General features: G+C 63.6%; 97 protein-coding genes, 1 tRNA gene and 5 pseudogenes (2 of these 103 only partly in view). 45 read left to right on the top strand and 58 right to left on the bottom strand.

Annotation, left to right across the window (positions count from 1 at the left end; all coding sequences use genetic code 11):
* The 4 genes from bglA to NLY44_RS24830 all read right to left on the bottom strand — a co-directional run.
* Window positions 1–838, bottom strand: the 5' portion of a protein-coding gene (bglA, locus tag NLY44_RS24845) for a beta-galactosidase BglA (protein WP_031198273.1). It extends 827 nt beyond the left edge of the window; only the first 838 of its 1665 coding nucleotides appear in the window; its start codon is at window positions 836–838; the stop codon falls past the left edge of the window.
* A gap of 5 nt (window positions 839–843) precedes the next feature.
* Window positions 844–1998: a carbohydrate ABC transporter permease gene (locus NLY44_RS24840; protein ID WP_023703632.1), complete on the bottom strand. Its 1155-nt coding sequence runs from the start codon at window positions 1996–1998 to the stop codon at window positions 844–846.
* A 1-nt stretch (window position 1999) separates the two neighbouring features.
* On the bottom strand, window positions 2000–3013 hold the full coding sequence (locus tag NLY44_RS24835) for a carbohydrate ABC transporter permease (RefSeq protein WP_023668891.1): 1014 nt from the start codon (window positions 3011–3013) through the stop codon (window positions 2000–2002).
* 235 nt (window positions 3014–3248) lie between these two features.
* Window positions 3249–4604, bottom strand: a complete 1356-nt coding sequence (locus NLY44_RS24830; RefSeq protein WP_023668892.1) for an ABC transporter substrate-binding protein — start codon at window positions 4602–4604, stop codon at window positions 3249–3251.
* 365 nt (window positions 4605–4969) lie between these two features.
* On the opposite strand from NLY44_RS24830, the gene NLY44_RS24825 reads away from it, so the two are divergent.
* Window positions 4970–5992, top strand: a complete 1023-nt coding sequence (locus NLY44_RS24825) for a substrate-binding domain-containing protein (RefSeq protein ID WP_023729697.1) — start codon at window positions 4970–4972, stop codon at window positions 5990–5992.
* A gap of 165 nt (window positions 5993–6157) precedes the next feature.
* Complete coding sequence (locus tag NLY44_RS24820) at window positions 6158–7504, top strand: NAD(P)/FAD-dependent oxidoreductase (protein ID WP_023806207.1); 1347 nt, start codon at window positions 6158–6160, stop codon at window positions 7502–7504.
* A gap of 25 nt (window positions 7505–7529) precedes the next feature.
* On the opposite strand, the gene NLY44_RS24815 is transcribed toward NLY44_RS24820, so the two are convergent.
* The 9 genes from NLY44_RS24815 to NLY44_RS24775 all read right to left on the bottom strand — a co-directional run bounded on the left by NLY44_RS24815 (window position 7530) and on the right by NLY44_RS24775 (window position 18564).
* Window positions 7530–8942 (bottom strand): S8 family serine peptidase, encoded by a 1413-nt coding sequence (locus NLY44_RS24815; protein ID WP_286455612.1) that lies wholly within the window; start codon window positions 8940–8942, stop codon window positions 7530–7532.
* Window positions 8932–9600, bottom strand: coding sequence for a hypothetical protein (locus tag NLY44_RS24810; RefSeq protein WP_023806208.1), 669 nt, complete (start codon window positions 9598–9600; stop codon window positions 8932–8934). Before NLY44_RS24810 ends, NLY44_RS24815 begins: the two co-directional genes overlap by 11 nt.
* Before the next feature lie 14 nt (window positions 9601–9614).
* A complete protein-coding gene (locus NLY44_RS24805; protein WP_023725917.1) occupies window positions 9615–10181 on the bottom strand; it encodes a sigma-70 family RNA polymerase sigma factor in 567 nt (188 codons plus the stop codon).
* 287 nt (window positions 10182–10468) lie between these two features.
* Window positions 10469–11308, bottom strand: coding sequence for an alkaline phosphatase family protein (locus tag NLY44_RS24800; protein WP_023806209.1), 840 nt, complete (start codon window positions 11306–11308; stop codon window positions 10469–10471).
* A gap of 64 nt (window positions 11309–11372) precedes the next feature.
* The gene (locus NLY44_RS24795; RefSeq protein WP_023806210.1) at window positions 11373–13028 is read right to left on the bottom strand and encodes an ABC transporter ATP-binding protein; all 1656 of its coding nucleotides are present in this window, start codon (window positions 13026–13028) and stop codon (window positions 11373–11375) included.
* On the bottom strand, window positions 13028–13852 hold the full coding sequence (locus NLY44_RS24790) for an ABC transporter permease (protein WP_023671389.1): 825 nt from the start codon (window positions 13850–13852) through the stop codon (window positions 13028–13030). The genes NLY44_RS24795 and NLY44_RS24790 overlap by 1 nt, the downstream gene beginning before the upstream one ends.
* A 9-nt stretch (window positions 13853–13861) precedes the next feature.
* Window positions 13862–14821: an ABC transporter permease gene (locus NLY44_RS24785; protein WP_023806211.1), complete on the bottom strand. Its 960-nt coding sequence runs from the start codon at window positions 14819–14821 to the stop codon at window positions 13862–13864.
* Window positions 14822–14837: 16 nt separating this feature from the next.
* The gene (locus NLY44_RS24780; RefSeq protein WP_023671387.1) at window positions 14838–16424 is read right to left on the bottom strand and encodes an ABC transporter substrate-binding protein; all 1587 of its coding nucleotides are present in this window, start codon (window positions 16422–16424) and stop codon (window positions 14838–14840) included.
* A 154-nt stretch (window positions 16425–16578) separates the two neighbouring features.
* A complete protein-coding gene (locus NLY44_RS24775; RefSeq protein ID WP_023806212.1) occupies window positions 16579–18564 on the bottom strand; it encodes a CocE/NonD family hydrolase in 1986 nt (661 codons plus the stop codon).
* Window positions 18565–18746: 182 nt separating this feature from the next.
* Between NLY44_RS24775 and NLY44_RS24770 the strand changes: the two are divergent.
* Both NLY44_RS24770 and NLY44_RS24765 read left to right on the top strand, forming a co-directional pair.
* Window positions 18747–18993 (top strand): annotated as a pseudogene (locus NLY44_RS24770) (BrnT family toxin).
* Window positions 18980–19291, top strand: coding sequence for a BrnA antitoxin family protein (locus NLY44_RS24765; RefSeq protein ID WP_023671384.1), 312 nt, complete (start codon window positions 18980–18982; stop codon window positions 19289–19291). The pseudogene NLY44_RS24770 and the gene NLY44_RS24765 overlap by 14 nt, the downstream one beginning before the upstream one ends.
* A gap of 10 nt (window positions 19292–19301) precedes the next feature.
* On the opposite strand, the gene NLY44_RS24760 is transcribed toward NLY44_RS24765, so the two are convergent.
* Genes NLY44_RS24760 through puuE form a run of 4 tightly spaced genes read right to left on the bottom strand, consistent with a single transcriptional unit; the run spans window position 19302 to window position 22704 of the window.
* Window positions 19302–19895, bottom strand: a complete 594-nt coding sequence (locus NLY44_RS24760) for a nucleoside deaminase (protein WP_023671383.1) — start codon at window positions 19893–19895, stop codon at window positions 19302–19304.
* A gap of 3 nt (window positions 19896–19898) precedes the next feature.
* Window positions 19899–20399 carry an ureidoglycolate lyase gene (locus tag NLY44_RS24755; protein WP_023755801.1) on the bottom strand — a complete coding sequence of 167 codons (501 nt, stop codon included), beginning with the start codon at window positions 20397–20399 and terminating at the stop codon, window positions 19899–19901.
* Window positions 20396–21253 carry a bifunctional allantoicase/(S)-ureidoglycine aminohydrolase gene (locus NLY44_RS24750; RefSeq protein WP_460221660.1) on the bottom strand — a complete coding sequence of 286 codons (858 nt, stop codon included), beginning with the start codon at window positions 21251–21253 and terminating at the stop codon, window positions 20396–20398. Before NLY44_RS24750 ends, NLY44_RS24755 begins: the two co-directional genes overlap by 4 nt.
* A 32-nt stretch (window positions 21254–21285) precedes the next feature.
* Window positions 21286–22704, bottom strand: coding sequence for an allantoinase PuuE (gene puuE, locus NLY44_RS24745; protein WP_023732615.1), 1419 nt, complete (start codon window positions 22702–22704; stop codon window positions 21286–21288).
* A 183-nt stretch (window positions 22705–22887) separates the two neighbouring features.
* Here puuE and uraH point away from each other — a divergent pair, with 183 nt between their 5' ends.
* From uraH to xdhC, 4 genes and pseudogenes are all read left to right on the top strand, one after another.
* Window positions 22888–23262 (top strand): hydroxyisourate hydrolase, encoded by a 375-nt coding sequence (gene uraH / locus NLY44_RS24740; RefSeq protein ID WP_023683492.1) that lies wholly within the window; start codon window positions 22888–22890, stop codon window positions 23260–23262.
* A gap of 3 nt (window positions 23263–23265) precedes the next feature.
* Entirely contained in the window at window positions 23266–24747 is a 1482-nt protein-coding gene (xdhA, locus tag NLY44_RS24735) for a xanthine dehydrogenase small subunit (protein WP_023732616.1), read from the top strand.
* Window positions 24747–27112 (top strand): annotated as a pseudogene (gene xdhB, locus NLY44_RS24730) (xanthine dehydrogenase molybdopterin binding subunit). Before xdhA ends, xdhB begins: the two are co-directional and overlap by 1 nt.
* 74 nt (window positions 27113–27186) lie before the next feature.
* Window positions 27187–28205: pseudogene (gene xdhC, locus NLY44_RS24725) on the top strand (xanthine dehydrogenase accessory protein XdhC).
* A gap of 12 nt (window positions 28206–28217) precedes the next feature.
* Here xdhC and NLY44_RS24720 read toward each other — a convergent pair.
* The 3 genes from NLY44_RS24720 to NLY44_RS24710 form a co-directional block, all read right to left on the bottom strand.
* Window positions 28218–29468, bottom strand: coding sequence for an LLM class flavin-dependent oxidoreductase (locus NLY44_RS24720; RefSeq protein WP_023711321.1), 1251 nt, complete (start codon window positions 29466–29468; stop codon window positions 28218–28220).
* On the bottom strand, window positions 29465–30406 hold the full coding sequence (locus NLY44_RS24715) for an LLM class flavin-dependent oxidoreductase (protein WP_023806214.1): 942 nt from the start codon (window positions 30404–30406) through the stop codon (window positions 29465–29467). The genes NLY44_RS24720 and NLY44_RS24715 overlap by 4 nt, the downstream gene beginning before the upstream one ends.
* 107 nt (window positions 30407–30513) lie before the next feature.
* The gene (locus tag NLY44_RS24710) at window positions 30514–31434 is read right to left on the bottom strand and encodes a LysR family transcriptional regulator (RefSeq protein ID WP_023711323.1); all 921 of its coding nucleotides are present in this window, start codon (window positions 31432–31434) and stop codon (window positions 30514–30516) included.
* 134 nt (window positions 31435–31568) lie between these two features.
* Between NLY44_RS24710 and NLY44_RS24705 the strand changes: the two genes are divergently transcribed.
* The 4 genes from NLY44_RS24705 (at window position 31569) to NLY44_RS24690 (ending at window position 36373) form a co-directional block, all read left to right on the top strand.
* Entirely contained in the window at window positions 31569–32786 is a 1218-nt protein-coding gene (locus NLY44_RS24705; RefSeq protein ID WP_023806215.1) for a urate hydroxylase PuuD, read from the top strand.
* 2 nt (window positions 32787–32788) lie between these two features.
* Window positions 32789–34105, top strand: coding sequence for a guanine deaminase (gene guaD, locus NLY44_RS24700; protein WP_023694726.1), 1317 nt, complete (start codon window positions 32789–32791; stop codon window positions 34103–34105).
* Window positions 34106–34417: 312 nt separating this feature from the next.
* The gene (locus tag NLY44_RS24695; protein ID WP_023671370.1) at window positions 34418–34924 is read left to right on the top strand and encodes a heme-degrading domain-containing protein; all 507 of its coding nucleotides are present in this window, start codon (window positions 34418–34420) and stop codon (window positions 34922–34924) included.
* Window positions 34925–35092: 168 nt separating this feature from the next.
* Window positions 35093–36373, top strand: a complete 1281-nt coding sequence (locus tag NLY44_RS24690; RefSeq protein WP_023671369.1) for a glycerate kinase type-2 family protein — start codon at window positions 35093–35095, stop codon at window positions 36371–36373.
* Between the two features lie 266 nt (window positions 36374–36639).
* Here the strand turns inward: NLY44_RS24690 and NLY44_RS24685 are convergent, their stop codons facing one another.
* The 4 genes from NLY44_RS24685 to NLY44_RS24670 all read right to left on the bottom strand — a co-directional run bounded on the left by NLY44_RS24685 (window position 36640) and on the right by NLY44_RS24670 (window position 42267).
* Window positions 36640–38106 (bottom strand): UdgX family uracil-DNA binding protein, encoded by a 1467-nt coding sequence (locus NLY44_RS24685; protein WP_023700412.1) that lies wholly within the window; start codon window positions 38104–38106, stop codon window positions 36640–36642.
* A 2-nt stretch (window positions 38107–38108) separates the two neighbouring features.
* Window positions 38109–39344, bottom strand: coding sequence for a putative DNA modification/repair radical SAM protein (locus NLY44_RS24680; protein WP_023700413.1), 1236 nt, complete (start codon window positions 39342–39344; stop codon window positions 38109–38111).
* A 119-nt stretch (window positions 39345–39463) separates the two neighbouring features.
* Window positions 39464–40849, bottom strand: coding sequence for a glutamine synthetase family protein (locus NLY44_RS24675; RefSeq protein ID WP_023806216.1), 1386 nt, complete (start codon window positions 40847–40849; stop codon window positions 39464–39466).
* A gap of 35 nt (window positions 40850–40884) precedes the next feature.
* The gene (locus NLY44_RS24670; protein ID WP_023806217.1) at window positions 40885–42267 is read right to left on the bottom strand and encodes an aspartate aminotransferase family protein; all 1383 of its coding nucleotides are present in this window, start codon (window positions 42265–42267) and stop codon (window positions 40885–40887) included.
* Window positions 42268–42422: 155 nt separating this feature from the next.
* On the opposite strand from NLY44_RS24670, the gene NLY44_RS24665 reads away from it, so the two are divergent.
* A complete protein-coding gene (locus tag NLY44_RS24665; protein WP_023806218.1) occupies window positions 42423–42875 on the top strand; it encodes a hypothetical protein in 453 nt (150 codons plus the stop codon).
* Between the two features lies 1 nt (window position 42876).
* Here NLY44_RS24665 and NLY44_RS24660 read toward each other — a convergent pair whose 3' ends face one another.
* The gene (locus tag NLY44_RS24660; protein WP_023711331.1) at window positions 42877–43851 is read right to left on the bottom strand and encodes a WD40 repeat domain-containing protein; all 975 of its coding nucleotides are present in this window, start codon (window positions 43849–43851) and stop codon (window positions 42877–42879) included.
* A 249-nt stretch (window positions 43852–44100) separates the two neighbouring features.
* Window positions 44101–45153, bottom strand: coding sequence for a CobW family GTP-binding protein (locus NLY44_RS24655; RefSeq protein ID WP_023703656.1), 1053 nt, complete (start codon window positions 45151–45153; stop codon window positions 44101–44103).
* Window positions 45154–45574: 421 nt separating this feature from the next.
* Between NLY44_RS24655 and NLY44_RS24650 the strand changes: the two genes are divergently transcribed.
* Window positions 45575–46045 carry a MarR family winged helix-turn-helix transcriptional regulator gene (locus NLY44_RS24650; RefSeq protein WP_023694717.1) on the top strand — a complete coding sequence of 157 codons (471 nt, stop codon included), beginning with the start codon at window positions 45575–45577 and terminating at the stop codon, window positions 46043–46045.
* Between the two features lie 26 nt (window positions 46046–46071).
* On the opposite strand, the gene NLY44_RS24645 is transcribed toward NLY44_RS24650, so the two are convergent.
* The gene (locus NLY44_RS24645) at window positions 46072–46935 is read right to left on the bottom strand and encodes an AraC family transcriptional regulator (protein ID WP_023703657.1); all 864 of its coding nucleotides are present in this window, start codon (window positions 46933–46935) and stop codon (window positions 46072–46074) included.
* A gap of 46 nt (window positions 46936–46981) precedes the next feature.
* Here NLY44_RS24645 and NLY44_RS24640 point away from each other — a divergent pair, with 46 nt between their 5' ends.
* Window positions 46982–47389, top strand: a complete 408-nt coding sequence (locus NLY44_RS24640) for a DUF2000 family protein (RefSeq protein ID WP_023806219.1) — start codon at window positions 46982–46984, stop codon at window positions 47387–47389.
* Here NLY44_RS24640 and NLY44_RS24635 read toward each other — a convergent pair.
* Window positions 47386–48174, bottom strand: coding sequence for an alpha/beta fold hydrolase (locus NLY44_RS24635; protein WP_023689240.1), 789 nt, complete (start codon window positions 48172–48174; stop codon window positions 47386–47388). The genes NLY44_RS24640 and NLY44_RS24635 overlap by 4 nt on opposite strands.
* Window positions 48175–48344: 170 nt before the next feature.
* Here NLY44_RS24635 and NLY44_RS33020 point away from each other — a divergent pair, with 170 nt between their 5' ends.
* The 6 genes from NLY44_RS33020 (at window position 48345) to NLY44_RS24610 (ending at window position 52832) form a co-directional block, all read left to right on the top strand.
* The gene (locus tag NLY44_RS33020; protein ID WP_353654445.1) at window positions 48345–48893 is read left to right on the top strand and encodes a LysR family transcriptional regulator; all 549 of its coding nucleotides are present in this window, start codon (window positions 48345–48347) and stop codon (window positions 48891–48893) included.
* Window positions 48806–49204 (top strand): LysR substrate-binding domain-containing protein, encoded by a 399-nt coding sequence (locus NLY44_RS33015; protein WP_353654444.1) that lies wholly within the window; start codon window positions 48806–48808, stop codon window positions 49202–49204. Before NLY44_RS33020 ends, NLY44_RS33015 begins: the two co-directional genes overlap by 88 nt.
* 181 nt (window positions 49205–49385) lie before the next feature.
* Window positions 49386–50270: a DMT family transporter gene (locus NLY44_RS24625; RefSeq protein ID WP_032886143.1), complete on the top strand. Its 885-nt coding sequence runs from the start codon at window positions 49386–49388 to the stop codon at window positions 50268–50270.
* Window positions 50271–50336: 66 nt separating this feature from the next.
* Window positions 50337–51359, top strand: a complete 1023-nt coding sequence (locus tag NLY44_RS24620; RefSeq protein WP_023671355.1) for a LacI family DNA-binding transcriptional regulator — start codon at window positions 50337–50339, stop codon at window positions 51357–51359.
* Window positions 51356–52339: a 2-hydroxyacid dehydrogenase gene (locus tag NLY44_RS24615; RefSeq protein WP_023806221.1), complete on the top strand. Its 984-nt coding sequence runs from the start codon at window positions 51356–51358 to the stop codon at window positions 52337–52339. The genes NLY44_RS24620 and NLY44_RS24615 overlap by 4 nt, the downstream gene beginning before the upstream one ends.
* Before the next feature lie 82 nt (window positions 52340–52421).
* On the top strand, window positions 52422–52832 hold the full coding sequence (locus NLY44_RS24610; protein ID WP_023703660.1) for a hypothetical protein: 411 nt from the start codon (window positions 52422–52424) through the stop codon (window positions 52830–52832).
* Window positions 52833–52842: 10 nt separating this feature from the next.
* Here the strand turns inward: NLY44_RS24610 and NLY44_RS24605 are convergent, their stop codons facing one another.
* Window positions 52843–53616 carry a gamma-glutamyl-gamma-aminobutyrate hydrolase family protein gene (locus NLY44_RS24605; RefSeq protein ID WP_023703661.1) on the bottom strand — a complete coding sequence of 258 codons (774 nt, stop codon included), beginning with the start codon at window positions 53614–53616 and terminating at the stop codon, window positions 52843–52845.
* A 294-nt stretch (window positions 53617–53910) separates the two neighbouring features.
* Here NLY44_RS24605 and NLY44_RS24600 point away from each other — a divergent pair, with 294 nt between their 5' ends.
* Window positions 53911–55020 (top strand): TRAP transporter substrate-binding protein, encoded by a 1110-nt coding sequence (locus tag NLY44_RS24600; RefSeq protein WP_023806222.1) that lies wholly within the window; start codon window positions 53911–53913, stop codon window positions 55018–55020.
* Between the two features lie 250 nt (window positions 55021–55270).
* Here the strand turns inward: NLY44_RS24600 and NLY44_RS24595 are convergent, their stop codons facing one another.
* From NLY44_RS24595 to NLY44_RS24580, 4 genes and pseudogenes are all read right to left on the bottom strand, one after another.
* Window positions 55271–56299, bottom strand: coding sequence for a zinc-dependent alcohol dehydrogenase family protein (locus tag NLY44_RS24595; protein WP_023683515.1), 1029 nt, complete (start codon window positions 56297–56299; stop codon window positions 55271–55273).
* Between the two features lie 33 nt (window positions 56300–56332).
* On the bottom strand, window positions 56333–58111 hold the full coding sequence (locus NLY44_RS24590) for a TRAP transporter large permease (protein ID WP_023683516.1): 1779 nt from the start codon (window positions 58109–58111) through the stop codon (window positions 56333–56335).
* A complete protein-coding gene (locus NLY44_RS24585; protein ID WP_023683517.1) occupies window positions 58108–58713 on the bottom strand; it encodes a TRAP transporter small permease subunit in 606 nt (201 codons plus the stop codon). The genes NLY44_RS24590 and NLY44_RS24585 overlap by 4 nt, the downstream gene beginning before the upstream one ends.
* A gap of 197 nt (window positions 58714–58910) precedes the next feature.
* Window positions 58911–59815, bottom strand: a pseudogene (locus tag NLY44_RS24580) (branched-chain amino acid ABC transporter permease).
* Window positions 59816–59904: 89 nt separating this feature from the next.
* On the opposite strand from NLY44_RS24580, the gene NLY44_RS24575 reads away from it, so the two are divergent.
* From NLY44_RS24575 to NLY44_RS24530, 10 genes are all read left to right on the top strand, one after another.
* Window positions 59905–60516, top strand: coding sequence for a CGNR zinc finger domain-containing protein (locus NLY44_RS24575; RefSeq protein ID WP_023683519.1), 612 nt, complete (start codon window positions 59905–59907; stop codon window positions 60514–60516).
* Complete coding sequence (locus NLY44_RS24570) at window positions 60509–61039, top strand: hypothetical protein (RefSeq protein WP_023671345.1); 531 nt, start codon at window positions 60509–60511, stop codon at window positions 61037–61039. Before NLY44_RS24575 ends, NLY44_RS24570 begins: the two co-directional genes overlap by 8 nt.
* A gap of 221 nt (window positions 61040–61260) precedes the next feature.
* Window positions 61261–64731, top strand: coding sequence for an indolepyruvate ferredoxin oxidoreductase family protein (locus tag NLY44_RS24565; protein WP_023806223.1), 3471 nt, complete (start codon window positions 61261–61263; stop codon window positions 64729–64731).
* 91 nt (window positions 64732–64822) lie between these two features.
* Window positions 64823–67138, top strand: a complete 2316-nt coding sequence (locus NLY44_RS24560) for a putative bifunctional diguanylate cyclase/phosphodiesterase (protein ID WP_023806224.1) — start codon at window positions 64823–64825, stop codon at window positions 67136–67138.
* A gap of 167 nt (window positions 67139–67305) precedes the next feature.
* Window positions 67306–68076 carry an N-acyl amino acid synthase FeeM domain-containing protein gene (locus NLY44_RS24555; RefSeq protein WP_023683521.1) on the top strand — a complete coding sequence of 257 codons (771 nt, stop codon included), beginning with the start codon at window positions 67306–67308 and terminating at the stop codon, window positions 68074–68076.
* A 99-nt stretch (window positions 68077–68175) separates the two neighbouring features.
* Entirely contained in the window at window positions 68176–68325 is a 150-nt protein-coding gene (locus tag NLY44_RS24550; RefSeq protein WP_023671341.1) for a DUF3096 domain-containing protein, read from the top strand.
* A gap of 164 nt (window positions 68326–68489) precedes the next feature.
* A complete protein-coding gene (locus NLY44_RS24545; protein ID WP_023671340.1) occupies window positions 68490–68714 on the top strand; it encodes an aa3-type cytochrome c oxidase subunit IV in 225 nt (74 codons plus the stop codon).
* Window positions 68715–68815: 101 nt separating this feature from the next.
* Window positions 68816–70093: a Re/Si-specific NAD(P)(+) transhydrogenase subunit alpha gene (locus NLY44_RS24540; protein ID WP_023806225.1), complete on the top strand. Its 1278-nt coding sequence runs from the start codon at window positions 68816–68818 to the stop codon at window positions 70091–70093.
* The gene (locus tag NLY44_RS24535) at window positions 70093–70518 is read left to right on the top strand and encodes a proton-translocating transhydrogenase family protein (RefSeq protein WP_032885960.1); all 426 of its coding nucleotides are present in this window, start codon (window positions 70093–70095) and stop codon (window positions 70516–70518) included. The genes NLY44_RS24540 and NLY44_RS24535 overlap by 1 nt, the downstream gene beginning before the upstream one ends.
* Before the next feature lie 6 nt (window positions 70519–70524).
* A complete protein-coding gene (locus tag NLY44_RS24530; protein WP_023671337.1) occupies window positions 70525–71922 on the top strand; it encodes an NAD(P)(+) transhydrogenase (Re/Si-specific) subunit beta in 1398 nt (465 codons plus the stop codon).
* Window positions 71923–72013: 91 nt separating this feature from the next.
* Here NLY44_RS24530 and NLY44_RS24525 read toward each other — a convergent pair whose 3' ends face one another.
* Window positions 72014–72931 (bottom strand): membrane protein, encoded by a 918-nt coding sequence (locus NLY44_RS24525; protein ID WP_023700421.1) that lies wholly within the window; start codon window positions 72929–72931, stop codon window positions 72014–72016.
* 331 nt (window positions 72932–73262) lie between these two features.
* On the opposite strand from NLY44_RS24525, the gene NLY44_RS24520 reads away from it, so the two are divergent.
* Window positions 73263–74708, top strand: a complete 1446-nt coding sequence (locus tag NLY44_RS24520; RefSeq protein WP_023703663.1) for a hypothetical protein — start codon at window positions 73263–73265, stop codon at window positions 74706–74708.
* Window positions 74709–74744: 36 nt separating this feature from the next.
* Here the strand turns inward: NLY44_RS24520 and gyrB are convergent, their stop codons facing one another.
* From gyrB to NLY44_RS24505, 3 genes are all read right to left on the bottom strand, one after another.
* On the bottom strand, window positions 74745–77216 hold the full coding sequence (gene gyrB, locus NLY44_RS24515; RefSeq protein ID WP_023671333.1) for a DNA topoisomerase (ATP-hydrolyzing) subunit B: 2472 nt from the start codon (window positions 77214–77216) through the stop codon (window positions 74745–74747).
* Between the two features lie 145 nt (window positions 77217–77361).
* Window positions 77362–79992: a caspase family protein gene (locus NLY44_RS24510; RefSeq protein ID WP_023683525.1), complete on the bottom strand. Its 2631-nt coding sequence runs from the start codon at window positions 79990–79992 to the stop codon at window positions 77362–77364.
* Window positions 79993–80068: 76 nt separating this feature from the next.
* Window positions 80069–80638: an NADPH-dependent FMN reductase gene (locus NLY44_RS24505; RefSeq protein ID WP_023683526.1), complete on the bottom strand. Its 570-nt coding sequence runs from the start codon at window positions 80636–80638 to the stop codon at window positions 80069–80071.
* Between the two features lie 217 nt (window positions 80639–80855).
* Here NLY44_RS24505 and NLY44_RS24500 point away from each other — a divergent pair, with 217 nt between their 5' ends.
* Complete coding sequence (locus NLY44_RS24500; protein ID WP_023806226.1) at window positions 80856–82226, top strand: cytochrome P450; 1371 nt, start codon at window positions 80856–80858, stop codon at window positions 82224–82226.
* 15 nt (window positions 82227–82241) lie between these two features.
* On the opposite strand, the gene NLY44_RS24495 is transcribed toward NLY44_RS24500, so the two are convergent.
* The 7 genes from NLY44_RS24495 to NLY44_RS24465 form a co-directional block, all read right to left on the bottom strand.
* Entirely contained in the window at window positions 82242–83222 is a 981-nt protein-coding gene (locus NLY44_RS24495; RefSeq protein WP_023671329.1) for a complex I NDUFA9 subunit family protein, read from the bottom strand.
* A 104-nt stretch (window positions 83223–83326) separates the two neighbouring features.
* On the bottom strand, window positions 83327–83779 hold the full coding sequence (locus NLY44_RS24490) for a DoxX family protein (protein WP_023689223.1): 453 nt from the start codon (window positions 83777–83779) through the stop codon (window positions 83327–83329).
* Window positions 83780–84107: 328 nt separating this feature from the next.
* Entirely contained in the window at window positions 84108–85109 is a 1002-nt protein-coding gene (locus tag NLY44_RS24485; RefSeq protein ID WP_023714560.1) for an Ldh family oxidoreductase, read from the bottom strand.
* Window positions 85110–85223: 114 nt separating this feature from the next.
* Complete coding sequence (locus NLY44_RS24480) at window positions 85224–86033, bottom strand: ABC transporter permease (protein ID WP_023732642.1); 810 nt, start codon at window positions 86031–86033, stop codon at window positions 85224–85226.
* A complete protein-coding gene (locus NLY44_RS24475; protein ID WP_196814080.1) occupies window positions 86033–86746 on the bottom strand; it encodes an ABC transporter permease in 714 nt (237 codons plus the stop codon). Before NLY44_RS24475 ends, NLY44_RS24480 begins: the two co-directional genes overlap by 1 nt.
* A gap of 156 nt (window positions 86747–86902) precedes the next feature.
* Window positions 86903–87703, bottom strand: a complete 801-nt coding sequence (locus NLY44_RS24470) for a transporter substrate-binding domain-containing protein (RefSeq protein WP_023671323.1) — start codon at window positions 87701–87703, stop codon at window positions 86903–86905.
* A gap of 54 nt (window positions 87704–87757) precedes the next feature.
* Complete coding sequence (locus NLY44_RS24465) at window positions 87758–88573, bottom strand: ABC transporter ATP-binding protein (RefSeq protein WP_023671322.1); 816 nt, start codon at window positions 88571–88573, stop codon at window positions 87758–87760.
* Window positions 88574–88799: 226 nt separating this feature from the next.
* Here NLY44_RS24465 and NLY44_RS24460 point away from each other — a divergent pair, with 226 nt between their 5' ends.
* The 4 genes from NLY44_RS24460 (at window position 88800) to NLY44_RS24445 (ending at window position 92885) form a co-directional block, all read left to right on the top strand.
* Entirely contained in the window at window positions 88800–89672 is an 873-nt protein-coding gene (locus NLY44_RS24460) for a dimethylarginine dimethylaminohydrolase family protein (RefSeq protein ID WP_023671321.1), read from the top strand.
* Window positions 89642–90313 carry a TetR family transcriptional regulator C-terminal domain-containing protein gene (locus NLY44_RS24455; RefSeq protein WP_023671320.1) on the top strand — a complete coding sequence of 224 codons (672 nt, stop codon included), beginning with the start codon at window positions 89642–89644 and terminating at the stop codon, window positions 90311–90313. The genes NLY44_RS24460 and NLY44_RS24455 overlap by 31 nt, the downstream gene beginning before the upstream one ends.
* A 96-nt stretch (window positions 90314–90409) precedes the next feature.
* Window positions 90410–91990 (top strand): 5-guanidino-2-oxopentanoate decarboxylase, encoded by a 1581-nt coding sequence (locus NLY44_RS24450; RefSeq protein WP_023689217.1) that lies wholly within the window; start codon window positions 90410–90412, stop codon window positions 91988–91990.
* Between the two features lie 187 nt (window positions 91991–92177).
* Window positions 92178–92885, top strand: coding sequence for an SDR family NAD(P)-dependent oxidoreductase (locus NLY44_RS24445; RefSeq protein WP_023671318.1), 708 nt, complete (start codon window positions 92178–92180; stop codon window positions 92883–92885).
* Between the two features lie 136 nt (window positions 92886–93021).
* On the opposite strand, the gene NLY44_RS24440 is transcribed toward NLY44_RS24445, so the two are convergent.
* From NLY44_RS24440 to aroA, 4 genes are all read right to left on the bottom strand, one after another.
* The gene (locus NLY44_RS24440; RefSeq protein WP_023689216.1) at window positions 93022–93843 is read right to left on the bottom strand and encodes an MOSC domain-containing protein; all 822 of its coding nucleotides are present in this window, start codon (window positions 93841–93843) and stop codon (window positions 93022–93024) included.
* A 247-nt stretch (window positions 93844–94090) separates the two neighbouring features.
* Window positions 94091–95788 carry a 30S ribosomal protein S1 gene (gene rpsA / locus NLY44_RS24435; RefSeq protein WP_023671316.1) on the bottom strand — a complete coding sequence of 566 codons (1698 nt, stop codon included), beginning with the start codon at window positions 95786–95788 and terminating at the stop codon, window positions 94091–94093.
* Window positions 95789–95992: 204 nt separating this feature from the next.
* Window positions 95993–96637, bottom strand: coding sequence for a (d)CMP kinase (gene cmk, locus NLY44_RS24430; RefSeq protein WP_023671315.1), 645 nt, complete (start codon window positions 96635–96637; stop codon window positions 95993–95995).
* Between the two features lie 240 nt (window positions 96638–96877).
* Window positions 96878–98236, bottom strand: coding sequence for a 3-phosphoshikimate 1-carboxyvinyltransferase (gene aroA / locus NLY44_RS24425; protein WP_023671314.1), 1359 nt, complete (start codon window positions 98234–98236; stop codon window positions 96878–96880).
* A gap of 206 nt (window positions 98237–98442) precedes the next feature.
* Here aroA and NLY44_RS24420 point away from each other — a divergent pair, with 206 nt between their 5' ends.
* The 3 genes from NLY44_RS24420 (at window position 98443) to NLY44_RS24410 (ending at window position 99567) form a co-directional block, all read left to right on the top strand.
* Entirely contained in the window at window positions 98443–98835 is a 393-nt protein-coding gene (locus tag NLY44_RS24420) for a TIGR02300 family protein (RefSeq protein ID WP_023671313.1), read from the top strand.
* Between the two features lie 173 nt (window positions 98836–99008).
* Window positions 99009–99084: transfer RNA gene (locus NLY44_RS24415), tRNA-Ala, on the top strand.
* Between the two features lie 93 nt (window positions 99085–99177).
* Window positions 99178–99567: a hypothetical protein gene (locus NLY44_RS24410; protein WP_023689215.1), complete on the top strand. Its 390-nt coding sequence runs from the start codon at window positions 99178–99180 to the stop codon at window positions 99565–99567.
* A 48-nt stretch (window positions 99568–99615) separates the two neighbouring features.
* Here the strand turns inward: NLY44_RS24410 and NLY44_RS24405 are convergent, their stop codons facing one another.
* The 5 genes from NLY44_RS24405 to msuE are packed head-to-tail and all read right to left on the bottom strand — an operon-like array spanning window position 99616 to window position 104312.
* Window positions 99616–100380 (bottom strand): ABC transporter ATP-binding protein, encoded by a 765-nt coding sequence (locus NLY44_RS24405; protein WP_023671311.1) that lies wholly within the window; start codon window positions 100378–100380, stop codon window positions 99616–99618.
* 24 nt (window positions 100381–100404) lie between these two features.
* The gene (locus NLY44_RS24400; RefSeq protein WP_023732650.1) at window positions 100405–101403 is read right to left on the bottom strand and encodes an ABC transporter substrate-binding protein; all 999 of its coding nucleotides are present in this window, start codon (window positions 101401–101403) and stop codon (window positions 100405–100407) included.
* A 42-nt stretch (window positions 101404–101445) separates the two neighbouring features.
* Window positions 101446–102294: an ABC transporter permease gene (locus NLY44_RS24395; RefSeq protein WP_023806227.1), complete on the bottom strand. Its 849-nt coding sequence runs from the start codon at window positions 102292–102294 to the stop codon at window positions 101446–101448.
* A 25-nt stretch (window positions 102295–102319) separates the two neighbouring features.
* The gene (locus tag NLY44_RS24390; protein WP_023806228.1) at window positions 102320–103696 is read right to left on the bottom strand and encodes an LLM class flavin-dependent oxidoreductase; all 1377 of its coding nucleotides are present in this window, start codon (window positions 103694–103696) and stop codon (window positions 102320–102322) included.
* Between the two features lie 58 nt (window positions 103697–103754).
* Window positions 103755–104312 (bottom strand): FMN reductase, encoded by a 558-nt coding sequence (gene msuE, locus NLY44_RS24385; RefSeq protein WP_023683545.1) that lies wholly within the window; start codon window positions 104310–104312, stop codon window positions 103755–103757.
* A 60-nt stretch (window positions 104313–104372) separates the two neighbouring features.
* On the opposite strand from msuE, the gene NLY44_RS24380 reads away from it, so the two are divergent.
* Together NLY44_RS24380 and NLY44_RS24375 are read left to right on the top strand one after the other, a co-directional pair.
* Window positions 104373–104570, top strand: a complete 198-nt coding sequence (locus tag NLY44_RS24380; RefSeq protein ID WP_155923605.1) for a hypothetical protein — start codon at window positions 104373–104375, stop codon at window positions 104568–104570.
* A gap of 82 nt (window positions 104571–104652) precedes the next feature.
* Window positions 104653–105672 (top strand): LLM class flavin-dependent oxidoreductase, encoded by a 1020-nt coding sequence (locus NLY44_RS24375; RefSeq protein ID WP_023806229.1) that lies wholly within the window; start codon window positions 104653–104655, stop codon window positions 105670–105672.
* A gap of 81 nt (window positions 105673–105753) precedes the next feature.
* Here the strand turns inward: NLY44_RS24375 and NLY44_RS24370 are convergent, their stop codons facing one another.
* The 5 genes and pseudogenes from NLY44_RS24370 to NLY44_RS24350 form a co-directional block, all read right to left on the bottom strand.
* Window positions 105754–106599: a fumarylacetoacetate hydrolase family protein gene (locus NLY44_RS24370; RefSeq protein ID WP_023693126.1), complete on the bottom strand. Its 846-nt coding sequence runs from the start codon at window positions 106597–106599 to the stop codon at window positions 105754–105756.
* Window positions 106600–106745: 146 nt separating this feature from the next.
* Window positions 106746–107477 (bottom strand): SDR family oxidoreductase, encoded by a 732-nt coding sequence (locus tag NLY44_RS24365; protein ID WP_023695912.1) that lies wholly within the window; start codon window positions 107475–107477, stop codon window positions 106746–106748.
* A 291-nt stretch (window positions 107478–107768) separates the two neighbouring features.
* Entirely contained in the window at window positions 107769–110141 is a 2373-nt protein-coding gene (locus NLY44_RS24360) for an aldehyde dehydrogenase family protein (RefSeq protein ID WP_023806230.1), read from the bottom strand.
* Between the two features lie 225 nt (window positions 110142–110366).
* Window positions 110367–111416 carry a deoxyribose-phosphate aldolase gene (gene deoC / locus NLY44_RS24355; protein ID WP_023806231.1) on the bottom strand — a complete coding sequence of 350 codons (1050 nt, stop codon included), beginning with the start codon at window positions 111414–111416 and terminating at the stop codon, window positions 110367–110369.
* Between the two features lie 217 nt (window positions 111417–111633).
* Window positions 111634–112460: pseudogene (locus NLY44_RS24350) on the bottom strand (ferredoxin--NADP reductase).
* 221 nt (window positions 112461–112681) lie between these two features.
* Between NLY44_RS24350 and NLY44_RS24345 the strand changes: the two are divergent.
* Complete coding sequence (locus NLY44_RS24345; RefSeq protein ID WP_286455532.1) at window positions 112682–114766, top strand: hydantoinase/oxoprolinase family protein; 2085 nt, start codon at window positions 112682–112684, stop codon at window positions 114764–114766.
* A 1-nt stretch (window position 114767) separates the two neighbouring features.
* Window positions 114768–115343, top strand: the 5' portion of a protein-coding gene (locus tag NLY44_RS24340; protein WP_023806232.1) for a hydantoinase B/oxoprolinase family protein. Its footprint extends 1107 nt past the window's final position; the window shows 576 of its 1683 coding nt (coding positions 1–576); the start codon lies at window positions 114768–114770; its stop codon lies beyond the right edge, outside the window.

Here is a 115343-nt window from a genome sequence, read left to right as displayed (position 1 = left end):
CGGCGGCCGCCGGATATTCGTCGAGCAGCGCCCGGAACCGTTCGAGGAAGGCAAGGTTTTCCGGCCGGCTCTTGTCGTAGATATGGTCCTGGTAGTTGTAGGGATTGACCGCAGGTGCTGTCTGGTCGTTGCGCTCTTCGGGCGGCAGCGGCGGATTGTTCTCCAGCCCCTGGCTGTGGAAGTAGAAATTGATGGTGTCGAGGCGGAAGCCGTCGACGCCGCGCTCCAGCCAGAAGCGGGTGACGTCGAGCAGCGCGTCCTGGACTTCCAGATTGTGGAAGTTGAGGTCCGGCTGCTCGGACAGGAAATTATGCAGATAATATTGCTGGCGGCTGGTGTCCCACTGCCAGGCCGAGCCGCCGAAGATCGACAGCCAGTTGTTGGGCGGCGTGCCGTCCGGCCTGGCGTCGGCCCAGACATACCAGTCGGCCTTGGGATTGCTACGGCTGGCGCGGCTCTCCTTGAACCATGGATGGTTGTCGGCGGTGTGCGACAGCACCTCGTCGATCATCACCTTGAGGCCGAGGTGATGGGCTTCCGCAACCAGCGCGTCGAAATCGGCGAGCGTCCCGAACATCGGGTCGACGTCGCAATAGTCCGAGACGTCGTAGCCGAAATCCTTCATCGGCGACTTGAAGAAGGGCGAAATCCAGATGGCGTCGACGCCGAGCGAGGCGATGTAGGGCAGCCTGCGGATGATGCCCTTGAGGTCGCCGATGCCGTCGCCATTGGAGTCCTGATAGGAGCGCGGATAGATCTGGTAGATCACCGCGCCCCGCCACCAGTCGCGATCGACGGCGAGATCGGGCTTCGAGGTCGCCTTCAAAGCGGCTTGCATAAGTCTCAACCTCCTTTGACCGAGCCGGCCAGCAGCCCGCGGACGAAATAGCGCTGCAGCGAGAAGAACACGATCAGCGGCACGATAATGGTGACGAAGGCCGATGTCGTCAGGATTTCCCAGTCGCCGCCGCGCGAGCCGAGCAGTGCGTTGAGCTTCGCGGTCAGCACGATCTGATCCCCTTCGGTACCGAGGAAAACCATTGCCACCAATAAGTCGTTCCACACCCACAGGAACTGGAAGATCGCAAAGGACGCCAGCACCGGGAAGGACAGCGGCAGCACGATCTTGACGAAGATTTCGAAATCGCTGGCGCCGTCGATGCGCGCCGATTCCATGATCTCGCGCGGCAGGCCGGCAATATAGCTGCGCAGGAGATAGATGGCGAAGGGCAGGCCGAAGCCGGTATGCGCCAGCCAGATGCCGAGATAGGTTTTCGACGGCACACCGAAGAAGATGCCGACGCCGTTGTAGATTTTCAAAAGCGGGATCAAGGACATCTGCAGCGGCACGACCAGCAGGCCGATGATTGTGGCGATCAGCAAGGCGCGGCCGGGAAAACGCATCCACGCCAATGCATAGGCGGCGAAGGCGGCGATCAGGATCGGGATGACCGTCGCGGGGATGGTGACGGTCAGCGAGTTTATGAACGAGCGGCCGATGCCCTCCGAAAACAGCACGGTCTGGTAATTGTCGGTGGTGAATTTCGGCGGCGCCGACGAGGCGTAATAGACGCGCTGGCCACGGTCGCCTTCGAAAGCCTTGGGCGAACTCATGACGAACGTGCCGTCGGCATTGAGCTGCAAGGTCACGCCGTCGCCGAGATCGGCAGTGGTGCCGGCCGGATATTGCGTCGGCGCCGCCGATTTGACGCCGAAGGCGCTGATGTCGCGCGCAGCACCGTCGCCGAAGATATTGCCGGCAAGCACGAACTTGCCGTCCTTCTCGACCTGCGCCGAGGCCGGCGGCAGGCGGCCGGCTTCGGTCTGGCTGGAGCTGGAGAACGAGTTCCACCAGCCCGAGGCGATGATCTGGTCCTTGTCGCGCAGCGACGAGACCAGGATGCCGAGCGTCGGCACGGTCCAGATGGCGACGAAGACGAGCACGGCGATGTGGACGCCGAAGCGGCTGGCAAAGGACTTTCCGGTCGCGACGGCCATCTCAATGTCCTCCCGTCTCTTTGTTCGCCTGGCGGATGTTCCAGACCATGATCGGGATGACCGCGATCATGATGATGATGGCGATGGTGGCGCCGCGGCCGAAATCGCCGCCGCCGCGGAACATCCAGTCGAACATCAGATTGGCCAGCACCTGGCTGTTCCACTGGCCATTGGTCATGGTCAGCACGATGTCGAACACTTTCAGCACCAGGATGGTGATCGTCGTCCAGACCACGGCGATGGTGCCCCAGATCTGCGGCACCATGATCTTCCAGAAGATCTGGAACGGATTGGCGCCGTCGATGACCGCGGCTTCAAGCGTCTCTTCGGGGATGCCGCGCAACGCCGAAGACAGGATGACCATGGCAAAGCCGGTCTGGATCCAGATCAGGATGATCATCAGGAAGAAATTGTTCCAGAACGGCAGCGATATCCAGACCTGCGGCTGACCGCCGAAATACTGGATGATGGCGTTGAGCAGACCGATCTGCGTCTGGCCCTCGCCGCGATATTCGTAGATGAATTTCCAGATCACGCTGGCGCCGACGAAGGAGATCGCCAGCGGCAGGAAAATCAGGCTCTTGGCGATCGTGCCCCACCAGATCTTGTCAGTGAGCACGGCGATTATCAGCCCTAGAAAGGTGCAGGCGGCGGGCACCACCGCGAGCCAGATGATGTTATTCAGGATCGAGTTGCGGAACTCGCGGTCGCCGAACGCCCATTCATAGTTGGCGAAGCCGACAAAATGCTGGCCGCCGCGGTCGAGGAAGGACAGCCAGAGCGTCGCCACCACCGGATAGATCAGGTAGACGGTGAGGATGATCATCGCCGGGCCGACGAACAGCCACGGACGGACCAGTCCTTGCCGGCGCAGATTGTCGATGGCCGCAGCCCCGGCCACGCCGCGCGACGGGAATATCAGGTCGACCAGCTTGTTGGCGCCCCAGAAATAGGCGACGCAGCCGCCGACGCCGATGATGATGACAAAAATGGCCGATAAGATCTGAGCAGCCATGGGTCCCTCTTCCCTGCGCATGATCGGCCGGGCCTTGAACAGCCCTGGCGATGTGGCTCTGCGCCGATTTAAGTTATTCTGAAACGAACGAACGCAAATCGGTCCGGCGTAAGGCGCCGGTCGGATCCGGGCCATAGCGGCCCGGATCCAGTCTGTGGAGGAAGTCCTGAATTTGCCGCCAAAGCGGCTGAACACTTGGCAGTGGTTACTTGCCAGCTGACTGCTTGCCAGCTGACTACTTGATAGCGTCCCAGCTCTTCTGGATGTCGGTGGCGACATCCTGCGCCGACTTGCCGCCGACCAGATCGATCATGCCGGTCCAGAAGGCGCCGGCGCCGATCTTGCCCGGCATCAGGTCCGAACCGTCGAAGCGGAAGGTCGAGGCATTGGCGAGGATATCGCCCTGCTTCTTCAGCGCGTCGCTGGCATAGGCATCCTTGTTGACCGACTTGAGCGGCGTGACGAAGCCGCCCTGGGCCATCCAGATTTCATGTGCCAGCGGCATTTTCAGGAATTCGATGAACGCGCGTGCACCCTTCGAATCCTTGGTGATCATGGCCAGCGTGCCGGCGCCGAGCACAGGCGTGCCCAGCTCGGGCTTGGATGCATAGGGCGGGAAGTAAAAGAAGTCGGCGTCCTGTCCAACCTTTGTGCCTTCCGGGAAGAAGGTCGGGATGAACGATGCCTGATGGTGCAGGTAGCATTTCGGCGGCACCGAGAAGAGGCCCTTCGGGCTGTCGCGGAAGTCGGTCGCGGCAACCGCCTTGGCCCCACCGTCGACCATCTTGTCGTCGGTCGCGATCTTGCCGAAAATGTCGATGGCGTTGACCACCGCCGGATCGTTGAACGGGATCTCGTTCTTTACCCACTTGTCATACACGTCGGGCGCCTGGGTGCGCAGCATGATGTCTTCGACCCAGTCGGTCGCCGGCCAGCCGGTAGCGCCGCCTGAGCCGAGGCCGATGCACCACGGCGTGCCGCCGTCGGCGATGATCTTCTTCTCGAGGTCGGCGAGCTCTTCCTGGGTCTTGGGAACCTTGTAGCCGGCTTCCTCGAAATTGTCGGGCGAATACCAGACCAGCGATTTCACGTCGGCCTTGTAGGGGAAGGCGAAGAAGCCCGGCTTGCCGTCCTTGTCCTTGAAGGTGCCGAGATCGACCCATGACTGGCCGGCGCCGTAATTGTCCTTGATCCATTTGGCGGTGTCGTCGCCCAGCGGCGTCAAAAGGCCCTTGGACGCCAGATCCTGGATCAGGCCCGGCTGCGGCAGTACGGCGATATTGGGCGGGCTGCCGGCCTGGGTATCGATGACGATCTGCTGTTCGTAATTTTCCGACGAGGAGTATTTGATCTCGGCGCCGGTGGCTTCCTGAAAATATTCGAGAACAGTGCGGATGAGGCCTTCGTCCTCGCCGCGCCAGGGCCCGAAGATGGTCAGCGTCTCGCCCTTGAGATCGACCTTCTTCAGCTCTTCGTAATTGGCCCAGTTGAAGCGCTTGTCTTCCCCGGGCTTGAACTTCAGTTCGGCTTGCGCCGGCAGGGACAAGGCGAGCGTGGCAAACGCTGCGCCAAGCAGAAGCATCTTCTTCATCGGTATTCCTCCCAGTGTGGACACATACACCCGGACGGAACCTCCATTCCGCCCGCCGACGCTGCAGGACTGTGACTCGTTCAGAAAGGAACCGCAACCTTTCGAAGAGTCTTCCAAAGCGCTTTGGTCTTTTTGATCTCGCCATTGAATCGGCTGGGAGTCAAGAGGGCGGTGGGCTAATCGATTTAATTCCGAGCTGGAGTGACTTGGTAAAGTGCACTGCAGCATAGTTTTACGGCGGTGCAGCAGCGTATTAAGCTTCAAACTGGCCGGACCAGTGCGTATGGTCGACCAGCTTGGCCGCGCCCGTTGTGGCGCCGCGTGGCTTCCAAATTAAAAGCGCTTTGAGGCTTGGAGGCCTCCCAGTGAACCTGAAGCAGCTCTCTCATATGCTAGCCCTGTCGCAGACAACGGTAAGCCGTGCGCTCAACGGCTATCCGGAGGTCAACGAGGAAACCCGCCGGCGCGTGGTGGATGCCGCCAAGCGCCACGGCTACCGGCCCAACCCGAGCGCGCGCCGGCTGGCGACCGGCAAGACGGGCATGATCGGCTATGTGCTGCCGACGGGCGCCTCCGTCGACATCGACCCGCATTTCGTCGAGTTCCTGTCGGGTCTCGGCGACTATGCCCGCTCGCACGAGCTCGACCTGGTGCTGTCGCCGGCCGATGCCGACGACCAGGAAACCACCTATCGCCGCATCGTCGCCAACCGCCAAGTCGACGCCGTCTACATCTCCTCGCCGCGCCCGGCCGACCGGCGGGTGGCGCTGGTCAACACGCTCGGCATTCCCTTCATCGTCCATGGCCGCAGCGAAGGCTCCGATTTCGACTACCCCTTCACCGACATCGACAATGAGGGCGGCTTCCACGACGCCGCCCGGCTGCTGGTTCAGCTCGGCCACCGGCGGCTGGCGCTGATCAATGGCGACGACCGCGAGACCTTCGCCATCCACCGCGAGCGCGGCATGCGCAGGGCGCTGGCCGCGAGCGGCCTGACGCTCGGCGAGCGCCATGTCTGTTCACTCACCATGACCGAGGAGAACGGCTACCGCGCCGCCAGGCGCCTGCTCGAACAGAGCGAGCGACCGACGGCGATCGCCTGCTCCAGCCTGATCATGTCGCTCGGCGTCGTGCGCGCGGTGCGCGACCTTGGCCTGACCATTCCCGGCGACCTGTCGTTGATTGCCCATGACGACGTCTTTCCATGGCTGAAGCCGGAGAATTTTTCCGTGCCGCTGTCGACGACGCGCTCGTCGATCCGCCTCGCCGGCGCCCGCATCGCCGAACGCCTGGCAGCGCGCATTTCCGGCTTGGAAGAAGGGGCGCGAGGCGAGGTCTGGCCAGTCGATCTGGTGGTGAGGGGTTCGGTCGCAGGCGCCCCCGTCTAGGGATTAATCCATCGCTCCGCTGGGCAAGTTCACCCTTGTGGATGTTGCCCGCAGATAGATTGACTTTGTTGGGACAACGGTCTGCCTGGACCTGTCCTTGATTTGGCTTCGAGTGGGTGGCAACCAGTAAGCCAGAGCCATCAACCAGTCCTCAGGGTGCGCCACTTGCCCATATTCCCGTTCTCCGAAACGGATCCAATCCGGCATCCTGGCCCACCGCCGAAAACGTCGGAGGTGGTCATAATTGGTGGCGGCATCATCGGCGTGACGACGGCGCTTTTCCTGGCGCAGCGGAACATTGCGGTGACGCTGCTGGAAAAAGGACGCGTTGCGGCCGAACAGTCGTCGCGCAATTGGGGCTGGATCCGAAAGCAGGGGCGAGACGCGGATGAACTGCCTGTCGTCATCGAGGCTATTCGCCTGTGGCGGCAGTTGGCCGAGGAGTGCGGCGAAGACATCGGGCTGACCCAGACGGGCGTGACCTACCTGGCGAACTCGGACAAGGACATGGCCGGCTTCGAAGCGTTCATGAAGATCGCAGCGATCCATGCGCTCGACACGCGCCTGCTGGACGCAGATGAAACCGCGAAGCTCATCAAAGGCATGTCACGCAAATTCAAGGGCGCGATGACGACGCCCTCCGACATGCGGGCGGAGCCTTGGTTGGCCGTGCCGGCGCTTGCCCGGCTTGCCGTGCGAAAAGGCGTCAAAATTGTCGAGAATTGTGCGGCGCGAGCCCTCGAAATCTCGGCCGGCAAGGTCAAGGGCGTGTGGACCGAGGCGGGGTATGTCGAGGCCTCCAGCGTGCTGGTCGCGGGCGGCGCCTGGTCATCCCTGTTCCTGAGAAGACACGGCGTCTCCATCCCCCAGCTCAGCGTCAGGGTAACCGTGGCCGCAACGGAGCCCATGCCTGAGGTCTATGCAGGTGCGGCAGCCGACGAACACATCGCGTTCCGGCGCAGGCAGGATGGCGGATATACGCTCGCCGCGGGCGGCAGCCATTTGCTTTATTTGGGGCCCGACGCATTCCGGCACGCCACCAAATACCTTCCCGCCCTCAGGGACAATCCGTTCGGGACGCGCTACTTTCCGTTCGCCCCGTCAGGCTACCCTGACGCCTGGTCGACGCCGCGCGATTGGGCGCCGGATTCCGTCAGTCCTTTCGAAAAAATGCGAGTGCTGAACCCGCCCCCTGAACGAGCCGGTCTGCGTTCGATAGAACGTAACTTCGGGTGTCTTTTTCCACAGTTCGAAGCAGTTCGCCTGAAGGCAGGCTGGGGCGGCATGATCGACGCCATGCCGGACGTCGTCCCTGTCGTGGATCGGGTTGAGGCAGTCGGCGGCCTTTTCGTCGCGACGGGAATGAGCGGTCACGGCTTCGGCATCGGGCCTGGTATAGGCCGCGTCGTTGCCGACATGATCCAAGGAAACCTGACCGGGCACGACCTCAGCCGCTTCCGGCTGTCGCGCTTCTGTGATGGCAGCCCTGTCCGGCTCGGTCCGGCGCTCTGAATTGGTGGCGCGAAATTCGCCCGGTTTACTTGTTCGCCGCCGCCTTCGTATCCAGCAGCCCATAACCGAAATCATTGTCCCGTCCCTTCGGGCCAAGGTCCCTGGCGGTGGCCGCCAGCGCCTTTTCGATGTCGTCGGCGGAGCGCTCGGGTGAAGCGTGGATCAAATTGGCGATAGCGCCGGACACGATCGCGGCAGCAAACGAGGTGCCGGTGACGACGTCAGAGCCGGCGCCGCTCGGCGCCACCATCTCGACGCCGGGCGCCGAGATGAAGACATAAGCGCCGCGATTGGCCTGCTGCATCAGCCCGTCCTTGGCGTCGGTGGCGGTGACCGCGATGACGCCGTCATAGGCGGCGGGGTAGCCATAGGGCGCTTTCGGCCCGTTGTTGCCGGCAGCAGCGACCAGGATGATGCCGAGCCCGCGCGCATTGCGGCAGGCGGTGGCGAGCAGATCGTTCTTGGGGCCGACGAAACTCATATTGATGATGCTGACATTCTGGTCCGCCGCCCAGTCGAGCGCCGACAGGATGACATCCATGGTCGACCTGCCGTCCTCGAAGGCGCGGGCGTGATAGATCCTGGCGCCGGGCGCCATGCCTTCGAGCGCGCCGACGCCGGCGATCAGCCCGTCGACCGAGGTACCGTGGTCACGCTTTTCGACCGGCACGTTGGGCATGGCGTCGAACTGGTCGGCAATGACGCCGGACAGCGCCGGATTGGTGTCGTCTATGCCGGTGTCGATGACGGCGATGCGCACGTTTTCGCCACTGGCTTGCTTGTTGTCGAGCTGAATGCGCTCGAAGGCATAGTTGACGATGCCGGCCGCCTGCTGCAGCGAATAGATATGGTTTGGCTCGCGCCGCAGGGTGCGGCCATCGGCGGCCAGCTGCGCCAGCACGGCGCCGACCGGGCGGCCGTCGGGAATGCCGAAGCGCACCAGTGTGGTGCCGAGCAGCCGCGACTGGCGCTGCGAGCGCACTTCAAGGCCGAAGGAGGCGGCGATCTGCTGGACGGCGCCGGCATCGCCGTCGACGGTCACCAGCACCTCGTCGGGCACGAACTCGCCGGCGATGGCACGGCGCGGCGCGGTCGCGACAAGATCGGTCGGCGAAACGATCGCCCCGCCGGCGGGTGGCCCGGCCTGCGTGTCGGCAGGCGGCGCTGACGGCCGTGGCGTCGGCACGGGCGCTTCGGGAACCGGTGGGTTGGGAAACAGGTCGACGATCAGGGCCGGAAGGGTAACTGCGCCTGGTTCGCCGCCGACGTTGGCCTCATTGCCGTCTTTCGGGCAGTCGGCAGCCGCCGCTCCGGCCGCGTCGGTGCAGTCGGCCCGGCCGGCATTGGGATCATTGGTCTGCGCCGACGCCGGCACGGCGACGATTGTCGTCGCCGCCACCAGGATCGCCGCAAATCGAATGACCGCCCTAGCTGCCATCAACCGGTTTCCTTCCCTCGATCACAGTCTCCGCGAACGGCTGGGCGGCAATAAGGCCGACGAGCCTGGTGTAGTCTGCTCCGGTCTTGACCGGGATGGCAATGCGGAAGACGCCCGAGGCGGTCGGCCCGCCGGCGATCTTCAGCGCGTTCTGGTCGAGGAAGGCGGCGATGTCGGACATCTTCGCATCCGGCTTGAACTTGACCAGCGCGAACGGCAGTTTCGTCAGCTCATCCTCGGCGCCGGCAACCTCGAAATCATGGCTCTTGCCGCCGGTCTGCACGTAGGACTGCACCACGACCAACGCCAGCAGCACCGCCGCTGCCGCCCAGCCGACCGTGGCCGGCATCGCCGTGAACCGGCCGAGTGCCTGCGCCAGCCAGGAACGGCCCGCGGGAGCGCGGACCGGGCCGGCTTGGGCGTCGAGCGCCCTGGCAAAGCGGCTGAGCGCATCGGCCGGTGGCCGGATCGCCTCGTTGGCGGCGGTGGCGCCGGAGAATTCCGCCTCAGCCTCGCCAAGCGCCGCCATCGCCGCCGGATCGCTCGCCAGCCATTCCTCGACGGCTTCGAGGTCCGAGCCTTCCAGCGAGCCGTTCAGGTAGAACGGCAGCAGCGTTTCCATTTCGTCGCGGCGTGACATTTTTCCAGCGGCGCTCATATCTTCAGGATTGCTCATGGCCACCCCCTGTCGTAACCGGCGGCCTTGAGGGCTTCGCCGAGTTTCTTGCGGGCGTAGAACATTCGGGTCTTGACAGTGGCGACCGGGATGCCGAGCACCTCGCCGATCTCCGTCACCGACTGTCCATGGTAATAGGCAAGGTCGACCACCGAGCGGTGTTCCTCCGGCAAGGCATCGACGAAGCGCCGCAAGGCGGCGCCCTTGTCTTCCTTCATGGTGGCGACTTCCGGCGTGTCGGCGCCATCGGGAACCTGCGCCGCATCGTCGTCATCGATCCAGTCTTCTTTTTTCTTGCGCAGCATCGACAGCGCCTTGAAGCGGGCGATGCCGAGCAGCCATGTCGAGACTTCCGAGCGCCCTTCGAAACCGGGCGCCTGGCGCCACAGCTCAAGAAAGACCTCGTTTGCGATATCGTCGGCCATCATTTCCGATCCCGTCTGGCGCACCACGAAGCGGTAGACCCGCGCGTGGTGACGCATGAACAGCAGCCGAACAGCGGCACGGTCGCCCTTCGCGACCCGGTCGACAAGCGCGCGATCAGTCTCGGTCGCTGCCGTCATGGCCGGTCGAGCCGCCTGGCTCCTGTCTGCTCTGTCGCCGATCGGTTCAAAAAGGTTCATCCTTCCGCCAAGGAATTTTGGCGAAGCTAACCGAAGAAGGTGAGTGTTGCCAGAGTGTCTCCCTTCTCCCCGTCACTATACGGGGAGAAGGTGGCGGCAGCCGGATGAGGGGCGGCACCGGCGTTGGGGTATTTATGTTTGATGTTGCGCTGCCCCTCACCCTTACCCTCTCCCCGTATAGTGACGGGAGAGGGGGGTAGCGAACGGCGGCTCAGCGACGACCTCCGTCACCCCAAAAACGGCTTAGCCTTCATGGTCTCCGGCACCGGCACACCCAGCCGCTTCAGCACCGTCGGCGCCAGTTGCAGCTGATCAAGCAGCGTGTCCGCATCCGGCCCTTTGCCGGCTCCGAAATAATACAGCGCGAAATCCTGCATTTCATCGTCGCGGCCGCCATGATGGCCGCGGTCTGTCTGGCCGTGGTCGGCGGTTACGATCACCTCGTAACCGGCTTGCCGCCAGCCCGGCAGGAAGGCTGCCAGCATGCCGTCCATCGCATAGCAGGCATGGTCCATTTCGTGGCAGTCATGGCCGAAGCGATGACCCATCGAATCCAGCGTGCAGGTGTGCAGGATCCCGTAGTCGATATCATGGCGCCGGGTCAGCATGGTCAGCGTCGCAAACAGGTCGACATCGCTCGGCGTCATCTGGTTGCGGGCATTATAGCCGGTCATGGTGTGGAAGCGGCCATGCGTGATGGGTCCGTTGGGCTCGTCGAACTCCATGTCCTCGATCAGGTCGAACGGATAGGAGCGGAAGAATTCGGACCAGTAGGAGTGCGTCACCGCGCCGGTCTTGCCGCCGGCCTTGCTGATTTCGGAGAAAATATCCGGCTTGTTGACGAGAAACCGGTTTTCGTTGGACAGGATGCCGTGCTCCTGCGGCGAAACGCCGGTGTGGATCGAGGCATAGCAGCAGGCCGAGGTCGACGGCAGCACCGAGCGCATCTTCCACACCTGCGCCTCGCCCGACTGCACCCAGCCCTCGAGATTGCCCATCAGCCGGCGCCAGTTCCGGTAGGGCACGCCGTCGAGAATGATGAGCAGCAGTTTGGTCTTGAGCGCCATGGGCGGCTCCGGAAAGCTTTTGCCGTTGAAGGAAGTTTTCGCGACAAAGGCCGCGAATTCCCTACTAGTTCCCCGCGCTCGCCATGCGCCGTCCCTTGATCGCCTTTTCCAGCCAGCCGATCTCCATCTCGGGAACGGACGACAGCAGCAGGTCGGTATAGGCGTCGAAGGGCGGCGTCAGCACCTTGCTCTTGGCGCCATAGCGCACCACCTCGCCGCGGTACATCACCGCGATCGAATCCGCGATCGACTTCACCGTCGCCAGATCGTGAGTGATAAAGAGGTAGGCGACCTTCTCGTGCTGCTGCAGGTTGAGCAGCAGCTTGAGAATGCCGTTGGCCACCAGCGGGTCGAGCGCCGATGTCACCTCGTCGCAGATGATCAGCTTGGGCTTGGCGGCGAGCGAGCGGGCGATACAGACGCGCTGTTTCTGGCCTCCGGAGAGTTCGGCCGGATAACGATCGAGAAAGCCCTTGCCCATCTCGATCTCGTCGAGCAGTTCGGCGACCCGCTTGTCGCGCTCGCGGCCGCGTATGCCGAAATAGAATTCCAGCGGCCGGCCGATGATGGTGCCGACGGTCTGGCGCGGGTTCATCGCCACGTCGGCCATCTGGTAGATCATCTGCAATTGCCGCAGGTCCTCCTTCGGCCGGTCGGCAAGCCTATTGGCAAGCGGCCTGCCGTCGAAGGTAACGGTGCCTTCCTCGGGCGGCAACAGCCCGGTGATGGCGCGCGCCAGGGTCGACTTGCCCGAGCCGGATTCGCCGACGACGGCCAGCGTCTGCCCCGGATAGATGTCGACAGAGACGTTCTTCAGCACCTTGACGTTGCTGCCGCCGTAAGCGGCGGTGACGTTCTTGACCGACAGGAACGGCGCGGCGCCGGGCTTCTGCTCGGCATGCTCGATCTCATGCACCGAGACCAGCGCATTGGTGTATTCCTGGCGCGGCTCCTTGATGATCTGGCGAGTGCCGCCCCATTCGACCAGCCTGCCATGGCGCAGCACCATGATCTCGTCCGAGACCTGGGCGACGACGGCAAGATCGTGGGTAATGTAGAGCGCCGCGACATGGGTGTCGCGGATGGCGTCCTTGATCGCCGCCAGCACGTCGATCTGCGTCGTCACGTCGAGCGCCGTGGTCGGCTCGTCGAAGACGATCAGGTCGGGTTCCGAACACAGCGCCATAGCCGTCATCACGCGCTGCAACTGGCCGCCTGAGACCTGGTGCGGGAAGCGTTCGCCGATGATTTCGGGGTTTGGCAGGCTGAGCTTCTTGAACAACGCCACGGCACGTTTCTCGGCCTCGGCGCGTGTCGCTGTGCCATGCAGCAGCGTTGCTTCCACCACCTGGTCCATCAGCTTGTGCGCCGGGTTGAAGGCGGCGGCCGCCGACTGCGCGACATAGCAGACCTCGCGGCCGCGCAATTTGCGGAAACCTTCCTTGCCGCCCTTGAGGATATCGCGGCCGTTGAGCAGCACCTCTCCGCCGGTGATGCGCACGCCGCCACGGCCATAGCCCATCGACGACAGGCCGATGGTCGACTTGCCGGCGCCGGACTCGCCGATCAGGCCGAGCACCTTGCCCTTTTCCAGCGTCAGCGAGACATCGTGGACCAAAACGATGTTCTTCGGCGCTTCGCCGGGCGGAAACACTGTCGCTTCGATGCGCAGATTGCGGATATCGAGCAGCAGGCCGGGCTTTGCTTTTGTGTCAGCCATCACCCGCGTCCTCCCTTCAGGCTTGTCGTGCGGTTGAGCACCCAGTCAGCGACCAGATTGACCGAAATCGCCAGTGCCGCGATCGCCGCGGCGGGGATGAGTGCCGCCCCGATACCGAAGACGATGCCGTCCTTGTTTTCCTTGACCATGCCGCCCCAGTCGGCATCCGGCGGTTGCACGCCAAGGCCGAGAAAGGACAGCGTCGACAAGAAAAGCACCGCGTAGATGAAGCGCAGGCCAAGTTCCGAGACCAGCGGCGACAGCGCGTTGGGCAGGATCTCGCGGAAGATGATCCAGCCGCTGCCTTCGCCCCGCAGCTTGGCGGCCTCGACATAATCCATGACGTTGATGTCGACGGCCACCGCGCGCGACAGCCGGTAGACGCGGGTCGAGTCGAGGACGCCCATCACCAGGATCAGCGTCACCAGATTGGTCGGCAGCACCGAAAGCACGACGAGCGCCATGATCAGGGTCGGGATCGACATCAGCAGATCGACAAGGCGCGACAGAAGCGTGTCGAACCAGCCGCCGAACACCGCCGCCGAAAAGCCGAGGATGGCGCCGAGCGAGAATGACAGCGCGGTGGCCAGCACCGCAATGAACAGCGTGATGCGAGCGCCGTAGATCATGCGCGACAGAAGATCGCGACCGAGATTGTCGGTGCCCAGCAAATGTGCCGCCGTCATCGGTTCCCAGACATCGCCGACGATTTCGGCATTGCCGTACGGTGCGATCAACGGTGCGAAAACTGCCGCCAGCACGAACATAGCCGTCAGCACGATGCCGATCAGCGCGGGGATGGGGATGCGTTTGATGTCGAGCATGCCCGCCGCCTATTTCGGATGTCTGAGGCGCGGATTGGCGACAATCGCCCCGATGTCCGCAATGATGTTCAGGCTGATATAGACGGCGGCGAAGACCAGGCCGACCGCCTGCACCACCGGCACGTCGCGCTTGGTGACGTGGTCGACCAGATATTGTCCCATGCCGGGATAGACGAAGATCACCTCGACCACGACGACGCCGACGATGAGGTAGGCGAGGTTGAGCATGACGACGTTGATGATCGGCGCTATGGCATTGGGGAAAGCATGCTTGCGGATGACGTTGAAGGCCGACAGGCCTTTCAGTTCCGCCGTCTCGACATAGGCCGACTGCATGACGTTGAGGATGGCCGCGCGGGTCATGCGCATCATATGCGCCAGCACAACCAGCGTCAGCGCGGTGGCTGGCAACGCGATCGCCTGCATGCGCTCACCGAACGGCATGCCGTCATAGACCGTGGAAATGGCCGGGAACCATTGATACTTCACGGCAAAGAAATAGACGAGCACATAGCCGATGAAGAATTCCGGGAAAGATGTCGAGGCGAGCGCCAGGCCGGAGATCAGCTTGTCGACCCAGCCATTGCGGTAACGCACGGCGATCAGGCCGAGGATGATGGCCAGCGGCACGGCCACGATCGCAGCCCAGAAGGCGAGGAACAGCGTGTTCCACAGCCGCCCGTTGATCGACGTGGCAATATCCTGGCCGCTCGACATCGCCGTGCCAAGATCGCCGGTGAGCACACCGCCTAGCCAATGGAAATACCTGATGTAAGCCGGCTGATTCAGGCCGAGCTGCTCGCGCAGATTGGCGAGCGATTCCGGCGTCGCCGACTGTCCGAGAATGGCTTGCGCGACGTCGCCGGGCAGGATCTGGGTGCCGGCGAAGATCAGGACCGAAACGGCCAGCAAGAGGACGATGCCCAGCGCAACGCGCTGGGCCACAAGTTTCACGACGGGTGAGGACATATCCGCAAAGCCGGGCTCAGGCTTCGAGCCAGCACTTCGCCAGCGCGTAGCCGTTCATCAGCTCCTGATGCGGATCGTCTACCCAGCCGCCGACCTTAGCGCCTGTCGCATCGATGAACTGATTGAACATCGGCAGGATCAGGCCGCCCTCGTCGCGCACCAGCACGGCCATGTCGTGGTACATCTGCTTGCGCTTGGTCTCGTCGAGTTCGGCGCGTGCGGCCAGCACCAGCTTGTCGAAGTCCGGACGCTTGAAACGGGTGTCGTTCCAGTCGGCGGTCGACAGATAGGCGGTCGAGTACATCTGGTCCTGGGTCGAGCGGCCGCCCCAATAGGAGGCGCAGAAGGGCTGCTTGTTCCAGACCTCGTTCCAGTAGCCGTCGCCGGGCTCGCGCTTGAGCTCGATCTTGATGCCGGCCTTGGCCGCGCTCTGCTGGAAGAGCTGCGAGGCGTCGACCGCGCCCGGGAAGGCGACGTCGGAGGTGCGCAGCAGCACGGTGCCGTCATGGCCCGACTTCTTGTAGTGGAACTTGGCCTTGTCGGGATCATATTTGCGCTGCTCGATCTCGGAAAACAGCGGATAGGACGAATTGATCGGGAAGTCGTTGCCGAGCGAGCCGTAGCCGCGCAGCACCTTGTTCAGCATCTCTTCGCGGTCGATCGCGAGCTTCAGCGCCATGCGCAGGTCGCTGTTGTCGAAGGGCGCGGTGTTGCAATGCATGATGAAGACGTAGTGGCCGGGGCCGGCATGGTTGCGGATGGTGACGCCCGGTACGCGCTTGATGAGGTCGACGATCTTCGGCTCGACGCGGTTGATCATGTTGACCTGGCCGCCCTGCAGGGCCGCCGTGCGCGCGGTCGCGTCGTTGATGACGATGATCTCGATCTGGTCGGCATGGCCCATCTTGTCGGCCTGCCAGTAATTGGCGAAGCGCTCGCCGCCATGGCGCACGCCGGGCTCGTTGGTGGTGACCTTGTAGGGTCCTGCCGAGATGCCGGCATCCGCCTTGTCCTTGCCGCCGTTGGGCTGGACGATGAGGTGGTAGTCGCTGAGGAGATAGGGAAGGTCGGCGTTGGCCTCCTTCAGCGTCAGGACGACTTCCTTGCCACTGGCCTTGATGCTGTCGATGCCTTTCATGTAGCCCAGCGCGCCGGACTTCGATTTTTCATCGGAATGGCGCTCGAGGGTTGCCGCCACATCCTCAGCGGTCACCGTCTTGCCGTTGTGGAATTCGACGCCGTCGCGGATTTTCAGCGTCCACACCTTGGCGTCGTCCGACGAGCCGATCTCTTCGGCGATGCGGTTCTCGAGTTTGCCTTCCGGGGACAGCTCGACGATCAGCTCGCCCCACATCTTGCCAAAAGCGAACGGCACTTGCGTCATGAACAAAGCCGGGTCCAGGCTGTTCGTGGATTCGCCGCCGACGAGGCCGGCCTTCAGCGTGCCGCCCTTGACCGGGCCTTCCGCGCGAGCCGCACTGGAAAGCAGCATATTGGCGAAGGGCGCTGTGACGCCGAGTGCTGCGGCGCGGCCGAGGAAATCACGACGGCTCAGCTTGCCGGACGCAACGCGCCGGCTCAGATATTCGAGTTCGTTGGACATTTGAGTTCCTCACTCTGTTGGTTCGACCTTATGGTCGTTTTTTGCTTGTTGTTACCAAAGGGATATTGACCGGAAGGCAAAGCCGTAAGCAAGACGGAATGCGACATGCCGTGGCGTAAATCGTGCGTCGCAACTGGACCAGTCGGGTCGACGCTCAGAGCAGGTCGCGCGGGATCGTCTCTTCGAAATCGCGTTCGAAAACCAGCGTTTCGCCCTCATAGGCTTCGATTCTGGCGCTGACGATGAAGTTTTGCGCATCGCAGCGCATTTCAGCCGACGTCTCGGTGCGCACCGACCATCCGTTTCGCGACAAGGTCTGCGTCCAGTGCGTGCGACCCGAGGCAGACAGCGGCTCGTCGGGGTGGATCGTCCAGCTCTCGCGGGCAATGCTGCCATTGGCCAGTCCATGCGCGAGATCGCGCACTTCTCCGAAATCATCCGTGATCGACAGCGTGACGATGCCGGTCTTCTCATCGCGATCGACGTGACGCTCGGAATTCGCTGCACGAACTGTCGCGGTTGCCCAGGGTGTTGCGCCTTCGGGAGACTGGAACGAGGTCTCGTCGGCTTTTGCGAGCGGGCGCAGCGGCAGCCTCAGCGTCGCCGCTGAAAGGTCGAGCCGCACCGGCTCCGGCGACGGCCAGATCATCGGCCAGTAAGCATTGGAAACCGCGATGCGCAGGCGGTGTCCGGCCGGCACGCGGTAGGCGCACTGGTCGAGAATAACGCGCGCCGAAACCGTTTCGCCCGGCACCAGCGCTTGCGGCTGTTCGTGCGAAGAACGATGCGTCAGGTTGAGCACGCCGTAGGAGATCAGTTCCGAGGCGCCGTCGGGGTGCACGTCGCACAGTCGAACCGCGATGTTCGCCTGCGGGCGATCGGACGACACCCGGATGAGAAGCTCCGGCGCGCCGACGATGTCGAGTGTCTCGGCAAGCACAGGCTGATCGAAGCAGACGGACAGCGCATCGTCCGGGCGCTGGTCGCCCGGCAGTTCCGGGCCAAAGGTGAAGGGAAAATATTCGCCGCCGGCGAGCCCGCAGCTTTGCGGGGTCGCCACGATCGCCGGCCTGACGCCGTCAGCAATGAGTTCGATCGCCCCGACCTTGATGTTGGGAGACGGCCATTCCTGTTCGGCCACCCAACGGCCCGGCCGCTCCGGGTGCCAGCGCGCCGGCCGCACACTGTCCATGACATAGGCGCGGTAGTCCGGGTCGGCCTCGACGCCGGTGTCGACGCCCTTCAACCAGCTGTCCCACCAGCGCAACGCCTCCTGCAGGAAGCCGATGGCGGGTTTGGGTTCGGCATAATGCGGGTATTTGTGGATCCATGGCCCGACAATGCCCTTCACCGGCGCCTGGATGTTGGTGACCAGATGCGAAATCGTGTTGCGGTAGCCGTCATGCCAGCCGCCGATCGACAGCACGGCGGCTTTGACCGCGGAGAAATCCTCGCAGATCGAACCGCGTTTCCAATAGGCGTCGCGATGCTGATGGCTGAGCCAGAGCGGCAGAAGGAAAGACTGGTTCTCCAGCCGCGTCAGCCAGAGGTCGCGCCAGCGGTTGTCGCCCGCAATCAGCGGATCCGGCGGTCGCGACGAATAGGACAACATGGTCGAGGCCCAGCCGAAATTTTCCGTCAAAAGGCAGCCGCCCTTGTAGTGGATGTCGTCGGCGTAGCGGTCGACGGTCGAGCACAGGCTGATCACCGCCTTCAGCGCCGGCGGCTGCTTGGCCGCCACCTGCAGGCAGTTGAAGCCGCCCCAGGAAATGCCCATCATGCCGACACTGCCATTGCACCAGGGCTGTGCTGCCGCCCAGGCAATCACATCGCAGGCGTCCTGCAATTCCTGCTCGGAATATTCGTCGTCCATCAGCCCTTCGGAATCGCCATTGCCGCGCATGTCGACGCGGATCGAGGCGTAGCCGTGGCCGGCAAAATAGGGATGCGTCAGTTGATCGCGAAAGATGGTGCCGTCGCGCTTGCGGTAGGGCAGGTGCTCGAGGATCGCCGGCACCGGATCGCTGCTGGCGTCCTCCGGCATCCACACCCGCGCCGACAGCCGGCAACCATCCGGCATGACGATGCCCATATCGGGGAATTCGATGACCTTGCGGGGAAATTCGGTGATGGTTTTCATGCGATGCTCCAGGATGTCAGTGACGCATGAAGCGGGCATGTCATGACGTCAAACGGGCGACGGCCGGTGTCGCCGCGACGACGCCACGATATGTAGCCCGATTGTTTTGCCCTGATGTTGCAGGATTATAATTAATGTATTACATTTATTACCTGAACCCAACGTGATGAGGATGGTTTCGCCTGAACATCGTTTGGGATGAGCCAAAGCGCGTGACGAACCTGGACAGCCGGGGTCTCGATTTTGCCGAACTCGATATTGAGTTTTTTGCGACTTCAACCGTCCTTCCAGCCAAGGCCGACCGGTTCAAGGCGATTGGCGAGAGATCATCCTGGCCGTGATTTTCAAGCCGCTTGGTTCGGAGGCGATTCGGTGATCTCGATGCGCCGTGCCAGCCGAAAGGAAAGGTCAGTATATGAACAATCCTAAATCGCGTGTTCGACCGCTTACCGATGCGGAGGAAGTGGAAATTCAAAGACAAATTGTTGATGATCCCGACGATGCGGAGACGACAGACGAACAGTTGGCGCAAGCCAGGCCTTTCGCGGAAGTGTTTCCAGAACTTTTCGAGAGCATAAGGCGTGCTCGTGGCCGGCCAGCCGTGGAGAAGCCTAAGCAAGTCGTGTCCATCCGTCTGGATCAGGATGTCATCAGTAAATTCAAGGCGACCGGCAAGGGCTGGCAGGCCAGGATCAACGAGGTGCTGAAAAACGCGAAGGTAGGCTAGGCAATCCGCGTCAGTTCAGCGGAATGTCGTTTTCGGACTTGCGCGCCTGATAAGCGCCGGACAGTTCGTCGTAGCGGGTGGAAATATTGCCGATCCTTGCCTCAAGCCGGCCGCGCTCGGCCTCGGGCAGCGCCCGCACCAGCCTGCGAATGGAAAAACTCTTCCAATAAGCGTTCTCGGCATTGTAGCCGCCGGGATCGAGAGTGAAGACCTCTTTCAGGATTTTCAGATCGTGCGGGATCGCAAAGCTGTCGCGTGAATCCTCGTGGCTGAAGAGGTAGTAGAAATTGTCGAAGCCGGTCCAGGTGATCGCCGACAGGCAGAGCGAGCAGGGCTCATGCGTGGCGATGAAGATGGCGTCCTTGGTGTCGACGCGCTCGGCTTTCGGCATTTCATAGAAACGCTTCAGGCAGTGCACCTCGCCATGCCAGAGCGGATTTTCCATCTCGTTGTTGGTTTCGGCCAGCACCAGCGAGCGGTCGCCCTTCCGCAGGATGGCGGCGCCGAACAGCTTGTTCCCATGGGCCACGCCCTCTGCCGTTTTCGGCACGATGTCGTGCTCGATGACATCGAGCAGGCGGTCGATCAGCGATATGTCGGTCATTTCTCAGGTCTCGTTGGGGAGATGGATTTCGTAGGGGTGCGAGAAATGGAACTCTTGGAGGTTGGAGCCGTCACCGCCGCGGTCGACGATGACGAAATCCTGCGCTTCACCGAGTGGTGTCAGCACGCCGTGCCAGAGATTGCGCGGATAGTTGACGCCTTGCCCCGGTGCGGTGATGAAGGCATGCGGCTCGCGCGGACCGTCCTTGCCGTCATGGCAGACGACGACCAGGAAAGGCCGCGGTGACAGCGGGATGAACGCCTGGCTGCCTAAGGGATGGCGCTCGACCATGGTCAGCTTCAGCGGCAGGTCGTAAGGCGTGCCGCGCGCCATCGAGATCAGCACGCGGGCATTCGGTCCCGCGGCTTCAGCGGTGGCGAGATTGTGGTAGCGCTCGGTCTTGCCGCCATTGATCGGGTAGTGATTGCCGCCGCCCATGTCGATGACATCGCCGAAGCCGGCAAAGCTTTCGCGGGTCAGCGGCCGCGCTGTGATGCGGGTCACCGCGCGCGACCGCCAATGCCCGCCCCGCCGAGCTTGGCGTGCCGGTTGACGTCCTTGTAAAGGAGATAGCGGAATTTGCCTGGGCCGCCCGCGTAGCAGGCCTGCGGGCAGAAGGCGCGCAGCCACATGAAGTCGCCGGCCTCGACCTCGACCCAGTCCTGGTTGAGGCGGTAGACCGCCTTGCCTTCCAAGACATAGAGCCCGTGCTCCATGACATGCGTCTCGGCAAACGGGATGACGGCGCCAGGCTCGAGCGTAACGATGGTGACATGCATGTCGTGGCGCATGTCGGCTGGATCGACGAAACGGGTCGTCGCCCAGCGACCCTCGGTGCCGGGCATCGGCGTCGGCGCCATTTGCTGGTCACTGCTGAACAGGACTTCCGGCGCGTCGATGCCGTCGACGGCCTCATAGGCCTTCCTGATCCAGTGGAAGCGTACGGCGTCGCGACCTTCGTTGCGCACCGTCCAGCCGCTGTCCGGCGGCAGGAAGGCAAAACCGCCGGCTTGCAGCACGTGCTTCTTGCCAGCCAGCGAAACGGTCAACTCGCCCTCAACCACGAACAGCACGCCCTCGGCGCCGGCGTCCGGCTCGGGCCGGTCGCTGCCGCCGCCGGGCAGGACCTCGATGATGTACTGCGAAAATGTCTCGGCGAAACCCGAAAGCGGCCTGGCGATGATCCAGGCCCTGGTCTCGTCCCAGAACGGCAGTGGGCTGGTGACGATGTCCTGCATCACTCCCTTCGGTATGACGGCATAGGCCTCGGTGAAGACGGCGCGGCCGGTCAAAAGCTCATTTTGGCCGGGATGGCCGCCATGCGGTGCATAATAGGTTTTCTGGTCAGTCTTGATCATATCCATTGGGTCCTGACCCCTCAGTCATTTCATTAGAGCGGGAGCATGTCTTTCAGGCGCAGCAGCGCGATGCGCTCGACCTGTTTGCAGGCGGTATCGAGTTCGACGCCACGGCTGTTGCCGATGCGCGCCTCGAACTCGGCGAGGATTTCCTCCTTGGTCTTGCCCCGCACCGCGATGATGAAGGGAAAGCCGAAGGTGGTGACGTAAGCGGCGTTGAGCTTGGAGAACAGTTCGCGTTCCTTGTCGGTCAGCGCGTCGAGTCCGGCGGAGGCCTGTTCTTTCGTCGATTCCGCAGTAAGTCGCTTGGCCTTGGCCAGTTTGCCGGCAAGGTCGGGATGGGCGTTGAGCACGCCGAGCCGTTCGGTCTCGCTGGCGGCGCGGAAGACACGGCACAGCGCATTATGCAGGCCGCCGGCGCTGTCATGCGCAGGCCCGAGCTCAAGCTCAAAGGCGCGTTCGGCGATCCAGGGCGAATGTTCGAATACGCCGCCGAATGTGTGTACGAAGGTCTCGAACTCCATCTTCGACGGCTTGAGCGCCGCCGGCTGGTAGGGATGGTGCTCCTGCCAGTGCCTGGCGATGTCGATGCGCCGCGCCAGCCAGACCTTGTCGTGCGATTTCACATAATCGACGAAGCGCTTCAGCGCCGCCACCCGGCCCGGCCGCCCGACGAGGCGGCAATGCAGGCCTATATTCATCATGCGTGGCCGCCCGGCCTTGCCTTCGGCACAGAGCGTGTCGAAACTGTCTTTCAAATAGGCAAAGAACTGATCGCCCGAATTGAAGCCTTGCGGCGTGGCGAAGCGCATGTCGTTGGCGTCGAGCGTGTAGGGAATGACGAGCTGCGTGCCGCCGCTGTGCTCGAACCAGTAGGGCAGTTCGTCATCGTAGGTGTCGGAGACATAGTCGAAGCCGCCCTCTTCGGCGACCAGCCGCACCGTATTGACCGAGGTGCGGCCGGTGTACCAGCCGGTCGGGCGCTGTCCCGTCACCTCGTAATGCAGCTTGATCGCCGCTTCGAGGTCACGGCGTTCGTCCTCGGCGCTGTGGTCGCGATAGTCGATCCATTTGAGCCCGTGCGAGGCCATTTCCCAGCCAGCGTCCTGCATCGCCGCCACCTGGTCGGGCGAGCGGGCAAGCGCTGAGGCGACGCCATAGCAGGTCACCGGCACGTCAGCCTCACTGAACAGGCGCAGCAGCCGCCAGAAGCCGGCGCGGGCGCCATATTCGTAGATCGATTCCATGTTCCAATGGCGCTGGCCCACCCAGGGCGCCGCGCCGACGATCTCCGACAGGAAGGCTTCGGAAGCCTTGTCGCCATGCAGCACGCAGTTTTCGCCGCCTTCCTCGTAGTTGACGACGAACTGCACGGCCACATGCGCGCCGCCTGGCCATTTCGGATCCGGTGGGTTGGCTCCGTAGCCGCGCATGTCTCTAGAGTAACGCATTGCCCCTCCTGCCGGACACCGCCGGAAGTTGTGATCAGGATAGTCGAAAGGGGTGCCTGCGCATTCCCCCGAAATTTTTGAAAGTGTTTTTGTGCCGCTCCGCTCGACCGGGACTTATGCATCGCCTTTAATTGGCGCACAATTCACTGCTTTGTTCGGCTGTATCGGAAATGGGAGGCGCCAGTGGCAGAAACGTCGAGAGCCGATGGCGGACGTCTGACGACGCATGTGCTCGACACCGCGACCGGCAAGCCGGCGGCGGGCCTGTCGATCGCGCTTTATCATCTTGAGAGCGACGCGCGGATACATTTGAAGACCATCGTCACAAATGCCGACGGCCGCTGCGATGCGCCGCTGCTGGCAGGAGCGGAATTCCGCCTCGGCGAATACGAACTGGTGTTCGCCGCCGGTGACTATCTACGCGGCCAGGGCACCAAACTGCCGGAACCGGCCTTCCTCGACAGTGTGCCGATCCGCTTCGGCATGGCGGAATCCGTGCATTATCACGTGCCGTTGCTTATCTCTCCTTATGGCTACTCGACCTACAGGGGGAGCTGACGCATGGCCAAGATCACAATACGCAACGAGATCCGCTTCATCCTCAATGGCAGGGATGTCGCGCTGTCGTCGGTGGCGCCCGACGCGACCTTGCTCGACTGGCTGCGGCTCGACCGCTCGATGCGCGGCACCAAGGAAGGCTGCGCCGAGGGCGATTGCGGCGCCTGCACGGTCCTGGTCGGAAAATTGTCCGCCGGCAAGCTGGTTTATGAAAGCGTCAACGCCTGCATCCGTTTCCTCGGTTCGCTCGACGGCACCCATGTCGTCACCGTCGAGCATCTGCGCGGCGCGCCTGGCCAATTGCATCCGGTGCAGCAGGCGATGGTCGATTTCCACGCTTCGCAATGCGGCTTCTGCACGCCGGGCTTCGTCATGTCGCTCTACGGCCTGTGGATGAAGTCGCCGGACCCGTCGAATGCGGCGATCGAGAAGGCCTTGCAAGGCAATCTTTGCCGCTGCACCGGCTATGAGGCAATCATGCGCGCCGCGCGTGCCATCTCCAGCTACGGCAAGGCGGCGAAGGATCCGCTGGCGGCCGAGCGCAAGGCGATCACCGCCAGGCTCGAGGCTATGCATGACGGTGCCCGCGTCGAAATCGGCGCCGGCAAGCAGCGGCTGGTTGTGCCGGCTGACGTCGACGATTTCGCCGCTGTACTGGACAAGGAGCCCGGCGCCACTGTTGTCGCCGGCTCGACCGACGTCGGCCTGTGGATCACCAAGCACATGCGCGACATCTCACCGGTAGTCTTCATCGGCAATCTCGAGGGGCTGTGCGCGATCTCCGAAGACAATGACGTCATCACCATCGGCGCCGGCGTCACCTACACCGACGCCTTCGCGACACTGGCCAAGCGCATCCCCGCGCTCGGGCCATTGTTCGACCGCATCGGCGGCGAACAGGTACGAAACATGGGCACCATCGGCGGCAACATCGCCAATGGCTCGCCGATCGGCGACACGCCGCCGCCCCTGATCGCGCTTGGTGCGCAACTGACGCTGCGCCGCGGCAAGAAGCGGCGCACCATCGCGCTCGAGGATTTCTTCATCGCCTATGGCAAGCAGGACCGGCAGCCAGGCGAATTCGTCGAGGCCGTGCACGTTCCCGTGCCGGCCAAGGGCACGAAGTTTGCCGTCTACAAGATCACCAAGCGCCGCGACGAGGACATCACCGCAGCCCTTGGCGCCTTTTTCCTCGACTTGGCCAAGGACGGAACCGTGGCCGATATATGCATCGCCTATGGCGGCATGGCGGCCACCCCGAAGCGGGCTTTCGGTGTCGAAAAAGCGCTGCTCGGCAAGCCGTGGACGGAGACAACGGTGGAAGCGGCCATGGCTGAATATGCCGGCGATTTCACCCCGCTGACCGATATGCGGGCATCGGCCGAATACCGGGCGCTGGCGGCCAGGAACCTGCTGCTGCGCTTTTTTGCCGAAACCAGCGGCAGCAAGGCGCCGTTCCAGGTGTCACGCAACGAGGCGGCCTGATGAACAAGCACGCCTCTCCAGATCTCAAGGCGCAGAAGATTTCCGGTGGCGTCGCCGCCGACCAGCGCCACGATTCCGCGCACAAGCATGTCAGCGGCAGCGCGGTCTATATCGACGATATGCCGGAACCGGCGGGCATGCTGCATGGCTGCCTCGGCCTGTCCACGGCGACGCATGCGACGATCAGCAAAATGGATCTGTCGGCGGTGCGCGCGGCGCCGGGCGTCGTCGATGTGCTGACGGCCAAGGACGTTCCGGGCGAAAATGACATTTCGCCGACCGGTCGACACGACGAGCCGGTGCTGGCCGACCACAAGGTGCAGTTTTATGGTCAGCCGATCTTCTGCGTTATTGCCAAGACGCGCGAACAGGCGCGCCGCGCCACCCGGCTGGCCAAGGTCGAATACAGTCCATTGCCTTTCGTCACCGACATTGGCGATCTCGACCCCCGCAAGGACAAGCTGGTCACGCCGCCGCTCACGCTGAAGCGTGGCGATGCCGCTGCCGCGATCAAGTCGGCGCCGCGCCGGCTGAAGGGCAAGATGCGCATCGGCGGCCAGGAGCATTTCTATCTCGAAGGCCATATCGCAGTGGCCATTCCTGGCGAGGACCAGGACGTCACCATCTATTCCTCGACCCAGCATCCGAGCGAAGTGCAGCATATGGTCAGCCATGCGCTGGGCGTGCCGAGCAATGCCATCACGGTGGAAATCCGCCGTATGGGCGGTGGCTTCGGCGGGAAGGAGACGCAAGGCAACCAGTTTGCGGCATTGGCGGCGATCGCCGCCAAGAAACACCATCGCGCGATCAAGATCCGGCCCGACCGTGACGACGACATGATTGCCACCGGCAAGCGCCATGACTTCCTCGTCGACTACGAAGTAGGTTTCGACGACGACGGCAACATTCTTGGCGTCGACTTCATGTTCGCGGCGCGTTGCGGCTTTTCATCGGACCTGTCCGGCCCGGTCACCGACCGCGCGCTGTTCCATTGCGACAACACCTATTTCTGGCCGGCGGTGCATGCGCAATCGGCGCCGCTTTACACCAACACCGTGTCGAACACGGCGTTTCGCGGCTTCGGCGGCCCGCAAGGCATGGTCGGCGCCGAACGCGTCATCGACGAGGTTGCCTTTGCCGTCGGCAAGGACCCGCTCGAAATCCGCAAGCAGAATTTTTATGGCACCAGTGGTGATAAAGACGGGGCCGCAACGTCACCCCGTATCACCAGACGGTCGAGGACAACATCATCCACCGCATCGTCGCCGAGCTGGAGGCGAGCGCCGACTATGCGGGGCGCCGCCGCATCATCCAGGCCTTCAACGCCAACAGCCGCTTCATCAAGCGCGGCCTGGCGCTGACGCCGGTCAAATTCGGCATCTCTTTCACGGCCACCCACTACAACCAGGCCGGCGCGCTGGTGCATGTCTACACCGACGGTTCGGTGCATCTGAATCACGGCGGCACCGAGATGGGGCAAGGCCTCTACGTCAAGGTGGCCCAGGTGGTGGCGGAAGAGTTCCAGATCGACCTCGACCAGGTCAAGATCACCGCGACGACCACCGGCAAGGTGCCCAACACTTCGGCCACCGCGGCGTCGTCCGGCACCGACCTCAACGGCATGGCGGCGCAGAACGGCGCCCGCCAGATCAAGGAACGGCTGACCGACTTCGCCGCCGAAAAATACCAGGTGCCGCGCGAGCAGGTGCTTTTCCTGCCCAACCGGGTGCGCATCGGCAACCAGGAGATCGCCTTCACCGACCTTGTCAAGCAGGCCTATATGGCCCGCATCCAACTGTCGGCGGCGGGTTTTTACAAGACGCCGAAAATCCACTGGAACCGTGACAAGGGCGAGGGCCGTCCGTTCTATTATTTCGCCTATGGCGCCTCGTGCTCGGAAGTCTCGGTCGACACGCTGACCGGCGAATATGTCGTCGAGCGCACCGACATATTGCATGAAACCGGCCGCTCGCTGAACCGCGCCATCGATCTCGGCCAGATCGAGGGCGGCTTCATCCAGGGCATGGGCTGGCTGACGACGGAGGAGCTGTGGTGGGACGACAAGGGCCGGCTGCGCACGCATGCGCCGTCGACCTATAAGATCCCGCTCGCGTCCGACCGGCCGAAGATATTCAACGTCACGCTGGCCGACTGGCCGGAGGCCAACGAGCCGACGGTGCACCGTTCCAAGGCGGTCGGCGAACCGCCCTTCCCGCTCGGCATGTCTGTGCTGCATGCGCTGTCGGACGCGGTGGCAAGTGTGGCCGATCATAAGGTCTGTCCGCGTCTCGACGCTCCTGCAACACCAGAACGGGTGCTGATGGCGATCGAACGGCTGAAGGGTGAAGCCAAGAATAGCGCCTGACTCTGACCTGGATTCTGGCAAAACGTGCAATTCAGACTGAAAAACCCTATATTTCCCGTACGGGAATGCGAAATATGAAGTCGAAAGTGCAAAGCCTCAGAGCTTTTCTCGCCAGCGCCGGCCGGCTTGCTCTAGTCGAAGTGGCCGGCACCAAAGGCTCGACTCCGCGCGAGAAGGGCGCCTTCATGCTCGTATCGCAGGCGGCGATTTTTGGCACGATCGGCGGCGGTCAGCTCGAGTACATGGCGATCGACAAGGCGAGGCAGATGGTGGGGTCTTCACCCTCCCCCTTGTGGGGAGGGTCGACCGGCGAAGCCGGCCGGGGTGGGGTGCGGACGATCGTGCCAAGCCACCCCGTTTCGCGGACGCCGCCACGCGGCGTCCGCTCACCGACCCTCCCCACAAGGGGGAGGGTAAAGAAGCCCGCATCGCGGTCGATGAAGTCCGCGCCACGCTTGACGTGCCGCTAGGTCCCGAGATCGGCCAGTGCTGCGGCGGGCGCGTCGAAGTCTTGATCCGTATCGTCGATGCCGCGCTTGCTGCCGAGCTGATCGCGGCCGCAGAAGCCGAGGAAGCCCACCTGCCGCATGTCTATATCTTCGGCGGCGGCCATGTCGGCCAGGCGCTGGCCTCGACCGTTGCACTTCTTCCCGTGCGTGGTGTCGTCATCGAGACGCGGGCCGAAGCGCTGGAAGGCATGCCGGAAACCGTCGAGACGCTGCTGACGCCGATGCCCGAGGCCGAGGTGCGAAACGCCCCCGCCGGCACCGCCTTCGCCATCCTCACCCACGACCATGCGCTGGATTTCCTCATCGTCGCCGAGGCGCTGAAGCGCGACGACGCGGCCTATGTCGGCATGATCGGCTCGAAAACCAAGAGAGCGACGTTCAGGAACTGGTTCCTGAAATCGGCGGATGGCACGGAGGCTGAGTTGGCCCGCCTCGTCTCCCCGATCGGCGGCGACGCCGTCAGGGACAAGCGCCCGCCGGTGATCGCGGCGCTCGCGGCAGCCGAGATCATGACGGCACTGGTCGTTCACAACACCGCGCCGAATGCCGACCATGAAGTCCAGCACAAGATGATGGCCGGCTAAGCTTCGGCGCGGCTAAGCAGGCCGCTTCAGGCCGAGATGATCTCGCAAGGTGCTGCCTTCGTATTCCCGACGGAACAGTCCGCGCCGCTGCAGTTCCGGCACCACCAGCGTGGCAAAGGCATCGAGCTCGCCGGGGAAGTATGACGGCATGACGTTGAAGCCGTCCGCGCCGCCGCCCTCGAACCGCGCCTGCAATTCGTCAGCGATCTGCGCCGGCGTGCCGACGATACGCCAATGGCCACGTGCGCCGGCGAAATGGCGCGCAAGCTGGCGGATCGACAGGCCGTCGCGGCGCGATTGTTCGATGACCAGCGCCTGGCGGCTTTTCATTCCCTCGGTCTCCGGCAGCTCGGGCATCGGTCCGTCGATCGGATAGCTCCCGAGATCGGAGATGCTGAGATAGCTGGACAGCAGCGCCACGCCGACATCGTCGGGGATCAGCGCCTGCAATTCCTCCTGTTTCTCCCGCGCTTCGGCCTCGGTTTCCGCCACCACGGGGGAGACGCCCGGCATGATCTTGATGTCGTCGGGCTGACGCCCATAGGCAGCCATACGGCCCTTGAGGTCGTCGTAAAAGCCCTTGGCTTCCTCGAGGGTCTGCGCCGCCGTGAACACGACGTCGGCGGTGCGGGCGGCAAGGTCGCGGCCGACATCCGAGGCGCCGGCCTGCACCATCACCGGCGCGCCCTGCGGCGAGCGCGGCAGGTCGAGCGGGTCGCGCACCGAAAAGCTCTGGCCGTTGTGACCGTGAAAGCCACTGCCTTGCCAAAGTCCTGATACCACCTCGGCGAATTCGCGCGCCCGCTCGTAGCGGTCGGCATGGGGTTTCAGGCCCATCGCGCCGAAATTGGCGGCTTCGATGGGGCTGGCCGACGTCACCAGGTTCCAGCCAGCCCGGCCACCACTCAGATGATCGAGCGACAGAAAGGTGCGCGCCAGACCGTAGGGCTCGTTGTAGCTGGTCGACGCCGTCGAAACGAGGCCGATGCCGCTGGTCTGCACGGCGAGCGCGGACAGCAGGCTGATCGGCTCGAAGCCGATCGAGCGTGAGGTCTGGCTGGCGATGCCGACATTGGCTTCGCGCAGACCGGCGGCGTCCTCGCAGAACACCATGTCGAACTTTGCCGCTTCCGCCGTGCGCGCCAGCTGGATGTAATGATCGATGTCGATGCCTGCCGTAACATGCGCCTTGGGGTGACGCCAGGCGGCGATGTGGTGGCCCGTCGCCCACAGGAAGGCGCCAAGCTTCATCTGGCGGGTCATTGCGTTCCTCCGGCAAATCCGAGATGCGAGCGCAAGATGGTGCCGGGATAATCCGGGCGGACGAGGCTGCGGCGCTGCAATTCCGGCAGCACGCGGCCGATGAAACCGTCAATCGCGGCAGGCGGTATTGCGATGTTGAACCCGTCGCAGCTTTGCGAGCTGAACAATGTTTCGAGCGCGTTAGCAGCGACATCTGCGCCAACGTTCAGCAGCAGCTTGACCGCACCCGGATCGCGTCCGCAGGCCACAACGCGGCGCTTGAGATCGTCATGGCGCGCCTTGGCGTCCTCTGTGGGTCTGTCCAGCAGGACGACATCGGCGGTGCGGGCGGCGATATCCAAGTCGGCCTCGGACAGGCCGGACAGCACCAGCACCGGCGTATCCTGCGGCGAGCGCGCGACGTTCAGCGGCCCGCGCACGGAGAAAAATTCGCCTTTGTGGTCGAGCAGGTGCATTTTTTCGGGATCGTGGAAGCGGCCGCCGGCCTTGTCGAACAGCAGCGCGTCGGCATCCCAGCCCTGCCACAGGCGCTGAACGATGCCAATGTATTCCTGCGTGCGGCGGCGGAACACATCGTCCGAAAATCCATCCGGCCGGCTGAAATTGGCGGCTTCCCCTGGCGCCTGCGCCATGGTCGCGTGCCAGCCGGCGCGGCCATGGCTGATGATGTCGAGCGAAGCAAAACGGCGCGCCAGATTGTACGGCTGGTGAGCGACCGTCAAGGCTGCAGCGACAAGGCCGATCCGACTTGTCACCGTCGCCAGCGCCGCCAGCAAGGTCGTCGCTTCGAAAGAACTCGACCCGGCGCTGTTCGGCGCGGAATCATCGAGGACAATCATGTCCAGCCCAGCCGCTTCCGCTTGCTTGGCAAAGCCGGCCAGGTCGCTAAACCCGAGCGGCTGCCCGGAAGTAATGTTGAGCGAAACGGCAAGATGCATTGTGGCTTGCTGGTCAGTCGGCATGGGACCATCGATCATAGGGCAGCGTATGCGACCCTAAGGTCACCTGCTTGTAAGACAACCCTGGCGACTGGGCCAACAGCCTCTCACCTGCCGGCCAGCAAATCCTTGATCAGCCGCTGGCAACGCTCGGCCATGAAGTCGAGCAGCAGCCGCACCTTGGGGTCTTGCAGCTTCTTGTGCGGATAGACGGCGGCGAACTGCACCGGCGTTGGCGGCGTGCTGGCCAGGATGACCTGCAGCCGCCGGTCGCGGATGAAGGGTTCCACCTCGAAGCGCGGCTTGTTGATGATGCCGCGGCCCGACAGCGCCCAGCCGGTCAGCACATCGCCATCGTCGGTGTCGTAGGGGCCGTGCACCTCGAATTTCTGCGGGCCGGACGGCGTCTGCAGCGTCCAGACATATTCGCGCGCCCCGGAATAGCGCAGCATCAGGCAGTCGTGCTTCTTGCCGATCAGCTCCTGTGGCGCCACCGGCTCGCCGCGCGCTTCAAGATATTTCGGTGCCGCCACCAGCACGCGTTCACATTCCATGATGCCGCGCATCCGCAGGCTGGAATCCTCAATGATGCCGAGCTTGAAGGCGACGTCGATGCCTTCCTTCATGATGTCGATATTGTGGTCGGAGAGCCTCAGCCGCACCTCGATATCGGGGTATTTGTCGTGGAAATCCGGAATGCCCGACGCAACCAGCCGCCGTCCAAGGCCGAGCGGGGCGGTCACCTTGATGGTGCCGCGCGGCTGGCCGGAAAGAGCCGAGACCGCGGCTTCCGCCTCGGTGATCGCCTCCAGCACCTGCTTGGCGCCGGAGTAGAACACCGTGCCATGCTCCGTCGGCATCAATTGCCGTGTGGTGCGGTTGAACAGCCGCACGCCGAGGTGTTTTTCCAGCTCCTTGATGCGGTTGGAGGCGACCGCCGGCGAAATGCGCATGTCGCGGCCCGCCGCCGAGAGATTACCAAGCTCGACGACGCGGACGAAGACGGCGATGTTGTCGAGATAGGCCATTCGTGGCTCTTTATGTGGCGGCGTACGTGGTCAGCCTAGTATTTTCCATTTTTTTTGAAAGTCATCGTACACCTCGCCTCTTTTCGTTTGCGCCCCACACCGTAAAGTCAGCCGATCGGCAGGGACGATTTCACATGATGGATTTCGCGATTTTCTGGGACTGGCTGAGTTTCGCCGTGCGCTGGCTGCACGTCGTCACCGGCATCGCCTGGATCGGCTCGTCCTTCTATTTCGTCGCGCTCGACCTTGGCCTGCGCCAGCGCCCCGGCATGCCGGTCGGCGCATTCGGCGAGGAATGGCAGGTGCATGGCGGCGGCTTCTACCACGTCCAGAAATATCTGGTGGCGCCGGCCGAAATGCCGGAACACCTGACCTGGTTCAAGTGGGAATCCTACGCCACCTGGCTGTCCGGCTTCGCCATGCTGTGCGTGGTCTACTATGCCAGCGCCGACCTGTTCCTGATCGACCCCAATGTTCTGTCCATGTCGGTTCCCGTGGGCATCCTGCTGTCGATGGCGACGATCGGCGTCGGCTGGGTTGTCTACGATCTGCTCTGCCGGTCGCCGCTCGGCAAAAGTGACACCGGACTGATGCTGGTGCTCTATGGCGTTCTGGTGTTCATCGCCTGGGGTCTGACGCATCTGTTCACCGGCCGCGCCGCTTTCCTGCATCTCGGCGCCATCACCGCCACTATCATGTCGGCCAATGTCTTCATGGTGATTATTCCAAACCAGAAGATCGTCGTCGCCGACCTGATTGCCGGCCGAAAGCCCGACCCGAAATACGGCAAGATCGCCAAGCAGCGCTCGCTGCACAACAACTACCTGACGCTGCCCGTGCTGTTCCTGATGCTGTCGAACCACTATCCGCTGGCGTTTGCGACGGAGTTCAACTGGGTCATCGCCTCGCTGGTGTTCATCATCGGCGTCTTGATCCGGCACTATTTCAACACCGTGCATAAGCGTGCCGGCAACCCCCACTGGACCTGGATGGCGGCTGCGGTGCTATTCGTCATCATCATGTGGCTGTCGACAGCGCCGAAAATACTGACCGGCGAGCCCAAGGCATCCGCCGCGGCCGAAGTCTATATCGCCTCGTCGCATTTCCCGGCGGTGCGCGACACCGTGCTTGGCCGCTGCTCGATGTGCCATACGGCCGAGCCGGTCTATGAAGGCATCTACCATGCGCCGAAGGGCGTGATGCTCGACACCGACGCCGGCATTGCCGAGCATGCGCGTGAAATCTATTTGCAGGCCGGGCGCAGCCACGCCATGCCGCCCGCCAACGTCACCCAGATCAGCGACAAGGAACGGGCGCTGCTGGTCGCCTGGTTCGAAGGCGCAGGGAAATAGGGATGACCTCCACACTTCTGCGCGGCCGCACGCTAAGCTTCTTGCGCTGGCCCGAAGCCATCGACGACCATGCCGCCTGGCGCTATGAGGAGGATGGCGGCCTGCTGATCCGCGACGGCCGGATCGTTGCCGCAGGCAGCTACACGGAAGTCGAAAAGCAAGCGGGCGACGGTGCGAAAAGGATCGATCATCGGCCGCATCTGCTGCTGCCCGGCTTCATCGATGCGCATGCGCATTTCCCGCAGATGCAGGTCATTGCCTCCTACGGCGCCGAACTGCTCGACTGGCTGAACACCTACACCTTTCCCGAAGAGACCAAATTCGCCAACGCCCAGCATGGCCGCCGCATCGCCCGGCTGTTCCTGGACGAGATGGTGCGCCACGGCACGACGACGGTCGCCGCCTACTGCTCGGTGCACAAGGCGTCTGCCGAAGCGTTCTTTGCCGAATCGCATGCGCGCGGCATGCTCAACATTGCCGGCAAGGTGATGATGGATCGAAACGCGCCGGCAGGCGTGCTCGACACGCCGCAATCCGGCTATGACGATACGAAGGCACTGATTGCGGAATGGCACGGCAAGGGCCGCCAGCTTTATGCGATCACGCCGCGCTTCGCCATCACCTCTTCGCCCGAACAGTTGGAGATGTCGGGCGCGCTCTGCCGCGAGCATCCCGATCTGCATATGCAGACGCATCTGTCGGAAAACCACGCCGAAATCGCCTTCACGCAAAAACTCTATCCGCAGGCGCGCGACTACACCGATGTCTACGAGCAGTATGGCCTGCTGGGGCCAAAGAGCCTGTTCGGCCACTGCATCCATCTCTTGGAACGCGAGGCCGATGCGCTGTCGGACAGCGGCTCGGTGGCGGTGTTCTGCCCGACCTCGAACCTGTTCCTCGGCTCCGGCCTGTTCGATTACCAGCGCTTTCGGCGCCGCGACAAGCCGCTGCGCATCGCCGCGGCCAGCGATGTCGGCGGCGGCACCAACTATTCGATGCTGCGCACCATGGACGAGGGCTACAAGGTGATCGCGCTGACTGGCGAAAAGCTGAACCCGTTCCAGTCCTTCTGGCAATTAACACGTGGCAATGCCGAGGCGCTGTCTATGGCGGACAAGGTCGGCACGCTGGATGAAGGCACCGATGCCGACATCACCGTGCTCGACGCCCGCGCCACGCCGGCGATGCGGCTGAGGATGGCGACTGTGGAGACGCTGGCGGAGGAGCTGTTCCTGCTGCAGACGCTGGGCGACGACCGTGCCGTGCGCGAGGTCTATGTCGCGGGGCGGCCGGCCAAGAGTGATATGATCGCGGGTTAGGACTCATCATCCGCGCGGGACAAGATGATGATTGCGCCTGGTTGCCAAGAGGTTCCCCCACTCCGTCGCCGCTTCGCAGCGCCACCTATCCCCCTCCGGAGGGAGAGGAAGGGAGCCTTTGCTTCGGAGGACGGGCGCCGGTTCGGACAGCTTTGCGCCCTTCCTCTACCCCGTCGATCGGGGGAGAGGTGTCGAGAGAAGCTCGACGGAGTGGGGGGGCGATCCTGGCGGGGCAAGACCACCACCGCGACGAGACCTTGACCGGGCGGAGCTTGTCGTACACACGATTTGTGACGATTTCGGAGAACAAAAATGGCCGCCGCAGACGACATCGCTCTGATCCAGAAACAGGAAGAGACGCTGGTCTTCCCGGCCTTCGACGAGGCCGTCGCGTTCAAGGTCGGCGCGGCGATCCGCGAGCGGGCGCTGGCCGAAAAGCTGCCCATCATCATCGATATCAGGCTGTGGGATCGGCCGCTGTTTTATGCCGCGATGCCCGGTTCAAACGCCTCCAACCCCGACTGGGCACGACGCAAGATCAATGTGGTCAAGCGCTACCTCAGGAGCACCTATCGTCTGGTGCTGGAACAGCAGCGACCGGACCGCACCTTCAAGGTCGGCGAGGGGCTGGATATTGCTGATTACGTACTGGCCGGCGGCGGGTTTCCGGTGACTGTAAAGGGTGCCGGCGTCATCGGCGTCATCGCCGTCTCCGGCCTGCCGGAACGCCAGGATCATGGCGTCGTCGTCGATGCACTGTGCGATCATCTCGGCGTCGATCGGACACAATTGGCGCTGCCGCCGGAAGGTAAATCGTGACGTTGGCGCTGCCCCTCATCCGCCTGCCGGCACCTTCTCCCCGTATAGTGACGGGGAGAAAGGACAAGCTCGAGCGCTGGCGATCCCCTCTCCCCGTCTTTCACGGGGTGAGGGTGAGGGGCAGCGCCAACGTTTGCTCATTTTGAAAACCGCCAGTTACGGCCAAGGATAACCGTGCTCGATCCCAAATCCTTTCTCATCTCGATCTTCAATGCCGCTGTTGCCGCTGCCGATCCTGAACGGACCATCAGGGATCATCTGCCGGCCAGGCCCAAGGGCCGCACCATCGTCATCGGCGCCGGCAAGGGCTCGGCGCAGATGGCGGCGGCATTCGAGAAGGTGTGGGATGGCCCGATCGAAGGGCTGGTCGTCACCCGCTACGGCTATGGCGCCAGATGCGAGCGCATCGAAATCATCGAGGCGGCACATCCGGTGCCGGACGCTGCCGGTCTTGAGGCGTCGCGGCGCCTGCTCGAAAAGGTGCAAGGGCTGACTGCGGACGACCTGGTAGTGGCGCTGATATCGGGCGGAGGATCGGCGCTGCTGCCGTCGCCTGCCGCCGGCCTGACGCTCGCCGACGAAATCGCCGTCAACGAGGCGCTGCTTGCCTCCGGCGCGCCGATCGCGGCGATGAACACAATCCGCAAGCATCTCTCGACCATCAAGGGCGGCCGGCTGGCAGCTGCCGCCTGGCCGGCCAAACTGGTATCACTGGTTGTCTCTGACATTCCCGGCGACAACCCGGCGCTGGTGGCCTCCGGCCCGACCGTGCCCGACTCCGGCAACCGCGCCGATGCGCTGGCCTCGATAGCGGCCTACGGCATGAAACTGCCCGACGCCGTCATGGCGCACATCAACTCGCCAGAGGCCGATGCGCCAGATCTGGATGACCAGCGCTTTTCACGCAATGAAGTGCACCTGATCGCCTCGGCTGGCGTGTCGCTGGAAGCGGCAGCCGCTGAGGCAAAACGGCAGGGCATCGAAGCCGTCATCCTCTCCGATTCCATCGAGGGCGAGGCGCGCGAGGTCGGTGGCGTGCATGCAGCCATTGCGCGCGAAGTGGCGACGCGCAACCGGCCGTTCAAAAAGCCGGTGCTGATCCTGTCCGGCGGCGAGACGACCGTGACCTTGCGGGCCCCTGTTGACGGAAAAAGGGGCAAGGGCGGCCGCAACTCCGAATTCCTGCTCGCCTTTGCCATCGGCATCAGCGGCGCGGAAGGTATTCATGCACTGGCCGCCGATACCGACGGCATCGATGGCTCGGAAGACAATGCCGGCGCCTTTGCCGATGGCTCGACTGTCTCGCGCATGCGTGCCGCCGGCATCGACGCCAAGGCGATGCTGGCCGGCAACAATGCCTGGACGGCGTTCAACGCGATCGGCGATCTGTTCGTGCCGGGGCCGACGGGTACGAATGTGAACGATCTGAGGGCAATCCTAATCAGTTAATCTGGCCGTGGCGGCCGAAGTTTTCCAACGTTGGATTCACGACCGTGAAGCCACCCAGCTCCGTCATCCCTGGGCGAAGCAGGAGCGAAGCTCCGTCGCGAAGACCCCTGGGATCCATTCCGTGATGTTAGCCGTCGAGCGCAACGGCATAATTCTGCACCGTAGCAGCGTGCAAACGTCGCGGCATGGATCCTCGGGTCTGCGCTGCGTCGCTTCACTCCTTGCTCCGCCCGCGGATGACGATGTCGCTGAGGCTTTCGCTCATCTCACGACCCCATCAGCCGCTTCACCTCTTTCATATCCTTTAGGAACCGCTCGCGCTCAGCCTCCTTGTCCGTCGGCTCGTGAATGCGCAGGATAAAGGAGGGGTGGATGGTGATGAACACGCGCAAGCCATCCTCGCGTTCGATCAACTGGCCGCGCATTTTCGTCACGGCAATGGCCTTGCCCAGCAGCGACAACGCCGCCGTTGCCCCAAGCGCCACGGCGAGGTCCGGCTTGATCAGCTCAAGCTCCCGGCCGATCCACCAGCGGCAGGCCTGGACTTCGCCGGCATTTGGCTTCGAATGGATGCGGCGCTTGCCGCGCGGCTCGAACTTGAAATGCTTGACGGCGTTGGTGACGTAGACTTTTTGCCGGTCGACGCCTGCGTCATCGAGAATTGCATCGAACACTTTGCCCGCTGGCCCGACAAAAGGTTTGCCGGCGAGATCTTCCTGATCGCCCGGTTGTTCGCCGACGAAGACCACTTTGGCATCATCCGGCCCCTCGCCGAACACGGTCTGTGTCGCGTCGCGCCACAACGGGCAGCGGCGGCAGCCTTTCGCGGCTTCGCGTAGCTCGGAAATGGTGTTGGCGTCATCGTCCGGCGCCTCGGCCGGCTCGCGCTTCGGCCAATGTTTCGCCTGCAGCTTGGCGTGGTGCGGCGCCGGCGTTGTCGGCAGTCTGGCAATCATATCCCTGGCGGCCTCGTCCGCTCCTGCGATCAGATCTGGAATGAGCGAGGCCTCGGGAAGGTTCCGCCAATATTTCTTCGGCATCTCCTTCTGCATCGCCTTCACCTTGAGCCGCGCCGGGTTGAAGATGTTTTCGAAATAGGTCAGCCACAACGCCTCGGTGTCGTCCTGATCGGGTGCATCGCCCTTGGCCGCACCCGGCCCGATCGCCAGCCTTTCGCCGTTCCAGTCGGCGGAGGCATAGGGCGTCAGGATGGTCCAGCGCATGCCGGTGAACCGCCGGACGAAGAAATCCGCGTTGCGCTCGACAATGAAATGCTCCGGCTCGAACCAGGCGACGTAGCGCTCGTTCTCGCCGTCGCCGATCTTCCGGAAGCGTACGAAGGCATGCATCTTATGGCTGTCGCGCCGCACCGCCTTTTCCATGGCTTCGAGCCGCCTGGTGTCGGGATCGGATGCGATCGCCAGCAGTTTCGGCTCGGTGCGCAGGCGCCAAAGCATCCAGTAGAGAAAGGCAAACCGGCCGGGGTCGGAGTGGCAGAAGGCCGTTTCGGCATGGGCGATGAACTCGCGCGGGACGGTAAGCTGCGCGCCCTCTGGCACCGCCGGCAAGGCATCTTGAGTATCATTGGCGTCGGACCCGACACCCCAACTAATATCCTCAGGTCGGACCTCATTCAGCGCCAGACGCCGTGCCGCATCGCGCCAACCGGCGAAATCGGTCTGGCTCGCTAGCCGGACAGTGTATCGGGCAAGGTCGAGCTGGGCCGGCTGCATGGTCAAAACAGAGACAGTTGTTCGCAGGACTTTACGATCGTGTCGCGCAAGCCGGTCTTGTCCGTTAGTCCACCCGGCGACCAGCCTTCGGCGATGATGAAGGGCCTCAGCTTGGCGATCGAATGGCAGATCCGTCCGACATCTTCCAGCCGCATGTGTCGGTGGCGGCGGGTTTCAAGGATCTTCGCCACCACCTTGGTGCCCAGACCCGGAACCCGCAGCAGCGCTTCCCGATCGGCGCGGTTGATGTCGACGGGAAACCTCGCCCGATTGCGCAAAGCCCAGGCGAGCTTGGGGTCAATGGCGAGATCGAGCATGCCGTCGCTGCTGCCGGCGAGGATTTCCGGCTGCGAAAAGCCGTAGAAGCGCATCAGCCAGTCGGCCTGATAGAGCCGGTGCTCGCGCATCAGCGGCGGTTTCTGCAGCGGCAGCGACGATGACGAATCCGGGATCGGGCTGAAGGCGGAGTAATAGACGCGCCGCAGATGGTAGCTGCCATAGAGCCGCGCACTGGTGTGCAAGATGCCGTCGTCGGATGTCTTGTCGGCGCCGACGATCATCTGCGTCGACTGACCTCCGGGCGCAAAGCGTTCGCGCTTCTTGGTCCTCAGCGTCGGCTCGGCTTTTTCCTCCATCTTCCGGCGCAGGTTCGCCATGGAAAGGCGGATCGTTTCCGGCTTCTTCTCCGGCGCCAGTTTCTTGACGCCCTCATCGGTCGGCAGTTCGACGTTGATAGACAGCCGGTCGGCGTAGAGCCCGGCCTGCTCGACCAGTTCGGCCGAGCTTTCCGGAATGGTCTTCAGATGAATATAGCCGGAGAATTTTTCGTCCAGCCGCAGCCGCCGCGCCACCTCCACCATCTCGGCCATGGTCTCGTCGGGCGAACGGATGACGCCGGAGGACAGGAAGAGGCCCTCGATGTAGTTGCGCCGGTAGAAATCCATGGTCAGCTTCACCACCTCGTCGATGCTAAAGCGGGCGCGGCGCACATTCGATGACGAGCGGTTGATGCAGTAGCTGCAATCGTAAATGCAGAAATTGGTGAGCAGGATTTTCAGGAGCGAAATGCAGCGGCCATCCGGCGCGTAGGAATGGCAGATGCCCATGCCTTCTGTGGAGCCGATACCGCCGGATTGGAGCGAATCCTTCTTCGCCCAGCCGGACGAGGCGCAGGAAGCATCGTATTTGGCGGCGTCAGACAGGATTGCCAGCTTTTCACGGACGGTAGGTGCGCTCATCCGTTCATGATATGTTCTTGAAGGCTGCAGCGCCACCTCATTTGATGCAGGCGGCGAAAAAGTAATCGCCGCCTGATCGTCGGGCTAGCAGGACGACTGCCCGAGTTCCAGGCGGTCTCTCAGACCTCATGGAGGTAGAGGTGGTAATCCAGCTCGCTGACGGTGCGGGCGACGCGCAGATACTCCGACTGCTTGATCGCCACGAAGGTGCGATGCAGATCCTCGCCAAGCGCCTCTTTCAGGAAGCTCGATGCCCGCGCCGCCTCGATCGCAGCGCGCCAGTCGACCGGCATGGTCGTGCGCGTGATGGCGGCTTCATAGCCATTCCCAGTGGTTTCGGGGCCGGGGTCGAGGCCTTCATCCAGACCCTTGATGATGCCGGCCAGCACCGTTGCCGCGATCAGGTAGGGATTGGCGTCGACACCCGACGGCCGGTGCTCGATGCGCCGGTTCTTGGCGTCGCCCGCCGGGATGCGCAGCGCCACCGAACGGTTGTTGACGCCCCAGGTCGGCGCCACCGGCGCATAGGACTGCGAGACGAAGCGCCGCCAGGAATTGGCGTGCGGCGCAAACACCAGCATCGATTCGGCCATGGTCTGGATCAGCCCGCCGAGCCCCTGCAGCAGCGGCAGCGACCAGCTTTCGCCGCCAGCCTCGGCAAAAACGTTACGGCCGTTCTTGTCCTGCAACGAAACATGGAAATGCATGCCGGAGCCGGCGTATTTTTCGATCGGCTTGGCCATGAAGCAGGCGGTGACACCATGGCGGCGCGCCTGCGCCCGCACCAGCCGCTTCAACATGACGAGGTCGTCGGCCGCCCGCATGACATCCTTGCGATAGTTCAGCGTCAGCTCGTACTGGCCGGGCGCGTATTCGGAAATCACCGTTTCGGCCGGAATGCCTTGCGCCTTAGCCGCGGCATAGATGTCGGAAAACAGCGGCTCCATGCCGTGCAGATGGTCGACGGAATAGACTTCCGTCTTGGCCGAGCGGCGGCCGTCGAGCACGGCGTCCGCTGGCTTTGCCTTGCCGTCGGCGTCACGCTCATTGGCAAGCAGGAAAAATTCGAGTTCGAAGGCGCCGGCGGGATAGAGGCCCTTGGCCGCCAATATGTCGACCTGCCTGGCCAGCGCCAGCCGTGGGTCCGACGACATAGGCTGTCCCTCGAGATGGTACATCGCCATCAGCAACTGGCCGCGCGGCGGGTTCGTGCCGTAAAGCGGCACCAGCGTGCCGGGGATCGGCCATGCCCTGAGATCGCCGTCTCCAGTCGTCCAGATCAGCCCGGTTTCGTGCACATCCTCGCCGGTGATGTCGAGGCCGAGGATCGAGATCGGCATGTGGCGGCCGCCCTCGAAGATGCTTTTCAGCTCATGCCGGCGCACGATCTTGCCGCGGCCGACGCCGTTGGCGTCGGTCAAGACGATATCGAAGGCTTCGATTTCGGGATGGGCGTCGAGAAAGGCTTGCGCCTCGACGGGCGTCGAGCCCGAAGGTGAAGTCATGATTAGTGTACTCGAGTTTGGCTTGGCAGCTTGTCTCATGCCGTCAGCCTTGCCGCAACCGTGGCGAAGGCGGTGATCAGCCGGTTGACCTGGGCGCCGGTGGTGGCCGGTGAGATCAGCATCATGTTGTGAAAGGGCGCGATCAGCACGCCCTGGTTGACCAGCGCGACATGGATAGCCGCCTCAAGCTCCGGCGCATGGGCAGTCTCGGCTTCGGCGCCGTTCCTGAGCGGGCCAGGGGCGCAGATGAACTCGACGCGGGCGCCGACGCGGGCGACATGCCAGGGCAGATTGTAGCGATCGATGACGCCGGTCAGCCCGGCATCGAGCCGCAGGGCGAGGCGATCCATCCGGGCATAATTCTCCTGCGTCATCACCTCTTCGAGCGTTGCGCGCATGGCTGCGAACTGCAGCGGGTTCGCCGACAGCGTCGTGCCCATGCCGGAATAGCCCGGCTCCTTGGTTCGATTGTAGTCGGCATAGCGCGAGGCGACCTCGTCGCTCATGCCCCACACGCTTGCCGGCACGCCGCCGGCGATCGGCTTGCCCAGCACGAACAGGTCGGGCTGTAGTCCGAATTTCCTGGTGTAGCCGCCGGGTCCAGTCGAAATCGTGTGCGTCTCGTCTATCAGAAGCAGCGTTCCGGCCGCGCGCGTCAGTTTGCGCAAGGCGTCGTGAAAACCCGGATCGGGCAGCACCATGCAGGAATTGGTCAGCACCGGCTCAGCAATGACGCAGGCGACATCCTTGTCCTTGAGCGCTGCTTGCAGCGCGGCGACATCGTTGAATTCAATGACCTTCGCCGTCTTGGTCAGGTCGCGAAACTCACCCGCCAGCCCCGGCCGATTCACGGGCTTGCCGTCGACCATCCGGACCATCGTCTCGTCGACCGAGCCGTGATAGCAGCCGTTGAAGACCAGTATCTTTTCGCGGCCGGTGACGGCGCGGGCGACGCGCAGCGCGAAGCGGTTGGCGTCGGTGGCGGTGGTGGCGATCTGCCAGAACGGCAGACCGAAACGCTGTATGAGCAGCGGCCCGATGGCCAGCGCATCTTCCGAAGGCAGCATATAGGTCAGGCCGCGCCCGGCCTGGCGGCGGATGGCGCGCGCCACCGGCGGCGGCGAATGGCCGAACATCGAACCGGTGTCGCCGAGGCAGAAATCGTCCAGCCTGTTGCCGTCGATATCCGTGATGGCGGCGCCCTTGGCGCTTTCGACCAGGATCGGGAATGGCGTCGGCCAGTCGTTCATCCAGTGCATCGGCACACCGCCGAAGAAGCCTGGCAGGCCGTTACCGACCTTGGCCTGCGATTTCGGCCGCGCCTTGCGGAAGGTGTTCGCCTCGCTTGTCCGCAATGCAGCGATGCGGTCACGGCTGATACCGCCAATGGACGCCTTTGAACTGTTCGTGCTGTACATGAAATCCCTCTCGGCCGGCACACTACCCAATTGGCGACGGCAACCGCAATTGGCCGTGTTGGTGCGCTGCATTGGGTCAGCAGCAAGTTCGGCAGACTTGACCTTCCGGCGCAGTCGGGCGCCAATGCGATCGGGTCTGTGGTTTGGGGAGAAAAATGCGGACGATCATCTGCGCTATTGCGCTACTCTTGTCGGCCGCTGCGGCTTCCGCATCGGGCGGCGTCTGGTGTTCCGTCGATGACAAAGCGGTGCAATTCGAGGTCGGCGCCGGGGTCACCAGAGGTATGGGCGGCCCGACCTTCAATTTTCGCGGCGATCTCGAGATACTTGGCCGGCCGGAAGGCGACAGTCTGCGCAAGACCATCTTCGAGGATTCCGACCTCACCCAGTACTGGCTGGACGACAAGGAGTTGCGGCTGAACGTCTACCACGAGCATCAGCTCGGAGATAAATTCAACTCTGTCGAACTGACGATCCTGACCAAGACCAGTGACGAGGGCGTCTATGACGGCCGGTACACGCTTGCCGTCTACGACAACGCCGCCGACACGGAACAGGACGGCAAGCCGAAAGAATTGACCGGCAAGGTGTCGTGCGGAGCCGAATAGGTCACGCCGAGATATCGATGACGCCGCAGTCGCCGGCGGCACTGCCGAAGGCGACCCGGCGCTCTTCCTTGTCCCACATCATCGCGGTGATGGCGCCCATGCCCGGGCGGCGCAACAGCACCTCTTTGGCATCGGTAAAGCGCACCGCCATGACCATGCCGTCATCATAGCCGACGGCGACGACATCCTGGCTCGGATGGCAGGCAACCGATGTCACCATGGCGTTGCCGCGCGTGCCGAGCTCCAGCGGCGCCTTGCCCATCGGGCCGTCCTTGCCCGAAAACGGCCAGACGATCGCCGCCGGCGCGCCGGAACTCGCCAGCCACTTGCCCTTCACGCTCCACGACAGGCTTTTGACCTTGCCGGGATAGCCGGTCATGCGCATGTGCTTGCCGTCGGCGAGCTTCCAACCATGCAGCGCGTTTTCCTGCATGGTGGTGACGAGGAAGGCGCCATCCGGCGAGAAGGTGACGCCGGTATGGGCGCCGGCCCATTCCAGCTCCACCGGTCTGCCCTCGGCGGCCGGGAAATGCAGCGTCGCGCCATTGTAGCGGGCGACGCCGAAGCGCATGCCCTTGGGGGAGAAGGCCAGCCCCTCGACCGAACGTGGATGGGCAAACTCTTTGGTCTTGCCGTCGGCAAAGCGCACGAACGCAGTCTTGCCTGTGGCATAGGCGATAGCGCCTTGCGGCCCGGCGGCGACGCTGGTGATCCACTTCTTGCCGGCGCTGGCGAGTTCGCTGACATTGCCGCCGGCGGCAACGGCAAAAATCTTGCCGTCCTCGCCGCCGGTGATCAGGCGGTCGTTGGCGGCGTCATGGAACGTGGAGAGCAGGCCGTCATTGGCCTGAATTGTCTTGTGGCCGTTGTCGAGCCTATGAACTGTCCCATCGGCGAGCGCAAAATGCGGCACGTTGTCGAGGAAGACGGCGGCAAGGCAGTGACCTTCCAGGTCGAGGGGAGCAACTGTGGGCATCAGGACCATTCCAATGAAGCTGTCACCACTCCCGGGAAGCCACTGAGGCGGCCAGGCCTGGCGTCAACCTTCTCCCCTTGTGGGAGAAGGTGGATCGGCGCGCAGCGCCGAGACGGATGAGGGGTGTTGAACGGATCGCCGTCGGTGCCGAGCTGGAGCACCCCTCATCCGACCTCGCTTCGCGAGGCCACCTTCTCCCACAAGGGGAGAAGGAAGAGCGGGCAGCGCTAGCGCCATAGAGTCCGGAAATCAAGCCGCCTGGCAGGCGTCAAAGCTCTTCTTCAGCCGTTCGGCGTCAAGCTCGCGGCCGATGAACACCAGCCGGCTCTCATGCTTTTCGCCGTCTTTCCAAGCGCGCTGGTGGTCGCCTTCGATGATCATGTGCACGCCTTGGATGACATAGCGCTCGTCGTCGCCCTTGAGCGCGATGATGCCTTTCAGCCGCAGGATGTTGGGACCTTCCATCTGAGTGATCTTCTCGATCCACGGGAAGAATTTCTTCGGGTCCATCTCGCCGCCGCGCAGCGACACCGACTGCACGGTCACGTCATGGATGTCGGAGGGATGCGCGTGACCGTGATGATGATGGTCGTGATCATGGTCGTGGTGATCGTGGTCGTGATCATGGTGGTCGTGATCATGATCGTGCGCCTCAAGGAAATGCGGGTCGTTTTCCAATGCGCGCGACAGGTCGAAGGCGCCGCGGTCGAGCACTTCGGACAGCGCCACGCCGGCGCGCGTGGTGCGGTGGATCCTGGCCGCCGGGTTGATGGCGCGGATGGTGGCCTCGACCTTGGCCAGTTCTTCGGGCGTCACCAGGTCGGTCTTGTTGAGCACGACGACATCGGCGAAGGCGATCTGGTCCTCGGCTTCCTTGGAATCCTTCAACCTGAGCGGCAGGTGCTTGGCGTCGACCAGAGCCACGACAGCGTCGAGTTTGGTCTTGGAGCGCACGTCGTCGTCCATGAAGAAGGTCTGCGCCACCGGCACAGGATCGGCGAGGCCGGTGGTCTCGACGACGATGGCGTCGAAGCGGCCGGGACGGCGCATCAGGCCTTCGACGACGCGGATCAGGTCGCCGCGCACCGTGCAGCAGACGCAGCCATTGTTCATTTCGTAGATTTCCTCGTCGGATTCCACGATCAAATCATTGTCGATGCCGATCTCGCCGAATTCATTGACGATGACGGCATAACGCTTGCCATGGTTTTCCGACAGGATGCGGTTGAGCAGCGTCGTCTTGCCGGCGCCGAGATAGCCGGTGAGAACGGTCACGGGGATTTGCGTCTGTGCTTCGCTCATATCTTGCCTCGAAATGGCTGGGCCACGGAATTGCGGGCCGCAAGAAGGGATTGTTGGCCTGATATAGGATGTGTGCCGGCCTTTTGCACGAGGCAAACCGCCTGGGTGTTTGACCCAGGATTGACGAAGCGGATGGGTAGACCCGAGAGGCCGAGTGCGAGGGATGCCGACCATCAACGTGTCGCCGGAAACGCCTCTTCGTTGACCTGTGCTGAGCCGCGGCGCGTCAAACCGTTGCAATCGCCTTGGCGGAAACTCGTTTGTCATCTAACTGAAATAAACATCTGGCATCACCATTTCGAGCACCACAAATGCTTGCCGGCAAAGCTGTTTCGAAAGCCGGAATCTTTTGGATCGTCGATTGCCAACCGGCCGGCTGCGTCTATGCTGCACGCACCGGTACGGCCGAAGAGGGATCACCATGGCCAAGGCGGACAAGACTGCAACGATGAGCCGGCTGCATTCGGCGGCAAGGCTGGCAAGGACCGCGCTGGCGGCGCGGCTTCTGGCGCACGGCTTCTATGCCGGCCAGGACCAGATCATGCTGACGCTCGACCGCGAGGACGGCCAGACGCCCGGCAATCTCGCCGGCCGCCTCGGCGTGCGCCCGCCGACCATCACCAAGACCATCAACCGGCTGCAGGCCCAGGGCTTTTTGGAAAAGCGCGCCTCTTCCGCGGATGCACGCCAGGCGCATATCTTTCTCACCGACACCGGCCGCGAGATCATCCACGCCATCGAGAAGTCGGTGAAGAAGACCGAAAAGCAGGCCTTGAAGGGCCTCGACAAGAAAGAACAGAAGACGCTGTTCAAGCTGCTCGCCCGCATCGAGGCCAATTTGTCGAACGAGGAGCTGGTGCTCGTCGACGACGACGCCGACATCGACGACTGACCGGCACGGCGGCCGCGTGTCTTGAGCTAGGCCGCCACCGAAGGGCCGCGCACCAGCGCCGACCAGCGGCCGGGCGTCAGGCCGAATGCTTTCTTGAAATGCCTGTTGAAATGACTCTGGTCGCTGAAGCCGGCGCCAACGGCAATCTCGGCCAGCGGCTCGCCCACCTCGATCATCCGTCTTGCCTTTTGCAGCCGGCGCATCAGCAGGAACCGATGCGGGCTGGTGGAATAGGTCGCGCGAAAATGGCGTGACAGCGCATAGCGGTCGAGCCCGGTGACGGCTTCCAGCTCATCGGAACGAACGGACCGCTCGGCATTCTCCTCGAGATAGCCGCGCGCCAGCGCTGCCGCACGCGAGGCCGACTTCCCCATCGGCTTTGCTTTCTGTCCCGCATGACGCCCCAGATGCTGCGCCAGCTCCGCAACGAAATCGGCGACGAACAGCTCGTCCAGTTCCTCATCGAGCGGCGACAGGGCCGAAAGCAGCGTGCCACGCAAGGCAGGATCGCTGACCACAGCATCCCTGACGAAAGGCAGCGGCGCGCCGTCGAGGCAGTCGAGCAGCAGTGAGGGTTCCAGATAGAGGATCCGGTAGCGCAGACCATCCTCGGTCCCGGCGCCGCCATCGTGCACTTCGTCGGGATGCAGCACGATAACCTGGCCGGGCAGGCTGTGGTTGACAGTGCCCCTGTAGTGGAAGCGCTGCACACCGGAAAGCGTCACGCCGACGGCAAGTGTATCATGACGGTGCAGGTCGAAGGCGTTGCCATGGAAATGCGCCTCGATGCGCTCGATGCCGGTGCTGCCTGGCGCCGAGACGATCCGGTCTTCATCCGCGCACGAACGTCCAAGACCCTGTGTCGCCTCACCGTCTAGATCGTGCGTCATCACCTATCCCTGCCCTTCATGGGCGTGCTCCGGAGTCCTCATTTTGGTGTTCGATACGAAATTTGCAATCGTGCTGCGGGACGATCTCGCCGTCTGGCAAAAGCTCAACGTCGCCGCCTTCCTGACCAGCGGCATCGTCGCGCAATTCCCCGCCATTATCGGCGAACCCTACCGCGACCGCGCCGGCAACCTTTACAATCCTCTGTCGATCCAGCCGGTCATCGTGCTTTCGGCCGATGGGCCGACGCTCAACTCCATCCACCGGAAGGCGCTGGAGCGGGGCGTGACGGCGTCAGCCTATGTCGAGGAGATGTTTGCCACCGGCTTCGATGCGGCCAACCGCGCCGTCTTCGCCGAGTTCGGCCCTGAGGACGCCAAGATCGTCGGCATCGCGCTGCGTGCCGACAAGAAACTCGTCGACAAGATCACCAAGGGCGCCCGCATGCACGCCTAATTCAGCAGGAAGCGTGTAACGGCGCTCATGAATTCAGTCGGCCGCTCGACGTTCAGCATATGGACGCCCGGAAGCAGTGTAAGCGTGGCGCCGGGGATGCTGGCTGCGATCGCCTCGCTGTGGCTTGCCAGCGTTACCTTGTCGTCTTCTCCACCGATCACCAGGGTGGGGGCGGTAATGAGGGAGACAGTCCGGCGCAGATCGCAATCGCGTACGGCGGCGAAGCATCCCGCGAGACCTTGGGGCGGCGTCGCCAGGACCATCGCGCGGAACGCGTCGACGGTTTCGTTTGGGCCGGCAAGCATCGAGGCGGGAAACCAGTTGTGCATGAACATGTCCGCGGCGGCCGACATGTTGCTCGCAGCAAGGACAGTACGGATCTGCTCGTCAAAGTAAGAAGCCGGCCCGAGATGTGGCGAGGTGTTGGAAAGGATGAGACGCTCGATGCGGTCCGGGGCATGGATACCCAGCCACTGCCCTACGAAGCCGCCCAGCGACAGCCCGCAGAAATGCACGCGGGCGATCTGAAGCGCATCCAGCAGCTCAAGGACGTCGCGGCCCAGCCGATCGAGCGAATAGGCTCCGGCCGGAGCATCGGAACTGCCGTGGCCGCGCAGATCATAGCGCAGCACCCGGAAAGATCCGGCAAATTCCGCAAGCTGCCGGTCCCACATATGCAGGTTCGTCGCAATGGAATTCGAGAGCACAAGCACAGGGCCGGCCCCCGCCAGCTGATAGGCGATCCGGCAGCCGTCGCCCGTCGTAAAATAAAGCGTGTCAGTCATCTGGTCCTCATCTCACCCTGGCGAAAGGAGTTCGATGCTCCCGCCGCCCTTTGAATGAGCCACCCTAGGCCTCGTAATTATCCAGGAAAATTACTATGATTGGACGATCTCAGTAGGTTTTTACGATAATGAATGGTCTAAAACTCCACGACCTACGGTGCTTTGACGCCGTGGCAAGCGAGGGCAGCTTCCAGGCGGCCGCCCTTGCCTTGAACCGATCGCATCCATCCGTCTTCGCCGCTGTCGCACGCCTCGAGCAGTTGCTCGGGCTCACACTTCTCGACCGCAGCGGATATCGGGTGGGGCTGACGGAGGCGGGCCGCGAGTTTCACGCGCGAGCGCAGCTGACATTGCGCGAGCTCGACCATCTGCGAACCTATGCGGGCCAGTTGGCGAGCGGCGAGGAGACGGTCCTGCGTGTCGTCATGGGTGATCTCTGCCCGCGACCGCAAATCCTGCGTATGCTCAGCGGCTTCTTTGCCGAACGCACCGGGACACGCCTGCACCTGGAGTACGAGGCGGTCGGCGGTCCGCTCGAACGGTTGATGGAAGGCTCGGCTGACCTCATCTTCCATCGCGCGGATCCTTCCGATCCGCATCTCGAGCGGATCGATCTCTGCGCGGTGCCCTCGTGCCGGTGGTGGCGCCTGGGTTCCTTCCGTTCGCGCCTGGCCGCGAGATTGCGCCGGAGCAGATGCGGCCCTTCACCCAGTGCGTGATCCGCGACACGGCGCGGCGGCCATCGCCGGAGAGCTATTTCCTCATCGACGGTGCGCATCAGTGCTCGGCGCCGGATCATCTGATGAAGAAGGAACTGATCCTTCACGGACTGGCCTGGGGCCATCTGCCGGCATGGCTGATCGAGGACGAACTGCGGGATAGGAGGCTGATCTCGATCGCTGGTGCACATCTGCCCGGCCGGACGGAGACCCTGGCGGCGGTGCGCCGGCGCGACCGACCGCATGGACCCGTCGCCCAGGCGTTGTGGCTTCATCTCCAGGCGCAAGTGGCATCCGGCGAGGCGCTTTAGCCGGCATAGGATCGGCCCGCGCTGAGCCTGCGCGCGACTCCTGTTGTGCCAGTCGCTTTTGGCTTGCCGGGCGCAGGCGATTGCCGCAAAGGTTAAGCGTTGATCCTCCCTGCCCGGCCTGACATTGAACGTTCCCGCAAAATCAGACGAAAGCGCAACGCCGCTCGCGGCGATGCTGTTCATGCTTTCGACCTATGTCTTTTTCACCTTTCTCGACACCTCGAGCAAATATCTGGTCCTGGCCGGCGTCTCGGCGCTGATCGTCGCCTGGGCCCGCTTCACCGTCCATGTCCTGCTTGTCGGCGTCTTCCTGCGCGGCTGGCGCGAGCCGTCGCGCTTCCGCGCCAACAATTTGCCGGCCCACATCCTGCGCGGCGGTCTGCTGTTCGGCTCGACGATGTGCAACGTCATGGCGCTCAAAACGCTTCAACTGGCCGAGACCACCTCGATCTACTTCTTCGGGCCGATGGTGATCACCGCCCTTGCCGGACCGCTGCTTGGTGAATGGGCCGGCTGGCGGCGCTGGCTGGCAATCCTGTCGGGCTTTGTCGGCGTGCTCGTCATTACAAGGCCGGGCATCGGCGTGTTCGGCATCGGCCATCTTTTCGCGCTCGGCTCGATGCTGTCGAACAGTTTTTACGTCATCATGACGCGGCGGATGTCAGCCAGCGAAACCTCGGAAAGCCTGATCCTGTTTTCGGCGCTGGCGCCGGCCGTGCTGCTTCTGCCGATGCTGCCGTTCTCGCATGGGCTGCCGCAGGATGGCTGGCACTGGTTCATACTGGTGATGCTGGGCGTGTTCGGCGCCGGCGGCCACTGGCTGCTGGTGCAGGCCTACCGCCTGGCGACCACCACGGCGCTGGCGCCGTACCCCTATTCGCAGATGGTCTGGATGATCCTGTCCGGCTGGATCATCTTCCACCAGTTCCCCGACCGCTGGACGCTGGTGGGTGCTGCCATCATCGTCGCCAGCGGCCTTTACATCATCCATCGCGAGCACCGTTTGCGGCTGCGCAATCGCACGACCGTCGATGCCGAGGCGGAGGCGCTGGCGAAAAAACTTTGATTTGCTCCGAATCCGATGGCATAACGCCGCATTTAAAAAATTTAAAAAAACTCGGGGAGCGAAGGGCTGGCACAAAAGATCAAGCTTTCGACGATCGCGGATGCGCTTGGCGTGTCCACGGCCACTGTCTCCCTCGCCTTGCGCGACAGCCCGCTGGTCGCCGGCGCCACGCGTGACCGCATCAAGGAACATGCGCGGGCCATCGGGTATATCTACAACCGCCGCGCCGCCTCACTGCGCACCTCGCGCTCGGGCATTGTCGGTGTCGTCGTGCACGACATCATGAACCCGTTCTTCGCCGAGATCCTGCGCTCGATCGAAAGCGAACTCGATCGCAGCCGGCAGACCTTCATCCTGTCCAACCATTATGACCAGTTGGAAAAGCAACGCACCTTCATCGATACGCTGCTGCAGCTTGGCGCCGACGGCGTCATCATGTCGCCGGCCATCGGCACGCCGGCTTCCGACATCGTCATGGCCGAGGAAAACGGCCTGCCGGCGGTGCTGATCGCACGCAGCGTGGAAGGCGCCGACGTGCCGGTGTTTCGTGGTGACGATGCCTATGGCACGGCACTTGCCACCAATCATCTGATCTCGCTCGGGCACAAGCGCATCGCCATGATCGGCGGCACCGACCAGACCTCGACAGGGCGCGACCGCTACCAGGGCTATCTCAACGCCATGGAGGCCGCCGGGCTTGAGGTCAGGCCGTCCTGGCGCATCGCCGGGCCGCGCACCAAGCAGGGCGGATTCGAGGCGGCTGGACAGTTTTTGGCGCTTAAAGACAAGCCAACCGCCGCTTGCTGCTGGAATGATCTGGTCGCCATCGGCCTGATGAACGGCATTGCCCGCGCCGGCCTGGTGCCGGGCGCCGACATCTCGGTCACCGGCTATGACGATCTCGAGGAGGCGGCAATCGCGACACCGGCGCTCACCACGGTCTGGAATGGCCAGCGAGAGGTCGGCCGCCGTGCCGCCAGCGCGCTGCTCGACAAGCTGAACGGACAGGCGGTACGGCCGTCACAGGAACTGATCAAGCCGGAACTGCATGTGCGCCAGTCGACCGGCAAGCCGGTGGAGCGTGCATGACCAAGACTGATGCGTTGCAGACCGTCGCCGTTCTGGTGCCGGGACATTTCAACGACCATGCGGTCGAGCGCATCGACCGCACCTTCAAGCGGGTCAAGATAGAGCGCGCCGATCCCGCCCTGGTCACCGAGGAGATGCGCCATGACGTGCGCGCCATTGCGTCCTTTGCCGGCGTCAATGCGGCATTGATGGATGCATTGCCCAACCTCGAACTCATCGCCTCCTTCGGCGTCGGCTATGATTCGGTCGATGCCGGCCATGCGGCCAAGAAAAACATCATGGTCACCAACACCCCCGATGTTTTGACCGAGGAGGTCGCCGACACCACGATCGGCCTTTTGCTCAACACCGTGCGTGAACTTTACAACGCCGAGAAATGGCTGCGCGACGGCAGTTGGGTGAAGAAGGGCAACTATCCCCTGAGCCGGCTGACCTTGCGCGGTCGGCATGTCGGCATTTTCGGCATGGGCCGCATCGGCCTTGCCATTGCGCGCCGGCTGGAAGCGTTCGGGCTGCCGGTGGCCTACCACAACAGGCGCAAGGTCGAAGGTCTAGCTTATGAATACCACCCGGCGCTGAAGGGCCTTGCCGAAGCGGTCGATACGCTGATTTCCGTAGTGCCGGGCGGCGCTTCCACGGAGAAGGCGGTCAATGCCGAAATCCTAGCGGCGCTTGGCGCCAACGGCGTTTTCGTCAACATCGGCCGTGGCAGCACGGTCGACGAGGCAGACCTCGCCGCAGCGCTTGCCAACGGCACCATCGCCGCCGCCGGGCTCGATGTTTTCGCCGATGAACCGAATGTGCCCAAGGCTTTGCTGGAGGCGCCCAACACCTCGCTTTTGCCCCATGTCGGCTCGGCCTCGCACCACACGCGCCGCGCCATGGCGGATCTGTGCGTCGACAATCTGGTATCCTGGTTCAGCGAGCGCCGGCCACTGACCCCGGTGCCTGAGACGGCGCAAGTCAAGCCACGAAGCTGAGCGGCTCTCTGCCACACTCGTTAACGTTGACTTAACGCTTTGGAATCATTCTGCATCTGCGCCGGGGAGCGCGGAGTGCAAGATGACGAAACTTCCGGCATTGATTGCGGCAGCGGCACTTTTCGCCGGCTTTCAGCTGTTTCACGGCGGCAGCAGTGAAAGTTCGGCCAATGAAGCAAGGCCGGCAACCACCTTCAGGCTGGTCGCCAATGGCGACGAAGGCGACTGCGCGGTTAGCCGCGGCGCCGCGATTGACGATGGCCTGTCGCTGTTGACCGTGGCGCCGAGTTGCCGCGGGTTGCTGCCGGGGATCGAGCGGGCAAAATTCTGGCGAGAGGGCGAGGACGGCACGATCGCGTTCAGCGCCGACGGCACCGACCCGATCGTCACCTTCTCGGTTGCGGATGGCGACGGCTACGAATCCTACGCTCCGGCCACGCCGCTGCTGTCGCTGGCGACAACCGGCGAACGGGATCAATCCGCCGGCAATTGATCGTCGGGATTTATTCCGCCGCCGCCCGTGCACCGGCCTTCGCCGCCGCATGCAGGCGCACCGCATCGCCGAAGGCGCGGAAGATCTTGGCCGAGTTGCCGTCCGACTTGACCCAGTATTCGGGGTGCCATTGCACGCCGACGGCGAAGGCGCGGGCGTCCTTCACCGAAACCGCCTCCACCGTGCCGTCGCCGGCAACCGCCTCGACCTGCAGCTTCGAGCCGAGCCGGTCGATGCCTTGGCGGTGCAGCGAGTTGACTTTGATGTCGCCGGCGCCAAATACACCGGCCAGGCAGCTGCCCGGCTTGATCGAAATGGTCTGGTGAATGGCGAAGCGTTCGTCTTGGTTGTCGCTCACCGGCGCGCGATGGTCGAGCGAGCCTTCGCGCTCCTGGATCTCGGTGCCAAGCGTGCCGCCCAGCGCAACGTTCAACTCCTGGATGCCGCGGCAGATGGCAAGCAGCGGCACGCCGCGCTCGATCGCCTTGCGGATTAGCGGCAGCGTGGTGGAATCGCGCGCCGGGTCGTAGGGGCCGTTGGCTTCGCTGGCGTCGCCGCCATAGAGCGATGGATGCACGTTGGACTTCGAGCCAGTGACCATGACACCGTCGACCGAAGACAACAGCTCGTCGAAGTCGAGCCGGTCACCGAATGACGGCACCAAAAGCGGGAACACGCCGGCGCCGGAAAGTGCTGCCTCGATATATTGCTGCGGGACGGCATGCCAGGTGTAGTTGTCGAACTGACGGACGTCGGTTGATATGGCGACGAGCGGCTGGTGCATTTTGGGTCCGGATTCCATTTGGCGCGAAGCGAATAGCTATTGTGCCTGCAAAATAGGCGATCCGAAGGCGCTTTTCCATGGCAAGTTTCGCCATCTCGCATGGGCCACGCGGCGAACGTTAGACTATAGTTGCAGGCTGGCCGGCCGGCCCGCGGATTTGTCGCCAGCGCCGCCGTCAAATCCCGCCACCATGCTGGACTCGACCTTTTGCCCGTGTATTGTTTCGGGCAAATCGATACCGGACGTGAGGAGATGTCCCTGATATCGGTTGTTGGTCCAATAGGGAGGAACTGCATGGATCGTCGTTCATTCATCCGCAAGGCCGGGGTCACCGGCGTGGGCGCAGCGGCGGCTGCCGCTACGCTAGCCGCACCGGCAATCGCCCAGTCCAATCCGAAAGTGACGTGGCGGTTGGCGTCATCCTTTCCCAAGTCACTCGATACGATCTATGGCGGCGCCGAAGTCTTCTCCAAGATGCTGTCTGAGACGACGGACGGCAATTTCCAGGTCCAGGTCTTCGCCTCCGGCGAACTCGTGCCCGGCCTGCAGGCCGCCGACGCCACCACTGCCGGCACCGTCGAGGCCTGCCACACGGTGTCATACTATTATTGGGGCAAGGACCCGACATGGGCGCTCGGTGCGGCGGTGCCGTTCTCGCTCAACGCGCGCGGCATGAACGCCTGGCACTATCATGGCGGCGGCATCGACCTGTTCAACGAGTTTCTTGCCACGCAGGGTCTTTTCGGCCTGCCCGGCGGCAACACCGGCGTGCAGATGGGCGGCTGGTTCCGCAAGGAGATCAACACCGTCGCCGACCTGTCCGGCCTCAAGATGCGCATCGGCGGCTTTGCCGGCAAAGTGGTGCAGAAGCTCGGCGTCGTGCCGCAGCAGATCGCCGGTGGCGACATCTATCCGGCGCTGGAAAAAGGCACGATCGACGCCGCCGAATGGGTCGGCCCCTATGACGACGAGAAGCTCGGCTTCTACAAGGTCGCGCCCTACTACTATTATCCCGGCTGGTGGGAAGGCGGCCCGACCGTCCATCTCTTGTTCAACAAGGCCAAGTACGAGGAGCTGTCGCCCGCCTACAAGTCGCTTGTGCACACCGCCGCGCAGGCGGCGGACGCCAACATGCTGCAGAAATACGATTTTCTCAATCCTGCGGCGGTGAAGCGGCTGGTGGCCGGCGGCGCGAAATTGCGCCCGTTCAGCCAGGACATCATGGCCGCCTGTTTCGAGAAGGCCAATGAGGTCTACACCGAAATGGAAGCCACCAACGCACCGTTCAAGAAGATCTGGGACTCGATCAAGGGCTTCCGCAAGGAGCACTATCTGTGGGCGCAGGTGGCCGAGTACAATTACGACACCTTCATGATGGTCCAGCAGCGCAACGGCAAACTGTAGGCTGGGATCTGTCCCTTCTCCCCGTCACTATACGGGGAGAAGGTCCCGGCAGGTGGATGAGGGGCGGCGCAAACTTCGGCGATCGATCGCCTTGGGCTTGGTAGCCGCCCCGAAATTATAGCTTATTTTTCCGAGCGTTGACGCTACCCTCACCTGCCTGCCGGCATCCTGTCCCCGTATAGTGACGGGGAGAGGGGCGCGGTCATCGCCGTTTCGCCAATCGCCAACGCCGCAGGATTGAGGCTGCCCTTCATTCCATGCCCGGCACCACCAACACCTTGACCTCGCCGGGCGCTGCCGGATTGGCGATCACCGAGGCGGCTTCCTCCAGGCCGACCTGCCTTGAGATGAGCTTGTCGATCTCGATTGCGCCGGACGCGACAAGGTCCGCCGCCCGCCTGTGGGTGAAGGGGTTGATGAACGAGCCGAGAACCTTCAGTTCGCGAAACAGGATGTCGAACGGTTCGAAGGGCACTTTCACGCCTTGCGGCATCACGCCGACGATCACCACCGAGCCGCCGGACTTCGCCAGCCGCATCGATTGTTCGACGGTATCGGGGACACCGGCGCATTCGAGCACCACGTCTGCCCCGCCGGGCACAAGGCCGGTTGGGCCGGCGATCGCCTCGATCGGGTCGACCGCGTTTGGGTCGACCGTCGCCGTTGCACCGAGCTCTTCGGCGAGCGCACGGCGGGAGGCCTGCCGCGTCGACAGGATGATGGTCGCCGCTCCTGCGAGCCTCGCCAATTGCACGGTAAGCAGGCCGATGACGCCGCCACCAAGCACCACCACGGCAGCGCCGGGTCTGATTCCGGCGAGGTCGACAGCGTGCAGGCAGCAGGCCAGCGGCTCGCAGAAGGCGCCATGCGTTGGCTTGAGGTTCGCAGGCAGAAGAAAGGCCTGGCTCTGCGGCATCACGACGTAGTCGGCGAAGCCGCCGTCGCGATGGATGCCGATGGCCCTGAGATTGCTGCACAGATTGACGCGGCCGGCTCGGCAATGACTGCAGCGTCCGCAGAAGATGTTGGGATCGCCGGTAACACGGTCACCGATGGCGATGCCGGAAACCGCATCGCCGACAGCCTCCACGATGCCGCAGAATTCGTGACCAAGCGTCACCGGCGGGCTCGAAGGGAATTCGCCGTGGAGGAGGTGACGGTCGGTGCCGCAAACGCCGCAGGCTTCGACGCGCACCAGAACGTCCTGCGGTCCCGCAACAGGCTTGTCGACCTCCCGTAGCGCAATGCTGCCCACGGCTTCCAGGCGCACGGCTCTCATGACATCCTCACTCAGGTTCTCAGTGTTCACACATCAGTTGAAGTTCGGCGGCTGCGACAGGTCGGTCGCCGGCGCCGCCGGCTTGGCGGGCGGCGTCTCGCCGAAATTCGGCGGCTGCGAGAGATCGTTCGACGGTGGCGCCGCGGGTGATGGGCCACCGTTGGCTGGTGGTGGTGTGCCGAGAGGCGCAAGGCCTGGCATATCAGGCAAGTTGATCTCGATCGTTCCCGGATCGACGGCCGCACCCTTGTAGCGCATGACCATTTGCGGGAAGGCGATGGTCAGCCCGATCATGATCACCTGGATGCAGACGAAGGGCACGGCGCCCCAATAGATCTGGCCGGTGGTCACCGGCGCGATCTGCTTGCCGGTGAGGCGATCGAGATAGGGCACGCGCGCGGCGACAGAGCGCAGGTAGAACAGCGCAAAGCCGAAAGGCGGGTGCATGAAGCTTGTCTGCATGTTGACGCCGAGCAGCACGCCGAACCAGATCAGGTCGATGCCGAGCTTATCGGCAGCCGGCGCCAAGAGCGGTACGATGATGAAGGCGAGCTCGAAGAAGTCGAGGAAGAAGGCGAGCACGAAGACCAGGATGTTGACGCCGATCAGGAAGCCGACTTCGCCGCCCGGCAGCGACGTCAACAAATGCTCGACCCAGACGTGGCCGTTGACGCCGTAGAAGGTCAGCGAGAACACCCGCGCGCCGATCAGGATGAACAGCACGAAGGAGGAAAGCCTGGTGGTCGACGCGAGCGCCTGTTTGATGACATCCAGCGACAACCGCCCCTTCATTGCCGCCATCGCCAGGGCGCCAACCGCGCCCATGGCGCCGCCCTCCGTCGGGGTGGCGATGCCGAGGAAGATGGTGCCCAGCACCAGGAAGATCAGCGCCAGAGGCGGGATCAAAACGATGATCACCTGCTGCGCCAACCTGGACATCATGTTGATGTTCAGGCCCTTGTCGGCGATCGCCACGATATAGATCAGGATCACCCCGATGCTGGCGCCAAGGATATCGGCATTGTCGCCATGCGCCGGCGCAAGGTAGCGATAGGCCGCATAGGAAGCCGCGACTGCCACCAGCAGTGCCGCGAGCAGCGACAGCACGCCGTGGCCAAGCGTGCGGGCCGCCAGCGGCAACGCCGGCATCGAGTTCGGCCGGACGATCGACATGATCAGGATGTAGAGCGTGTAAAGGCCGGTCAGCACCAGGCCGGGGATCAGCGCGCCGGCATACATGTCGCCGACCGAACGGCCGAGCTGGTCGGCCAGAACGATCAGCACCAGCGACGGCGGGATGATCTGGGCGAGTGTGCCGGATGCCGCGATGACGCCCGACGCCAGTCGTCGGTCATAGCCGTAGCGCAGCATGATCGGCAGCGAGATCAGGCCCATGGCGATGACCGAAGCCGCGACCACGCCCGTGGTCGCGGCAAGCAGCGCGCCGACGAAAATCACCGCATAGGCAAGGCCGCCGCGAACCGGGCCGAACAGCTGGCCGATCGTGTCGAGCAGGTCCTCGGCCATGCCCGATCGTTCCAGCACGATGCCCATGAAGGTGAAGAACGGGATTGCCAAGAGCGTGTCGTTCGACATCACCCGGCTGCCGTAGAAATTGTCGGGCAGCGCATGCAGCAGCGGCCACGCCAGGTTGATCGAGCCGCCCGAATAGGGCGACAGCACGACACCGATGAAGAAGAACATCAGGCCGTTTGCGGCGAGTGAAAAAGCGACGGGATAGCCGATCAGCAGGAAGATGATCAGCGAAGCGAACATGATCGGCGCCATGTTCTGGGCGATGAACTCGATCATGGGCGCGCCTCCTGGGCGAGCGCCTTGGCCTCTTCAGCAAGGGCTTTAGCCTCGAGCTCGGCCTGTTCGTGCACCGAGATGAACGGATTGGGATCGTCCATGTCGCCGCGCATGATGGCGATCTTCTTGATGATCTCGGAGATGCCTTGCAGCGCCAGCAGGAAGAAGCCGACGAGCAGGATTGCCTTGGCCGGCCAGATGATCAGGCCGCCGGAATTGTTCGACATTTCGCCGCTGCGGAACGACAGCGACACGTAGGGGACAAAATAGATCACCATCAGCGTCACGAACGGCATCAGGAAGAAGACATGACCGAGCAGGTCGATCCAGTGCTGCACGCGGCGCGACCACATGCCGTAGACGATGTCGATGCGGATATGGTCGTTCTGTTTCAGCGTGTAGGCGGCGGCCAGCATGAAGGCGGCGCCGAACAGGTACCACTGCAGTTCCAGCCAGGCATTCGACGAGACGTCGAAGACCTTGCGGATGATGGCATTGGCGGCGCTGACCAGGATTGCCAGCAGGATCAGCCACGATATCCACCGGCCGATGAACTCGTTCATACGGTCGATCGTTCTGGATAGAGCGAGCAGCCCTGCCATGCATTTCCTCCCTGAGGTCGAAGGCGCGCCGGCTCCCCTATTTTCCGTCGCGCCGCTGTGGCCCAACGGTATGCCGTGCGTGGTTCGGCGGGTCAACATGGCATGGGCGCGATCAACGCCGTCGTGACGGGAGGCAGGGGATAAGTGCCGACCGGCTGCTGCGTCATGCAACCAAAGTCTGACAGCGGATGCGGCGATCAGGCGATCTTCTGCTGGTCGCGGCCGGGACCGATCAGCACAAGTGCCGCGACCAGGAACAGATACATCCAGCCATCGCGCCATTCGATCGGGAAATAGCCGGCCCATAGCGACTCCGTCATGCCGAAGGCGGCCGCACCGAGCGCGGCCCGAGCGGAGAGAGATAGCCGCCCACCGCCGTCACGAACAGGATTTTCAGCCCGTAGACGAGGCCGGAGCCGAAGCTGACATTGCCGTAGTAAAGGGCGGCCATGATTCCGGCCAGCGCGGCGCAGAAACCGCCGAACAGCACCGCATGCCGGAACACTGCGCGCACGTCCACGCCGCACATGGCAGCCGCTTTGGGGTCGTCGGAGACGGCGCGCCAACGGCGACCGAAGCCCGAGCGGGCAAACGCCCATGCAGCGAGCATGATGGCCGCCAGAACCACCGCGCAATCGATGAGCTGGATCAGCGTCAGCGTCGCCTGGAAGCCGGCATCCTGAGCGAAGACAATGGGTTGCGCCAGGATCGGCGGCAGCCACCAATCATGCGTGTCGGCGGCGATACGGCTTGCTTCCGACAGCACCAGCAGGATGCCGAGCGTCGTCACCACAATGGCATTGGGCGTGCGGTCGGCCAGCGGTTCGAAGACGCTGCGCGACAGCACGTGGCCGATCAGCGCGGCATAAAGGAAAGCCGTGACGACGCCGAGCACCACTGCCGCCAGCAAGGTCAGCCACAATACCTGATAGCCGAAGGCCACGGTCAGGATCATCGTCTGGCCGCAAAAGGCGAACAGCGCGCCATAGGCGAGATTGGTCCGGTGCAGGATGCCGTTGGTCAGCACGTAGCCGAAGGCAAGCAGCGCATAGAGCGCGCCGGAATGCAGCCCGTTCAGCACCTGCTGGAAGAAATAGAGCATAGACAGCTTTCCGGGCGCCGGAGCCCGCGCCAAGGTTTTGCATCGTAGAATCTAACTTGTCAAATGCGTTTTATGGGTTAGATTCTGATATGACAGTATCTTGGACCCCACATCGCTTCACCGGCGGCATTCTTGCGCTCGATACGGCCAACACCGTGGTGTTGCGCAACGATCCGGAAAAGACCTTCGACCGTTTTGACGATCCGGCCGAGATCGCGCGCTTCGCCGATGCCGCAAGCGGCTTTCGCGGTGCCGAGCTTGGCGGCAGACCGCTGGAGGCGACCTCGCCGGACAGGATCGCCCCGGTGGTGCTGGCGATCCGCGAGACGACCGACTGCCTGTTTCGCGGCGCGGTGTCGAAAGGTGCGCTTGCCGCCGGCGACCTCGCCGCTTTTCTCAAGGCCTGCGCCAACGGCCTCGACCGGAGCCTGGCCGAAATCGGCGCACCGGGTAGACCGTTCGGCGACCCATCGACGCCGATCGCGTTCGAGGCGGCGCTGGCGGTTTCGGCCTTGTCGCTGCTGCGCGACGACACGGTCGCCAGGCTCAGGATCTGTCCCAATTGCAGCTGGCTGTTCGTCGACAGGAGCCGCAATTCCAGCCGCCTTTGGTGCGATATGGCTGTGTGCGGCAACCGCCAGAAAGCAAGCCGTCACTATCGCCGCCGCCGCACGGCGCCCCATGAGGTCAACAATGCCTAGGGTTGTTTTTCGTTCGATCCTTGTCGGTGCTGCGCTCATTGCAGCCGTTGCGCTTGGCGCCTGCCGCGACACCGGCGGCGACGGCAAGCTGTTCGAGGTTTCCGGCAAGGTCGTCGTCTTCAATTACCGCCTCGCCCGGGCGACCTATGTCGTGACGCTGCGGCCCCTGCAGCCGATGGGCGAAGGCCAGGTTGCGGTCGCCAGCTTCCAGAATCCGGCTGGCGGTCCTCCCCTGGTGATCGAGCAGAAGGTCTGGCCGAAGCTCGACAAGGTCAGCCTGGAAAGCCCGGCGCTGACCTGTATCGTCAAGGACAAGCCCTATGCGATTTCGATCAGCATCAGGGGTCCTGACGGCACGTTCCTGCAGAAGATCGACACGACGCTGATGTCGAGCGAGGACCAGTCGATCCTTCCCGACCGGCCGCTGGTGGTCGACCAGCTCTATACGGCCAATCCCGATCTTGCCGGCCATCCCGACGGCAAGCTGCCGGGTGAGCCGAAGCCGGATTGCTCGAAAGGCTGACGCGTCTTAGCCCGGCGCGACTGCGTGGAAATTTTTGGTCGCCGGACAACCGCCGCGGACCGATTTCGTACCGGATACGCGACGGCAGCGGATCGTTCGTTGCGCTTTGCCTGGCACTTTCGATTTCGTTTGACCTGCCTTGCAAGCGGAGAAAGACTGCGCCATCTCACTCCAACGTTGGCTGCGCGCCCCCGGTGCTGTCTCCGCAGAGGAAATGCCTGATGACGCTGCACGACGTCGCGCTCGACGACAAGTTCGATCTCGGTAAGGAGCGCATCTTCCTGTCCGGCGCACAGGCGGTCATCCGCATGCTTTTGATGCAACGCGAGCGCGACCGCCGGGCCGGCCTCAACACGGCCGGCTTCGTGTCCGGTTATCGCGGCTCGCCGCTCGGCGGCCTCGACATGCAGCTGTGGCGGGCGAAAAAGCAGCTGGCGCAGGCCGACATCGTCTTCCAGCCCGGCCTCAACGAGGAGCTTGCCGCCACCGCCTGCTGGGGCTCTCAGCAGACGGAATTGCTGGGCGAAGGCAAGCATGACGGGGTGTTTTCGGTCTGGTACGGCAAGGGACCGGGCGTCGACCGCTCCGGCGACGTTTTCCGCCACGCCAACCTCGCGGGATCGTCGAAGCATGGCGGCGTGCTTGCGCTGATGGGCGACGACCATATGGCCGAATCATCGACCAATGCGCACGCCACCGAATTCCTGTTCGTCGACACCATGGTGCCGATCCTCAACCCGGCCGGCGTTCAGGAGATCATCGACTACGGCCTCTACGGCTTTGCCATGTCGCGCTTCGCCGGCACCTGGGCGGCTATCAAATGCGTCAAGGACAACATCGAATCCACGGCCTCCGTCGATGCCGCGCTCGAGCGCCTGAACATCGTCGTGCCGGAGTTCGATATGCCGCCCGGCGGCCTCAACATCCGCGATGAGATCGACATGCTCGGCCAGGAGGAGCGCCTGCATGAATACAAGCGCGCCGCTGCATCCGCCTTCATCCATGCCAACGGCCTGAACCGCATCGTCTATTCGGGCGGCCGGGCGCCGAAGCTCGGGATCATCACGCTCGGCAAGAGCTATCTCGATGCCCGCCAGGCGCTGGAAGACATCGGCGTCGACGAGGCCGCCGCCAACCGCATCGGCATCCGCCTGTTCAAGGTCGGCTGCCCGTGGCCGCTCGACCTGCAGCATATCTCAGAATTCGCCCGCGGCCTCGACACCATCGTCGTCATCGAGGAGAAGCGCTCGCTGATCGAGGTGCAGCTGCGCGAAAACCTCTACGGCACCGCCACGCGGCCGACGATCATCGGCAAGAAGGACGAGCGCGGCGACTGGCTGTTCCCGGCCAAGGGCGCGCTCGACCCCAACGAGATCGCCATTGCGCTGGGCGAGCGCATCCTGCGCACAATCGGCCCTTCGGAAGAGATCACTGCAAAGGTGGCAAAGCTGCGCCAGTTCCAGGCGATGCTTGCCGACACCAGCGATATCGGTTCGCGCACGCCGTTCTTCTGCTCCGGATGCCCGCACAATTCCTCGACCAAGGTGCCGGACGGCTCGATCGCAGCCGCCGGTATCGGCTGCCATTTCATGGCGCTGTGGATGGACCGCAACACGGTCGGCTTCACCGCCATGGGCGGCGAGGGCGCACAATGGGTCGGCCAGGCGCCATTCTCCAAGCGCGGCCACATTTTCCAGAATCTCGGCGACGGGACCTACAATCACTCCGGCACGCTGGCGATCCGCTTCGCGCTGTCGACCGATGCCAACATCACCTACAAGATCCTCTACAACGACGCCGTCGCCATGACCGGCGGTCAGCCGCATGAGGGCGGCCTGACTGTCGACATGATCGCCAGGCAGGTGCGCGCCGAAGGCGTCGAGCGCATCGCCATCGTCACCGACGAGCCGGAGAAATATGCGGGGAAGGCCGAATTCCCCTCCGGCGCCACCATCCACCACCGCGACGACCTCGACCTCGTCCAGCGCGAGCTGCGCGACGTCAAGGGCGTCTCGGTGCTGCTCTACGACCAGACCTGCGCCGCCGAAAAGCGCCGCCGCCGCAAGCGCGGCACCTTCCCGGATCCCGACAAGCGGGTCTTCATCAACGAACTGGTCTGCGAGGGCTGCGGCGATTGCGGCGTGCAATCGAACTGCGTCTCGATCCAGCCGGTCGAGACCGAGTTCGGCCGCAAGCGCAGAATAGACCAGTCGAGCTGCAACAAGGATTTCTCCTGCGTCAACGGCTTCTGCCCGTCCTTCGTCACCGTGCACGGCGCCAAGATCAGGAAGGCCGAAGGCATTGCCGGCCGCTCCGACCCGCTTGACGGCGTGCCGGTGCCGGCCGAATTCCCGCTCGGTAGCGAGGGTTGGGCGGCGATCATCGACGGCGTCGGCGGCACCGGCGTCGTCACCATAGGTGCTGTGCTCGGCATGGCCGCCCATCTCGAGGACAAGGGCTGCGGCATGATCGACATGGCCGGCCTCGCCCAGAAGGGCGGCTCGGTGTTCACCCATGTCCGCATCGCCCGCACCCCGGACGACATCCACGCGATCCGCGTTTCGGCCGGCAAGGCGGACCTGGTGCTCGGCTGCGACCTCGTCGTCTCGGGCGCCAAGAAGGTGCTTGGCGCGGTACGCGAAGGCCATACCATCTTCCTCGCCAACACCGCCGAGATCATGCCTGGCGAGTTCGCCCGTTCGGCCGATTTCTCGCTGCCGATCGAGCGCCTGAAGAAGGCGATCCGTGCTGCCGCCGGCGAAGACAAGACCCATTTCTTCGACGCCACGCGCACCGCCACCCAATTGTTCGGCAATTCGCTCGGCGCCAACATGTTCATGCTCGGCTTCGCTTTCCAGCATGGCGGGCTGCCGCTGTCCGCGCAAGCCGTTGAAAGAGCGATTGAATTGAATGGCGAGGCGGTGGCGATGAACATCGCCGCCTTCCGCTGGGGCCGGCGCGCCGCGCATCAGCCGGAGTTTGTGCGCGGCCTCATCGCGCAACCGAGCAAGGCCACTGAGATCGCCGAGACGCTGGACGATATCATCGCCCGCCGCGTCGCTTTCCTCTCTGCCTATCAGAATGCCGCCTATGGCAGGCGCTATGTCGAGCGGCTGGCGGTCCTGCGTGCCGCCGAGGCAAAGGCCGTGCCCGGCTCGACCGCGGTGACCGAGGCAGCCGCCAAAAATCTGTTCAAGCTGATGGCGATCAAGGACGAATATGAGGTGGCGCGGCTCTACACTGACGGCTCCTTCGCTATGGAGCTGTCAAAACAGTTCCAGAGCTACGAAAAGCTCGAATTTCATCTGGCGCCGCCGATCATGGGCAGGCGCGGCAATGACGGCAAGCCGAGGAAATCGAGCTTCGGCCCGTGGATGATGAAGGGTTTTCGCCTGCTGGCGGCGCTGAAAAGCCTGCGCGGCACGGCCTTCGACGTGTTCGGCTACAGCGCCGAGCGGCGCATGGAGCGGCAGCTTCTGGCCCGCTATGAGGCCGATCTGGAGCTTGTCGCCAAAGCACTTGCGCCAGGCAGGATCGAGGCCGCCATCGCCCTTGCCTCGGTGCCGGCGCTCATTCGCGGCTACGGCCATGTGAGGCAGGCCAGCGCCGAAAAGGCGGCGGATGAACGAAATCGCCTTCTTGAACGATTCAAGTTGCCGGTGCAGCCAAGCGCATTACAAGCCGCTGAGTAGCCAAAAGCGCCGGAAAAACAGGCCCTTCAGCGCGAGCTAAAGGTTTTTTAATGGGACTATGCCAAGGCTGTGGTTCAGTTGGGCGCCAGTAATGGGCAGAACAAAGACCGATAACATCCCTGTGGATGTTTATATCCAGTTTGTGCGCTCGTTGTTCGACAACGCGCATATGCTGGTCATTGGCGCGCTTTGCCACGCAACCGCCAGCCTTATGGTCTATTGGCGCAACGGCCAGCCTGTCTTCCTGGTTCTTGCCGGAGCACTGCTTGGCATCGGCGTTTGGCGGTATTTCAGCTTGCGGCGGTTCCATCGCCTGGGTGGTTCCATCCACGATGCCTTGGATGCGACACGATGGGAGCGCGAATATATCCTGAACGGCAGCATCCAGGGGCTGATGCTGGGCCTGTTCTGCTTCATTTCGATCTATGTCTACTCGGATGCGTATGCCGAGATCGCAGCGCTCGCCATAACGCTTGGCTCTCTGGTCACGGTCGTAGGCCGAAACTACGGCTCGCCCCGCATGGTCACGATCTTCGCGGTAACCTTCGTCGGGCCGATCGCAGCAGCCCTTATCCTCAGGTTTGACATTCCCAGTGTCGTGCTTGGGCTGCTCATCATCCCGTTCATGTTCATCATCAAGGGCAGTGCCGACCATGTGCGCAACGTGCTGTTCTCGGCCGTGGTCGGGCATAAGCAGGCGAGGCAAATCGCGCAGCGCTTCAACCGCGCACTCAACACCATGTCGCATGGCCTGGTCATGCTCGGACCCGACGGCAAGGTCGTGGTCGGCAATGCCGAAGCAGCGCATCTGATGTCGCTGCGCTCGCCCGACCAGCTGCTCGGGCGGTCGATCCATTCGCTGCTCCTGCGCGGCGTTGCGGGCGGCATGCTGGCGCCGAAAGACTGCCGCTATGTCGAAGCGCAGCTGACGCGCGCGTTGCGCGAAGGCCGTGACCGCAAGGTGCTGGTCTCCTTCTCCAATGGCCAGCACTACGAGTTCTCGGCCCGCGAGGGCAATCAGGATCTCGGTGTCATCACCTTCGAGGACGTCACCGCCCGCGTCGAGGCTGAGGAAAAAATCCGCTTCATGGCGCGCTATGACAGCCTTACCGGCCTGCCGAACCGCGCGTATTTCCATGAGCTGGTCGGTGAAGCCATGGCGTCGGGCAGCCGCGACCGCCTGTGCGCGCTGGCGGTGCTCGATCTAGACGATTTCAAGAGCGTCAACGACACACTTGGCCATCCGGTCGGCGATGGGCTGATCTATGCCGTTGCCGAGCGACTGGCGGCCGTCGCCGGGCAAGGCGTCAATGTCAGCCGTTTCGGCGGCGACGAGTTCATGATCTTCTTCGACCGCGTCGAGGATGAAAGCCATCTGACGGGCCTGCTCGACCAGATCTTTGCCGATCTGCAGGGCGAAGTCGATGTCGCTGGTCACAGCCTGCGCATCCAGGCAAGCGCGGGCGCCGTGCTGTCCAGGGTCGAGGACACCGATGTCGACGCCATGATCGTCAAGGCCGATCTGGCGCTCTACAAGGCCAAGGAACTCGGCAAGAACAACTGGCGACTCTTCGAGGCGGCGATGGATGCGGCGTTCCGCAACCGCCAGATGATGAAGGCCGACCTGCGCACGGCTGTGGAAGGCAAGGCCTTGCGGGTGGTCTATCAGCCCATCGTGGCGATGAACACCATGCGCATCGCCAGCTGCGAGGCGCTGTGCCGCTGGGATCATCCCGACCTCGGGCCGGTTTCGCCCAGCGTCTTCATTCCGCTGGCCGAAGAAATGGGCATCATTTCCGAGATCAGCACCTTCGTGCTCGCGGCGGCCTGCGCCGAATGCGCCAAATGGCCCGCACAGACCAGCGTCTCGGTCAACCTTTCGGCCAAGGATTTCCGCAGCCGCGACGTCGTCCAGAAGGTTCGCGACGCGCTTGCCACTTCGGGGCTCGCCGCTGGCCGCCTCGAGATCGAAGTCACCGAAACCGCGCTGCTCGACGACAAATCGCTGACGCGCCAGTATATCGAGGAACTGAAGCAGGTTGGCGTGCGCATCGCGCTCGACGATTTCGGCACCGGCTATTCAAGCCTGAGCTACCTCCACAAGCTGCCGCTAGACAAGATCAAGATCGACCGTTCGTTCCTGATGGACGTGACCCAGAACAAGCGTTCGCTCGACTTGTTGAAGGGCATCGTCGACCTGACCCGCGTGCTCGGGCTGACCGTCACCATCGAAGGTGTGGAAACGTTCGAACAGCTGAAGATCCTGGTGCATTCGGTGAAACCCGACCTCGTCCAGGGCTTCCTCTTCGGCGCAGCTCTCAGCGCGTCCGGCATCGAAACGATGTCCAATGTGACCTGGCCCTTCGCCGCGGAATTGCGGCCCGTCGCCAAACTCGCGACCACATGAAGCCCAACCTTTAAATCGCGCTTGAAAGCCGTCAAAAAAGCTGTGTATTGCCAAAACGTTAACCTATTGTTAACGTTAATATTCGGTAAACACAGACGATTAGAGTTTCATCTTCTTGTTCATTCGGTCGTCCGGTATGGTTTAGTTGCGACGGCACGAGGGTAACAATGGAAACTCAGCTAGCAGGTATGCCTCTGGTGGCTTCTAGGGCCACCGCTCAGTCTCCTTCGGTGTTTTCTCGTCATATCATGGACGTCCTGGAGCACGTCGAGTATCGCCTTTGCGACGGTGCCGAGGATTTGGAAGCCATCTATCGACTTCGCTACAAATCCTACCTTCATGCTGGCATGGTGAAGCCCGATGCCTCGCGTATGGTAAAGGACGACTTCGACGATCTGCGCAATTCCTACCGATTTGGCGTGTTCTTCGATGGTGTTCTGGTCAGCACCATCAGAATCCACTACGCCTGCGCGAAATACCCTGTTTCCCCCAGCACCGCCGTGTTCGGCGACACGCTGGCGCGGCGGCTGGCAGTTGGCGAGACGTTCGTCGATCCAAGCCGTTTCGCTGCCGATATCGAGTGGTCGACCAGCCTGCGCGTGCTGCCCTACGTGACGCTCAGGCTTGCGGTCGTAGCTTGCAGCCACTTCAAACCGACATATTGCCTGACGGCGGTCAAGGAAGAGCATGCCGGCTTCTATCATCGCATCTTCCGTTCCGAGCAGGCGGTGCCCCCGCGCATCTATCCCGGTCTCACCGTTCCCGTGCATCTGTTCCAGTCGAAGTGCTCCGAAAACATGCAGGCGACGCTGGATCGCTTCCCGTTCTTCAACTCCACGGCGTTCGAGCAGCGCATGCTCTTCCAACGCCCCAAGAGCGGCGAACTCGCACCGCTAACCATCCTGCCCACCGCCAAGTTTTTCCGCGAAGCCGCCTGACACCACTGAAGCCTGCGTAATTTGGCACGCGAACTCTGGAGCTTTCCCGCCGCTTCCGCGTTCTGGACGACGCCGACGCGGCCATAGAAAGGAACCGACATGCATATTCCCGAGCTAGCACTGACCCCGCTGATCTCGCTGATTGCCGGCGTGCTGATCCTGGTGATGCCGCGGCTGCTCAACTACATCGTCGCGCTCTATCTGATCGTCATTGGGCTGCTCGGGCTGTTTCCGCATCTAGCCGGTTGAAACGCAAAACCCTCAACGTTCGACGTTAGGCCGGCGACAAGCCCTATCGCCGGCTTTCAACATTCCTTTGAGGCTGTTGTCACTGGTCGTGCGGCAATAGCGCCATTGCTCTTGGCCCGGCTTTTCGCTATGTGCCTCAAAGATGTCTTCGAAGGGGTATTCCTATGGCTGATCACACGCCGACCGGTCCTGTCGAACTGGGCGCGAAGATGGACTATGCCGAACATGACCGCACCTATCATGGCTTTCTGGCGCTGGCCAAATACGGCTCGCTGTTCTGCGGCGCCCTGCTCCTGGCCATGGCTTTCGGCTTCTTCGCAGGCGGCTTCTTCTCCGCGACCATCCTGTTCGTGCTGATCCTCGCCCTCGGCGCCTTCATTCTCCGATAGTCTCTTCAGACCCTTGCCAGGGGCGTAGCCGGACATCCGGCCGCACTCTTTCGCAAAGCCGCACTCTTGCGCAAACAGGTTCCAGCCGAAAGGATCATGCGGTGGGACAGACGGTTTTCATCCCTCGCGAGCTCGATGCCAGCGAGCCTCGTGTCGCGGCCTCGCCCGATACCGTGAAGCGGCTGGCGGCGCTGGGCTTCGACGTCACCGTCGAGACGGGCGCCGGCACCAGGTCGCGCATTCCCGATGAGGAGTTCGCCAAGGCGGGCGCCGCGATCGGCAAGGCTTCGGATGCGAGCCGGGCGGATGTGGTGCTGAAGGTGCGCCGGCCGACCGACGCCGAGCTGAAGGGCTACAAATCGGGTGCGGCGGTCATCGCCATCATGGATCCCTACGGCAATGATGCCGCGGTCGCGGCGCTTGCCGAGGCTGGGGTCACCGCCTTCTCGATGGAATTCATGCCGCGCATCACCCGCGCCCAGTCGATGGACGTGCTGTCGTCGCAGGCCAATCTCGCCGGCTACCAGGCCGTGATCGACGGCGCATCGGAGTATGACCGCGCGCTGCCGATGATGATGACGGCGGCCGGCACCGTGCCGGCGGCGAAGATCTTCATCATGGGCGTCGGCGTTGCCGGCCTGCAGGCGATCGCCACTGCGCGCCGTCTCGGCGCCGTCGTCACCGCCACCGACGTTCGTCCCGCCGCCAAGGAACAGGTGGCGTCGCTCGGCGCAAAGTTCCTCGCCGTCGAGGACGAGGAGTTCAAGGCGGCCGAGACCGCCGGCGGCTACGCCAAGGAAATGTCGAAGGAGTACCAGGCCAAGCAGGCAGCGCTCACCGCTGAGCACATCGCCAAGCAGGACATCGTCATCACCACGGCGCTGATCCCCGGCCGTCCGGCGCCGAAGCTGGTGTCGGCGGCGATGGTCGCCTCGATGAAGCCGGGCTCGGTGATCGTCGACCTCGCCGTCGAGCGCGGCGGCAATGTCGAAGGCGCAGTTGCAGGCCAGGTGGTGACCACGGCCAATGGCGTGAAAATCGTCGGCCACCTCAACGTGCCCGGCCGCGTCGCCGCATCGGCCTCGCTGCTCTACGCCAGGAACCTGTTCGCCTTCCTCGAGACGCTGGTCGACAAGACCAGCAAGACGCTCGCCATCAACCGCGAAGACGATCTGGTCAAGGCGACGATGCTGACCGACGCTGGCCGCGTGGTGCATCCAGCCTTCGCCAAGGCGGCGGAACAGCCCCATGTCGAACCGGCGGCCATTCCGGCCGAGACCATGGTGGCTGATGCCACGCCGAAGAAGGCTGCACCGAAAAAGGCGTCCGACAAAGCCACTGCCGGCAAGTCCGCCGCCAAGCCGAAGGGGATCGCGTGATGGATCAGACCTTGCAGAAAGCCCTCGATCAGCTCGACCAGGCAAGTGCCGCCGTCCGGCTGGCTGTGCAGAACCTGGCCAACGCGCCCGGTGGCGCCGATGCGGCGGGCGATGCCGCGCACGCACTGTCCGGCGGCGCCATCGATCCCTTCGTCTTCCGCTTCGCCATCTTCGTACTTGCGATCTTCGTCGGATACTACGTCGTCTGGTCGGTGACGCCGGCGCTGCACACGCCGCTGATGGCGGTCACCAACGCCATCTCCTCGGTCATCGTCGTCGGCGCGCTGCTGGCCGTCGGCATCTCGGCCTCCGGCATTGCCACCGGCTTCGGCTTCGTCGCGCTGATGCTGGTCTCGGTCAACATCTTTGGCGGCTTCCTGGTCACCCAGCGCATGCTGGCCATGTACAAGAAGAAGGACCGGTAGAGAGCCATGAACGCCAACTTCGCGTCCTTCCTCTACCTGGTCTCCGGCGTCCTGTTCATCATGGCGCTGCGCGGCCTGTCGCATCCGACCACCAGCCGCCAAGGCAATCTCTACGGCATGATCGGCATGGGCATTGCCATTGCCACCACGCTGGCGCTGGCGACTCCGTCCGCCGGGCGCTTCGGCCTGATCGTGCTTGGTCTGGCCATCGGCGGCGGCGTCGGCGCCGTTACAGCGCGCCGCATCGCCATGACTTCGATGCCGCAGCTGGTCGCCGCCTTCCACTCGCTGGTCGGCCTTGCCGCCGTCATGGTAGCGGCAGCCGCCATCTACGCGCCGGAAAGTTTCGGCATCGGCACGAATGGCGACATCCACGCCCAGGCGTTGATCGAGATGAGCCTTGGCGTTGCCATCGGCGCCATCACCTTCACCGGCTCCGTCATCGCCTTCCTCAAGCTCGATGGCCGCATGTCGGGCAAGCCGATCATGATCGGCGGCCGTCACATCATCAACGCGGTCCTCGGCATCGCGCTGATCGTGCTGATCGTGCTTCTGGTCACCACCGAGGCCAAGCTGGTGTTCTGGCTGATCGTCGCGGCTTCGCTGGCGCTCGGCGTCCTCTTGATCATCCCGATCGGCGGCGCCGACATGCCGGTCGTCGTCTCGATGCTGAATTCCTATTCCGGCTGGGCCGCCGCGGCACTCGGCTTCACGCTTGGCAATCTGGCGTTGATCATCACCGGCGCGCTGGTCGGCTCGTCCGGCGCCATCCTGTCCTACATCATGTGCAAGGGCATGAACCGGTCGTTCATCTCGGTCATCCTCGGCGGCTTCGGCGGCGAGACCGCGGCGGTTGCCGATGACGGCATCGAACGCACGGTCAAGCAGGGCTCGGCCGACGACGCTGCCTATCTGATGATGAACGCACAGAAGGTCATCATCGTGCCGGGCTACGGCATGGCGGTCGCCCAGGCCCAGCACGCGCTGCGCGAAATGGCCGACAAGCTCAAGGCCAATGGCGTGGATGTCAAATACGCCATCCACCCCGTGGCCGGCCGCATGCCCGGCCACATGAACGTGCTGCTCGCCGAAGCCAATGTTCCCTATGACGAAGTGTTCGAACTGGAAGACATCAACTCCGAGTTCGCGCAGGCCGATGTCGCCTATGTCATCGGCGCCAATGACGTCACCAATCCGTCCGCCCGCGACGACAAGTCGTCGCCGATCTACGGTATGCCGATCCTCGACGTCGACAAGGCCCGCACCTGCCTGTTCGTCAAGCGCTCGCTCGGCTCGGGCTACGCCGGCATCGACAACACGCTGTTCTACAAGGACGGCACCATGATGCTGCTCGGCGACGCCAAGAAGATGACCGAGGAAATCGTCAAGGCCATGGATCACTAAGCCGCCGCAACCTTCCACTGGAAGGTTGTCGGTCCATCATCGGAAACAAAAAAGCCCGGTTCGACCGGGCTTTTTGATGTTGAAGACCGGTTCAGCGGCTGGTCAGGAAAACCGCTTCCTCGTCGTCGCGCTGCCTGCCGCCCAGGGCTGCCGCAGCGCTGGCGATGAAGGCGCCGATAACCAGCGACAGGGCGCCAAGCAGGGCGAAGGTGGCGCTGCCTTTCCGCGCGGCGTCGGCGGCCTGCTTTGCCTTGACCTTGGCGTCCTCGACCCTGGCCACCAGGGCGTCGACACGCGCCTTGGCGTCGGCCTCGGAAAGCCCGGTGCGGGCGGCGACCAGCTGCGACAGATAGGTCTTGTCGTCAGCCGAAACTTCGCCTGCCGCCGCACTGGCGATGAGGATGCGCGAAGCCTGCCCGGCCGCAGCCGCATCGCTGTCCGGATTGGCCGCCGCGAGCCTGGCGGCATCAGCCGGACGGAACAGCGTATCCACGAGATAGGACGTTGCATTGTCGGCCGGTGCGCTGCCGGCATTGGCGGACGCGCCGGCCGAAGCACCCATGGCGGCGCCTGAGGCAACAGTAGAAGCCGCCTGCACGCCTGAACCAAGCACTGCCGACAGCGCCGACCCGAGAATGCCGACGACCAGCAATGTCGCCAGCGCCCAGGCGAGGAGGCCGTGCGCGGTGTCACGGAAATAGACCTCGTCGGTGTGGATGCCGACCCATTTGGTGCGCAGGCGTCCGGCAAGATAGCCACCGACCCCGGAGGACAGCCATTGCACGATGATGAGCCAGATGGCGCCGGACACCGCGAAGGTGGTCAGCGAGGCACTGGCGCCGGACCACGGCGAGACCATGGTCAGCCCCAGCCCCGAACCGAGCAGCATGAGGATGAAGGTCAGCGTCGAGGCCGCGAAGGCGCCGGCGATGATCGGACCCCAGCTGACGGCCGGGGCGGAGGATTCCGTTGAGGCGGATACGTCGACAGCCGATACGGTGGACTGCATCGACGCCTCCTACCGTACGAACAGCATGATGAGAATGATGATCGGGATCGGAATACCGAGCAACCAGAGCAAAATACCGCGTCCCATAAAGAGCCTCCCTGCGAGAAATTGATCGATGTCGTCACAATGTTCCTGAGCGATTTCCGTTCCGAAGGGCAATGAAATGATTTGCTTGCCGGGAACGGAACTATTTTCCGCGCGGCCCGAGGCACAACTGCGAAACTGTGGATTGGTTCACGGAGTTCCACATGGGCTGCCGTGTATTGTTGGCTCGGTGAGCCGGGGGTAGCATGAGCGATCCCGCCGTCGGATGTCGTCAACGGAGACGCTGATGCCCAAGACTGTCGCATCGCTGGCTTACAAAAAGGCGCAGCCCGGCCAGGCGGTGGTGATCGTGCACGGCATGGGCGAGCAGCGGCCGATGGGTACGCTGAGGGGATTCGTCCAGGCGGTCTGGAGCAGCGATCCCACCCGTGCTCCACCCTACGCCCAGATTCCCGATCCGGCCGTTTCCGGCGCCACGATCAACCAGAGCTGGATCACGCCCGACAGCCGGACCAAGTCACACGAGCTGCGCCGCATCACCACGCCCTACGACGTCGATGGCCGCCGTACCGATTTCTACGAGCTTTATTGGGCCGACATCACGCAAGGCACGACGCGCGGCCGGCTGGCCGCCTGGGTGACGAACCTGTTGTGGCGCAAGCCCGCCGACATTCCGCTCGACGCCCGCAAGCTTTACGTCGCCACACTTCTGATCGTTATCGTCATTCTGGGCGCAGCACTCGTGCTGGCAACATCGGTCTGGCAACAGGCCGTTACCTTGACGACCGGCCTGATGATCACCACCCTCGCTTCTTTTGTCATCTGGGCGGTGGATCAGTTCGCCCTGCCCTATTTCGGTGACGTCGCCGCTTATGTGCGCGCCGAGGCGGCGACGATCGAGAAGCGTGCGCTGATCCGCGACAGAGGCCTGACGTTGCTCAAGACGCTGATGAAGGACGATGCTTACGACCGCATCGTGCTGGTCTCGCACAGCCTTGGGTCGATCATCGCCTATGATTTGCTGCAGATCCTGTGGGCCGAGTTCCGGCCGCGAAGGCTGGAAGCGGTCCGCGACAAGGCCAAACTGGCGGCGGTCGAGGCCGTCGACAAGGCAACGCTCGGCTCTGATGGGTCAGCGTGGCCAAAGAACCTTGAAGACCTCGCCGGATTCCGGCGCGGTCAATGGGCGCTCTACCAGCAGCTTCGGACCAAGGACGCCGACCACCCGCTGCCCTGGAAGATCAGCGATTTCGTCACGCTTGGCAGTCCGCTCTCCCACAGCGAATTCCTGGTGACCTACAATCTCGCGGAATTCAGGCGTGGCCTTGCCGAGCGCCTGTTCTCGGCTTGCCCGCCGATTGCCGATGACGGGCGCCCCGGCGGCACCGTGCTTTACCGGGAAGGACACAGCCAAGGCAAGGCGCAGCGCGCGGTGCATCATGGCGCGGTGTTTGCGGCAACGCGCTGGACGAACGTCTACGACCGCGGCAATGGCTGGGCGACAGGCGATCCGATTTCCGGTCCGATGACGGAAAACTTCGGCCCCGGTGTGGAGAACATCCAGATCGAGCTTCGCAGCTCACTTGGCCGTATCTTCACCCACACGCTTTATTGGTCATCGACGGCAAACGGCGTCGAAATCGCCCTGCCGGCGGGCACCGCGCCGCGCTCGCATCTGCAAGTGCTGCGCGACGCGGTGGACCTTGGTCGGAAGCTGGAGCCAAAGGCCTGACCCGGAGTGGAGCTCCGGCGGCAAGGCCCCCAGCCCTCAAATGTCCAGATTGGCAACTGACAGCGCGTTGTCCTGGATGAATTCGCGCCGCGGTTCGACCTCGTCGCCCATCAGCCGCGAAAACAGCGAATCCGCATCGGTGGCGTCATTGACCTTGACCTGCAGCAGCGAACGCACATTCGGGTCGAGCGTGGTTTCCCAGAGCTGCTCGGCATTCATCTCGCCGAGGCCCTTGTAGCGCTGCATGGTCAGGCCCTTGCGGCCGGTCGCAAACACCGCGTTGAGCAGCGCCAGCGGCCCCGAAATGGTTTCGGAGACATCCTTGCGGCGCAGCACCGGCGGCTCGCCATAGACTTCCATGAGGCGCGGGGCATAGCGGTCGAGCTGGCGTGCGTCGGCCGAATTTATCAGCCCGGCATCGAGCTGCGCGAATTCCTTGACGCTGCGCACCGTGCGTTCGAACACATAGCCGCCGACGCCTTCATTGGAGGTCGACAGCCGGCCGGTCCAGCCGCGCTCGGTGTCCTCGGCAATGATGTCAAGGCGCTGGGCGACGCGTTCGGCCATGGCATTGGCGCGGCCGAGGTCGTTTAGCACATCGGCGTTGAGCGCGCCGGCGATCGCCGCCTGTTCGACCACGCCCCTGTTGTAGCGCGTGTGCAGCCCGTTGATGAGCTGGCGCACGGCCAGTGCATCATCGATCGAGCCGCGCAGATCCTGTCCGGCCCGCGCCTCGCCGGAGGCAAGCGTCAGCGACGCCTCCTCCAGCCCGGAGCCGATCAGGAACTCCTCGAAGGCGCTCTCGTCCTTGATGTATTGCGAGCTTTTTCCGCGCGTCACTTTGTAGAGCGGCGGCTGGGCGATGTAGAGATGGCCGCGCTCGATCAGCTCCGGCATCTGGCGGAAGAAGAAGGTGAGCAGCAAGGTCCTGATATGGGCGCCGTCGACGTCGGCGTCGGTCATCAGGATGATCTTGTGGTAGCGCAATTTGTCGGCGTTAAACTCGTCCTTGCCGATCGAGGTGCCGAGCGCGGTGATCAGCGTGCCGATCATCTCGGAGCCGAGCATGCGGTCGAAGCGCGCCCGCTCGACATTGAGTATCTTGCCGCGCAACGGCAGGATTGCCTGGTTCTGGCGCGAACGGCCGCCCTTGGCAGAGCCGCCGGCCGAGTCACCCTCGACGATGAAGATTTCGGATTTCGCCGGGTCGCGTTCCTGGCAGTCGGCAAGCTTGCCAGGCAGAGAGGTGACGCCGAGCGAGCTTTTGCGGGTGATGTCTCGGGCCTTGCGCGCGGCTTCGCGCGCCGCGGCCGCCTGGATCACCTTGTCGATGACCACCTTGCCCTCGGTCGGGTGTTCTTCCAGCCAGGTGCCAAGCGCCTCGTTGACCAGGCCTTCGACCACCGGGCGGACTTCCGACGAGACCAGCTTGTCCTTGGTCTGGGAGGAGAATTTCGGGTCGGGAACCTTGACCGACAGCACCGCCGTCAGGCCTTCGCGGCAGTCGTCGCCGATCAGCGCCACCTTTTCCTTCTTGGTCAGGCCCGACGATTCGCCATAGCCGGTGATCTGGCGCGTCAGCGCGCCACGGAAGCCGGCCAGATGGGTGCCGCCATCGCGCTGCGGGATGTTGTTGGTGAAGGCCAGCACGTTCTCGTGGTAGCTGTCGTTCCACCACATCGCCACTTCGACGGTGATGCCGTCGCGCTCGGCCTTGATGGCGATCGGCTTGTCGATCAGCGGTTTCTTGACCCGGTCGAGATATTTGACGAACTCTTCCAGGCCGCCATCATAGTGCAACTCGTGGCGCACGAGATCGGCATGGCGGGCATCGGTCAAAATGATGCGCACGCCGGAATTCAGGAAGGCGAGCTCGCGCAGCCGGTGCTCCAGCGTGCCGAAGTCGAACTCGACCATGGTGAAGGTTTCGGACGACGGAAAGAAGGTGATCTCGGAACCGCTGCGGCCCTCATAGGTGCCGGGCTGCTTGTTCTGCTCATAGCTGCCGGTCGCCTTGAGCGGCGCATCGGCATTGCCATGCGTGAAGCTCATCTCGAAAATCTGGCCGTTGCGGCGGATTTTCAGCTTCAGCCAGGCCGACAACGCGTTGACCACGGAGACGCCGACGCCGTGCAGGCCGCCAGACACCTTGTAGGAATTCTGGTCGAATTTGCCGCCGGCATGCAGCTGCGTCATGATCACTTCGGCCGCCGAAATGCCTTCGCCAGTGTGAATATCGGTCGGAATCCCGCGGCCATTGTCGATAACGGTGACCGAACCGTCGGGATTGAGCGTCACCGTGACCAGATCGGCATGGCCGGCCAGCGCCTCGTCGATGGCGTTGTCGACCACCTCATAGACCATGTGATGCAGGCCCGAGCCGTCGTCGGTGTCGCCGATATACATGCCCGGCCGCTTGCGGACAGCGTCCAACCCCTTCAAAACCTTGATGGAATCGGCGCCGTATTCGGCCTCAGCGCCGTTGGCGTTGTCGCTTTGATCGCTCATGAAAACCTGTCTGATTGATGCCGCATGCTCAGCGCGAAAAAATGGCTTCGAATCACGCCGCTTTGATGTCCTAGATATAGGCGCAAAAGGCGGTTTTTCCAAGGTTTGCGGGCATTTCAGGGCTGAATCCCGAGCTGGCAGCCGGCTATTTTTTCGCGGCTTTCAATTTGGCCAGAAGACGGCGCAGATATTTGATCGTGGGTTTGTCCCTCGGCGCCAGTTTGCCTGTGCGGTCAAGCTCCAGCGTCAGGTCTAGCGCCTGCGACAACACAGCCTTCGGATTCTTCGCCACATAGGCATAGTTGATATAGGCCTGTACCAGATCGAATTGCCAGATCGCATTGTCCGGATCGGACAGGGCCAACCGCTGGCGGATGGCCAGGCTGGCTTCGAAGGCCTTCTTCGAGCCCTCATAGTGGCGCTGCTTGGTCTCCAGCAGGCCTATTTCCTCGAACGTGATCGACAGGTCGCGCTGCCAGTCGGAATTGCCCGGGTCGAGATTTGCCAACCGGTCGGCAATGACGAGACTGTCCTGGTAGTTCTGCAAAGCACCGGCGATATCGCCCTGGGCATCAAACACGCCGGCAATTTTTTCCAGACAGACCGACAGGTCGCGCTGCCAATCGGTGTTGCCTGGGTCGCTGGCGGCAAGGTCTCGCGCCGTGGCCAGCGCCTGCTGGTAGGCCTCCAACGCGAATGGCCAGTCCTTCTGGTCGCCGTAAGCATTGCCGATCTTGGCGTAACCGACCGACAGGTCGCGCTTCAAATCGGTGTCGTTTGAGTCGCGGCGCACCAGCGCTTCGGCGATTATTTGGCTCTTGTTGTAGGCGTCGAGCGCGCCCGCAGCGTCGCCACGCTCGCGCAGGACGTCGCCGATCCTGGTGTAGCTGACGGAGACGGCGCGCTGATGCCTGGGGTCGTCGGGGTTGTTCTGCGCCAGCGCCAGCCGAATTCTCAGGCTCTCTTCGAATGCAGTCTGGGCGCCATCCAGCTGGCCGGCGGTACGGGCAAGACCGCCGATTTCGTCGTAGGTAATGGTCAGGTCGCGCAGCAGATAGACGCTGTTCGGCTCGGCATCGGCCAATTGCTGCTTGATGGACAGGCTTTGCTGGTAGGCCTGGGCTGCCGCACCCAGGTCGCCTTGCGTGGCCAGCACATTGCCGATCTTGTCATTGGCCATGGCGAGATCGCCGAGCCAGTCCTTCTTGTCCGGCACGTCTGTGGTCAGGCCCTGCAACATGTCCCTGGCCGCCTCATAGTTTTGCAGGGAGGCCGGCAGATCGCCTTGCGCCATCTTGATGTTGGCGAACTTGATATGGCCGATGGCGAGGTCGCGCTTGACGCTCGGATCGGTTTCCTGGCGCGCTCGCTGCTCAAGATTGGCGACCAGCGCCGCAAAGGCGCGGCCGGCGGCGTCGGTGTTGCCGACCGTTGTGTAGAGGATGCCGAGCTCTTCCAGCGTGCGGCTTTGGCGGTCGGCCTGTTCCAGGCTGAGCGAGGTCTGCCCGGCTTCGCCATAGAGCGCCAGCACCGTTTCATAGTCCTTGATGGCGGTTGCATAGTCCAGGGTGGCACGCGCCGCGCCGCCCGAGAGAAATCGCGTCGCGGCTTCGGACAGGGTGCGGCTGACGAAATTGGCCTTCAACGCCTGGCGCGAGACATTGTCGACGTCGGCGGCCTTGGCGAGGATCACGCGTGCACCATCGAAAGCGCCGAGCGCCAACTGTTCCTCGGCCTGGCGGCGCAGTTCGGTCACCTGCGGGTCGTCGGCGGCCAGCGTCTTCATCTCGCCGCGCACCTTGACGAAGGCGTCGGCCGCCTCGCGCAGCTTGGCGTCCAGGCTTTCGCCGGAGAGATGGCTGGTGTCGGAACTGATCAGCGCGCCATAGAGCGGCGCCAGCGGCATGTCGGCATCGCTGGCGACCCGTTCGACCGCGCCGCGCATTTCCGGCGTCACATCGGCCATGGCAAGCAACAGCCGCTCGCGCTCCGGCAGTTGTTCCTTGGCCGCCGAGGCGAAGAACAGCTTCGGCAGCCCGCTCTCGACGTAGGGCAGCTGTTTTCCGCGCGAAAGGTCGTAGACCTCCTGCTGCACCAGCGTCAGCACCGAGCGGATTTCGAGCCCGTCGGTGCCGAGGTATTTGATCAGCGCCGCTGTAAAGGGCGAATTCGCACCGGTACCGTCGGCAGCCGTCTCGCCGGGCGCCGCCGAAAAGGCGAACAGGATGTTTTCCGCCTTGCCGACGCGTCCGAGGCCCGGCTTGATCTTGTCCACCAGGTCCTTGATCAGCGATGTGGCGCCACGCCCGTCGCCGTTGCCGCCTGTGAACGGATCGCTGCGGCAGGCGTCGAGCACGATCAGCCCGACCTTCGCCGTGGCGGCAACCGCATCGCGCACTTCCTCCAACGGCAGGCTGGTCTTCTCCAGCTGGTCGAGCGAGGAGGCATCGGCATCGACCGGCAGAAGACGGTTGTCGCCGGAGATTTCGACGCCATGGCCGGAGAAATACACCAGCGCCACGTCGGCGCCCATGGCGTCCTCGCGAAAATCGTCGAGAGCCCGGCGCATGCGCCTGAGATCACGATTGGTCTCGACCACGACCTCGAAGCCGAGCTTCTTCAGCGCCACTTCCATCACCTCGCCGTCATTGACAGGATTGGCCAGCGGCCGCACCAGCCGGTAGTCGTCCTCGGCAATGACCAACGCCACGCGCCGCTCCGCCACCGCTGTGGCGGTGGTCGCAAGCATCAACAGCAAGGCAAACAACAGGCGCAAATCGAACCGCCCCCGGCTCAGTCACCTGCCGACCATTCCACCTCTTTATGGCATGAGCAAGCCGGGGCCGGCTGCGTTACGTAGCCCGCATCGGCTTCAGCGCCCCGCTCCAGCGCGAGAGCTCGTCCAGCATGGTCTTGGTCCCACCCTCTACCTGCTCACTAGCCTGGAAGGAGCCGTCGCTCTCCAGCAGTTTCTGATACATCGGCAGCGCGACGCCTTCCGAGATGGGCATGACGCCCACCGCGGTCAGCAGCGGCTTCAGCGCCTGCGCGGCGCGCAGGCCTCCGGAAATGCCGCCATAGCTGAAGATGGCGGCTGGCTTGTATTTCCATTCGCGCGCAAGGTAGTCGATGGCGTTGACGATCGCAGGCGCCACGAAATAATTGTACTCCGGCGCCACGAACACGAAGGCGTCGGCGGCATCAATGACCTTCGACCAGGCTTTGGTGTGGTCGTTCTGGTAATTGCCGAGCCTGGGGTGATGCGGCTCGTCCAGAACCGGCAGATGGAACGTGGCAATGTCGGTCAGCACCGGTTCGAATTTGCCGTGCTCGCGGGCAAAATCCTCCAGCCAGTGGGCGAAGACCGGCCCGGCGCGGCCCGGCCGCGTGCTGCCGATTATGATGTTCAGCTTGTGCTTCAAGCGGACTCTCCTGGGCGATTGGCAGTAGCTGTTGGTAACTGTCACCTATGGCAGAGTGTCCAACCGGACAAGCCGCAACCGTTTCACCGGCGGTCACGATCCGATGAACACACCGTCTGTCGGGCACACCGGGCGCTGCAGCGTTTCAGTTTGCCGTTCGGTCACATGGACGCCCGGATTGCCAGCCACTACATCTGAGCTATCAGCGGAGCACCTCATGGACACGCAGCCCGTCCCCTTCGTGCCGCCGGCGCCCAAGCCGCGCACGACGCCGCCTTCGACGCTGGAGATGATGCGGATCGTCTACCGCAATCCCCTCGAACTCTGGGGCGAGCACACCTACAACGAACCCTGGATTTCGGCGAATGGCGTCGGCGGGCATCTGATCGTCGCCAACGATCCCGGCCTCATCCGCCACGTGCTGATCGACAACGCCAAGAACTACAAGATGGCGACGGTGCGCCAGATGATCCTGCGGCCGATCCTGCGCGACGGGCTGCTGACCGCCGAAGGCGAGGTGTGGAAGCGGTCGCGCAAGGCGATGGCGCCGGTGTTCACGCCGCGGCATATCTTCGGCTTCGCCGAGCCGATGCTGCGCCGCACGATGCAGTTCGTCGCCCGCTACGAGGAGGGCGGGATGACCGATGTCGCCCACGACATGACGCTGCTCACCTACGATATCCTGGCCGAAACGCTGTTTTCGGGCGAGATTGCGGGCGAGCCCGGCAGTTTCGCGCAGGAAATCGACCGCCTGTTCGAAACCATGGGCCGTGTCGATCCGCTCGACCTGTTGCGCGCGCCCGAATGGCTGCCGCGGCTGACCCGCATCCGCGGCCGCAAGACCATGGCGTATTTCCGCAAGATCGTCACCGATACAGTCAAGATGCGCGAGGAGCGGCTGAAGCGCGACTCCGACACCGCGCCGCAGGATTTCCTGACGCTTCTGCTGCGCGCCGAAGGCCCCGAGGGGCTGACGCGGGCGGAAGTCGAGGACAACATCATCACCTTCATCGGCGCCGGCCACGAGACCACCGCGCGGGCACTGGGCTGGACGATCTACTGCCTCGCCGAAGCGCCGTGGGAGCGTGAAAAGGTCGAGCGCGAGATCGAGGCCGTGCTGGCGCGCGAACCCGACCCGACGAAATGGCTCGACGCAATGCCGTTCACCCGCGCCGCCTTCGAGGAGGCGCTGCGGCTTTATCCGCCGGCGCCGTCGATCAACCGCGAGCCGATCGAGACGGAGACCTGGAACGATCTGGTGCTCCCCAAGCGCGCGGCCGTACTGGTGATGCCTTGGGTCGTCCACCGCCACAGAAAACTGTGGGACATGCCCGACGCCTTCATGCCCGAACGCTTCCATCCGGGAAACCGCGAGAAGATCGACCGCTTCCAGTATCTGCCGTTCGGCGCCGGTCCGCGCATCTGCATCGGCGCCAGCTTCGCCATGCAGGAGGCGATCATTGCGCTGGCCATCATGCTGTCGCGCTTCCGCTTCGACGTGACGGCCGAGACCAAGCCGTGGCCGGTGCAGAAACTGACGACACAGCCGCAAGGCGGCCTGCCGATGCAGGTGACGCGGCGCGTTTAACGGCGCAACGCCTTGTTACGCGATACCGGCGGGCTTGCGCTGGAACTGGCCTGCGGCGCGGAAGCGCCAGAGATAGCTGGGCAGGATGGTGCCGATAGACTGCGGCTGGATGTCGAGGCCGGCAAGGTTCCGGTTGGCCTTGTTGGCCTCCTCCGACACGATGTTGGGCTGGCGCAGCAGCAGCACCTGGTCCTTGGTCAGCAACGGGTTGGGCAGCAGGCCGAGGATCGAGGCCTGCAGATTGGCCATCCACCACGGCACCGGTACCAGGAGCCGCTTGCGCTCGATGACAGTGAGCAGTTCTTCCATGCACTGCTTGAAGGTGAGCACTTGCGGCCCGCCGAGTTCATAGATCTGGCCGCCCTTGACCTTGCCCTCGACCGAACGCGCCACGGCTTCGGCGACATCGCCGACATAGACCGGCTGGAACTTGGTCTGGCCGCCGCCGATCAGCGGCAGCACCGGCGAATAGCGCGCCATGTCGGCGAAGCGATTGAAGAAACTGTCCTCCGGTCCGAAATTGATCGACGGACGGAAGATGACGGCGTCCGGGATCGTCTCCAGGACGGCCTTTTCGCCGAGCGCCTTGGTGCGGGCATAGTCGGATTCGGCGTTGAGGTCGGCGCCCAGCGCCGAGATGTGGGTGAGCCCTGCGCCGACCGAGCGTGCGGCTTCGGCGACGGCGCGGGCGCCGAATTCGTGCACGGTGTTGAATTTCTGCCGGCCGCTTTCATGCGGGATGGCGACCAGATTGATGACATGGTCGGCGCCCTGCACGGCGCGGTCGACCGACCAGCGCACGCGCACATTGGCCTGCACCGGCTGGATCTGGCCGACATTGCCGAGCGGCTGCAGATGTCCCGCCAGATCGGGCCGGCGCACCGCCACCCTGATGCGGTAGCCGCGCTTGGCCAGCGCCCGCACGATGTGGCGGCCGACGAAGCCGGAGCCGCCGAAGACGACCACGAGCTTGGGGATCTGCAGGATTTCGGTCATGGCTGGCTCCGGCGCTCGAAAGCTTGGCTGAAGCCGTTTCATAGTCCGTTTTGGGCCAAAGGCAAAGGGTGACGCGTCGTCGCTGCCACCCTCTTATAGACCCTTCAGAACGCCTTGCCGATGCGCGCGTCGACCGACTGGCGGTTGCCGCCGCGGATAACGAAGAACAGCAGGATCGCCGCCCATAGAAGCGACTTTTCAGCGCCGGAAAAGCCCTGGCCGACAGTGATCCAGTGGAACCAGACGGTGACCAGCAGCACGATCATGCCGGCAAAGGCGGCGGGCCGAGTCAACAGGCCGATGGCGATCAGAATGCCGCCGAAGAATTCGGTGCAGGACAAAAGCAACGACCAGAACGCGCCGGGATAGAAGCCGAGGCCTTCGACCATCTCGGCGGCGCCGAAAGGGTTGGTGATCTTCTGCGAGCCGTGAATGGTGAGAAACCCGCCGGCGACGACGCGCAGAAGGGTCTCGGCGCCATCATGCAGCGACGAATACAGGCGGCCAAACACCGGAACGATAAGTTTGCCGCGGGAGGCGTCGGTGGTTGCGGACATCGTAGCTCCTGTTGTTGTGACGATCCCTTGCAAACGCCCGATGGTTCCCGGCAAGTCAAGTTAACAAAAGTTAACTTCCGCCATCATGTTTTAGCACACAGAGCACGAACGCAGAAAACCCCGCCGAAGCGGGGTTTTCCGGGTGACGCAACGGTCGAGACAGAGCGCAACGGGCGGGTAACCTGAGACGGCATACGCCCGCCCGGGCCCTAAACGCATCCGACAGAAGACACCGACCGGGCAAACCCGACCCGGCAGCTATTGGTCGTTGCGATCGGTAGAAAGGTTCAGCCAGGTCGCGTAAAAAATTCGTTGTCGCAGGACTGCTTCAGCCCGAATAGCGCTCGGCGAATTCGGAAATGCGCTGCACCACGGCTTTGGGGGCGTTGATGCCGCGCGCCTGCGCCTTCTCCGCCGCTTCGGCCCGCGCCCGGCCCGGCACGTGCACGCCAAAGCGCCGGCGCAGCCGGTCGAGCTGGTCCTTCATGCGTTGCTCGAAATCCGGGTCGAGCAGCTTGGGCTCGACGGCGAGCACGAACAGGCCGGTTCCCGGGCTGTCCGGTCCGCCGGAGAACCAGGGCGCGTCGAGCGACCAGTTGGCGCCCGACAGGCCAGCCGCCAGCACTTCGACCATCAGCGCGATGTTGGCGCCGCGCTGGCCGCCGAAGGCCAGCATGGCGCCCTTCATGGCCGCGGCCGGATCGGTGGTCGGATTGCCGCTGGCGTCCAGCGCCCAGCCTTCGGGGATCTTCTTGCCGTCCTCGGCCGCCTTGCGGATGTTGACGAAGGCGGTGGCGCTCGACGATTGGTCGATGACCAGCGGCGCGCCATCGGCGGCGGGTGCCGCAAACGACATCGGGTTGGTGCAATAGACCGGCTTGACCGAGCCCGAGCCTGCCAGCACCGCGGGCCCGTTGGTGGCGGCGAAGGAGACCAATCCCAATTGCGCCAGACGCCCGGTGAAATAGCCTAGTGCGCCGCAGGTATAAGCGTTCTTCTGCGAGAAGATGGCGACGCCGAACAGCTTTGCCGCCTTGGCAAGGTCATCGATGGTGCGGTCGAAGCCGGTATGGGCGAGGCCGCCACGCGCATCGGAGAGATAGACGGCGAGCGCCGGCCTGGTGATCACCGGATCGGCATTGCCGTCGATGCGGCCGGCTTCCAGCGCTTCGAGGTAATCGATGAAATGGGTCAGCCCGACGGTCGAAAGCCCTTCCGCCTCGGCGGCAATGATCGAGGCGGTGAGCGACCGCGCCGCCTCCTCATTGGCGCCGGCGCCGAGCGCCGCCATCCGGCACAGCCCTGTTGCCTGGTCTAGAGAGAGTTGCATGGTGCGGACCCGATTGGTGGTGAGAGTGAGTAGGGAGTAGTCAGTAGGGAGTAGCGAAAGCAAGCGGTTTCCCGGTCATATGCTGACTACTCACTACTGCCTGCTCACTATTCCCTAGCCCACCTTGTTCGGTATGCGCGCCTCGATCTTGCTGAATGCAAACACCAGTATGCCGGTGATGATCATGTAGATCAGCGCCAAAAGCAGCAAGGGTTCGTAGGTGAGGTAGGTGTCCTGCCGGACCTTGGACGAGACTGCGAAGATGTCGATGACGCTGATCGTCGCCACCAGCGGCGTCGACTTCAGCTGCAGCACGGTTTCGCCGGTCAGCGTCGGCAGCGCCCGGTAGATGGCCTGCGGCAGCCAGATGCGGCGGAAAATCTTCCAGCGGCTCATGCCGAAAGCGCGGGCCGCCTCTAACTGCCCCTTCGGCACGCCGGCAAAGGCGCCGCGCATTACTTCGCCCTCATAGCCGGCGAAGGACAAGGTCAGTGCCAGCACGCCATAAGGCCAGGCTTGCCTCAGATACGGCCACATCCAGGATTCGCGGATCCAGGGAAATTGCGGAAACAGCGAGCCCAGCCCGTAATAGAGCAGCCATAGCTGGATCAGCAGCGGCGTGCCCCTGATGACGGTGCAGAATGTCCTGGCGGGGGCGGAAAGCCAGAACGGGCCGGCGGCCTGCGCCAGCCCGAGCGGCACGGCGAGCAGGAAGCCGAGAAAGCAGGTGACGGCCAGGATCCACAGCGACCGCCAGATGCCGAGAAGCCCCATTTCGTAATATTGCGGCAGCCAATCCCAGCGCATGAAGAAGGCTGCGCCGAAAACCAGCGCGATCGCGACCAGGATCAGCACGATGCGATGCGGCTGCAGCCACAGCGACGTGCGCGCGGCAGCGTTGATGATGGTCGCTTCTCCGGCCATCAGCGCGCATCCTTGAGCGACGGCATACCGCGCCGCGACCAGGCCTCGACGCGGCCGATGAGCAGGTTGGAGACCAGCGACAAGATGAGATAGAGCACGCCCGCGGCGAAAAAGAAGGTGAAATAGGCTTTGGTGACCCCCGCAGCCTGCCGCGTCGCCAGCGCCAGCTCGTAAAAGCCGACGACCGCCAGAAGGGCCGTATCCTTGGTGGCGATCAGCCACAGATTGGCGAGCCCGGGTATGGCGAAGGGCAGCATCGCCGGCAAGGTGATGCGCCGCAGCATGAGCCCGGGTGACATGCCATAGGCGCGGGCGGCTTCGATCTGGCCCTGCGGTATGGCCAGGATGGCGCCGCGGATCACTTCGGTCGAATAGGCACCCTGGACAAAGCCGAGCACGGCGATGCCCGCGGCAAGGCCGCTGATGTCGACGCGCTGGTAGCCCATTGCCGTCAGCGCCTGGTTGATCAGGTCCGTCCCGGCATAATAGAGCAGCAGGATCAGCACCAGTTCGGGCACGGCGCGCACGATTGTGGTGTAAACCGCCAGCAGGTCGCGCACGACCGGACCGCCGTAAAGCTTGCCAAAGGCGCCACCGGTGCCGATCAGGAGACCGAGGACCGTGGCGCCGAGCGCGATCTCGATCGAATGGAGCAGTCCAAGCAAGAGCGTGCCGCCCCAGCCCGGCGGATTGGGCGAAAGGAGCTCTATGATGCCGGCCGCCGAGGCCGAAAGAAGTGCGTCGATCAGCGTCGCCCCCGGATGCTGGCTCTAACCGCCGACGGCAGCGCCGGCGGCAAGCATGTCTGGGAAAGATCGGGCAGGGAGGCATGGCGCTAACGCCATGCCCCCTAGCTCATGCGAGGATCGTCAGTTCGACTGCGCGCCGCCACCACCGTAAATGTCGAAATCGAAGTATTTCTTCGATATCTCGTCATATTTGCCGTTCGAGCGGATCGCCTTGATGCCGGCGTTGATCTTGGCCTTAAGGTCGGTGTCTTCCTTGCGCACGCCGGCGCCCACGCCCGGTCCGAGCACTTCATCGTCCGGAGCCACCATGCCCTTCAGATCGCAGCAGGCCTTGCCCTGGTCCGACTTCAGAAATGCGTCGAGCGCGATCGAATCCGCCTGGACGGCGTCGAGGCGGCCTGCGGCCAGATCGTTGTTGGCTTCGTCCTGCGTCTGGTATTCCTTGATCTCGGCGGCCGTGGGCCCGAAATGCTTCTTGGCATAGGCCGAATGGGTGGTCGACACCTGCACGCCGAGCACTTTGCCCTTGAGATCGTCGGGCGTGGCGCCGAATTTCTGGTCCTTCGGCCCGATGATGGCGGTCGGCGTGTTGTAGTACTTATCCGAGAAGTCGATGGTCTTCTCGCGTTCGGCAGTGATCGACATCGAACTGGCGATGACGTCGATCTTCTTGGTCGTCAGCGCCGGGATGATGCCGTCCCAGGCGACAGGCGTGATGACGCAGTCGAGCTTCTCCTCGGCGCAGACGGCGTCGATGAACTCGATTTCCCAGCCAACCCATTTGCCGGAAGCGTCCGGCGAGGTGAAGGGCGGATAGGGCTCGGCGGCGACGCCGATCTTGACCGGATCGGCCTTGGCCACGCCCATGGCGGCGACGCCGAGCAGCAGCGCTGCGGCGAATGTTTTCAGAACAGTCTTCATGTCACGACTCCCAGTTTGTTGTTGGTTCCCGGTTTTCTTCCGTCCCGGCTTGTCCTAGCCGATGTTGCGGATGAACTGCTTCAGCCTTTCGGATTTCGGTGCGCCGAATATCTGCTCCGGCGGCCCCTCTTCCTCGACCAGCCCGTTGCAGAGGTAGACGACATGGGTCGCGACCTCGCGGGCGAATTTCATTTCATGCGTGACCAGCACCATGGTGCGGCCCTCGCGCGCCAGGTCGCCGATCACCTTCAGCACCTCGCCGACCAGCTCCGGGTCGAGCGCCGAGGTCGGCTCGTCGAACAGCATGACGCGCGGGTTGATGGCCAGGGCGCGGGCGATCGCCGCGCGCTGCTGCTGGCCGCCCGAGAGATAGGCCGGATAGACGTCGCGCTTTTCGGCCAGGCCGACGCGCGCCAAAAGCTTTTCGGCTTCCCTGATCGCCACGTCGCGCCTGACGCCCAGAACATGCACCGGAACCTCGATGACGTTCTCGATCAGCGTCATGTGGCTCCACAGGTTGAAGTTCTGGAACACCATGCCGAGCTTGGCGCGGATGCGTTCGATCTGCCGGCGGTCGGCGGGCACGGTGTGGCCGTGGCTGTCGGCCTTGAGTTTGATCTCCTCGCCATTGACGCGGATGATGCCGCTGGTCGGGTTTTCCAGGCAGTTGATGCAGCGCAGCAGCGTCGACTTGCCGGAACCCGAGCCGCCGATAATGGCGATCACCTCGCCGTCGCGCGCCGACAGCGAAACGCCTTTCAGCACATGCAGATGGCCGAATTTCTTGTGCAGGTTCTCGACATGGATGGCTTCGGCGGCGCCGTCCTGCGCCTTGCCGGATTGGACTGCGGCGGTTCCCGCCGCGCTCACCGGGGAACCTCTGCCACAGGGTCCACGGCAGATCGTCGAACGTCTATCCGGCTAATCAACATACGCTGTAATGCCCACTCCAGACTTCAGCATGGACCCAACAGCGCGAGCCCGTCAATCCCGCTCATTACGGCACTTGCGGCCTTATTGTGCAAGTGTATAAATAGCCTCCGATGAAATTTCTTCCATTTTTTTCACCCTGAACACGGCATTGAAAAGGGCACTGATGAGCGCTTTCGGATCACAGTCCATGGCGGCGCCGTTGCGGCGCGTGCTGATGCGGTCGGCGGCCAATGCCATGCGCGGTGCCGACCGGGCTACCTGGCACTATGGCCCGGGTTTCGACCCGGCGAAAGCGGCGGCGCAGCACGCGGCTCTCGCTGAGCTGGTGACGGCGTCCGGCGCCGAAATCGAATGGATCGATGACAATGCCGACGGGCTGTCGGATTCCGTATTCACCCACGATCCGTCACTGATGACCGATCGCGGCGCGCTGATCCTGTCCATGGGCAAGCCACTGCGCGCCAGGGAGCCATCGCTGCATGAGGAAACCTACACACGCTTGGGTATTCCTATCCTCGGCCGCGTCGAGGCTCCCGGCCAGGTCGAAGGCGGCGATTGCGTATGGCTGGATAAAAACACGCTGGTAATCGGGCGCGGGGTGCGCTCCAACCAGGAAGGCATACAGCAGGTTTCCAACCTGCTGACGCCGCTCGGCATTTCCGTCTACGGCTTCGATCTGCCGCTGTGGCAGGGCGAGGAGGCGTGCCTGCATCTGATGTCGGTGATCAGCCCGCTGGCCGACGACCTGGCCCTGGTCTATTCACCGCTTTTGCCGGCGCCGTTCTATCAGTTGCTGAAGGCGCGCGGCATCCGGCTGGTGGAAGGCGACGCCGAAGAGTTTGCCGCGTCCAACGGCCTCAGCCTGAACGTGCTGCCGACCAGCCCGCATAAGGTCATTGCCGTCGCCGGCTTTCCCAAGACCAAGGCCGCGATGGAAGCCGCCGGCTGCACGGTTCAAATCTTCGAGGCGGATGCCCTCTGCATCGCCTGCGAAGGTGGGCCGACATGCCTGACGCGGCCCATCCTGCGGCAATGAATGAGCGCCGCAAGTTCCGCCGCGAGGGCGAGGAGCGGCGGCGGCAGGATTTGATCGACGCGACCCTGGACAGCGTGGCCGAACATGGGCTGGAGGGCGCCAGCCTGCGCACCATCGCACTGCGCGCCGGTGTCACCGCCGGGCTGATCCGGCACTATTTCCCCGGCAAGGAAGACTTGCTGCAGGAAGCGTACGCGGCGCTGATGGGCCGCATGACCGAGCAGGCGAAGGCGGCATTGCTCATGGAAGACGCCTCGCCGCGCCAGCGCCTTGCGGCCTTCGTTGCCGCCAACCTCAACGCGCCGATCATCGATGCACGCGTGTTTTCGCTCTGGGCAACCTTCATCGGCCGCGCCGGCGCGGATCCGAGCCTGGCTCGCGCCCACCGCGAAGGCTATCTCGGCTTTCGCAACGAGGTGGAAGCAGTCGTTGCCGAAGTGCTCGGCGCCGAGCAGCGCAGGCCAAACGCAAATGAGCTGCGCCGCCATGCCATCGCGATCAACGCGATCATCGACGGGCTCTGGATCGAAGGCTGTCTGGCCGCAGAGATGTTCTCGCCTGGCGAATTGGCGGGGATCGGCGTCAAAGCCATAGAGGCCGAGCTCGGCCTCGCGCCGCAAACGCAATTCCAGGAAAAGTGAGAAGCGGTTTTCCGTCCGGAATTGCGTTAAAAACAAAGAGGTAGAGCCGATCATTGTTTCCGTTGAACAGTGGTCGGCACTAACGGGAGAGAACCCATGACCACCATCGGCGAAGCCCTCATCACGCTGCTCGAAGCGCATGGCGTCGACACCGTTTTCGGCATTCCTGGCGTCCACACTGTCGAGCTTTATCGCGGGCTGGCGCGTTCAAAGATACGCCATGTCACGCCGCGTCACGAACAGGGCGCCGGCTTCATGGCCGACGGCTATGCCCGTGCCAGCGGCCGGCCGGGCGTTGCCTTTGTCATCACCGGACCGGGGCTGACCAACACCATCACCGCAATGGGCCAGGCGCGCGCCGATTCGGTGCCGATGCTGGTGATTTCGGGCGTCAACGCGATGCCGACGTTGGGAAAGGGACTGGGCTTCCTGCACGAACTGCCGGACCAGCGCGGCATGATGGAGAAGGTGGCGCTGTTTTCGCAGCGTGTCACCGAGGCCAGCGAATTGCCTGGCGCTTTGGCGCGGGCCTTCGCGCTGTTTTCGTCGTCGCGGCCGGGCCCCGTCCATATCGAGATCCCGACCGACGTCATGGTCAAACCGGCCGACGGCATCGCTGCTTCGCTCACCAATGCAGCGCCGCCGGCGCCGGATGGCGCGGCCATTGCCGAGGCAGCCAAACTGATCGCAGCCGCGCGCCGGCCGCTGATCCTTGCCGGTGGCGGCGCCAAGCGCGCCGAACAGCCATTGCAGCTTTTGGCCGAGCGGCTCGGCGCGCCTGTCGCCCAGACCGCCAATGCGCGCGGTCTGCTGCATGCACATCCGCTTTGCGTGCCGGCCAGCCCCAGCCTGAAGGCGGTGCGTGCGCTGATGGCAGACGCCGATCTGGTCATCGCCGCCGGCACCGAATTCGGCCCGACCGACTATGACGGTTACAGCGATGGCGGCTTCGTGCTGCCCGCCAATCTGATCCGCATCGATATCGGCGCCGACCAGCTCGCCCGCCGCCCGGTGAGCGTCGGCATCCAGGCCGATTGCGCGGAGGCGCTTGGCGCACTGCTTGGCGCGCTCCACCCTGATCATGCCGCGGCGAAGGACGGCGAGAGCCGCGCAGCCGCGTCGAGAAAGGCGGCCTTTGCCGAGCTCAGCCCGGCCTATGCCGCGCAGGTGCGTGCGGTGGAAACCATTCGCGACGCGCTGCCGGGCGCCATCATCGTCGGCGATTCCACCCAGCCGATCTACGCCGCCAACCTTTACTACGACCATGACCGGCCAGGCGGCTGGTTCAATGCCGCCACCGGTTTCGGCGCGCTCGGCTACGGACCACCGGCGGCGATCGGCGCAGCCCTTGCCATGCCCGGCGTGCCGGTGGTCTGCCTCACCGGCGACGGCGGCTTCCAGTTCACCTTGCCGGAGCTGGGCGCGGCGCTCGATGCACCCGCACCGGTCATCTTCGTCGTCTGGAACAACAGATGCTATCGCGAGATCGAAACGTCGATGCTCGATGTCGGCGTCGAGCCGGTCGGCGTGTCGCCGGCGCCGCCGGATTTCTGCAAGCTGGCCGAGGCCTACGGCATATCAGCCGAACGGCTTGCCGGTACTGCCGGTCTCGCCGATGCGCTCAAACGCGCACGCGCAACCAGACTGCCGCACGTCATCGAAATCACCATCGACTGACGCTTGACCGCGCGCTTTACGTCAATGCGCGGGTCAGAAGGGGGCGGTCGGCGACTTCGAGCGATGCAAAGACGCAACAACTGCCATGTCGAGATGTCGGTTGAGTGATCGTGCAAAAGGCGCGACGCTCTGCGTCGGCGCGGCACGACAAGCGACATAATCATAAGAAACGACAGGAGCGTCCAGGATGACGGAAACAGTTCAGGGCAAGCATATCGTGGTGACCGGTGGCACCGGGGCGCTGGGTGCCGCGGTCGTCGGCAAATTGCTGGCGGACGGCGCGATCTGCCATGTGCCGAATGCCCACGCGTCGGCCCCCTCGCATTTCCCCTTCGCGGCCCATGATCGCGTCCGGCTGGCGCACAATGTCGATCTCGCCGATCCTGCCAAGGTCGATGCCTTCTATGACAGCGTCCCCGAATTGTGGGCCTCCATCCATCTGGCCGGCGGCTTTGCCGCAGCCCCGGTCGAGAAGATCGAATCCGCATCCTTTGCCGAAATGATGGACACCAACGCCCGCACCGCCTTTCTGTGCTGCCGCGCGGCAGTGCGCTCCATGTTGGGCTCGAACACAGCGGGCCGCATCGTCAATGTCACGGCACGCGCCGGGCTCGACCCGCGCCGAGGCGCCGGCATGGTCGCCTATACCGCGAGCAAAGCGGCAGTGGCGGCGATGACCGTGGCGATGGCGGAAGAGCTGAAGCACAAAGGCATACTGGTCAACGCGGTGGCGCCCTCGACGCTCGATACGCCGGCCAACCGCGCCGACATGCCGGATGCCGATTTCGGCAAATGGGTCAGCCTCGAAGCCGCCGCCGAGGCAATCGCCTATCTGGCATCACCGGCCAATCTGGCAATGAGCGGAACGCTGGCGCCACTTTACGGCCGCGCCTGAAGTTCCGCCGCGCAGGCGACTCATTTGGTTTGGCTTCCGATGGCGGCCTTTGCCGACCTCGCCTGAGTCTACAGCGGAGGTTGGCCATTCAATCATGGCGTCCGCCGACGCCTCCACGGCATTAGAAGGCCTGCGACTACGTCAGGTTCGAGACGCCCGCTTCCACGACCTCGACTGCGTCGCCGATGGCGATCGCGCCGGCGTTGTTGGGAATCGCATTCTGGCCGAAGATGATGCCGCCCTTGGCGGAGCGGTGGAGTTTGCCAAGCGTCTGCAACGGCTCGCGCGGGTCCGGCTGCTCGCCGCTCAACGGATCTCGGGTGGTGATGACGCAGCGCGAGCAGGGCTTTGCGATCCGCAACTCCACCGTGCCGATGCGGATCGTCTTCCAGCTGTCTTCAGGCCATGCGCCTTCTGCGTCGACGACGATGTTTGGCCGGAACCGCGCCATCTCGATGGGCCTGGCAAGATGGCTGTTCAGATGGTTCAGCGAGCCTGTCGTGGCGATCAGCAGCGGAAAACCGTCGGCAAAGCCGACGAAATCGCCGGGCTGGCCGAATTCCGCATCGACCGGCCGGTTTTGCGGATCGTCGAAATAGACGAGATCGACAGGCCGGCCAAGAATAGCCGAGAGATAGGCGCCGGCGGCCGGATCGCCCGGCCGCGCGGCAGCCATATCCTTCCAGATCTTGACTTGCCGGAGCGCGGTGCCGGGAGCCGGAGCCTCGACGAAGTGCGAGCCATGCCTGTCATGTTTCAACAGGATGCCCGTTCCGCGATGCTCGACGTCGATCGTCGTCATATCAGGTATCTGGCGAATGGTGAGGAACTGCCCATCCTTGTCGACGACCATCCAGCGGCGGTCGCCTTCCATGCCCATTGTCTCGATGTCGGCGCTCGGCACGGCATGGCCGCGCAGGCTCTTGACCGGATAGCGATAGAGTTCGACGACCTTCATCCCGCATGCTTCTCCGTTGCCCGAAGGGCCGGACTTCCGTGTTTACGTCTGCAACGACGGCCGAGCCTACAACCGCGCGTGTGGAATTGAAGGGGTTGCACAGTCTTAGTCTAGTGCCAATCGCGCAGCCGAGCATGAAAAACCCGCGAGCCTTGCGGCCCGCGGGTTTTCTTGTTCAGGCTGCGCGCGAGGCGCAGCCGAGGCTTACGCTTGCGCGAAGCGGCTTACGCGCTGCGCGCAAAGCGGCTTAGCTGCCCTGCTTCTTCAGCGCGGCGCCAAGGATGTCGCCCAGCGAAGCGCCGGAGTCGGTAGAGCCGTACTGTGCGACGGCTTCCTTCTCTTCGGCGATTTCCAGCGCCTTGATCGAGACCTGCAGCTTGCGGGTCTTCTTGTCGAAGGCGATGACGCGGGCGTCCAGCTTCTGGCCGACCGAGAAGCGCTCGGGGCGCTGCTCGTCACGGTCACGGCTGAGGTCGTTGCGCTTGATGAAGGTCTCTATGCCGCTGTCGACCAGCCGCACTTCCAGGCCGCCATCCTTGATGCCGGTGACTTCGCAGGTGACGACCGCGTTCTTGCGCAGTTCGCCTGAAGTCGCCGCTTCGCCGACCGTATCCTTGGCCAGCTGCTTGATGCCGAGCGAGATGCGCTCCTTGTCGATGTCGACGTCGAGCACCTGCGCCTTGACCATGTCGCCGCGATTGTACTCTTCGATGACCTGCTCGCCCGGACGGGTCCAGTCGAGGTCCGAGAGGTGCACCATGCCGTCCACGTCGCCTTCAAGGCCGATGAACAGGCCGAACTCGGTCTTGTTCTTGACCTCGCCCTCGACCTGGCTGCCGACCGGATGGCTCGCGGCAAAAGCCTGCCACGGATTCTCGAGCGTCTGCTTGAGGCCGAGCGAGATGCGGCGCTTGGCCGGATCGACCTCGAGCACGACCACGTCGACTTCCTGCGTCGTCGACAGGATCTTGCCGGGGTGCACGTTCTTCTTGGTCCACGACATTTCCGAAACGTGGATGAGGCCTTCGATGCCCGGCTCCAGCTCGACGAACGCGCCGTAGTCGGTGATGTTGGTGACGGTACCCTTGATCTTCTTGCCGATCGGGAACTTGGTGCCGATCTCGGACCACGGATCGCTCTCGAGCTGCTTCATGCCGAGCGAGATGCGGTGGGTTTCCTGGTTGATGCGGATGATCTGCACCTTGACCGTCTGACCGATGTTGAGGATCTCGGTCGGGTGGTTGACGCGGCGCCATGCCATGTCGGTGACATGCAGCAGGCCATCGATGCCGCCGAGGTCGACGAACGCACCGTAATCGGTGATGTTCTTGACGACGCCTTCGACAACCTGGCCTTCTTCGAGGTTCTGCACGATTTCCGAACGCTGTTCGGCGCGGCTTTCCTCGAGCACGGTGCGGCGCGACACCACGATGTTGCCGCGGCGGCGATCCATCTTGAGGATCTCGAAGGGCTGCGGGTTGTGCATCAGCGGAGAGACATCGCGGATCGGGCGGATATCGACCTGGCTGCGCGGCAGGAAGGCCACGGCGCCGTCGAGGTCGACGGTGAAGCCGCCCTTGACCTGGTTGAAGATGACGCCTTCGACGCGCTCACCCTTGGTGAACTTCTCTTCGAGCTTGACCCAGCTCTCTTCGCGGCGGGCCTTGTCGCGCGACAGGACGGCTTCGCCCAGCGCGTTTTCGATGCGCTCGACCATGACCTCGACCGTGTCGCCGACCTTGAGCGTCGAGTCCTTGCCCTTGACGCCGAATTCCTTCAGCGGCACGCGGCCTTCGACCTTGAGGCCGACATCGATGATGGCCATGTCTTTTTCGATCGCCAGGATCGTGCCCTTGACGACCTGACCTTCGCCGGAGTGACCGGTGGTAAATGATTCTTCGAGCAGGCTCGCGAAATCGTCGCGAGTGGGATTTGCAGCTGACATATTTTCTCCTGGAGTGCCCCGCATCTGAAGCGGGACGGGCGCCGTGGGTTAGCGTTGCGTTGGCCTGCCGGCGTTCCGGGCTACAAAAGCCCTGGGCCGCCTAAGCGGCAATTCCGGCGCATGAAGAATGCTGGCAGGCTGGTTCGTGCCCGATATGGGTATTTTCTTCGCTTCCGGCAATCGGTGGAGCGGGAAAACCCTGGATCAGGCTTTGTCTCTCTTGGCCAGGGCGTCGTCGATGATCGCTTTGGCCGCCAGAAACGCGGCCTCTATAGCCATTTCGGAGGTATCAAGCAAGTGCGCGTCCGCCGCCGGCTTCAGCGGCGAGTCGGCGCGGCCCATGTCGCGCTCGTCGCGGCGCACAATATCGGCAAGAATTTCGGCGAAATCGGCGGTGCCGCCGATGCTTTCGATCTCGGCCAGCCGGCGCTGCGCCCGCACTTCGGCGCTCGCCGTCACATAGAGCTTTATGTCGGCGTCAGGGCACACAACCGTGCCGATGTCGCGCCCGTCGAGCACCGCGCCTGGCGGTGTCCTGGCGAAATCGCGCTGCTTTTCGACCAGGATGCGCCGGACGGTAGGGTAAATCGCGACCTTCGAGGCCGCCTCGCCAACCGCATGCGCCGACAGCACCGCACGGTCGAGCTTTGCCAGATCGACCTGGCGTGCGGCGGTTTCGGCTGCTGAGACATTGTCGAGTGGCAGCGCGTGCCGGATCAACGCATAGGCGACGGCGCGGTAGGTGAGGCCGGTGTCGAGCAGGTTGAGGCGGTAGTGGTCGGCCAGCCGTCGGGCCAGCGTGCCTTTGCCGGCGCCGGCGGGACCGTCGATGGCGATGGTGAAGGTCATTGGCGGGCCAACACGAAAGACAGACGCCGCGATCCTTCGCGCCCCCCTCTGTCCTGCCGGACATCTCCCCCTCCAGAGGGGAGATCAGAAGCTTCTGCGCCCCACTCTTTCCTGCAATTTCGAAAACTGGCGAAAGCCGCTGTGACGGCCGATCTCCCCCCTTGAGGGGGAGATGTCCGGCAGGACAGAGGGGGGCGCTGTCCCGCCGACATCTCTGCTTGCTTTGCGCTTGGCATCAACCTACCCGATCTCCGCACCGAGCCCCGTCATCAGACCCATGAACTCCGGGAAACTCGTCGCGATCATGGCGGCGTCGTCGATGGTCACCGGCTTTTCCGTTGCCAGCCCCATTACCAGGAAGCTCATGGCGATACGATGGTCGAGATGCGTCTGCACCGTCGTGTCCTGGCCATTGGGATGGCCGCCCAGCCCCTTGCCGCCGGGCTTTCCGCGCACCGCGAGCGAAGCTTCGCCTTCGGCGCAGTCGACGCCGTTGAGCTTCAGCCCATTGGCAACCGCTGCCAGTCGGTCGGATTCCTTCACCCGCAGCTCTTCCAGCCCCTGCATCAACGTCTCGCCCTCGGCGAAGCTCGCGGCAACCGCCAGCACCGGATATTCGTCGATCATAGACGGCGCCCGCTCGGGCGGCACGGTGACGCCCTTGAGCTCGGAGTAGCGCACGCGCAGATCGGCAACATCCTCGCCGCCGGCATTGCGCGGGTTCAAGATGTCGATCTGGCCGCCCATTTCCTGCAACGTTAGAAGCAGGCCGGTGCGGGTGGGGTTCATCAGCACGTTCTCGATGACGATGTCCGAACCCGGCACGATCAGTGCCGCGACCAGCGGGAAGCCGGCCGAGGAGGGGTCGCCGGGCACGGCGATGGTCTGCCCCGTCAATTTGCCCTGGCCCTCGATGAAGATGTGGCGCACGCCGCGCTCGTCGGTCTCGACCGAGAGATTGGCGCCAAATCCCCTAAGCATCTTTTCGGTATGATCGCGCGTCATCACCGGTTCGATCACGGTGGTGATGCCGGGCGTGTTGAGGCCTGCCAGCAGCACGGCCGACTTCACCTGCGCCGAGGCCATCGGCACGCGGTAGGTAATGGGTGCGGCGTGTTTCGGCCCATGCAGCGTGATCGGCATGCGGTCGCCCGGCGTCGCCTTCAGCACCTGCACGCCCATCTGGCGCAAGGGTTCGAGCACGCGGCCCATCGGCCGTCCCGACAGCGATGCGTCGCCGATGAAGGTCGTTTCCATGTCGTAAGTGCCGACGAGGCCCATTGTGAGGCGGGAGCCGGTACCGGCATTGCCGAAATCGAGCGGGCCTTCCGGCTGCAGCAGCGCGCCATTGCCGGTGCCGCGGATCACCCACTCGGCGCCGCGCTTCTCGATATGCGCGCCCATCGCCTTCATGGCGGCCGCCGTGCGCATCACATCCTCGCCTTCGAGCAGGCCGGTGACGCGGGTTTCGCCGGAGGCAAGGCCGCCGAACATCATGGAACGGTGCGAAATCGACTTGTCGCCCGGCACGCGAGCGGTGCCGGAAAGGGCGGATGATTTGCGGGCGGTGGCCGGCTTGGCAGCGGCGGCGTGAGACATGGAATTTCCCTGGACGGAATGCCGGCGCACCGGCGCTTTTCATTTGTTGCGGCGGTCTCGTATCACGGCGGGCACGAATGGTCATCCCCATGGTCGTCGCTTGGCGCGAGGCCTTTCAGTGCTTGGTTTTGTGACGCCGGCTTTTCGCTTTGACAGCGCGGTAAACTGTGGTTAAGGGGACCACTCTTTTACTGACGAGGCTTGACGTGGCAAAAAACGAACTTGGCACAAAGCGTGTCGACCCTGAAACGGGCCGAAAATTCTACGACCTGAACAAGGACCCTGTCGTCTCGCCCTATACGGGCAAGACGTATCCGCGTTCCTATTTCGAGGACGGCAAGATCGCCGCCCTCGAAGAGGAAGAGGAAGTGGCCGAGAAGGAAGTGGACGCCGAGGAAGAAGAAGGCGTTGAAGTCGTCTCGCTTGAAGAGGCCGACGAAGACGTCAAGGCCGGCGACGAGCTTCCCGACCTGGGCGACGACGAGGACGATGTCGATCTAGGCGACGATGAGGACGATACTTTCCTTGCCGACGAAGAGGAAGAAGACGACGATGTCGCCGACATGATCGGCGTCGGCGACGACGACGACGAAGTCTAAGAACGCTTCGAACGCATGCATTTAGCGGCGTTCACGGGCTATGACGAAAAAGCGGCCCTCGAAGGCTTGATCTTCAGGGAAGGCGGGGTTAGAAGCCGCCTGCACTAAACGGCGCGGTCCTGAAACCCGCGCCGGACCTCTCGCCGGCAACGGCGACGGCTGACTGCCGGAGTGGGGCCATAGCTCAGTTGGGAGAGCGCTTGAATGGCATTCAAGAGGTCGTCGGTTCGATCCCGATTGGCTCCACCAAACAGTCTCTTTCCGACGCTCGGTTTCGCGGCATTCATGCTTGTCGCCTGCCAGTCGGCGCCTGAACCATCATCGCCGCCCGCACCTCAGCCCATGGAGCCTGCCGCGATCTCTGCTCCTGATGGTGCGGCGGTCCTCGATCCATCCGTGCGGGTTATGCCGCCCGGCGAAGGCGTCCCGGCCAAATATGTCGCGTTTTCCGGCATATGGGGCGGACAGCTGGACGGGATGTATGACGGCAAGCTCGCCGTGCTGACGATTACGCGCGGCGGCAATGTCACCGCCACCTATGCCTGGGGCGATGTCGCCGACAACAAACCGGGCGTGGCCGACGGCGAAGGCAAGATTTTCGGCAACACGTTGAAACTGCGGCGCCTTCCCAATGGCGCGGACGTCAGCGCGGTCATTCAGGCGGACGGAACGCTGGCCGTCACCTATGGGCTTGCCGACCGAACCTATACGGGCACGTTCACCAAGCAATAATCGCGAGAGCTAATCTTCCGGGGGAGCCACGGCTGGCCCCTTCCCCGATCAGTGCAGGCCGAATTCGCGCAGCAGTTCTTCGCGATAGCGCACGAAGCGGCTCTCGCTGCGCTCGCGCGGGCGTGGCAGGTCGATGTCGATCAACCGCGCCGCGCCGCCTTTCTCCTTGGGCAGGATCAGCACCCGGTCGGCAAGATAGATCGCCTCCTCCAGATCGTGGGTGACCATCACCATGGTGACGTTCTCCTCGCTCCAGATGCGCGCCAGTTCCTCCTGCATGCCTATCTTGGTCATGGCGTCCAGCGCCCCCAGCGGCTCGTCGAGCAGAAGGATCTCGGGCTGCACGGTGAGCGCCCGGGCGATGCCGACGCGCTGCGCCATGCCGCCGGAAAGCTGGCTCGGAAAAGCATCGGCGAATTCAGCAAGGCCGACCAGTGCGACGTAGAAGCGGGCGCGTTCCTCGGCTTGTCTCTTGGGAACGCCACGCACTTCGAGGCCGAAGGCGACATTGCCGAGCACGCTGAGCCAGGGCAGCAGCCGCGGCTCCTGGAAAATCACGGCACGCTCGGCGCCGACGCCATGCACCGGCTGGCCGTCGATCGCGACACCGCCGCTGTCGGCCGCCTCCAGCCCGGCCAGAATACGCAGCAGCGTGGTCTTGCCGGAGCCGCTGGCGCCGACGATGACCAGGCATTCCCCCGAACGAATGTCGAGGTTGAGCGTCCGCAGCACGGCAAGCTGGCGCCCGCCGAGGCTGAAGGATTTGGACAGGTCGCGGATCGAGACCTCTCCGCCACGGTTGGAACCGGCCATCTTGTCTCTCAGCTATTTCAAAGCTCAGTTGATCTTGGTTTCGCCGGGCCGGTACAGGATGTCGGCGGCTTTCAGCTTGCCCTTGGCCAGACGGCCGTCGCGCTCCAGCACCGCGACCCAGAAGTCGATGTCGCGATCGGTCGCCTGCGCACCTTCGCGCAGACCAAAGCCGGTCCAGTAGCGGGCGAGATCGCCGTTTTCGCCGCGCTTGTCGAGGATAGTGGCCAGCACCTTGCGGGCTTCGTCCGGGTTCTGGCGCGACCAGTCCGAGGCGCGCGCCGACTGTTCGACGAAGTTGCGCGCCGCATCCGGGTTGGCGGCAATGAAGTCGCGCCTGAGTACGACGAAGCCGCCGGCGAGTTCGCCGAGCACCTGGGTGTCGTCGAACACGCCGCGCACGCCGCCGTTGGCGACCAGCGCGCCGGCAAAGGTCGCCTGCCAGTAGCCGAGGCCGGCAATGTCGACCTGGCGCGAGCGCAGCGTCTGCTCAAGCTGCGGGCCGGGCACGACAATGAGGTTGGCGGCGGTCGGCGGCAGGCCGACGCTGTGCAGGGCCTCACGCACCGTATAGTCGAGATGAGCGCCGAGCGTGTTGACCGAGATGGTCTTGCCGGCAATGTCGGCGATCGATTTGATCGGGCTGTCTTCCAGCACGTAGAAGACGCTCTTCACATCCTTGTTGATGCCGTTGCTCGGATACGCCGCGACGAAGTCGTTGCCGCCGGAGATCGAGTTGATCACCGCCGCGGTGGCGGCCGAGCCGATGTCGACGCTGCCGGAAGACAGCGCAAACAGCGATTCCGGTCCGCCCGAGGAATAGCCGACATTCTCCAGCTCGACGCCGAGCCCTTTGAAGTAGCCAAGCTCGTCGGCCAGCTCGTGCGGGGAGATGCTGCCACGGCTGGCGAGGTAGCGGAACTTGACGGCTGCGGCTTGCGCAAAGGCCATGCGCGGCAGGCCGGCGGCGATGAGGCCGGCGGCAAGCGGCGCGCCGGCAAGCAGCGAACGGCGGGTGATTTTCATGATCGGGTCCTTCCTGGAGGTAAACGGTGAGGGGCGGACTGCTCAGTTGACAGGATTGCTCCAGCGACAGAGCCGCCGCTGCAGGGTGACCAATGCCTGGTTGGCGATCAGGCCAAGCCCGGCGAGGATGACGATTGCCGCAAACATCAGCGGGATCTGGAAATTGTACTGCGCGTTCATCACCTGGAAGCCGATGCCCTTGTTGGCACCGATCATCTCGGACGCGATCAGCAGCAGCAGCGCCGTGGTGGCGCTCAGCCGCAAGCCGACGAAGATCGACGGCACGGCGCCCGGCAGTACGACGCGGCGAAACACGGTGAGCCGGCTCGCACCATAGACGCGCGCCATTTCAAGCAGCTTGGGATCGACTTCCTTGACGCCGCTGATGGTGTTGAGCAGCAGCGGAAACAGCGTCGCCCAGAAGATGACGAAGATCTTCGAGGTCTCGCCAAGTCCCAAGAGCAGGATGAACACCGGATAGAGCGCCAGCGCCGACGTCTGCCGGAACACCTGCAGGATCGGATCGAGCGCGGTTTCGACCGGGCGCACCTGGCCCATGAACAGGCCAAGCGGAATGGCAACGGCGACAGCCGCCGCAAAGGCGATGCCGGCGCGTTGCAGGCTGATGGCGATGTCGCCGAGCAGGCTGCCGCCGGCAAGCCCCTTCCAGAGTGCGACGACGATCATGTCGATCGGCGGCAGCACCGCCGCGTTGACCCAGCCGACGCTGCTCGCCACCTGCCAGAGCGCCAGGAAGCCGGCAAGCACGCCGTAGCGCTTCAGGAAGCGAACAGCCGCCTTGCTACCGAGGTTCAGGAAGTCGGTGCCGAGCCCAGTTTCGCCACCACTGCGGCGAACCGTGATCTGCCGATCGATGTGCTGCAGCGTCATTGCTTCACCCCTTCGATTGCCAAGGTCATTCGGCGGCAAGGACGGTCGAGCGGGCGACGGTCCATGGATTTTCCGGGCGCCTGAGGCCGAGATTCTCGCGCAGCGTGCGGCCTTCGTAGGCCGTGCGGAACAGGCCGCGCCGCTGCAGCTCGGGAATGACCAGGTCGACGAAATCGTCGAGCGCGCCGGGCAGCCAGGGCGGCAGGATGTTGAAGCCGTCGGCCGCCTCGCTGGTGAACCATTCCTCCAGCTGATCGGCGACCTGCGTGACGCTGCCGACGATGGTGTAGTGGCCGCGCGCCGTCGCTACCCATTGGTAAAGCTGGCGTATGGTGAAGTTGTGCTCGTCGGCGATCTGCCGGATCAGCGCCTGGCGGCTCTTCATGCCCTCGGTTTCCTTGCTCGGCGGCAACGGGCCGTCGAGCGGATAGCCCCTGATGTCGAGCGTCTGGCCGGCGAGCCCGTTGAGCAGGGCGACACCGTCCTCGGGCAGGATAAGGTCGTTAAGCTGTTGGTATTTGGCACGGGCCTCGTCCTCGGTGCGGCCGACGAAGGGCGCGACGCCCGGCATGATCAGCACCTGATCGGGATCGCGGCCGACTTCAGCCACGCGCGCCTTGATGTCGCGGTAGAATTCCTGCGCCGTCTCGAGCTTCTGATGGGCGGTGAAGATGACCTCGGCCGAGTGCGCGGCAAGCCCACGGCCGTCTTCCGACTGCCCCGCTTGTACGACAACCGGATGTCCTTGCACCGGGCGCGGCACGTTGAGCGGACCCTTGACGCTGAAATGCTCGCCCTTGTGGTCGATGTCGTGCAATCTGTCCTTGTCGTAGAAACGGCCCGACTGCTTGTCGCGGATGAAGGCGTCATCCTCCCAGCTGTCCCACAGCGCCTTGACCGTCTCGACATGCTCATGCGCCCTGGCATAGCGCTCGGCATGGCTGGGCTGGACGTCGCGGTTGAAATTGCGCGCCGTTTCGTCGCCGGCCGAGGTCACCACGTTCCAGCCGGCGCGGCCGTTCGACAACAGGTCGAGCGAAGCAAATTTGCGCGCCAGCGTGTAGGGCTCCTCATAGGTGGTGGAGGCCGTGGCGATGAAACCGATATGCGTCGTCAGCGGCGCCAGCGCCGCAAACAGCGTCACCGGCTCGAAGCCGGCGATCTTGGCGTTGCCGCCCTCGCGGGCGCCGAGGCCGACGGTCAGGTTGTCGGCCAGGAAATAGGCGTCGAACAGGCCGCGCTCGGCGGTCAGCGCCAGTTGCTTGTGGAACTCGAAATTGGTGGCGCCGTCGGCCGGCGCATCGGGATGACGCCAGGCGGCAATATGCTGTCCGCCGCCGGGCAGGAAGGCGCCGAGCTTGATCTGCCGCGGTTTGCTATCGGACTTGCTGGCTCGAGTCATTTGCAGGCGTCCTTCTGGTCTATGCGGGATGGAATATTGCGTCGCGGATCGTTGGTTTTCAGGCGGCAAGGACGACGCTGTAGGGCACGCCGGCCACCCGGCATGCCTCAGCGACCGCCTGCCGGGCTCGCGCCTTGACTGCCTCTGACACCAGCACGCCATCTGCAAAGTCCTTGTCCGAGGCGTAGATCGCGGTCGGCAGGGTCTGCGCCTCGAAGAAGCCGAACAACGGCCGCAACTGGTGTTCGACGACAAGCGAATGACGCTCGCCGCCGCCTGTTGCCGCCAGGATGATCGGCTTGCCGCGCAGCGACGACGGGTCGAGCAGGTCGAAGAAGTGCTTGAACAGCCCGGTGTAGCTGCCCTTGAAGGTCGGGGAGCCGACCACCAGCACGTCGGCGCCGAGCAGCTGCTCGATAATACCGCGCGCCGCCGGATCGAGATCGCCAAGCTGTCTTGCAGGCGCAAAGGACGGGCCGAGATCCTCGATGTCGAAAACGCTCAAAGCCGAGCCGGCCCGGCTCGCCACCTCACCGGCGATGTGGCTGACGAATGCCTTCGTCTTGGACGGACGGGTCAGGTTGCCGGACAACCCCACCACCAGCTTTTTTGACATCCGAGGCTCCTTCTCGCAAACGCACTATCCGCATTAAGCCTACCGATTTTGTAGAATTAAATGAGCGAGAAGATTTCAAAACCGGGCTCTGAAGCGAATGGAGTTTGCGGTACATCGCCTTTGGTTGGTTCATTTGGCCCCAAAAGCGCCGCGGCAGATGCTGACGCGGTCGCGCAGGGCATCGCCGGGGACCATGGCCTTGGTCCTTTGCGCACCGATGGGTATCGTCGCGAAACCGTCAAGGGCCGGCGGCATTGACACTGCGTTGTGTCAGTGTCGATTGAACCCGATCGCGTGGGCGACGAAGTAGGCAACTGCAATCAAAGAACAGGATACGCGCATGAAGAAGATCGGCTTTCTTTCCTTCGGCCATTGGTCGCCCTCGTTGCAATCGCAGACGCGCTCGGCGTCCGACGCGCTGCTGCAGTCGATCGACCTGGCCGTCGCCGCCGAGGAGCTGGGCGCGGACGGCGCCTATTTCCGCGTCCATCATTTTGCCCGCCAGCTCGCTTCGCCGTTTCCGCTTCTGGCCGCGGTCGGCGCCCGCACCAGCCGCATCGAGATCGGCACCGCCGTCATCGACATGCGCTATGAGAATCCGCTGTATATGGCCGAGGATGCGGGTGCTGCCGACCTGATCGCCGGTGGCCGGCTGCAGCTTGGCATCAGCCGCGGTTCGCCGGAGCAGGTGATCGACGGCTGGCGCTACTTCGGCTACGTGCCGCAGGACGGCAAAAGCGATGCCGACATGGCGCGCAACCATGCCGAGGTGTTTCTGGACGTGCTGCGCGGCGAAGGTTTCGCGCAACCCAATCCGCGGCCGATGTTCCCCAATCCTCCGGGAATGCTGCGGCTCGAGCCGTTCTCGGCCGGCCTACGCGACCGGATCTGGTGGGGCGCCGCTACCAACGCCACCGCCGAATGGGCGGGCAAGCTCGGCATGAACCTGCAAAGTTCGACGCTGAAGTTCGATGAGGGCGGCCAGCCGCTCCACATCCAGCAGGCCGAACAGATCCGCGCTTATCGTGCGGCGTGGAAGGAAGCCGGCCATACACGCGAGCCGCGCGTGTCGGTCAGCCGCAGCATCTTTGCGCTGGTGAACGACCGCGACCGCGCTTATTTCGGCGGCGGCAGCAGCGAAGATCATTTCGGCTATATCGAGCCTGAGAAGCTTGCCGTCTTCGGCCGCTCCTATGCCGCCGAGCCCGATGTGCTGGTCAAGCAGCTGAAAGAGGATGAAGCGATCGCCGAGGCCGACACGCTGCTTCTGACCGTCCCCAACCAGCTCGGCGTCGAGTACAACGCCCACGTCATCGAGGCGATCCTGAAGCACGTCGCGCCAGCTCTCGGCTGGCGCTGACAAGAGGCGCCAGCCGCCGGGCAAACAAAGAGATAGACCGTTTCGCCGGCAAACGGTGAAACGCTCTAAGGGAAGAGGCGGCTAGGCATCCGCCTTGAAGGTCTGCTTCTGCTGGCCGAGCCCCTCGATGCCCAGTTCCACCACATCGCCAGCCTTCAAGAACACCGGCGGCTTCATGCCCAGCCCAACGCCGGGTGGCGTGCCGGTGGAGATGATGTCGCCGGGGTGGAGCGACATGAACTGGCTGAGATAGGAAACGAGATAGGCGACGCCGTAGACCATGGTCCTGGTCGAGCCGTTCTGCATCGTCTTGCCGTTGACCGTCAGCCACATTTTGAGGTTCTGCGGATCGGCAACCTCGTCCTTGGTGACAAGCCACGGCCCGGTCGGACCAAACGTGTCGCAGCTCTTGCCCTTGGTCCACTGGCCCTGGCGCTCGGCCTGGAAGGCGCGCTCGGACACGTCATGGGCAACGGCATAGCCGGCGACATAATCCAGCGCATCGGCCTCGCTGACATATTTGGCTTTTCTGCCGATGACCACGGCGAGTTCAACCTCCCAGTCGGTCTTTTCCGAGCCGCGCGGGATCAGCACATCATCGTCGGGGCCGACAATGGCCGAGCTCGCCTTCATGAAGATGATCGGCTCCGGCGGCACGGTGGCGCCGGTTTCGGCGGCATGGTCGGAATAATTCAGGCCGATGCAGATGAACTTGCCCGTGCCGGCGACGCAGGCGCCGAGGCGCGGCTTGCCGGAAACCGCCGGCAGCGAGTTCGGATCGAGCTTCGACAATGTCTCGAGCGACGCCGGATCGAGCGCCTTGCCAGCAATGTCGGTGACATGACCCGAAAGATCGCGGATCGTTCCATCCGCATCGAGCAGGCCGGGGCGTTCGCTCCCTATCTCGCCATAGCGCAGCAGTTTCATCTTGCTCTCCAAATTGCGGCCCAAGGCCGTTTTCAAAACTCGCTCCGCCAAGCGATGACTGGGCGGACTCTGGCTATCGGACCCGACCTGGGGCAAGCCGGACTTTAGAACTGTTCGAGCCTGGACCTGCGGATCGAGGCTATTGCTCAGATCGACCAGCCGCCGTCGATATTATAGGCCTGGCCTGAGGTGTACGTGGCGCCGGCGAGGTAGACGGCAAGGTCGGCGATTTCCTCGGGCGTGCCGAGACGGCCCATCGGCTGGCGGGCAATGAAGGCCGCGCGGGCCGCCTCGTAATCGCCCTGCGCATGCATGCGGTCCTGCAGCGACGGGCTCTCGACGGTGCCGGGGCAGATGGCGTTGCAGCGAATGCCCTTGGCGACATAGTCCGCGGCAACCGCCTTGGTGAGACCGATCACGGCCGCCTTGGAGACGCCATAGGCGAAGCGGTTGGGCACGCCCTTGCCGGCGCCGGCGACGGACGACATGTTGATGATCGAGCCATCGCCGCGCTCCAGCATGCCGGGCAGTACCGCCCGAATGGTGCGGATCATGGCGCGGACATTGAGGTTGAAGGCGAAGTCGAGATCGGCATCCTTCATCTCGAGGATGGACCCGGAATGGACGAAGCCGGCGCAGTTGAACAGCACGTCGACGCGGCCGATTTCGGCGAAGCCGGATGCCACCGCATCGTCGTTGAGAACGTCGAGCTTGCGGGTCTTGATGCCGGAGGTCTTGGCGAGTTCGGCCAGCAGCGCCTCGTTGATGTCGGTGGCGTGCACGATGGCACCTGCCTTGGCGAAGGCCAATGCGCTCGCTCTGCCGATGCCTTGTGCCGCCGCGGTGACGACAACGACCTTGCCTGCTAGATCCGCCATGCGTTTCTCCTCGCCCTCTTTGGCCACTGCTCGGCCCGATTTACTGCCGGCTGACTGGGGCGTCCTGTGCCAGACAGGCGCGACTATGCGGCCTGCACAATCCATCAGTCCTTAAATAACAAATGTTTTTCTGGTTAAAGAACACATGTCCAAGCGTCAAGCCCGAACGCGATCACCTTCGCGACGGCTGATGTAATGCACATCGCTTGCTCTGATGCAACAACATGTATGACAACCGGACAACGAGTCACGCTGCCATGGTTCACTCAAGCACAGCGCGCTTCGGCGGCATTAGTCGCCGTATGGCACCCAGACGTTCTTCACTTCGACGGCGCGGCGCAGCAGGGCATCGCCGGCGGCCTCGTCGGACGCCCAGTCGAGGCTGCGGCCGTTGCCGGTCCAGACGCGCTTGAGATTGCCGATGGAATCGGCCTCCGCTTTGGCGCAAGTGTCGGCATCGGCAAACAGCCAGAGCCCGTCGACATCGTCATGCTTGGCCAGCACGCCGGCAAGCTCCGCCGTGCGGCCGGTGACGATGTTGATGGCGCCTGCCGGAACGTCGGAATATTCGATCACCTGGTAGAGATCGGTGGCGAGCAGCGGGTATTTTTCCGACGGCACGGCCACCACCGTGTTGCCCATGGCAAGCGCAGGTGCGATCAGGGAGATCAAGCCGAGCAGCGGCGCGCTGTCCGGGGCGACGATGCCGACGACGCCGACCGGCTCGTGCAAAGCGAGCGTGACGGCGCGGGCCGGTGGCTGATGCACCCTGCCCTCATACTTGTCGGCAAGGCCGGCATAGAGGAACAGGCGCTCGATCGATTGTTCCACTTCCTCCCGCGCGGCCTTGGCGTTGGCGCCGGTCAGTTCGGTCAAGCGTGCGGTAAACTCGCCGGCACGGCCGGACAGATTTTCGGCGAGATAATATAGCACCTGGGAGCGATTGTAGGCGGTCGCCTCCGGCCAGGCCTTGCAGGCGCGGGCGGCGGCAACGGCGTCGCGGATGTCCTTGCGGCTGCCGAGACCGACTTCGCCGGCGAGCTTGCCCTTGGCAGTGGCTATCGCCAGCGAATAATTGCCGTCGGGCCGCACCTGCTTGCCGCCGATGAACAGCTTTGCGGTACGATCGATGGCGCCGCCATCCGATTGCTCGACCGGCTGCGCCGAAGCCGCCGTCGGCTTGATCACCGGGCCGAGCGGCAGCTTTGCCGAGAGATACTCGAACATGCCCTCGCGCCCGCCCTCGCGGCCAAAGCCGCTTTCGCGATAGCCGCCGAAGCCGCAGGCGGCGTCGAACATGTTGGTGCCGTTGACCCAGACGACGCCGGCCTTCAGCTGCGGCGCGACATGCAGCGTGAGGTTGATGTTTTCGCTCCACACCGAGGCGGCCAGCCCATAGCGCGTGTTGTTGGCGAGTTCGACCGCTTCCTCGGTGTTGCGGAAGGTCATGGTGGCCAGAACCGGGCCGAACACCTCTTCCTGCGCCAATATATTTGCCGGCGAAACACCGGTGGCGAGCGTCGGCAGGTGGTAGTAGCCGGAAGACGGCAGCACCGCGTCGGGCTGCCAGCAGACGGCGCCCTGTCTGGCGCCTTCTGCGACCAGGCCCTTGACGCGGTCGAGCTGTGTGGCGTCGACCAGCGGTCCGATATCGGTGTTCTTGTCGAGCGGGCTGCCGACGCGAAGCCGGCTCATCCTGACCTTGACCTTTGCGATCAACGCGTCGGCAATGCCTTCCTGCACCAGAAGCCGCGAGCCTGCGCAGCAGACCTGGCCCTGGTTGAACCAGATGCCGTCGACCAGTCCTTCGACGGCGCTGTCGAGATCGGCGTCCTCGAAGACGATGAAGGCCGATTTGCCGCCAAGCTCCAATGACAGCTTCTTGCCCGATCCAGCCGTGGCTTTCCTGATGATCTTGCCGACCTCCGAAGAGCCGGTGAAGGCGATCTTCTGGATGCCGGGATGGTTGACGATGGCGACGCCCGCTTCCGGCCCGCCCTGGACGATGTTGACGACGCCCTTGGGCACGCCGGCACGCTCGCAGATCTCGGCAAACAGGATGGCGGTGAGCGGCGTGAACTCGGCCGGCTTCAGCACCACCGTGCAGCCGGCGGCGAGCGCCGGCGCAATCTTCCAGGCCAGCATCAGCAGCGGGAAATTCCATGGGATGATCTGGCCGACGACGCCGACACCCTTGTGGCCTGGGAAATCCTTGTCCAGCGCCTGCGCCCAGCCGGCATGATGGATGAAATGGCGGATGGCCAGCGGCACGTCGATGTCGCGGCTTTCGCGGATCGGCTTGCCGTTGTCGATTGACTCAAGCACTGCGAACAGGCGCTGATGACGCTGCATCGCGCGGCCAATGGCGTAAAGCACTTTTGCGCGCTGGTAGCCCGAGGATGCCGACCATTTCGGCAACGCCCTGGTGGCTGCGGCGACGGCTGCGTCGATATCGGCGGCGCCGGCATCGGAGATCTTGGCCAGCAGCTTGCCGGATGAGGGTTCGCTGGTCTCGAAGGTCTTGCCGCCGCCTGCTGCCTTCCAGCCGCCGTCGATGAACAGCGCCTTGCCGAAATCGCGTCCGGCAAGCCAGGCATCGGCCTCGGTGCGGGCTTCCGGCGCCGGGCCGTATTCCATGGCGTGATAGCGTTCGAGAATGTTCATGACGCGCTCCAGATAATCGTCTTGGCAGGCGCTCTGTGGCGCCCCCCTCTGTCCTGCCGGACATCTCCCCCACAAGGAGGGAGATTAGCCTTCGCGCCTGTCGGCTCTGAAACGTCGACAATTGGCGAAATCGCCGACGTTAGCCAATCTCCCCCCAAGTGGGGAGATGTCCGGCAGGACAGAGGGAGGCGCGAAGGAACACGACGTTCAAGGCCTTCATCCGCCTCACGCCATTGCGTGGCGGTGATTGGCCGAATAATGCCCGGTCAGATGATGCTCGAGCTGGCGCTCGATATCGGTGAGGAGGCTCGAGGCGCCGAAGCGGAACAGGTCTGGCTCCAGCCATGGCCGGCCGAGCTCCTCCTTAATCAGCACCAGCCAGTCGAGCGAAGCCTTGGCTGTAGAGATGCCGCCGGCCGGCTTGAAGCCGATGAGAAAACCGGTCTCCTCGAAATAGGCTCGGATGGCGCGCACCATGGCAAGGCCGACGGGCAGCGTGGCGTTGACGCTTTCCTTGCCGGTCGAGGTCTTGATGAAATCGGCGCCGGCCATCATCGCCACCATCGAGGCCAGCATGACATTGCGCAGCGTGGCGAGGTCGCCGGTGCCGAGAATGACCTTGAGATGCGCATCGCCGCAGGCTTCGCGCATCGAGACGATCTCGTTGTAGAGCTCCTGCCACTTGGCGCCGAAGACCAGGCCGCGCGGGATGACGACGTCGATCTCGTCCGCGCCGTCGCGCACCGATGCCTCGATCTCCTGCAGGCGGGTCGACAGCGGCGCAAGGCCGTGCGGGAAAGCGGTGGAGACGGCGGCGACATGGATGCCGGTGCCGCGCACGGCATCAACAGCCGTCGCGACGAATGGATGATAGACGCAGACCGCCGCCGGGCGGATTTTTTCGCCCTCGATGCCAAGCCCCTCGACGATGTCGCGGCGGAACGGGTTGATCGCCTTGGCGCACAGGCGGCGGACGCGCTCTTCGGTGTCGTTGGAATTCAGCGTCGTCAAATCCATGCAGGAGACGGCGCGCAGCAGCCATGCCGCCTGGTTGTCGGCCTTGATCGAACGACGCTTGGTCAGGCTGGCGACGCGGCGCTCCAGCGCCGAGCGATTGACCGAGCGCACCGATTCCATGAAGCCGAGATCGAGCCGCATGCCGGTGTTGCGGGCGATGCCATGCGATTGCGGAACGGGCGTGTTGGCTGCGGCACGCGCCGGCAGCGGCGTGACCTTGGATCCGCCGAGATCGGCTTCGCGGATTGTGCTGCTCATCTCCTGCCCTTTCGCTCGACGATTTTACGTCGTGGTGCGTGTCGTTGCTCCCGGACCGCACGGCGGCTTTAGGCGACGCACACCGAAGATAGCCCGTGAAGCATCGCTTCACGAGTCCTTCAAGCGGTCATAGCGGAAAAAGGCGGCGAAAGCAGCTGAATCTGACCGCATGGTCAAAATTCCAATCGAGAAGCAGGCGCCGAGGCGCCTGCTGATGTCAGCCGACGAAAGCGCGCTCGACGACGAAGGTCGAGGGATGGCTGAGCGAGCCCTCATGGAAGCCGAGGCTTTCGGCCATTTCCTTGACGTCCTTCAGCATATGCATCGAGCCGCAGATCATGATGCGGTCCGTCTCCGGATTGAGCTTCTCGATGCCGAGGTCGGCGTAGAACTTGCCCGAGCCGATCAGCGCCGTGATGCGGCCCATGCGCGCCGATTCTTCGCGGGTCGTCGAATTGTAGAGGGTGACGCGGCCGCCGGTCAGTTCGCCGATCAGGGGATCGTTCTCGAGCGCGGCCACCAGTTCCTGGCCATAGGTCAGTTCGGCATTGTCGCGGCAGGTGTGGGTCAGGATGACCTGATCGAATTTTCGTAGGTATCGGGGTCGCGCAGAAGGCTGGCGAAGGGCGCAATGCCGGTGCCGGTCGAGATCATGAACAGGCGCTTTGCCGGGGTCAGCGCGTCGACAACCAGCGTGCCGGTCGACTTCTGGCGCATGATGACGGTGTCGCCGACCTGGATCTTCTGCAGTTCGGAGGTCAGCGGACCATCCGGCACCTTGATCGAGAAGAATTCCAGCTCCTCGTCCCAGGCCGGGCTGGCGACCGAATAGGCGCGGTACACCGGCTTTTCGGCATTGGGCAGACCGATCATGACGAACTCGCCGGAGCGGAAGCGCAACGACTGCGGGCGGGTGATGCGGAACGAGAACAGGCGGTCGGTGTAATGCTTCACCGAGACGACGGTTTCGGCATAGACATTGGCCGGAATCGGGAACTGCAGCGGACGGGCGCCGGCGGTGTTGAGTGCGGATGTGGTGTTCATCGATCCAACTCTGTCTTGCCCAAGCCACTACGCGGGCGCCAAACCGTTTCCTGCGCGCCCAGACCCTTCAGGTCCCGGCGTGCCGTTCACACACTCCAAAGCAGTGAGCTCTTGTGTCCCAAATTTATTAGTATACAAACGATATTTGTGTCAAGATACCACGCTAAAACAGCTTTCCAAACTGCGGCATATTCGTAGTTCCGCCATTTCGGATTTCGACAATGAAAGAGAATTTTTCGGTGCAACAACCGGATTCCCTGGGTCACGTCGTTGCCGGCATAGATGTCGGCGGAACCTTCACCGACCTCATTTTGATCGACGGCAAAGATGGCGGAAAGGTGCATATCGCCAAGACGCCCACCACCGTCGACAACCAGGCTTTCGGCGTGGTTTCAGCGCTCGGCGCCACCGGCTTTGCCATAGACGGCATCGACCTCATCGTGCATGGCACGACCACCACCACCAATGCGGTTCTGGAACGCCGGCTGGCGAAAACCGGCATGATCACCACGCGCGGTTTTCGCGACGTGATCGAGCTTGGCCGCCGCACACGGCCGCAGCCCTACGGCATGACCGGAAGCTTCGTTCCGATCATCCCGCGCGATCTCCGGCTCGAAGTGTCGGAGCGCGTCGAGGCGTCGGGCGCGGTGCGCACGCCGCTCGACGAGGCCGAGATGCGCGACGCCGTGAAGACGCTGATCGGGGCCGGCTGCGAGTCCCTGGTCATCCATTTCCTGCATTCCTACGCCAACCCTTCGCATGAGCGGCGCGCGGCCGAAATCGCCGCCGAGCTTTGGCCGAACGGCTACATCACGACTGGCCATGCGCTGCTGTCGGAAGCCCGCGAATTCGAGCGCGGGGTGACCGCCGCGGTCAACGCCTCGGTGCAGCCGATCCTCGAGCGTTATGTCGAGCGGCTGCGCAAGGAATTGGCTGCCAAGGGCTATGCCCGCGACTTCCTGATCATGAACGGCAATGGCGGCATGATCTCGGCCCGTTTCGTCACCCGCGAATCGGCCAAGACCGTGATGTCCGGCCCGGCCTCCGGCGTCATCGCCGCCGCCTATACGGGCAAGCGCGCCGGCTTTGAAAACCTCGTCACCTACGACATGGGCGGCACCTCGACCGACGTGGCGCTGATCCGGAATGCGGAGCCCGCCGTCTCGAACGAGATCGAGATCGAATATGCGATGCCGATCCATGTGCCGATGGTGGCGGTGCATACGGTCGGTGCCGGCGGCGGCTCCATCGCCCGGGTCGATGCCGCCGGGCTGATCCAGATCGGCCCGGAAAGTGCCGGCGCCAATCCCGGCCCGATCTGCTACGGCCGCGGCGGCCTGGAGCCGACCATCACCGACGCCAATCTGGTGCTCGGGCGGCTGGCGCCGAAGAAGCTGCTGGCGGTCGAAAATCCGGTCACCGTCGAGCGCGTCACCGGCATCTTCGAAGACAGAATAGGCAAGGCCGCCGGCCTCTCCGGCGTCGAGGCGGCGGGCGCGGTGCTGCGCCTCGGCAACATGAAAATGGCCGGCGCCATCCGCATGGTCTCGGTGTCGCGCGGCCATGATCCGCGCGATTTCGCGCTGTTCGCCTTCGGTGGCGCCGGGCCGCTGCATGCCTCCGCGCTGGCGCGCGAACTCGGCCTGCCCCGTGTGCTGGTGCCGGCGCGTCCGGGCATCACCAATGCGCTCGGCTGCGTCGTGGCCGATCTGCGCCATGACTTCGTCAACACCATCAACCAGCCGGTCGCCGTGCTCGATGAAGCCAGGCTTCGCGAGGTGCTGGAACGTCACCGCGGGGAAGGCGAGGAACTGATCGGCAAGGAAGCGGTGAAGCCGGAAACGATCCGCGTTACGCACTCTGCCGACATGCAGTTTGTCGGCCAAACCCACATCATCAACGTGCCGTTGCCGTCCTCATCGGTGACAAGGCAAGAGTTGCAGGCGCTGTTCGAAAAAGCCTATTTCGCCCGCTTCAAGGTCGAGTTGCCGGAGATCCGCGCCAATCTGGTCAACCTCAACACGTCGGTGACGGGCGTGCGGCCGGCGATCGACCTGTCACGGCTGATCGACCCGGCCGGACGTACAAAGACGCTAGACGAGGCGCTGCGCGAAACAAGGCCTGTCTGGTACGCAGGGCGCTGGCACGATACGCCGATATACGCACGCGAAAAGTTGCCGCCCGATGCCATCATCGAAGGGCCGGCGATCCTCGAACAGATGGACGCCACCACCGTGCTCGAACCCGGCGACCGCGCAAGATCGGACGCCGACGGCAACATCATCATCGATATCGGCGAGGCCTGAGATGCAAAAGCTCGACGCCATCACGCTTTCGGTCCTGCAGGCAGCCTTGCAGCAGGTCTGCGACGAGATGGATCTTACTTTCTCCCGCGCTGCCTTCTCGCCTGTCATCGCCGAAGCAAATGACCGCTCCGACGGCATCTACTCCGCCGTCGACGGCTCGTTGATCGCACAAGGCAGCCAGGGCCTGCCGGTGTTCGTCGGCGTCATGCAGTATTCGACCAGGACTGTGATCGAGATGATCGCCAACGGCCGCTGCCTGCCGCCTGAGCCGGGCGACATCTATATCGTCAACGATCCTTATCTCGGCGGCACACATCTCATGGACGTGCGCTTCGCCATGCCGGCCTACCGCGACGGCAAGATATTTTGCTGGCTATCGAATACCGGCCACTGGCCCGATATCGGTGGCTCGGTGCCGGGCGGCTTCTCCGCCTCCGCCACAGCCGTCGAGCAGGAAGGCCTGCGGCTGCCGCCGGTCAAGCTGTTCAAGAAGGGCGTGCTCGACACCGAAATCTACGCCATCATCTGCTCCAACATCCGCGTCGCCGACCAGCGCATCGGCGATATAAGAGCGCAG

Origin of the sequence: Mesorhizobium sp. C089B, from assembly GCF_030323125.1 — a bacterium.
Lineage (GTDB): Bacteria > Pseudomonadota > Alphaproteobacteria > Rhizobiales > Rhizobiaceae > Mesorhizobium.
Note: the sequence above shows the minus strand (reverse complement) of the source record. Positions and strands in the feature narration are given on the sequence as shown.

Coding starts and splice junctions, on each gene's coding strand:
- NLY44_RS24840 (WP_023703632.1), bottom strand. CDS start 1,998: ATGGCCGTCGCGACCGGAAAGTCCTTTGCCAGCCGCTTCGGCGTCCAC.
- NLY44_RS24835 (WP_023668891.1), bottom strand. CDS start 3,013: ATGGCTGCTCAGATCTTATCGGCCATTTTTGTCATCATCATCGGCGTC.
- NLY44_RS24830 (WP_023668892.1), bottom strand. CDS start 4,604: ATGAAGAAGATGCTTCTGCTTGGCGCAGCGTTTGCCACGCTCGCCTTG.
- NLY44_RS24815 (WP_286455612.1), bottom strand. CDS start 8,942: ATGGCAGCTAGGGCGGTCATTCGATTTGCGGCGATCCTGGTGGCGGCG.
- NLY44_RS24810 (WP_023806208.1), bottom strand. CDS start 9,600: ATGAGCGCCGCTGGAAAAATGTCACGCCGCGACGAAATGGAAACGCTG.
- NLY44_RS24805 (WP_023725917.1), bottom strand. CDS start 10,181: ATGACGGCAGCGACCGAGACTGATCGCGCGCTTGTCGACCGGGTCGCG.
- NLY44_RS24800 (WP_023806209.1), bottom strand. CDS start 11,308: ATGGCGCTCAAGACCAAACTGCTGCTCATCATTCTCGACGGCGTGCCC.
- NLY44_RS24795 (WP_023806210.1), bottom strand. CDS start 13,028: ATGGCTGACACAAAAGCAAAGCCCGGCCTGCTGCTCGATATCCGCAAT.
- NLY44_RS24790 (WP_023671389.1), bottom strand. CDS start 13,852: ATGCTCGACATCAAACGCATCCCCATCCCCGCGCTGATCGGCATCGTG.
- NLY44_RS24785 (WP_023806211.1), bottom strand. CDS start 14,821: ATGTCCTCACCCGTCGTGAAACTTGTGGCCCAGCGCGTTGCGCTGGGC.
- NLY44_RS24780 (WP_023671387.1), bottom strand. CDS start 16,424: ATGTCCAACGAACTCGAATATCTGAGCCGGCGCGTTGCGTCCGGCAAG.
- NLY44_RS24775 (WP_023806212.1), bottom strand. CDS start 18,564: ATGAAAACCATCACCGAATTTCCCCGCAAGGTCATCGAATTCCCCGAT.
- NLY44_RS24765 (WP_023671384.1), top strand. CDS start 18,980: ATGAACAATCCTAAATCGCGTGTTCGACCGCTTACCGATGCGGAGGAA.
- NLY44_RS24760 (WP_023671383.1), bottom strand. CDS start 19,895: ATGACCGACATATCGCTGATCGACCGCCTGCTCGATGTCATCGAGCAC.
- NLY44_RS24750 (WP_460221660.1), bottom strand. CDS start 21,253: ATGATCAAGACTGACCAGAAAACCTATTATGCACCGCATGGCGGCCAT.
- puuE (WP_023732615.1), bottom strand. CDS start 22,704: ATGCGTTACTCTAGAGACATGCGCGGCTACGGAGCCAACCCACCGGAT.
- xdhA (WP_023732616.1), top strand. CDS start 23,266: ATGGCCAAGATCACAATACGCAACGAGATCCGCTTCATCCTCAATGGC.
- NLY44_RS24720 (WP_023711321.1), bottom strand. CDS start 29,468: ATGACCCGCCAGATGAAGCTTGGCGCCTTCCTGTGGGCGACGGGCCAC.
- NLY44_RS24715 (WP_023806214.1), bottom strand. CDS start 30,406: ATGCATCTTGCCGTTTCGCTCAACATTACTTCCGGGCAGCCGCTCGGG.
- NLY44_RS24710 (WP_023711323.1), bottom strand. CDS start 31,434: ATGGCCTATCTCGACAACATCGCCGTCTTCGTCCGCGTCGTCGAGCTT.
- NLY44_RS24705 (WP_023806215.1), top strand. CDS start 31,569: ATGATGGATTTCGCGATTTTCTGGGACTGGCTGAGTTTCGCCGTGCGC.
- guaD (WP_023694726.1), top strand. CDS start 32,789: ATGACCTCCACACTTCTGCGCGGCCGCACGCTAAGCTTCTTGCGCTGG.
- NLY44_RS24695 (WP_023671370.1), top strand. CDS start 34,418: ATGGCCGCCGCAGACGACATCGCTCTGATCCAGAAACAGGAAGAGACG.
- NLY44_RS24685 (WP_023700412.1), bottom strand. CDS start 38,106: ATGCAGCCGGCCCAGCTCGACCTTGCCCGATACACTGTCCGGCTAGCG.
- NLY44_RS24680 (WP_023700413.1), bottom strand. CDS start 39,344: ATGAGCGCACCTACCGTCCGTGAAAAGCTGGCAATCCTGTCTGACGCC.
- NLY44_RS24675 (WP_023806216.1), bottom strand. CDS start 40,849: ATGACTTCACCTTCGGGCTCGACGCCCGTCGAGGCGCAAGCCTTTCTC.
- NLY44_RS24670 (WP_023806217.1), bottom strand. CDS start 42,267: ATGTACAGCACGAACAGTTCAAAGGCGTCCATTGGCGGTATCAGCCGT.
- NLY44_RS24665 (WP_023806218.1), top strand. CDS start 42,423: ATGCGGACGATCATCTGCGCTATTGCGCTACTCTTGTCGGCCGCTGCG.
- NLY44_RS24660 (WP_023711331.1), bottom strand. CDS start 43,851: ATGCCCACAGTTGCTCCCCTCGACCTGGAAGGTCACTGCCTTGCCGCC.
- NLY44_RS24655 (WP_023703656.1), bottom strand. CDS start 45,153: ATGAGCGAAGCACAGACGCAAATCCCCGTGACCGTTCTCACCGGCTAT.
- NLY44_RS24650 (WP_023694717.1), top strand. CDS start 45,575: ATGGCCAAGGCGGACAAGACTGCAACGATGAGCCGGCTGCATTCGGCG.
- NLY44_RS24645 (WP_023703657.1), bottom strand. CDS start 46,935: ATGACGCACGATCTAGACGGTGAGGCGACACAGGGTCTTGGACGTTCG.
- NLY44_RS24635 (WP_023689240.1), bottom strand. CDS start 48,174: ATGACTGACACGCTTTATTTTACGACGGGCGACGGCTGCCGGATCGCC.
- NLY44_RS24625 (WP_032886143.1), top strand. CDS start 49,386: ATGCTTTCGACCTATGTCTTTTTCACCTTTCTCGACACCTCGAGCAAA.
- NLY44_RS24615 (WP_023806221.1), top strand. CDS start 51,356: ATGACCAAGACTGATGCGTTGCAGACCGTCGCCGTTCTGGTGCCGGGA.
- NLY44_RS24610 (WP_023703660.1), top strand. CDS start 52,422: ATGACGAAACTTCCGGCATTGATTGCGGCAGCGGCACTTTTCGCCGGC.
- NLY44_RS24605 (WP_023703661.1), bottom strand. CDS start 53,616: ATGCACCAGCCGCTCGTCGCCATATCAACCGACGTCCGTCAGTTCGAC.
- NLY44_RS24600 (WP_023806222.1), top strand. CDS start 53,911: ATGGATCGTCGTTCATTCATCCGCAAGGCCGGGGTCACCGGCGTGGGC.
- NLY44_RS24595 (WP_023683515.1), bottom strand. CDS start 56,299: ATGAGAGCCGTGCGCCTGGAAGCCGTGGGCAGCATTGCGCTACGGGAG.
- NLY44_RS24590 (WP_023683516.1), bottom strand. CDS start 58,111: ATGATCGAGTTCATCGCCCAGAACATGGCGCCGATCATGTTCGCTTCG.
- NLY44_RS24585 (WP_023683517.1), bottom strand. CDS start 58,713: ATGGCAGGGCTGCTCGCTCTATCCAGAACGATCGACCGTATGAACGAG.
- NLY44_RS24575 (WP_023683519.1), top strand. CDS start 59,905: ATGACAGTATCTTGGACCCCACATCGCTTCACCGGCGGCATTCTTGCG.
- NLY44_RS24570 (WP_023671345.1), top strand. CDS start 60,509: ATGCCTAGGGTTGTTTTTCGTTCGATCCTTGTCGGTGCTGCGCTCATT.
- NLY44_RS24565 (WP_023806223.1), top strand. CDS start 61,261: ATGACGCTGCACGACGTCGCGCTCGACGACAAGTTCGATCTCGGTAAG.
- NLY44_RS24560 (WP_023806224.1), top strand. CDS start 64,823: ATGGGCAGAACAAAGACCGATAACATCCCTGTGGATGTTTATATCCAG.
- NLY44_RS24555 (WP_023683521.1), top strand. CDS start 67,306: ATGGAAACTCAGCTAGCAGGTATGCCTCTGGTGGCTTCTAGGGCCACC.
- NLY44_RS24550 (WP_023671341.1), top strand. CDS start 68,176: ATGCATATTCCCGAGCTAGCACTGACCCCGCTGATCTCGCTGATTGCC.
- NLY44_RS24545 (WP_023671340.1), top strand. CDS start 68,490: ATGGCTGATCACACGCCGACCGGTCCTGTCGAACTGGGCGCGAAGATG.
- NLY44_RS24535 (WP_032885960.1), top strand. CDS start 70,093: ATGGATCAGACCTTGCAGAAAGCCCTCGATCAGCTCGACCAGGCAAGT.
- NLY44_RS24530 (WP_023671337.1), top strand. CDS start 70,525: ATGAACGCCAACTTCGCGTCCTTCCTCTACCTGGTCTCCGGCGTCCTG.
- NLY44_RS24525 (WP_023700421.1), bottom strand. CDS start 72,931: ATGCAGTCCACCGTATCGGCTGTCGACGTATCCGCCTCAACGGAATCC.
- NLY44_RS24520 (WP_023703663.1), top strand. CDS start 73,263: ATGCCCAAGACTGTCGCATCGCTGGCTTACAAAAAGGCGCAGCCCGGC.
- gyrB (WP_023671333.1), bottom strand. CDS start 77,216: ATGAGCGATCAAAGCGACAACGCCAACGGCGCTGAGGCCGAATACGGC.
- NLY44_RS24500 (WP_023806226.1), top strand. CDS start 80,856: ATGGACACGCAGCCCGTCCCCTTCGTGCCGCCGGCGCCCAAGCCGCGC.
- NLY44_RS24495 (WP_023671329.1), bottom strand. CDS start 83,222: ATGACCGAAATCCTGCAGATCCCCAAGCTCGTGGTCGTCTTCGGCGGC.
- NLY44_RS24490 (WP_023689223.1), bottom strand. CDS start 83,779: ATGTCCGCAACCACCGACGCCTCCCGCGGCAAACTTATCGTTCCGGTG.
- NLY44_RS24485 (WP_023714560.1), bottom strand. CDS start 85,109: ATGCAACTCTCTCTAGACCAGGCAACAGGGCTGTGCCGGATGGCGGCG.
- NLY44_RS24480 (WP_023732642.1), bottom strand. CDS start 86,033: ATGGCCGGAGAAGCGACCATCATCAACGCTGCCGCGCGCACGTCGCTG.
- NLY44_RS24470 (WP_023671323.1), bottom strand. CDS start 87,703: ATGAAGACTGTTCTGAAAACATTCGCCGCAGCGCTGCTGCTCGGCGTC.
- NLY44_RS24460 (WP_023671321.1), top strand. CDS start 88,800: ATGAGCGCTTTCGGATCACAGTCCATGGCGGCGCCGTTGCGGCGCGTG.
- NLY44_RS24455 (WP_023671320.1), top strand. CDS start 89,642: ATGCCTGACGCGGCCCATCCTGCGGCAATGAATGAGCGCCGCAAGTTC.
- NLY44_RS24450 (WP_023689217.1), top strand. CDS start 90,410: ATGACCACCATCGGCGAAGCCCTCATCACGCTGCTCGAAGCGCATGGC.
- NLY44_RS24445 (WP_023671318.1), top strand. CDS start 92,178: ATGACGGAAACAGTTCAGGGCAAGCATATCGTGGTGACCGGTGGCACC.
- NLY44_RS24440 (WP_023689216.1), bottom strand. CDS start 93,843: ATGAAGGTCGTCGAACTCTATCGCTATCCGGTCAAGAGCCTGCGCGGC.
- rpsA (WP_023671316.1), bottom strand. CDS start 95,788: ATGTCAGCTGCAAATCCCACTCGCGACGATTTCGCGAGCCTGCTCGAA.
- cmk (WP_023671315.1), bottom strand. CDS start 96,637: ATGACCTTCACCATCGCCATCGACGGTCCCGCCGGCGCCGGCAAAGGC.
- aroA (WP_023671314.1), bottom strand. CDS start 98,236: ATGTCTCACGCCGCCGCTGCCAAGCCGGCCACCGCCCGCAAATCATCC.
- NLY44_RS24410 (WP_023689215.1), top strand. CDS start 99,178: ATGGAGCCTGCCGCGATCTCTGCTCCTGATGGTGCGGCGGTCCTCGAT.
- NLY44_RS24405 (WP_023671311.1), bottom strand. CDS start 100,380: ATGGCCGGTTCCAACCGTGGCGGAGAGGTCTCGATCCGCGACCTGTCC.
- NLY44_RS24400 (WP_023732650.1), bottom strand. CDS start 101,403: ATGAAAATCACCCGCCGTTCGCTGCTTGCCGGCGCGCCGCTTGCCGCC.
- NLY44_RS24395 (WP_023806227.1), bottom strand. CDS start 102,294: ATGACGCTGCAGCACATCGATCGGCAGATCACGGTTCGCCGCAGTGGT.
- NLY44_RS24390 (WP_023806228.1), bottom strand. CDS start 103,696: ATGACTCGAGCCAGCAAGTCCGATAGCAAACCGCGGCAGATCAAGCTC.
- msuE (WP_023683545.1), bottom strand. CDS start 104,312: ATGTCAAAAAAGCTGGTGGTGGGGTTGTCCGGCAACCTGACCCGTCCG.
- NLY44_RS24380 (WP_155923605.1), top strand. CDS start 104,373: ATGAGCGAGAAGATTTCAAAACCGGGCTCTGAAGCGAATGGAGTTTGC.
- NLY44_RS24375 (WP_023806229.1), top strand. CDS start 104,653: ATGAAGAAGATCGGCTTTCTTTCCTTCGGCCATTGGTCGCCCTCGTTG.
- NLY44_RS24370 (WP_023693126.1), bottom strand. CDS start 106,599: ATGAAACTGCTGCGCTATGGCGAGATAGGGAGCGAACGCCCCGGCCTG.
- NLY44_RS24365 (WP_023695912.1), bottom strand. CDS start 107,477: ATGGCGGATCTAGCAGGCAAGGTCGTTGTCGTCACCGCGGCGGCACAA.
- NLY44_RS24360 (WP_023806230.1), bottom strand. CDS start 110,141: ATGAACATTCTCGAACGCTATCACGCCATGGAATACGGCCCGGCGCCG.
- deoC (WP_023806231.1), bottom strand. CDS start 111,416: ATGAGCAGCACAATCCGCGAAGCCGATCTCGGCGGATCCAAGGTCACG.
- NLY44_RS24345 (WP_286455532.1), top strand. CDS start 112,682: ATGAAAGAGAATTTTTCGGTGCAACAACCGGATTCCCTGGGTCACGTC.